Here is a 98,306-nt window from a genome sequence, read left to right as displayed (position 1 = left end):
TATTGCGCCATTAACGGTAATGAGATTTCACTTTGCGTATTTTTGAGTGGATAGCGACCACCAAATGCCCTATTCCAATCATTCACAATCGCATTTCGCCATTGAGTGTTGATACCTTGTGAAGTGGGCGCTAATAACTGTTGCCATGCTTGAGACATGGGCTGCACAAGCAATGTCTCACCAAAGCTATTCCATTCTTGCCCAAAGCTTGCCGCGATTAAGCTACCGTAATCTTGCGTTTCTGATAAGTCGACCGTTTTTCCTTCAAAAACACTTCGAGCCAATGCTTGAGACATGGCTTGTGGATCGGGGGCATTAACAACTTGTTGAAGTTTTAAGCGAACTCTAGTCACGCGTGTGAGGTAGGCTTGCAGGCTTAACACATCACTGTTTTGCGTTGAAGATTGAGGATCGGTAAATGCCAATATTGGCGCAAAAACAGGCTCTAGAGGGCCTGTAAATTCCGCTTTTTGACTAATAACCGGCTGTTGTTCTTTGTTTAATAAATCTTTGGCTGAGTTAACAAAAGAGTCTGCTAGTTTTTCTTGTTGACGACCTGTTTTACCTTGATAAGAAAGCGTATTCATTAAGGCAATAATGGGAGATTGTCTGACATCGCTCATTAAGGTGAGTTGATCAATGGTATCGGAGAGACTTTGTGTTTCTCGCCACTGTAAGCCATTGAGGAAGCTTAACCAACTGCCTGAAAAATCATTAAAATAGCGTTCTGTCAGGTTTTGCTGGAGTTTTTCAGGTGAGATATCAATATCGGTCTCTTTTTGTGTGTCACTTAATACCCAATCTATTTCTTCTCGTCTTTCATAAACGGCTTTTTTAATCGCGGGCTCAATCGACTCTTCCCACGCTTTACGGGTAAAAATACCGGGTACGGTTTCAGTGGTACTGAGTAAGAAGCTGACATCGGTATCCCCCGTCATATCATCTAAGCTCATATCTGCAAAGTTATGCTGTGCCTGTTGTAAGATTTTTTGGTAAAGCGCAGATTCGCCATTACGTTGACCAATTTGGCGAATAAGAATGGTTCGGCTTCCTGCCACTAAAGTTCGATTAGGCTTGATTGTCCATTCATGGTGATAAGGCAATTGAGAGGCATAGAAGGTTAATAATTCGGTGCCTAATGTTTGCCATTCCCCTTCTTTTAATCCGTTATATTCAGGCCAAATGCGTAATACACTTTCAGTGAAGAATGCCGGATCAATACGGGATGGATCGCTCATCATTAAATAGGCTTTTAAGGCTTGATAAGCGGATTGAGCACCTTCAATTCGTTCTGCACTTTCAGGCGGGAACTGCATAAACGCGTGAAGATAATTTTCAAGGTGTTGTTGTGTTGCATCGCGCAATAGCGGCAACATAGATTGGCTATAAACCGGCCATAGATGGCTAAGTAATGCGTTATTACTGCTTAAGCCAAAGCGTAGCCAAAATGGAACAGAAGTTTTTTCTCGATGGCTTAATAAACCTAAGGTTTGTTGTAAGCCATATTGTGCCTGCAAGCGGGCAAACTCAGATTGATGATTGTCTGTCGCCAACTGTGCTTGTTGTTGGCTTTGGGTAATTAATTGGCGATTCATAAAGTAAGAAACCACCATACCAATCCCCCACAGTGTCATGGCGGTTGCAACGGTATATTGCAAAATACGTTTGGAATTTAAACCTAAAGGCGAGGCTTTTAACTGATAGGGTAATTGTGAATTTGCTGCCATTAGTGCTTTCCAATGGGAATTGGATACCCATTGATTATTTTGTGATGAAGTTGCAGACACATTATTGTTAACAGCCGTACTAAAGAGCACACCAGCGAACGGCAAGGAGCGATAACCTGATAAAAGCGGTGCCAAAGTATTGGCGATTTTTTCACATCCTTCATGTTGAAGAAAACGCGCTAATGCTAATAGGTAAGTTTGTGTTGGGTTATGCAAGACAGCTAGTGTGCCTTGTTCCACTAGTGCCAGTAAAAGCGTTTTTAAGTCATTAGAAAGCGTTTCAGATGTCGCTTTTAAAGGGGCTGAATAAAGGATTGTGGGTACTTCATTTGTTGTTATTTCACCGTGATTACTGATATTCCAAAGCCAAATGGGGGCTTGCCAGCGTAATTGACGAAATAGCTGGTGGAAATAACGGCTAGCTGTGTCTGTATTGGTCGGATTTAAGTGATTAAATAAGGAATGACCCAGCGGTTGTTGCGATAAGTTATTTTCTGACACCCAAATAACCGCATCGAGCGGACGACGTCGGCGCAGTTGTTTTAAATCTTGAATTAAATTTTCATCAATACTTTGATGGATATCACCACCATAGATAAGTAACGTCCCATTGTTTTCTTGCCAGATGTCCGCTGTTAGATTAGGAGTGAGTTTTTCGATAGAAGTCGAGGTGCCGATGAGGAGTTGGATTGTTATTTTTCTGCGCCAGAAAGTGCTGTAGTAATTTTTACTATAGTCAATAATATTATTTATAAAGCTGGTATTAGCATAATCCATCTGGACCTGTGACTTGATGTTTTTATTTTCCCCTCTAGCATTACTATAGTTAAACTTCCCAATATATCGGGCAGTTATAAATAAAAATACAATACTAAAAAATACAATAACCATTGTAATTAAAGTTTTTTTTAAAAAAATATTTTCTTGAATAGAATATTTTATTGTGTCAATGGCATTTAGTGAGCATAGCAGGATAAATAAAAAACAAATTACAGCAATAAATAGTAGCAGTATAATTACCCATGTTTTTTTTAAAATATTTCTAAAATAGAAAAAGAAAACCCTCATATCCATACCTTTGCCCTGCTATAATATTAATAAGCTTTAATAAAACTTAGTTTAATGGATTAACAATTAAAATATTTTTTTTATCAATTAATAGTTGTGGAGATTTTTCTTTAATTAATTGAGTTGTAGTGATATAAACATTTACCCAAGGAGATGCATTATGTGTATATCCGATACTACGATTAATATCGTATAATACAGTGTGACGACTAATATCTGATGATAAAATTTTTATTTTTATTTCATTCTCATGATTATCTTGTAAATTTGTTAGCCATATATCTTTTAATTTATTTTTATCAAGATCGCTCCATATCGCTACAGTATTAATTTTTTCATTAAATAGATCGAAAATATTTTTATTTTCAACCAATTCTGGACGATGAATTTTTGCTATCCCCTTAATTGAATGGTAGTTAGAAAAAGAAAAAAATTGTGCAGTGGCTACTTCACTATGACAATTAATAGGAGTATCAAAAGAATAAATATTAATTATAAGTAAAAAATCAAATAATTTAGGGCTATCTAACCAATGATCAATTAAATCTATTTTTACCTCTTCTGTATAGCTAACATCATAGGCTCTTTCTATTCTTTGAGCTAATATCTCATCAATCTCTAGTTTTTCATCATCTGAAAAATTAGAATAGTTAGATGATATTATTATATTAAATTTAGCATCATCAGAAATTTGATATATTTTAGATATTAATGATGGTTCTATTAATAATTTATTTAACCTATTTATTATTCTAGTAACATTATTCTCCTTAATATCAGAAAATTGAGAGCAATAAATAACATTGCCATCTAATTGATATGAAGGTAATAACGATGATTTACCAACCACTATTTGAGTCGATAAATCTTTACAATTTTCGAGATAAGGCAATATCATTGTTTGACTTAATAAGGTTATATATCTCTGTCCAATGATAATCAGATTATCTCTATCTTCTTCTCTTTTTTTATCCCACCCATCAGCTATAACTTGATGCAATATATAAAATAAATATCTGAAAAAACAGAGGCCACCCCACACTAAAAAGGTTAAAAAAGATATTTGTAAAACTGATATCTTTTTTATATTAAGAAAAGGAAAGATAAAGTAATTAATAAAATTAATAAAACATAATAAAAAAACAAAAAACTTTCCCCATGTTTTTATGGAGGGCAGTGAATGGCGTTTTGCTTTTGGTGGTAAAGATGATAAATCAACAGGCATAAGTTTACTGACTCACTTTAGCTTTAGAAAGAGAAGAAATTAATGTACAACCACAGCTACATTTATATCCATCGAAAGCAACAGGAATACCATCATCTAAAAATGTGGGATGACCTTGAGCTATTACAACATTATCATGCCCTTTTTTAGGGCAGTAGACAGCATCACCTAAACGTGCAACACCAATACCATTAAATATCATAGAAGATGATCCTGATAATACATAGCCTCCGCTACTATTCTTATCACCGATGCGAATAATTCCTTTCATTATTTAATACCTTAAAATGGCTTTTAATAAAATGCTTTCCAGAGATCTTTAGGATTCGTTTTTTCATTTAAGATATAAGGATCATTAGGGTCTATTTTGCACTGCTCTTCTATTTCCTGTGGCCAAATAGGACGGCGACTGGTTAAGATTGCAATATAGCGAGGAATACTAATAATAAAAATAATTGGAGACATCAATGGCATTAAAATTTTCAACATACCTTTAAATAACGTGCTGACATAAAAGAACGTGAATCCATAACTTTCTTTTTTATTGGCTATAGGTAAACAAAATTCAACTTGTTGAATAATATTCTCAGGCCCTTCTTCCATATAACGTCGAATAAATTCCCAATGATATTTTAGTAATTCAAAATTACCGGTGGAGGCAGGAAGGCAAAAGGTATCAACAATAGTTTTATTATCATCAGCAAGAACATGCCCACTAATATAATAGTCGTTTTTCATACTTTTAGCGTAATCAAGTCCCGTGGTGAAAAATACCTTCTTCCAAGGTACTGAAATAATAGAGCCATCAGTGCGAAAGGCGTAAATCATCTGATTTTTACGATCAAAACGTAATGGGTAATGTGTCCATGCAAACCACTCTGTTTTCAGTAAAGAGAACATAAAAAGCCCCATAGCAAGAAATAGAGATCCCATAGTAATAATATATAATATGATTCCTTTAGATAGTGGGCTAAAAAAAATAAAGTGTATAATGATCCATATTACACCTCCCAAGAATGCAATAGTACCTAAAGAAGAAAAAAGACTCACAAACCCTTTTGAAGAATAATATTTATCCACCATTTCTAGATAATGAGAATTTATTGCGATCACTTTTATATCAGGAATTAATTCTTCATTGGTTATATCAATACGACTATTTTGATCAAGTCTACCGGCTATTTCTTCGTTATTTAATGGGCGATTAAGCTTAAATTTTTGTAGTAATCCGTAACTATCCATTTTAGTCTTGTCCTAGTGCTTGTTTAAATTCATACATCTCCATTTCCATGGTGGGATAAATAGGAGGTAATTTATATTTAGGATTATCATTAGGTACTTTTTGCCATAAACACTGTTCCAGCCATTTTTGGATATTATCCTGTCCTTCAATAGCGATATAAATAGCTGTTCCTAACATAAGAATAACGGCGACTAGAGTAATAACTAATCCAATAGGGGTTAAACTTGAGGCAAAAATAAGAAAGATAAACCATGCTCCAGCAGCTACTGAAGCGCCGTATGCCCATGAAAGTCCTATATTGCCTTTCCCTCCTTCTTCAACCATATGATAAAAATCAAAAGCAACAGTTACAACGCCCGCCGCTAATCCTAAAAATCGTCCCATAATTTTGGATGCAGTTTCTAAAGATTTTAATCCATTGAAAGTGCGAGTTGTTAACAGACTATGAACCCGAATATATTCTTTGATTCCGGTTTCAATCACACCGAATCCAGTGCCAAGAACAGCCGCCGCTCCGGCATAAAATCGACTATTCTCTTCTAATTGATCTTTATTTAATGTTTTTTTATTTCCAAAATCGGCGGAGGAAAGCACAGCTACTGTTTGTAATATTCCAGATAATACACCAGCCCCCATTAAAGTCAGTGCTTTCCCTGAGCCTGTTGTGAGCTGAGTTTTCCACTGAATATGAAGTTTTTCCTTTGATTCTGAGGTGGTAAATAACATTCCTGCCATTGCTTCTTCTTTTGCTTTTTTAGGAAGATTTTTAATATTCTCCCATTCAGTAATATCTATATCTATTAAATAATTTTGGTTTTTTATATTATAAACATCAAGACCTAAACACTGTTTACGTTTTATTTCTGCTCTGACATGAAATTCTAATAAATCTTTATTAGGCGTTACCCCGCCATTATTAATCGTCATCAATTCGGATACAACATACTTGATAAAATGTTTATACTCACCTGATTTACTAAGTGGAATAATTGCTTTTTTTTGAATAACACCAAGAGTGACTAAAAATGGAAATACTTTTTTTGACTCTAAAATAGTATTTGTACTTTTTATAATAGCAGATGAAAAATTCGCTAAATATAGCCCCATTACACTATCAGCATTAAAACCAGGATTATTTACTTTATCCACTGTTTGTTGCATAGCATCAATTAAACCATTCCATGGTACAGATGTCAGATTAGGGGATTGAAATACTGCCTTGTTAATTTTTTGTATTAATGTTTCATGATTAAAAGCAAGCGCTCTAGCGACAATGTTGCTTTTATCTGTCAGATCTTTTAATAAAGCTTTACTAAATAAATCTCTAACCTTTTCTTTATTTGCCATATTTGCGACAGCATAGCAAACGGTCGCAGTGTATTCCATACCACTTGTAATATCATTTTCATCAAAATTATATAAAAAATAATCTGTTAATTTCTGAGATTCAAACCAATCAATATAGAGTTCTATCCTAGGATTTAATATCCTTTGAGTGTATTCAGATAGTCTATTTTTAAACTCTTCCTCAAAAGTATCGAATTTTTTAGTATCATAATATTTTTCATATTTAGCCCAATGAGCTTGAGTTTTTTGTTCTATAACTGATTTTGCTAGAAGTTGCTTTATAATATCGCTATCAGGAGCATCTATCGGTACTTTATATGTAGTATCACCTTCGGGATATTTATGAACTATCCCATTAGTATCTACACGTACAACGTCAACACTTTCACTGAGATCATTATTTTGAATAGTTTTTGTTATATAATCAGACTGAAACTTGTTTTTTATTCCTTCTTTTAAACTAGAAATGGTAGTATAAAGCATAGTTTCACGCTCAATATCTTTTTTCTTATAAACATCTTTATCAAGTTCATATTGAATAAGTGCGGATAAATCTTTTAAAATTCCAACAGGATCTTGTAATACTAATATTGCACCATTTGAATGAAAGTTACTATTAACTATTTTTTCAATATCTTTCCCTGATGCTTTTGGTGATGCAAGATATTTTTTATTTAAAGCTATTGCACCATAAATAGCATTAGTTAAGATTGAAGCTGTAAATAGAAAAGATGGTGACCACTGTTTTAATTCGCTTTCTCTTGATTTAAGAAAGTATTCAGAGATATATTCATCGGGTTTATCAAGTCGTAATGATTGTTTTTCTTTATTAGTCTTAAGCCATCTATCCATATTAAATAATTGCATATTTTCTTGATAAAAACTGGGTTCTTCATGTTTTTTTCTTACGACATCAGTCCATTTCACTTCAGACCAAGAAAACCAAAAATTTCCATTTTTTAATGGTGCAGGGAAAATAGGGAGAGTAATAAATGAAGCTCTTGCTAATTCTTCTGGTTTATCAATACAAGGTTTTACTTCACCAGAAAGAACATCATCTGGAGCCTCTCCATTTTGTGGAAGTGGGTAATAGAAGCCATCTTTAGTGACATAATAATTTATCCAGGATTGAGCCAATTCATCCCAAATATTCAAATAGCCAGCACGTAATAAACGAAGAGTATATGCAGTTTCGCCCTGATTATTAATCGGCACTTCAATATTATTCGGTATAACAGGAAGTATATCATTTTGAGACATAATTGCGGGTCTAACGGGTAATATCGGAAACCCATATCGCGTACAAAATTTACAGCCTTCTTGTTTGCTAGAAGAGTCCATTTTATTCTCCATAAATTTCAATTAAAGTGGGTGTCTCAGATTTTATTTCATTCCATTTTAAAATATCTATTTTAAGTATCATTCTTGAAAAATATTTAGGATTTTTAGATGACAAATATAATAGTTCTTTAAAATTATTTTGGAGCCAAAATGCACATTGATATGTTACTCCATAAAACGAAAAGTTAATGATATCTTCTTGAGCCATCAAACCTAAATTATTTGCTTGAGTAATTAATTTATTAATTATCTTACTGGTTTTTATTCTTTCAGATAATACTGTTATTCTTGGTAATTTATTTATTATTTGATTAATCAAACCTATTTGGTGAATTTGTGTTAATGGTAAATCAGTCGGTGAGCCTTTTTGATAATTAATATGTTCTGGAAAACATAATGTATTCCATTGATTTTCTAATAGGTAAGTCCAGGATTGAATTAAATGCGTTTTTAATAATAATTGTAATTGCCAAGGTGTTAACATCCAAGATAAATGAAATAAAACTCTAGGATCATAATAGCGTAGTACATAATTTTGTTGTTCATCGCTAATTAGCAACATACTTGCCAGCTCATTTTTTATTTCATTTGCTGATAACTGACTTTCTAAGAGTAAACAAATTTTTGCAGAAGATGAAATTTCTGCCGACTGTTGCATTATTTCCGATATTATAGATTGCCATTCAGATGATGAAAGTTCATGTAGTGATATCAGTGCGGGATAAAGATGTGATTGCGGTTTAAGATGTGAAGAAACGATATCTAGCGTGGGATAACGTTCAACCAGCTCATTTGCAAATGCTTTATCTATAACAGCATATTGATGTTCACTAAAACTTTTAGCTTGTGATAAATAATATTCCATATTCATTCCTTAGCTTAAAGGGATAATTCCGTCGCCATTTTGAGCGGCTTCACTCGCCATTACTTCACAAGCAGTAAAATTAGGATAAGGTGTATTTAATGTTGCAACATCAAGATATTGAAGATTAGCGCTTTTTACATTAAAGTCCCCACCAGTTCCATGTTCAATCTGAGTTGCTTCTATTGTGATATAAGATCCCCCAGATTGGAGGGTTATTTTCTTATTAGCACTAATAATAATTTCATCATTTGTACTTGTGATATTAATTGCCTTTTGGGCAATTAAATCAAGGGCATCTGTTTGTGCTTGAATTTCAATTTTACCTGCTGCACTTACTAGTTTTATTCCTAACTCATGAGCAAAGAGTACAATTTTTTTCTTCGCTATTAAAAATAAACGCTTAAGAGATGATATTTCGGTATTTCCTACCGCTGAATATATTTGATTACCATTACTGCTATGCTGAATATGCTTAGGTGTAGAAACAACAATTCCCCCTGGAGCTCCAGCAATTATTACAGGCTCTTTTAATTCAGTAATACTATTATCTAAAAAGGTTGCTTGGGTTTCGTTATCTAAAGCGTCAACTTCTGCTTTTTCTAATAGTGTAGACAGCGATTCTGCTGTTGATAATGCATCAGAAAGTTGGCGTTTTATTTCAACAATATTAAGTTGTTGCTCATCAGCCTTAGTTTGTTCTTCTGCCGTAAGAAGTAATCCTTTACCTGCTCTTATTGCTCCCCAACTATCAGTACGTAATTCAAAACCTTCACCACGTTTATCACGATTGGCATCGACAATATGACCTAAATTTAACTGAGATTTACCACCATATTCGGTGCTGAGTTTAATATGCTCCTGTCCACGTTTATCCTCCATTCGCAATTTATTATTTGCAGGGGTACGAATCACATTACGAGTGTTGTTTCTATCCGTGACATGATCGGGATGACGCGAATCATGCAATGCATGGGCGATATAAGGTCGGTCTGGGTCGCCCTCATGAAAGGCGATAGCGACTTCAGTACCTTGAATTAACGGAAAATGCATCCCATAGGTATCACCTGCATAAGGTTTTGCCAAACGTACTGGCATACTTTCATAACCCATGGGTTTTTCATCACGGTCAGCATCAAATTTTACCCAATAAAAACCGTGTTCATTTTGGTGGGCGTAAATATCGTTATCTTTTGCACTAGTAATACGCGCAGTCAGTGTGCCTGTAATAATTGGACGAGGTTTAACAACTGGACGCCAGCACAGTGTTTCACTGTAAGGAATGGCATTAAACCGTACTTGTAGTGCTTTTTCTCGACCACCACTAAAGCGTAGGCGAGTGATTAAAATCGGTGATTGAAACACAGACGGTAATGATGAAGGTATTGCGTTATCAGTGATAGAAAGCACTTGGAGCGGTGATAAAAAGTCGGCATTACTTTCACCTTTTAAGCGGGTTTGTCGAGTGAGAAAACGTTCATGATCGAGTCTTGCCCAAAAGTTAGCAGTTTCTGCTTCAGGTGTGAGTTTATCGCCACGAGTAAGATGTCTTGCTTGGTAATGATAAACTTCACCATAGTGGATTTCATCACCTTCACCACGTGTCATATCAGCAACCGCAGATAATAATGTGTCTTGCGCTTGTCGATGGTTATAGTCTTTTGTTAATACATTTTGTTCGACCACTTGATGGTGTAATGATAATCCCCATACGCTTTCTTGGTGGTTATCGTTCATACCGGAAGGGCTATTGAGAGGTAATGTTTTATCAAAGATATAAGCACTTTGGCGATCGGCAAAATGGATAACTTCAGTTTGTGTTTGGTCTTGCAAATAGAATGAGTAAAAAATACCAACTTCACTTAATAGTCGTTCTATAAATTGGCGATCACTCTCATTGTATTGATTAATTTGCTCACGCTTGGGATATTCATTTTTAAGTGTAAATTCAAACTCCCAATCTTTAAAATTATGCTCACGTAAAATTTGGCTTACAACATCAGGCACAGATTGATTGAGGAAAAATCGATGAGAGCGGATTTGATGACGTAATAATGCAAAGACAGGCTCAATAACAAGTTGATAACGCGCTTCATCCACAGATCCAGATAAACGCCGAAATTGTGTGATAACACCATGAACTTGTTTGGTGATGGGCTCTTGTGTTGCCAAATCGGTAATACTGTTAATTGGCGGTGTAAAAGATAGGGTTGCACTACGACGCAAGAGTTGTTGTGGCTGTAAATCCTGGGCTTGGCAAGTAAAGGTAATTTGATAATGGTAGGTATCACTTATTGCTTCGCGTCCTGTGAAGTGTTCTACATCAAATAAAACATCACATCCTTGTACATTAAGATGATAGCGATTTTGTCCATTATACCTGACCATATTCTCCATTTTTCACATTCTCTTTTTCATGTATTTAATTGATTAATGGTGTAATTTCCTTAGTGCTTATTCACTGTCAAATTACTCCTACCAATCACCATAAAACACGCTACCGCCCCTTGCTGTAATCCCAAGCACATAAGGCGTGATTATCAACTCATTACCCACAACATCATTTTTAGCCAATAAAACAGCGTATTTAAACAATACTTACCAGCAAATTAAGCCAAACATATCATGATAGATAAATTAAATTAAACATATTTATTTTTAAATGTGATTTAACAGTAAAAAATAGAAAAGGAATAAGTAGTTATTCTTATTTATATTGGTAATGTATTTATAGTTTGTTTTTTACGAACAATTACCAAAAAACAATACGTTCTTTAGATACAGTCAGTTATATAAGAATAATCTAACTTTGATGCGATGTGGGATATTAACAAAATATTTAAAGTAAAATTTAATTATATAGAGAACTCATAACATAAATATATCTAATTACTCTGGATATGCGTAAAACACAAAAACATTATAATTACTTACCTTTCATGCCTGCTATAAGAAAATATTAAAGTGGTTTGCTAAATTTTATCCAATAAAAAACGGGCTTTGTTTTATCACAAAGCCCGCCAATAAAATTTAAAACAATAATTCTAGATTAATTCAGTACAATAAAAATTAACCCAATGTACTTGGTACAAGAATTTCAGTAGCAACAATAACAATAACAAGACCAACTAATACAGGGACAGAAACACGTTTCATCACTTCAAATGGTGAAATTTTTGCCATACCTGATACCGCAACTACAACACCAGAAACCGGTGATAATGTACGGCCTAAGTTTGAAGCTTGTAACATTGGAATAGTTAAATAAGCTGGGTTAACACCCATATTGCTTGCTAAACGAGGAATTAATTCAACGAAAGCATAGAATGGTGCGTTCCCTGAGCCTGTTGTCATCGCAGCTAACATGGTAATTAATACCAGCGCAATCATCATCACAATCGCACCTGAACCTAATGACTGAGCGCCTTCAATTAAGGCATTAATAAAGCCAACTGTTGTTAAGCCTTGAGCAAATACTCCTGCGGCGACTAATAACATAACAACTTGAGCAAATGCATCTGCCATACCGCGATAAGCAACTTCTAAACCTTCGAAAACTTGTTTTGCGCTAAAGCTACGAATAAATTCGATAACAGCCGCTAAAATCATGCAGATGATAATAATGGCAACAATATGAAGTTCTGGTAACCATTTACCATCAAAAACGAGAACACCAATGATTGGCGTAAAAGGTAAAATCGCATAGAAACTTGGTGCGTGAGTTTTGATTTCATTCACGTCTAACATTTCAGTTTCAATGTGCTCTTTGCGGTCAAGGTAACGTTGCCAGAAGAAGTGCGCAATGCACATACCAATAATTGCAGCAATAGAGATAGGCAATGTGGTTTTAAATGCGAAGTCAATCAGCGGCATTTGAGACGCTTCAGCGGCTAAAATAACATCACCTGATGTTGGCGCTAAAATAATTGAGGCTGGAGACGCACAAATTGCAGCAGCAGCACCGCGACTAATTCCCATATTCACCATAACAGGGAACAGCGTTGCCATTAATAACACACCTAAACCTGTTGCGGATGAAACAGCCAGTGACATCAAACATGCAACAATGTAAGCCGCAACCATCAGCAGATAAGGTGAGTTGATCATTTTCAGCGGGCGTGATGCTAATTTAACAACAACATCATTAGCACCGATGTGTGTCATATAAGAAGCAAAACCACAAAGTATCATGATCATCATACCTAAATCGCCACCACGGCTCATTAGTAGATTTTTCACATACTCAACAATATCGATTAAGCCATAGCCTGTCGCAGTTGCACTTGCAGGTAAAACAGCTCTTCCCATAATAACGCTGATGATCAGTAATAACAGACCACCTGTCATTAGAACACCGGTTGGTGAATAGCCTTTTACAATATAACGTCCAACGCCTACAGCAACTAAGGCGCCGATAAGAATTTCAATCATTTATTTATCCTGTCTAAAGTAGTCATTTATAAAATGAAGTTTTTTATTTTTTATCATCATTTTTGCGTTTAGTGCGATTGACACACTCTGCCCAAAGGCAACGTTGCAGTGTATGACATATATCAAAAAAAACGACTATTTTTTTGCATAGGTATAGCACGAATGCTTACTTTTCATTCAAAACATAAATTAAATGATAGATATAAAGCAAAAAGCACACAATTATCAAAATTGTGTGCTTTTATTAAGAGTGTGATGAAGTTAAAAGTCGTGAAATTAAATTTTCTTCAATAGCTGATTAAGTGCTTTTACTTCTGGGCTTTCAGCATCTTGCTTATTCAGCCAATTATCGATGGCTTGTTTCGCTTTTTGCTGTAATTGATCGCGCAATAATTTTTCAACATTGAGTTCATATTGCACCGCATTCCAATCTCCATAAAGCCTTAATGGAATATCAATTTTAGCCAGTTGGCGAATAAATTCATTTTCTTTACCCCACCCTTTTTTAATATTAACCAATAATGTTACATCAAGATCATGACGCTGAAGGTTAACTTTACCCTGCCCTTTAATTTGATAAGCATCCGCTTGGGCATCAAGGGAATTAACCGTCAATTGTCCTTTGGGTGTTAATTTAAATTGGGCAATGACATTATCTGCTTGGGTGTAACTTTCTATATCTTCAGGATAAATCACTTTATCTGTCGCTTGAGCAATAGATTGCTGGATCACCTGTGGGACATTTAGGCCCTGCATCTTAAATTGAGTTAATGAGGTATTGAGTGTGCCCTGCCAGTAATGATAAAAGGCTTTTCGGTTATATCCCGCACCTTCGATATTTCCTTTGGCTGAAATTAATCCACTGAAATTTTCAGGCTGATTAAACGCACGCAATAGAGGTTGTAACGGAATATTATTCATTGTGATATCCATACTAATATGTGCTGGCACAATACTTGTAGAAATCACAGTAGGTAGTGAAAAATCACCCTGATGAATCTTTCCTGTTAAAGTTTGAATATTCATCGAGTTAGGATTATTTAGCGCATCAAGTTTAAAATCATTAATCTCTAAATCTTTATAAAGGAGCTTATTCAGTGCTAATTTCAGCGTAAATTCAAGATCACCCCAATGCGTTAAATCATATTCTTTATTTTCAACAGTCACTGAAGTAATAACTGGCTTGGCCATAATCGTGGCATTAGGTGCTGGAGCCGCGTGTGCAGTATTAAATAATGAAAATGATGATAGTGTCTTATTATCTTTAAGGGACAATAATGCAGTTTCAGTTGTTTTAGCCGTTGCTAACTCTGGTAACAACGTATTTAAATTTAATTGTTCACCTTTTAAATCAACTTGATAACGTGTTTTATTTGCAAACTCTGCACTAACACTACCTTGTAATTGACTGTCATTAGCAGTTAGATTTAGATTATCAAATGAAATTTTTCTCACACCCTCATTTTGGATCATAAAATCTGAGGTTAAACTTCCTGTTATGCCATTTTCAGGGATTTCCACACCGGATAATGCATAATCTAGCTGTGTGATCGTACCGTTGATTTGGTAAGGATAGCTGTTCATATCAGCATTAGCGGCAACATTTAGCGTTATCTCACGACGATCACGATTTACTTTCGTGCTCATCTCTAGATTAATTTGTTTTTTATCATCTGTTTTCAGCGATAAATTAATATCACGCAAATTAAGTTGCTCACCATCTTTCATCTGCCAAATAATTAAGCTGTCTGAAATTTTGACTTTGGCAATATTTAACTGCCAATTATTCGCTCTTGTTTCAATCACAGGGTGAGAAACATCTTTAGGCGTAGAAGGAGAAACTATTTTAGGGATAGCCTTACTTTCAGGTGTTTGACGTACTACAGCACCTTTAAGCATGACTTCTTTTACTTCAAGTTGATGAGAAAGAAGCGGCAATAACTCAACATCCAGACGCATATTATCCGCAGTAATTAAAGGCATTTCAGCACCAGGTGCTGTCAATGACATTTTACCACTGATAATGCTCAGTTTTGGCCAAACATGCCAACGCATATCATCTTGTAATGTGAGTTTATAACCGCTTTGTTTTTCAACTCGCTCAACAAGATATCCACGGAAATCATTAGGGTTAATGAGTAAAACTAATGCTGTTAAGCCTGCCAAAATAACCACAAGCAAAATAGCCAGTGTTGTCAAAAACCTTTTCATATAATTACCCGTTTAGTAAAATCTGATAATGATGATTATAAAGATAGTTAATCTTCACTAATTCGACTACCTACCGCACCTTGTTGATTTTTATATTTAGCATCTTGACGACGATTATAAGGTCTATCGGCGGGGCCAGACATAGGTTCAAAACTTAATGCACCAATCACCATGCCCGGTCTTAATGCAAGAGGCAGTTTACCTGAATTAAAGAATTCTAATACGATTTGCCCATGCCAACCAGGATCAATACGATGTGCAGTAACGTGCACCATCAAGCCTAAACGTGCTAATGATGAGCGTCCATCTAGCCACCCCACCACATTATCAGGTAATGTGACTGATTCTAGTGTCACAGCCAATGCTAATTCACCAGGATGTAAGTAAAACGCCTCACCTTCAGGTAAAACAATCTCATCACTCATCACACGTTCTAATGCAGCATTCACTTCAGCTTTTGGACCACTCAGATCAATATAAGCGGCAGTATGTCCTTGGAAAACACGAAACTGGTTTCCTAAGCAAACATCTGCTGTTGCGCCGTTAATTCGCTCGACAGGCGGGCGAGGCTCAATGACTAATTTACCTTCATCCAGCCACTGAATAATATCACGGTCGCATAATCGCATTTTATTTCCTTCTTCAAGTTAATTAGGCAGTTTCATCATGCATGAAAGCTGCCCATAAATGAACCTATTATTCGCAGAACTGCCCAATTTTTGCTTTCAGAATATCAATCGCAACGCGGTTTTTACCCCCTCTTGGCACAATAATATCGGCATATTGTTTAGAAGGTTCAATAAACTGGAAGAACATCGGACGAACAGTTTTATTATATTGTTCAATGACTGAGTCTAAGCTACGTCCACGTTCATTTACATCACGTTTAATTCTACGCATTAAGCAAATATCTAATGGCGTATCAACAAAGATAGAGAAATCCATCTCTTCGCGCAGGCGCTTATCTGTTAATAACAAGATGCCTTCAATAATAATAACTTTTTTAGGCTTAAAAGGGATGGATTCTGTTTTGCGAGTGTGAGCAACGTAGTCATACTGAGGGAGTTCGATGGCATTTCCTGCTTTTAGTTCACACAAATGCTGGTATAAAAGTGCATGATCCATCGAATTTGGGTGGTCATAATTGACCTTATATCGTTCTTCCATCGTTAAATCACTTTGGTCACGATAATAACAATCTTCTGGTATCACACCGATATTATGATCACCTACTTGTGCTCTTAATTCACGGTAAAGCGTACTTGCAATAAGACTTTTACCCGAAGCAGAAGCTCCAGCGATACCTACAATTGTGCACTGATGTGCTGTGTCAGCCATAATCAAAAACCTGGTTTGAAATAAAAAGAGGGATAACGTAATAATATGTAAATATTACGCTAGCGCAGATTATAGTTTTGAAATCACTCTGGTTCCAGCGTAAAACCAGAAATCTATTTGTTTTTTATCAAAAACAGCCGGAAATCACATGTAAAAAATGGAAAGCCAAATGACTCTCCATTTTAATCAGCAAATAATATCAGGCATTATTTTACTGCGATTACACTGCGCGGAAAGAAATTTCCGTTGGAATTGCATCACCATCCCAATACATTTGAGCAGAAACGGTTGACGCTATTTCACGATAAATATCAGCAAATTCACCTTCTGGATCACGCATCACTGTTGGCTGTCCACGATCTAAATCTTCACGTAAAGAGATATGAAGAGGAACTTGACCTAATAATTGGCAATGATATTTCTCCGCCAATTTCGCCGCACCACCTGTACCAAAGATAGGTTCAAGGTGACCACAGTTGCTACAAATATGCGCACTCATGTTTTCAATAATACCTAATACAGGCACATTGACTTTCTTAAACATGACAATCCCTTTCATTGCATCCACCAGCGCAATATCCTGAGGTGTTGTTACCACAACGGCAGCAGTTACAGGGATATTTTGGGATAAAGTTAATTGAATATCACCTGTTCCTGGTGGCATATCGATAACGAGATAATCTAAGTCAGGCCACAACGTATCTTGGAGCATTTGCATTAACGCTTTGCTCGCCATAGGACCACGCCATACCATCGCATTATCATCAGTCACTAAATAACCAATAGAGTTAGATGCTAATCCATACGCCATAATTGGCGCCATATGTTGTCCATCAGGAGACGTTGGACGCTCCATTGTGGTACCTAACATATTAGGAATAGATGGACCATAAATATCCGCATCAAGAATACCTACTTTAGCGCCTTCTTGTGCAAGGGCTAATGCAAGGTTAACAGCAGTACTTGATTTACCTACGCCACCTTTACCAGAACTCACCGCAAGAATATTACGTACACCATTAACGCCAGGCAGATCATTTGCACGACGTAAGGTTGAAATATTATGCTTGAGTTTCCATTCAATTGCTTTTGCGCCTGTGATGTCACGAAGTTCAGCTGTCTTTTCTTCGATTAGCACTTGGAAAGGTTTTTTCCAAACAAATGGCATCACTAATTCGATATGAAGAACATCGTCAATCATCGCACATTGATGTAATGCTTTTAGAGAAAGCAGATTACGTTTCAATGTCGGGTGTTCAAAAGTAGACAAGACACCTGAAACTTTTTCGTTCAGAATCTCAGGGGTGGTCTGCTCGGGGGATTTATCACTCATCCCGGCTCCTCTCGTTTTCATTATTTATTAAATATATGAGTGTATCTATCATATCAGATAGTAGATGACTACGATAATGCCTTACCTCAATTTGCCAACTGAAATTTCTCTTGCAAAAACTCCATTATTGCCCTAGCGACATCATGACGGATCGGTTACCATCAAAGTCCCTTTTATTAATTTTATGGAAGTAAGATCCTTACTATGTCTCACGTCGCGAATAAATTATTGGTAACCTGCGCGTTACCTTATGCTAACGGTTCAATTCATCTCGGTCATATCCTTGAGCACATTCAGGCAGATATCTGGGTCCGTTATCAACGAATGCGCGGCAAAGAAGTTCATTTCATCTGCGCTGACGATGCCCACGGCACCCCAATTATGCTGAAAGCTCAACAATTGGGTATAACTCCAGAAGCCATGATTGAAGAAATGAGCAAAGAGCATCAGCAGGATTTTGCAGGCTTCAATATCAGTTATGATAATTATCACTCTACACACAGTGAAGAAAGTCGCGAATTATCGACAAAAATTTATCTAGCACTGAAGAAAAATGGTCACATCAAAAGCAAAACAATTTCTCAGCTTTATGATGAAGAAAAAGGCATGTTCCTACCTGACCGTTTTGTAAAAGGCACGTGCCCTAAATGTAAAGCACAAGACCAATACGGTGATAACTGTGAAGTATGCGGCTCAACATACAGCCCAACAGAATTAATTAATCCACGCTCTGTCGTATCAGGTTCAACGCCTGTTATGCGTGAAACTGAACACTATTTCTTCGACTTACCTGCTTTTAGCAACATGTTGCAAGAGTGGATACGCTCTGGTGCACTGCAAGAGCAAGTTGCGAATAAAATGCAAGAGTGGTTCGACAGCGGTTTACAACAGTGGGATATCACTCGTGACGCGCCTTATTTCGGTTTCGAAATTCCAGATGCACCGGGTAAATATTTCTATGTATGGTTAGATGCACCAATTGGCTACATGAGCTCTTTCTTAAACTTATGTGAAAAACGTGGTGATTTAAGTTTTGATGAGTTTTGGAATAAAGACAGCAAAGCTGACCTTTATCACTTTATTGGTAAAGATATCGTCTATTTCCACAGCTTATTCTGGCCAGCTATGTTAGAAGGCAGTGAATATCGCAAGCCGACAAACCTGTTTGTTCACGGTTATGTCACTGTAAATGGCGCCAAGATGTCTAAATCTCGAGGCACCTTTATTACAGCTCGTGCTTATCTTGATCATTTTGATGCTGATTGCCTGCGTTATTACTATGCAGCAAAACTTTCATCACGCATTGACGATATTGACCTAAACTTAGAAGACTTTGTTCAGCGCGTAAATAGCGATATCGTAAATAAAGTCGTTAACCTAGCATCACGTACCGCTGGTTTTATCAGCAAGCGTTTTGATGGCAAATTAGCAGATTCTTTAGATGATGCTAAGCTTTATCAACACTTTGTTGATATGCAAGAAACCATTGCACAATCATTCGAAAATCGTGAATTTGGTAAAGCCATCCGTGAAATTATGGCATTAGCTGATGAAGCTAACCGTTATATTGACGAAAAAGCACCTTGGGTCGTGGCAAAACAAGAAGGTCAAGACGCTCTGTTACAAGCAATCTGCACCATGGGAATTAACCTGTTCCGCGTGTTGATGACGTACCTGAAACCAGTTTTACCTTCACTAACAGAACGTTCAGAAGCATTTTTGCAAACTCAATTGACATGGGATGCACTTGAGCAACCGCTGTTAGGCCAAGAAATCACTAAATTCAAAGCGCTGTTTAACCGCATTGAAATGGATAAAGCCAATGCAATGGTTGAAGCATCAAAAAGCACCATTGCACCTGTAAAAGAAGTCACAGGCCCATTAGCTGATTCACCGATCCAAGAAACCATCAAGTTTGATGATTTTGCAAAAATTGATATGCGTATCGCTGAAATTAAACAAGCCGATTTTGTTGAAGGTTCAGACAAACTGCTGAAATTAATTTTGGACTTAGGTGGAGAAACTCGCCAAGTATTTTCTGGTATTCGTACAGCATACCCAGATCCTAAAGTGTTAGAAGGTCGCTTAACGGTAATGGTGGCAAACTTAGCACCTCGTAAAATGCGTTTTGGTATTTCAGAAGGCATGGTAATGGCAGCAGGCCCTGGCGATAAAGATATCTTCTTACTTAGCCCAGATTCTGGTGCAAAACCGGGTCAGCAAGTGAAATAACAACCAAAATTCATTTGCCAAACGAATAAATGGCGGGGTTCTATTAGAGCCCCGCTCTTTTTTTATTGTGATCCATAGCACACTTTCAAAATCGGTGTATGATAATTCTGTTAGTTGATTTGGGACACTTACTTATGAAATCTAAACGGGCACGATTGCAGATTACACTTTGGCATTATCTACGATCTTTTTTGGTTCTTTATCTTTGTCTTTTTGCAGGTAATCTTATTTCAGCCCTTCTACCCTTCGCGGTTCCAGGTAGTATTGTTGGCTTACTGATCCTTTTTGGTTTACTTGCTTTCCAGCTTATTCCGTTACGTTGGGTTAAACCTGGCGCCAATATCCTGCTAAAAAATATGTCATTGCTCTTTATCCCTATCGGGGTAGCCGTAATGAATTATTATGATTTACTTAGTCAGCAGCTCTTCCCTATCGTTTTAGCCTGTGTAGTCAGTACATTTGGGGTTATGGCACTGGTTGCTTACTGTTCACATTATGTCCATCGTGAGCGTATTATCGTAGGTTCAAAACCAGATCTAGTTGAAGATGTTATTGAAACAAAAGAAAAAGATGATGACAAAGCATTAAGTGAGAAGAAAAAATGTTAGTGTTAATGAATATATGGTGGTCACTTCCTTTAACCATAATTATCTTTTATTTATCACGTAAACTTGCTGCTCGTTATAAATTACCTATATTGAACCCTTTACTTATTGGTATTGCGGTTATTATTCCTATCTTATTAATTACACATACTCCTTACGAACACTATTTTGCCGGTAGTCGTATTTTAAATGATTTATTACAACCTGCCGTTGTTGCTTTAGCTATCCCGCTTTATCAGCAATTACACCAAATTCGCGCACAGTGGAAATCACTGATAAGCATTTGCTTTATTGGTAGTGTTGCAGCCATGGTCAGTGGTACTGCGATTGCCTTATGGGCAGGCGCAACCCCAGAAATTGCCGCATCAGTCTTACCTAAATCAGTCACAACACCTATCGCAATGGCAGTTGCAGACTCCATAGGTGGTATTCCTGCAATCAGTGCTGCATGTGTTATTGCAGTAGGTATTTTAGGTGCCATTTTTGGTCACACTCTATTCAAGATATTGCGAATTCCAACTCACGCCTCTCGGGGTTTAGCGATGGGAACCGTTTCACATGCAGTGGGAACAGCAAGAGCTGCTGAAGTGGATTATATCGAAGGTGCTTATAGTTCATTAGCATTAATGACTTGTGGGATTATTACCTCTTTACTTGCTCCGTTTATCTTCCCTATTATTTTGCATCTTTATAGTTGATATCTTTCTTACTCTCCATTCTTAAATCCCCGATTTAATTAAATTTATTTCGGGGATTTTTACTATAAATTTGAGATACATCTCTCAATTAATGAATTTGTTGCAATTGTTTCATTGAAAATATGATTTTCATCACATATAAGAATGGGTAAAGATGCCTAGAATCTTATAATACAGAAAGATTAATGGGAGACTCATGTATGCATACTCGTTTTCAGGCAATTTGGTCAGATTTATCTCCGCAGTTACAACACGCACTTGCTCCTTATCTTGAGCAGGATGCATTCCCTGCAATGTTCACGGCAGAACAGGTCAACGCCATAAAAACACAGTTACAATGTAATGATGATGCCTTAGCCCTTGCACTTTTACCGGTTGCTGCGGCTTGTGCTGTTGCACCTATCTCTAACTTCAAAGTAGGTGCAGTTGCTCGTGGTGAAAGTGGTAATCTCTACTTCGGTGCCAATATGGAATTTGCTGGCGCACCATTACAACAAACAGTCCATGCCGAACAAAGTGCGGTAACTCATGCATGGCTACGTGGTGAATCTCGCTTAATTTCAATCACCGTTAACTATACACCTTGTGGTCATTGTCGCCAGTTTATGAATGAACTCAACAGTGGCACCCATATTCAGATCCAATTACCTGGTAGAAAAGTAGCGACATTGGGGGATTATTTACCTGATAGCTTTGGTCCGAAGGATCTCAATATCACTTCTTTATTAATGGATAAAGTTAATCACAGTTACAAAATTGATAACCCTAGTGAATTAGCACAACAGGCGCTACAAGCCGCCAATCGTAGCCATGCACCTTATAGTGAGTCTCACAGCGGAATTGCTGTTCAAATGAAAAATGGCAAAATTTTCCAAGGTAGCTACGCAGAAAATGCCGCATTTAACCCAAGCTTACCACCATTACAAGCCGCATTAATTTTATTAAATATGGCGGGTGAGAGTGTGATGGAAATTGAATCTGCGGTCTTAATTGAAAAAGCAGAAACAATTTTAACGCAATGGGATGCAACTCAAGCCACATTAACAGCTTTAGGTTGTCGCCAGATGCAACGCATCACTTTGTAAAAAGTTTTAACTTATTCCTCTAAAAATCTCTCCTAAAAAAGCATCAGCATGTAAATTTTGCTGGTGCTTACCAGAAAAAGTTGTAACAACTGTATCTATCTCTCATTTCTAAGCATAAAAATCATAAAAAAATAACATAAGCTGTACATATTTTTATTATTTTGTAGGATCTACTATTGTCATGTGACTAACTGCCTTACAAGAGTATTTTTCATGGAACTGGAACACGAAAGTAAACGCCCTCTCTACATCCCGTATGCAGGCCCAATCCTGCTTGAATTTCCCCTGTTAAATAAAGGTAGTGCTTTCAGCGAAGAAGAACGCAGCACCTTTAACTTACATGGTTTACTGCCTGAAGCAGTTGAAACCATTGAAGAGCAGGTTGAACGCGCTTATCGCCAATATCTTGATTTCAAAAACGATAACGACAAACATATTTACCTAAGAAACATCCAAGACACCAATGAAACTCTGTTTTACCGTTTATTGGAATCTCACCTTACTGAAATGATGCCAATCATTTACACACCAACAGTGGGTGAAGCTTGTGAACATTTCTCTGATATTTATCGTCGTGCTCGTGGTTTATTTATCTCTTACCCTAACCGCGCCAATATCGACGATATGCTGCAAAACGCCACTAAACAAAACGTAAAAGTAATTGTTGTCACTGATGGCGAACGTATTCTTGGTCTAGGTGACCAAGGTATCGGCGGTATGGGTATTCCTATCGGTAAACTCTCTTTATATACTGCGTGTGGGGGTATCAGCCCGGCGTACACACTGCCTGTTGTACTTGATGTTGGTACTAACAATCCACAACGTTTAAACGATCCACTATATATGGGATGGCGCCATCCTCGTATTACTGGTGATGAATATAACGAATTCGTTGATGAATTTATTCAAGCTGTTAAACGTCGCTGGCCAAATGTTTTACTGCAATTTGAAGACTTCGCGCAAAAAAACGCGATGCCTTTACTAAACCGTTATCGTGATGAATTATGTTGCTTTAACGATGATATTCAAGGCACTGCGTCTGTTACCTTAGGTAGCCTTATCGCGGCTAGCCGTGCTGCGGGTCGCCAATTAAAAGACCAAACAGTCACTTTCTTAGGTGCAGGCTCTGCAGGTTGTGGTATTGCTGAGCAAATCATTGCCCAAATGAAATCTGAAGGCTTAAGTGATGAGCAAGCACGTGAGCGTATCTTCATGGTTGACCGTTTTGGTTTATTGACAGATAAACTGCCAAACTTACTTGATTTTCAAAGCAAGCTTATCCAAAAAAGTGAAACTATTGCTGATTGGGAAACAGAAAGCGATGCTATTTCGCTGTTAGAAGTGGTTAAAAATGCAAAACCAACGATCTTAATTGGTGTTTCAGGACAAGCAGGGTTATTCACTGAAGAAATTATTCGTGAAATGCACAAACACTGTGAACGCCCTATCGTGATGCCATTATCTAACCCAACTTCGCGTGTTGAAGCTCGCCCTGAAGATATTATCAATTGGACAGATGGCCAAGCTTTAGTGGCAACGGGTAGCCCATTTGCACCTGTAAAATACAAAGATAAAGAGTATCCAATTGCACAATGTAATAACTCTTATATCTTCCCAGGCATTGGGTTAGGTGTTATTGCCTGTGGTGCTAAACGTGTGACTGATGCCATGTTAATGGTTGCAAGTCGTGCATTAGCTGATTGTTCACCAATGGCAAAAGAGGGAGATGGCTCACTATTACCTTTACTGGCTGATATTCAACAAGTTTCGCGTTATATAGCAAAACAAGTTGCAAAAGAAGCACAAGTTCAAGGTGTTGCTACTGTTACCTCAGATTCAGCATTAGAAGAAGCAATTGAACGCAACTATTGGCAGCCTGAATACCGTATTTACAAAAGAACGTCATTCTAAGTCGTTTTAAATACTAAGTACCATTCTGAAAAGCGCATCATTACTTAATATGAGGCGCTTTTTTCTTGCTTCCCTATCTTTGCTCAAGTAGCCTTAACTATTATGAAAATCATTTTTTATTTGCGTCATTAAGGCAAGGACATGCTAAAACGCCTCATTTATCTTTTTCTCACACTTTTTATTCTACTTGCAGTCACCTTGATTGCCTGCGATCGCTGGATCGGATGGAAAACAAACCCTTATATTTTTGAAGATATTGATAAATTACCCGCAAAAAAAGTGGGCATGGTGTTAGGCACATCAAAATATTATACCAGCGGTTACATTAATCAATTTTATCAATATCGCATCCAAGGCGCAGTTAATGCCTATAACAGTGGTAAGATCCAATATTTATTATTAAGCGGAGATAATGCAAAGCATAGCTATAATGAGCCTAATACAATGCGTAAGGATCTCATTAAAGCGGGTATTCCGGCTTCTCGTATCGTAATGGATTTTGCAGGATTCAGAACGCTTGATTCTGTTGTGCGGACAAAAGAAGTCTTTGGTACTGATGGTTTTACTATTATTACGCAACGTTTTCACTGTGAACGAGCCGTTTTTATTGCTCTAGAAAAAGGAATTGATGCGCAATGCTTTGCGGTTGCATCCCCTAAAAGCATGTTTAAAGTACGTATACGTGAGGTGTTTGCCAGAGCAGGTGCAATGATTGATGTATATATTTTAAATCGAGAACCACGCTTTTTAGGGCCTCCAGAAACAATTCCCGCGATACAATCTATTCCTGATAGCATTAAAGGATATCCCGCAGTTTCACCAGAGGAAGTTGAATCACTTCCTCTAAGTGACAACAATAACGAGAAAATCTAAAAGAATTGCGCTAATTTTGCGGCTGATTTACGCCAAATCCACTCTATTGGGCCTTGTGGAAAATAGCGTAGCCAAATTACGGCAAAAGCAATGTTGATTACCCAAATAACGACTACAAAAGGCATCAGTTCAGGTAAGGTAAATTGGTTAAATAAGCCCATCCGCTGAAACAGGGTAATGCCGATAAGACTTTGCATTAAATAGGTCGTTAGCGCCATTTTGCCTACGCAACGTAAAGCATAGGCAAAATAAGAGTGGCAAATTATATTCCAACTCCAATAAAATAACGCAATATATCCCAAGCTTTGTATAACTTGGATCAACATAGTTAAAGGCTGTGCCCAAACCGCTGCCCAGCGATAATTCCAATCAGAAAAATAATCCACCAGCACAATCATTGTTTGTAAGCTTAAACTGATTGAGAGAAAACAAAGTGCCACATAACCATAATGTGTACGACTAAATTTCTGTTGTAACCAGCCCGATGCCATTAGCGCAGCACCCATCAGCATTGCACCAAATAAAAACCAACTATATTGACGCACCAAATTAAAAATGAAAATACTTAATTCATTCAAGCGATAATAAATACTATTTAAATAAGGCCCTGTTTTCCAATCAGATTCAACCAGTTGGGAATATGGTGTGCTGTACCAAACCGTATCAATAAAATCACGATAATAATAAAACAACATACCTAAAATAAATGCACCACAAAAATAGAGTATCGCCCCCAATATAAATTGGTTCTTTATTGTTATTGATTTGATAAAGACAAAAACAAATAAACCACACACACTATATGGAAATAAAATATCACCTTCCCAAATAAATAGCGTGTGAATAACACCGATCAACGCTAACACAACTAACCGCGATAAATTAAAGCGTGTTCCTTTACGTAGTAGCAGGTAAAGCGTACCACCAAATAGTAATGCAAAAATAAAGAGGAACTTACCTTGGGCAAAAAGGTTTAATGCCATCCATGTTATACGATCACCAAAAGAGGCTTCCCCCGAATGTAACGGATTAAATGAAGCCACTCTTAATAAAGCAAAACCTGAAATATTGAGCAATAAAATGCCAAGGATCGCCATTCCTCTCAACGCATCAAGTGATTCGATACGTTGATGAGACGATTCATTCATTTATTTGAAATCTCAAAGGTGACGAACAGCGCGTAAAAATTCCTGACGCGTATTTTGACTTGATTTAAATAACCCACCTAACGAGGTTGTTGTGGTTGCACTCGTAGCATCACGAATACCACGAGCTTTAACACAATAATGAACCGCATCAATAGAAACAGCCACATTTTTTGTGCCTAGTAACGTTTGTAATGCAATAAGAATTTGCTGGGTTAAACGTTCTTGAACTTGAGGACGTTGAGCAAAGAATTGCACTATACGATTAATTTTTGATAAACCAATCACTTTATCTTTTGGAATATAAGCCACAATCGCCTTGCCATCAATGGTAACAAAGTGATGTTCGCAAGTACTGGTTAATGTGATATCTCGTACTGTCACCATTTCATCAACTTGCATTTTATTTTCAATTAGTGTGATTTTTGGGAAGTTGTGATAATCCAGTCCTGAGAAAATTTCATCAACATACATTTTAGCAATACGACGAGGCGTTTCAGCTAAACTATCGTCGCTTAAATCTAGATTTAACAGCTTCATCACTTCTGTCATATGATGTTCAATTTGCTGTTTACTCTCACTTGGAGATAGCTTTGATTCACGAAGAGGCGTTTCCAAACCGCGTTCAACTAACGCTGCATGCACCCATTGCGCCTCTTTACTTAATGATGACATTGGACTCTCCGATAAACACATTAATGAAGTATCTGTTTCGCTGTCAGCGACAACAGCCTACACTTTAGATGACATGAATCACATTATCCAGCGATACCGCATTTTTCGTTATGAAATTATTGCATTTTTGTATGAACTATTTTTAGATTAAGCCTGTTTTTTCTCTTTTAAACACACCAGAAAACCACCGATTATCAACACAATAAAAGCGACATAAAGCGCAGGTTCTAATTTTCCAGTTAATGCCGTTGAAAGCGAAGAAACAACAGGACCAACCAATTGCCCAATAGCATAAAAGGTCGTGAGTAACCCCGCCATATAACGCCCATGATCAGGAGCTAACTCTCTACCTCGTAAAAAAGCAAGTTGTACCGCACACATCAAACCGCCACCAATTAAAAAAGCACCTATCGCAAGCCCTGTTATTGTCGGGAACCACTCTGCGATCAAAATACCTAATGCTTGTAACCAGAGTGTAATAGCTAAGCGTAACTGTGTGTTTAATACATTACGCGTTAAAATAGCAATTCCGATACATAATGCAGCAGATGCACCAAATACGGGCCAAACAAATTGTGCGATTAAGCTCCCAGGAAAGCGCTCTGCTGCCATTTGAGAAAGAAATGTAGCTGGTAAAATATAACCAAAACCCGCAAAGGTATAACCCCAAATTAACTTTTTCATTGCTGGTGTCAGTGTTAAAGGTGCCACTTTGACTTCTTCTCGACTCATCGCCCAAGGTTTAGGAAGGTGATAACTCACATATATTGCACAAATAAAAGCAAGCGAACCGTAAATAATCCAGCCAGTCATCGCATTCATTTGCCATTTCATAATTAATACAGCGAGCATACCGCTAATAAATATGCCTGCTCCTGTTCCAGCATAAACAGCAACGCTTAATGCAGGGCGATTAAGGCGAGCCAATAATTCATTGGCCCATGACGCCACCAGTACCAACGTCCAACCACTTGCCCAACCGATAAAAAAACGAGCAATACTGTGTGTAAATGCATCATTTAAAAAAGCAGACAACAGAGTGATTATCACTGCTCCCCAAAGCCCTGCCCACAAGCGATATCCCACACCTTTAACAGCTTTCATTGCATCGTAGGAACCAGCAAGATAACCAAGATAATTAAATGCAGCGACAATGCCCGCACTTGTTAGCGTTAATTGATATTCTGCAATCATCAATGGCACTTGTGGTGTAAAAGTAAAGCGCCCTATCCCCATTGCAACGACTAAAGCAAGAAAACCACTAAACGCGATATGAAAAGCTTGCGCTGAATGGCTTTGGTGATTTGAAGTATTCATTGATATCCATTATTTTGTTTTATCGTTTTATACATTTTAAATGTGTTGTTCATTAATAACAGAACACGCAACACATTAACCCCAAACAGTTAACATTTTTGCAATAAGATGTTTCATTTCTTTCTAGTCACAAGATGATCTCTGACATGATGATGTTCATCGTGATAGATTAGTATCATGAAATAAAACAGAACATTTCGATAGATCTTGGAGTATATGATGAGTCAATGTCACGTTAGCGGTTTATTATCTCTTGATGAAGCGCTAGAAAAACTACTTGAAAAACCGCTGGCAATTACCGATACCTTTAACATCCCATTAAATAATGCAGCCGATTATATTCTAAGTGCAGATATTACATCTCCACTCAATGTTCCTCCTTTTGATAATTCTGCAATGGATGGTTACGGACTTCGTTACGCTGACTTAGACACCCAAACTCCTCTTCCGGTGGCCGGAAAATCATTCGCTGGTATTCCTTTTGAGGGAGAGCTTCCTGCTGGTCAATGTGTACGCATTATGACAGGGGCAATGGTTCCTGCTGGTGTTGATACTGTCATTATGCAAGAAGAAGCAGAAGTCACTGAACATGGTGTTCGTTTTTCACAGCCCGCTAAGAAAGGCCAAAATATTCGCTGTATTGGTGAAGATATTAAAGAAAACGATATTGTATTACCTGCTGGCACTAAGCTTTCAACTGCACAATTGCCATTAATCGCTTCTTTAGGGATCGCCACAGTACCAGTTTATCGACGCTTAAAAGTTGCCGTTTTCTCAACAGGTGATGAATTACAAACTATTGGCCAGCCATTAAAAGCGGGTCAAATTTATGATACTAACCGTTTTGCTGTGCGCTTAATGCTTGAAAAATTAGGTTGTGAAGTTTTAGATTTAGGCGTTATTCCTGACTCACCTGAAAAACTCCGTGAAACCTTTAAAAAAGCAGATCAAGAAGCAGATTTAGTGATCAGCAGTGGCGGTGTTTCTGTAGGTGAAGCTGATTACACCAAACAAATTCTTGATGAAATTGGGGAGATTGGTTTTTGGAAATTAGCCATTAAACCGGGAAAACCATTTGCATTTGGTCGATTACACAATGCATGGTTCTGCGGTTTACCAGGTAACCCTGTCTCGGCAACCGTCACATTCTACCAATTAGTTCAGCCTTTGATCGCACGGTTATCAGGCTTTAGTCACTGGAAAGCGCCACAACGTTTCCAAGCCGTAGCAAAATCACCATTGAAAAAATCAGTGGGTCGTCTTGATTTTCAACGTGGTATCGCAAGTATTAATGCGGAAGGTGAGTGGCAAGTAGACACTTCTGGTCACCAAGGTTCACACGTTTACAGCTCCTTTAGTGTCGCGAACTGCTTTATCGTCTTAGAACGTGAACGCGGTAAAGTGGCTGCAGGCGAAACGGTCACAATCGAGCTATTTAATTCTCTGTTAAAAAGCGAATAGTTTTTATGAGTATCGAATTAACCGATGAAGAAACACTGCGCTACAATCGTCAGATTGTATTAAGGGGCTTTGATTTTGATGGTCAAGAGGCACTGAAAAGTGCCTCTGTATTGATTGTTGGCGCAGGTGGCTTAGGATGTAGTGCTTCGCAATATCTTACAGCTGCAGGTGTAGGAAAACTCACACTATTAGATTTTGATACTGTTTCTCTTTCTAATCTTCAGCGCCAAATTCTTCATCGTGACGCTACGATTGGCCAACCCAAAGTACTCTCTGCAAAAACAACATTAGAAGCAATTAATCCTCATGTCACAATAGAAACTGTTGATGCATTACTTGAAGATGAGGCTTTAGCTAAACTTATTAGCCAACATAATATCGTAATGGACTGTACGGATAATGTGGCAGTACGCGAGCAACTTAATCGCCTCTGCTTTCATCAGAAAAAACCACTAGTATCTGGTGCAGCTATTCGGATGGAAGGTCAAATCAGCGTATTCACTTACCAAGATGACGAGCCTTGCTATCGTTGCTTGAGCCATCTTTTTGGCAATAACGCTTTAAGTTGTGTTGAAGCGGGCATAATGGCACCTGTTGTGGGTACTATTGGCACATTACAAGCAGTTGAAGCCATTAAATTACTCACTGGCTATGGTGAAAATCTGCATGGCAAGGTATTAATGTTTGACGCAATGCGAATGCAGTTTCGTGAATTCAAGTTACCTAAAAATCCACATTGCGAAGTGTGTTCTGCCAATTTACCCGATAACTAACCACTTTCTATCCTAGATAAGGTAAGTCTAACTTCTTTAAACTTACCTTATCACCTTTCAAAGAGAGAGGTATTCACTCTAATGTAATTATCTTAAGCATAAACTCATCTAAATTACTCAAGAAAATATCTAATCTTGAAAAGATAAATTCAGAGTGTTCATCACTTAGTTTCACATTCCCAGAACAACGTACATTAAAGTTTATTTGTAGGCATTTAGCTTCATTGGCAAGATAATCAACGGCACTGACAAATTTATCAACATATAAAATATCTAGATTTGTCTCTTCTTTTATTTCGCGTTTAAGTGCTTGAAGCATGGATTCTCCCTCTTCAATACCACCAGAAGGTATTTCCCAAACATTAGGCATAAACTCATGCTGAGAACGTTTTAGAAAAAGTACTTTATCGTTTATGTCATCAACTTTAATGATGCCACCAACTACGATACGATCATATTTATCCAAAGAATTTAATATGTTATAAGGAACTAAAGGCTCAATCATTTTTTATATAACTCCGCAACAGTTCTAATAATGGATAAATAGTTATCAATAAAATTGTAGCGTTCTTCACCATACCAAACATCTAATTTGAACATGCTATTATGAAATTTAATGGCATTCTCGAAATGACATTTTTGAATGCGTACTTTTTTACAATAACTTTGAGATATCTTCTGTGGAGAGTGAAATAAAAAATAATTATTAAGTGGGCAAGTTGTTCCCAGAATATCAGCCTCTACACATGGAATCCCCCACCTTTTGTCTTACTAGTAATTAAAGCTTCTACAGCCTTAGGATCAACATTGCCATTATCTCCACAATCAGCAAATTTCAATTCTGCTCCCAGTTGATGAAGGGGCGCACAAGTTGCAAAAAAAAGTATATATAGTAAGAATAGATTGGAATTTCATGATTAAGGATTTCTTTAGCTTGATTAATATTATCTGAAGATATATCACACAAAGCATGAATTTTAACACCTAATAAAACCATTACAGGTAAGTGTTCTTTAATACAATGCTCCCACAACCAATTACTGCCATTTTCATTACAAGCTCCTTCCTTGTAAAAATTAAATACATTTAAATTATTTAATTTTAAAATAATTATATGGTAATAAAAATCTCATTCATACAATAAAAAACTCTATAAAACCCACTATACAAACAAATTAATTAAAAAATAAAAATATAAATAACAACCTCATAATTAATTATAAAATCATTGTATTTATTTCATTTCAATTAAAATATTTTTAACATTACTTTATAAGTCTAAATTATTTTAGCTTATTAAAATAATTTAAATAATAAAAAATAAAATTAGAAACATTAATAAAAGTAGGTTGTACTCTTATACATACCTGTTTTATATTGATTAATTATTTATGGCATATTTTCAAAATATTATCGCCCGCGTCAAAACGCAACAGGATGCCCTATAAGCAGAATAATCATTTAAGCACGCATTTTATGTGCTAAAAAAGCAATACAAGGTAGAAGAATGACATTTCAAATTGCAGACACTCTCTATTACAACGGCCTTATTTATACCGCTGATCGTAATAACAATATTGTTGATGCTATCGCGATCAGCCAAGGTGTAATTATTGCTTCAGGTAAAAAAGAGGGGTTACTTTCTTTCTGTAATGAAAACACTGAACAGATTGATTTACAGGGAAGAATGGTCATGCCAGGCATTATTGATGCGCATATGCACCCATTTTGGGGAGGTGCAACGTTGGCAGGTTGCCATCTTGATTATCAATCACTCTCTATCGATGACATTTTATCGCGGATTCAAAAATACCTTGATGAAAACTTTATTGATAATGATACCGAATGGTTAAAAGTCTCTGCATGGTATCGTGAAGGCATGCAACCAGAAGGTGTGCAAATGACACGTTATCACCTTGATACCTTAAATACGGCTCGTCCTATTCTGCTCTTTTCTAGCGATTGCCATAGTGTGCTTGCCAATTCTCGGGCTTTAGAACTATTAAATATCACAGCAGAAACCCCCGATCCACCAGATGGAAATATTGAACGTGATGGTGACAGAACACCTATTGGTATTCTTGAAGATGCACCTGCAATGCAAGCCATTGATAGCTTGCCACCACTCACTGAAGCACAAAACCTACAAATCGCCCGTCATGTTCAAAAACTATTAAATAAACAAGGTGTAACCACTATTATGGATGCGCGTGTGGGTGAGCCTCAATTACGCGCTTTTAATACATTAAGAAAAACCGGTGAACTGACCCTTCGTGTTGAAAATGCCGTTGAAATTACACCAGATGATGTGCCATCTATTGATGATATTCCAAACGCTGTACGCCATGCTGCAACTCGTTTTTCACAATGGCATCAAATCAGCGATGGTGCTCAACCTAGCGTTGCTATCCGTCACATTAAACTTTTCCTTGATGGTGTATTACAAGCACCAATTATGACAGCGCGCTTACATGCACCTTATCGTATTAATGTTGGCACCGATGACACACCGCATTGGCAAACATCTGACCATGTTGGTGATCTCTATTTTTCACCTGAAATCTTAACGCCATTAATAACAGAAATTGCTCGTGCGGGTTATCATCCTCATATTCATACCGTTGCTGAGGGTGCAATCAGTACAGCACTGGATGCTATTAGTGAAATGCGTAAAGTCTTACCTGAGAAAGGCATTAGACCAGGGCTTGCGCATAATGAATTGATGTGTGAAAAAGATTACGCTCGTTTTACACAATTAAAAACCTACCCTTTTCTCTCTTTTCAATGGGCGGCTGTCGAGCAGAACAATATCGAGAAAGATATTGAAATGCTGGGTAAATCTCGCTGTGACTATTTGGAGACAGCTGGGAAATTTATTGATGCGGGTGTCACCGTTGCTTTTGGTAGCGATTGGCCGATTGATCCACTTAATGAATGGTACGATTTTAAAGTTGCGATGACTCGCCAAAAAGATGCAACAAGCCCACGTCTTGATAACGATCGTAATCTGACATTAGTGGAAGTCTTACGTGCGGCCACCATTAATGCGGCAGAAGCTTTGGATATGGATACTCAAATTGGATCATTAGAAGTCGGAAAATTTGCCGATTTTATTGTATTAGATAGAAATCTGTTTGAAATATCGGCAGAAGATGTTGAAAATGTCAGGGTATTGTGTACGATCATTGCGGGGAAACCCACAATTTAGCTGAATAATATAAGTAATAAACCCGCGTAAAGCGGGTTTATTTTTATCTATGCACTTAATCCTATGAGAATTAACGTAAATTGGATCTGCTATAAAGCAATTCCCATCACTGTGCTCACTTCTTTTAATCCTTCACGTTCGTAAAAACGTTTTGCTGCACCATTTTCAGCTAATACCGATAACTCAAGATGCGTCATTTTTTCTGATTTTGCCCACTCTTTCATTGCAGTTAGTAACAAACGACCGACACCTTGGTTACGTATCGTAGGATCAGTAACAATATCGTAAATATAGGCATATTTACGTTGAACTAAGCAGTTAAACAGAGGCGTTTCTTGAATTTGTGCAATGCTAAATCCAATCACCTTGCCATCTAAATCTGCGACCAAAAGATGAAACTTATTATTTTTTATTCCATTAATAATAAAAGCTTCGTCTTGTTTACCTGGTTTTAATCGATCGGGTTGTAAATTCGCCATTTCATTAAATAAATGGGTGTAAAGATCATTAATTTCTTCTACATCAGACAAAATTGCTTTTCTTATTATTATCATTTTTTACCTTTATTTGTTGTAGGTTTTTACAGGGGGTGCAATATATGTTTCAAATTTATCTAATAATTGAATAGGACATTGTTCTACAATTGCCATATTGCGGTATTTTTCATGTAAGAATTGTTCGTCCGCCATTTTATCAATCATCATTAATAATGGTGAATAAAACTGATTGATATTAAGTATGCCCAATGGTTTTTGATGCAAACCAATTTGGCTCCATGTAAAGACTTCACTAAACTCCTCTAATGTACCAAAACCACCAGGTAAAGCGACAAAACCTTCTGCCAGTTCTATCATTTTACTTTTGCGCTGATGCATGGTCTCAACAATATGCAGTTCAGTCAGATTTTTATGAGATATTTCACGCCCTTCTAATAGCGTAGGAATAACGCCAATCACCTTTCCGCCTTCAGCTAATACTGTATCGGCGAGTGTGCCCATAATTCCTACACTTGCACCACCATAAATTAAGGTGATATTACGTTTAACCAGCTCTTTGGCAAAAATAATGGCCTGTTCTTTATAAATAGATGAAGCACCTAAACTAGAGCCACAATACACTGCGATAGATTTTATTTTATTCATTTTTTATTCTCATTTAGCTAGTTAAAACGAACTTTGAATTATACTTAAGCTTACTTTGATAAAAAAGGTTAAAAAAAGTGTTTTTGCACTTTTTATCGTACATATATTGTTAATTATTATTAAATCTAATATTTAAATCATCCTGATTTTTATTTTACTAATTATTAATAAATTTATATTTTAGCTAAGTTTATTCAACTAAATTTAACTAAAAATATTTATTAATAAATAACTATATTAAAGCACGTAATTTTATCCTATATTATGCGATCCTTTGTTATCTCGCTAACAGAGCACACATACGATTGATTATTGACGAGGTTTTATAGGATGTTGTCAGCCAGACACTCAGCTAAATTACAGGTGTTTTACCCTGTGCTTCTTTTGCTTCTTTCTATGCTTTCGATACAAAGCGGCGCATCCCTTGCTAAAAGCCTATTTCCAGTTATTGGTGCCCCTGCGGTAACGGCGTTACGTCTATTATTAGGGACTTTGATCCTATTTTTTATCTTTAAGCCATGGCGACTCAAATTTAATCGCGAGTCAATTATGCCACTGTTTTTATATGGCTTATCTTTAGGGGCAATGAATTACCTTTTCTACCTTGCACTTGAAACTATCCCGCTAGGTATTGCTGTAGCCCTTGAATTTACAGGCCCTTTAGCCGTTGCAATGTTTTCATCTCGCAGAGCTATCGACTTTTTATGGATAATTTTAGTCATTGCTGGCTTAGGATTATTGCTACCTATTGGTGATAACATCCATGGTCTTGATCCACTTGGTATTCTTTATGCATTAGGTGCGGGTGTAGGTTGGGCATTATATATCGTATTCGGACAACGTGCAGGAAAAGGCTATGGTGCGGCAACCGTATCAATTGGTTCATTAGTAGCAGCTTTTATTTTTGTGCCTATCGGTATGTTACAAAGTAGCCCTGATATTATGTTTAGCTGGTCTATTTTACCTATTGCCTTAGCTATTGCGATTTTATCAACCGCGTTCCCTTATACCTTGGAAATGATCGCACTTACGCGCCTACCAGCTAAAACATTTGGTACTTTAATGAGCTTAGAGCCGTGTATGGGTGCCTTTATTGGTATTATTTTCCTACATGAACATTTGACGTTAATACAATGGGTTGCCTTAGCCTTTATTGTTTTAGCTTCTATTGGTTCAACAACGACAATGAAAAGCAAAACTAAAATTGAAGAAGTAAAATAGATATTTAACTCATTTTACTCAGCAAGAAGTAAATATTAATTTAAAAAGGATCTTATGATCCTTTTTACTTATTAAATAATAACTTTACTGACCTATCATTGCTATTTTGCGCTCATTGTCTTACCCTAAATAGACTATTTCGATAGATTAGATTTTTTTAATAGATGACCTATCAATTTAATAGTATCAATCGATAAGACTAACCATTAATAATTCACTATCATGATTAACAGAAATTAAGATATTGAGTTATTAATTATTTAGGGAGAACGATTATGAGTACTGCTAAATTAGTCAAATCCACACCTTCAACTCTGCTTTATACCCGTAATAATCTCGATGACAGCGTAAAACTGCACGCTATCGAGCTACTGCAACAGATGGTGACGCAGTTTATCGACCTATCTCTCATCACAAAACAAGCGCACTGGAATATGCGTGGTAGAAACTTTATTTCTGTTCATGAAATGGTTGACGGCTTCCGTGACACCATAAATGAGCACACTGATGAATTTGCAGAGCGTATTGTTCAATTAGGTGGCACTGTATTAGGCACTGCACAAGTTGTCAGCAAGAAAACTCCATTGAAAGCTTATCCTCTGGATATTCATGATGTACAAGACCACTTAAAAGCACTGGCTGATCGTTACGCTATCGTTGCAAATGATATTCGTAAAGCCATTGATGAAGTTGAAGACGAAGATACCGCCGATATGTTTACTGCAGCATCGCGTGATCTTGATAAATTCTTATGGTTCATTGAAGCCAATATTGAGAATTAATCTACGCATAAAAATACGTTATTAATTACATTGTTAATAATGAAAAAGGCTGTCATTTTAGGCAGCCTTTGTCTATTTTACTCTTGGATTAAAATTTATAGACGATACCAGCGTTGACGCTAAAACCATTTCCAGGGAAAAGTAAGGCATCGTTTTTATTCACAGTTGGATTAGCTAACGTACTTGCTGCATAGCGCTTATTTGTAATATTGTCCAAATTTAGGTAAGTCGACCACTGATTATCATATTGATAATGTGCATTAAACCCTAATAATGCGTATGGCTTACTTTTTTGAATATTAAGGTGATTACCATGATCAACTGCAACATTGGTTGGTGACCAATACACTGTGGGACCAAATCTCAATCCTTTTACTTGGTAATAAACTTCACCTGAAATAAGATTTCTAGGAACACCTGCAATATATTTTCGGTTATATTCCCCACCCATAAAACGAAAATCATTATAAGTCCATGTTGCTCGATAAAGAATATCGCCCATTGGAAGTGGTTGAATTGCATTTAAACCTAGTTCTACACCTTGGTGGCGTGTTTTTGCTGGATAATTATATATATCAACAATATTCCCATCTACATCATGTGAAGTGATATATTCGTCTTTAATCAAGCTACGATAGAATACTGCACTTAAACTTATGTTGTCAGTTAATTCCATATCACTACCTACTTCAAAACTGGTTGCTTTTTGAGGTGATAGCTTTAAAAGGTTCACTTTATTTAATGGCACTTTAGGATTAATAATATCATTAAAAGAAGCAGGTTCATGGCTCATACTGACATTAGCAAATAAACGCGTTTGATAATTAGGATACCAAATAAGCCCAACTTTCGGTGTTAAAAAATTAAATGACTGCTCAAGCTGATTTTGGATAGAAAACAGATCTCTTCTTGCATGAGTACCTTTTAAATCAAGGTTAACTAATACGCTATTTGTAATATGTATTCCCGCACCAAAAGAAGCATAAATATTTTCAGCTCGACCATCGAATCGCCCTAACCAACCTTGAGGATTTTTTTCGATATCATCTTTCATTACCGAATGATCCCATGCCAATGCAGTACGATAGCTAATAATCTCTGTCTCTAATTTATAATTAAATTGAGCTCCTTTAGTGTAATAATTTACAAATTGATAATGGCTAGGTGTTTTAAAATTATCGTGTGTTTGTGAATACCACCAGCCAAATTGAATATCGTGAACACCACTATTCCATGTCGATTTATTAGCTATACGTAATTGCTCGATATTTCTATGAGGATCTTTTTTCTTGATTGCAGGTAATATCGCTTTAGGATCATCCTCAAGCATTTGTGAAGTTGCTGGGCCAGGAACATCAAAACGTAAATCTGTCCAATTGATCCATGTTCTGTTTTCAAAATTATCTAATGTATAACCCAATGTTGAACGTATAGCTTTACGCTGAGAAGCTGAATGCTCACGGTAACCATCATAATGGTCATAGCTTAGGCTTATTCTGGCATCAATCGGATAATTTTCACTTTCACCGCCTAACGCCATTTGCATACCTTGACGCCCAAAAGAGCCTTGCTCATAACGTAATTGATTATGGCTCTCTTTTCCTGTGTAAGTAATAAAATCAAGCTCACCACCTAAATTATTACTTTGTAATTGAGTGCTGTTAGCTCCCCGGCGAATACTAACAAATTGAACGTCACGCACGTCAATCATACTTGAATGAAAACTGCCATCCGCTTCATTAAGTGGTAAACCATCTTGCAGTAATAATACCCCTCTGGAAAGAGGCGCACTTTGAACACCCGACCCTCTAATGCTTAAACGAGGTTGATCTAATCCACCAAATAAACTTTGTATAACAATGCCAGGTTGGTTTTTTAATGCATCATTAAGTGTTAATAAGCGATTTTCCTTATCTACTGCAATTAAATTTGTTCCTCCAGCAATATTACTTATTTTTTCAGCTTCAATATTATAAGTATGATTAGAGGTATTCTCTGCTTTTGATCCACTCACAATAATACGTTCAGGTTTATCTTCATTCGATTGAGCATAATTAAATATTGTTGTTATCGAAAGCAAAGAGGATGAAATAAACCATAAGGTTTTTTTTAAAATAGGCATATTTATAGTTCTACTTATCGTTAAATAAAAATGCCCAACGTTGAATTGGGCATTTAATCTGTTAATGATTGGTTTCATCATGTTCAATAATACGGAAATTCTCACAGATAAATAAATAAGCAAGAACCCCCATCGCAACAAGACCAATAGTGATGGTTAATTCTGGTAATGATGGCCAATAGGATACGCCTGTTGATGTAACCATGCCTGTCACCACAACGTTATAACGATTTAAAATAACGCCAGAAGCCACTAAAGCACCAAATGTGGCAACCCAACCACGACGTTTTATTAATGGAGAAAAACAGATAATTAGTGGGACAATAACGCCAAAACCAACTTCAATCCAAAAGAATAAAGATTCAAAACTTCCTTCAAAAAGGTAACTCACTTTACCTTCAGCAATAATACTGCCGAATTTTAGAGCCAAATAAACAAGCATTGCATAACCTGAAATTCGAATTAATCCACTTAATACAGACATGGGTACTTTATGATTAAATGCTCTACCTGCTAATGCAGTTTCAACAGCTATCATTGCAGGACCAACAAAGAATGACGATATTAAAAATTGAAAGAAGATAATTGGCGACCACCACAATGGATGTAATTTATCTACCATTAATAAATAAAGCGCACCGAGTGATGATTGGTGCATTGATGGAATAGCAATACCGATTACTAATAACACAGGTAATATTTTTCGGAAAAACTTATGATATTTACGCCCAATCCGTTCAGTGGCAACTTCGCCAAATTCAATTAATTGCACACTGGTATAAACGGAAACGCAAATAAAAACTTCAAAAAGTACTGAACTATGTCCTTGAGAAACTAATGGCCGCCAAAAATTCCACCATTGCCCAATATCAAGGAAAAGGCCTACCATCACCAATAAATAGCCAATTAATGAGGTTAATGCAGCACTACGCGCAATACTTGAAAATTGTTCTTGTTTAAAAACATAAACAATTAATGCAGTACCATACCCCCCACCCGCTAGCGCTACACCACACATCACGTCAAACGAGATCCAAAGGCCCCAAGGCCACTCATCATTAAGATTGGTTACTAATCCCAATCCAGTGACTAAACGAAATAAAATAAGTCCAACTGCAATCAAGCTAATGACAACAAGTACCCAGCGTACAGGTGTCATAGGAAAACGCCACTTACCAAAGCTGGTCGTATTATCGATAACACTCATTCTGATCTCCTTGTTTCATCATCCTTACTATTTTTCTTCGATTCTTGATGCAATTGCTCATCGTGACTGACCCTATCTTTTCGGTGATTAAACATTGCAATACCACCAAGGATCACCGCCCAAGTTGCCCCCGCAATTGGCGTATATTTCATAAAATCAGAAGTATAAGAAGAGAGTGGTTTTTCAGTTAAGCCTGTTTTAAATCCAAGTTCATTAAAAGGCACATCAGAAATGTAGAGCCATTCCGTTCCTCCGACTTCTTTTTCACCATAAATATGTTGAACATAGTTAGAGTTATTCGTAATGGTTTCTTTCGCTTTTTCTAATAAGGTTTGTCTATCACCAAAAACTAAAGCCTGTGTTGGACATACTGCGACACAAGCCGGAGATTGCCCTTCTTCTACACGCGAAGAACACATCATGCATTTAGTGACATAAGGAAGTGATTTTTCCCATTCATATTTAGGAATATCAAATGGACATGCCACCATACAATAACGGCATCCTACACAGAGATCGGGATAATAAACTACGGGCCCCGCTGGTGTTTTTTGGAATGCTTTTGCAAAACATGCTGAAGCACAAGCAGGATCAATACAGTGAAAACATTGCTCTTTAACGTAACGCCAAACCGCTTTATCTTCTTTTTCAACAGTAACCGTTTTTATAACCGTCCAGTTTTCATCTGCTAATTTTGCATTTTCGCCACTGGTAGGTTGTCTTTCTTCTATCCATTTATTTTCGTTGTACATTTTACATGCAACTGTACAACTACCACAGCCGATACACTTAGTAAGATCGACTAATACACCTTTAGACATAATGTGCTTCCTCAATCTTTAAGCTTTCTTTTTGTTAAAATGAATACTGCGATCTTGATAATGCGTATGAAGCAATTGATGAGCACGTTCACCACAAGGCTCGCCTAAAAATTGTTTATAAATGCTTTGAATTTCACTATTTTCATAACTTAAGCGAATTGTGGCGCGTTCATCTTTGCTATACAGCGCTTTCATGCGTAATGCTCGAATTTCATCAGAAGGTGGTAATGCAGAACGAGGTTGACCGCCACCAGCAATACATCCTCCTGGGCATCCCATAAACTCGACGAAATGCCACGCTTTTTCTCCTTTTTGAATGGCTTCTAAAACAGGACGAGCATTTCCCATACCAGAACAGACTGCGACACGAATTTCACCGACACTTGGTATATTTACAGCAGCTTCTTTAATACCTTCTAATCCGCGTACAGGTTGTAAATTAAATAAAGGTTCTGGTGGTCTTTCGCCTGTAATAAAGTAATAACTGGTTCTCACTGCGGCTTCCATAACACCGCCAGTGACACCAAAAATAGCGCCAGCACCGCTATATTCAGACATCAAACGATCATAATTTGCGGGCTGAAGTGAGGTTAAATCGATATTGTGACTTTTGATTAATCTTGCAAGCTCTCTTGTTGTTAGAACGATATCAACATCTCGAAGATCGGGCTTTTCCCATAACACACTTGCACCATTCATTTCGGGACGAGCCGCTTCTGATTTTTTAGCTGTACACGGCATAATGGCAACAGAAACAATTTTACTAGGATCGATATCTTGCTCTTTGGCGTAATATGTTTTTATCATCGAACCAAGCATTGTCATTGGTGACTTTGCAGAAGAGAGATTAGGAATTAATTCTGGATAAAACATTTCACAAAATTTCACCCAACCTGGAGAACAAGAAGTGAATTGAGGCAATACACCATTATTTTGAATTCTTTGCAGTAATTCTGTGGCTTCTTCCATAATGGTTAAATCAGCAGAAAAGTTAGTATCAAAAACTTTATCAAAACCTAACTTTCTAAGTGCCGCTACTTGAAGTAACTCAATGTCCTCACCAGGTTGCATTCCAAACTCTTCACCTAATGCAACTCTTGTAGCTGGCGCGGTTTGTACAACAACATGCAAAGTCGGATCTAACAACGCTCTAATAACTTTATCTGTGTCGTCAACTTCTGTTATTGCCCCTGTTGGGCACCAAAGAGTACATTGACCACAATCGATACAAGGAACACTATCAATTAACGGTAAATCATAGTTTCCCATTACGGTTTGTACTTTTTCACACACTTCAACGCATTGACCACATAAAATACATTTTTTGTCATCACGGCAAATGGCGACATTGTTAGGATCAATAGGAATACGGCCCCTTACTTGGACGGGAAAAGTACCTTTAGCATTATATTGCTCAGGAACCCAACCTGTACCACCAGAAATATTGCCATCACATCCCGCTGTGACAGCGGTTACCCCAGCGGCAAGACTTACCTTTCCAGCAAATGAAAAGAAAGAACGTCGAGATAATAATTTCTCGTCACTTTCTTCTTTTGTAGGAAGAATAGATTTCATTTTTTACAATGCTCCTGCTTTAATATATGAATAAAACTACCTATTAAAGGCAACAATATATAAAGAGTTGAATTTTATTTTTGTTAAAAATATTTGTATTATTTAATTAATAAAAACCAATACTTAAAATAAGTATTGAGTTAATATAAAATGAATTATTTATGTAAAAAACACCCTATCAGCAATCATCGTTTCATTTAAGAAAATCAGGAGAGATTTTTTTAATTCAATAAGTGATAGGGTGTTTATGAGAGATATTGTACTGAAAGAGGATTTAAAAAAAACAGCTTTCAACCTTATTAATTAAATATAATTAATTTTATTGATACATATCAAAATAAAAATAAAAGCACAAAAAAAAACCTATAAAAACAGATGAAAAAAACCAATAAATAAAAATAAAAAACAATTAAAAATCAATGAATTAAATGCATTGTTATTTTTTATAAATTTATTGAGCGTTTATCTAAACTAAATAAAAAAGGTTCATTTCATAAAATTTAATAAAAAAATATATAATTAAAAAAATATCACATGAATAATATCTAAATAAATTATACACTTTTTCTAAATAAATAAAAATAAGCACTTTATTATATGAATATTTATTTTGTTATAATTATATTAATTTATGTGAATTAATTATTATATTTTAAACATAGTGTATTTTTATTTTTTAAATATTAATAAGATTCATAAAAAATACAAGTTAATAATATTAGATACATTAGCACCTAAAAAAACAAGGAAATGATTAAGTATTTTTAACTATAAAGTGAGATGTGTTTTTTAATAAAAAAATACAACTTCACTTTTATTAAAAATAAAAAGTTATAGTAAATAGCCTCTATTTATTAATAACGCGTTAATAACCAGATAAAAACAAGTTATGGAAGCATAAATCACTAATAAAAATGAGAGTTCTATAAAGTAATAAAAAATTATTTCTCTTTAGGCATCTCAGGTTGATAAATAGGGAAAACTGGTAATGCTGTTAATAAGCGTGAGCCATAGTTTTTGGTTAATAAACGTCTGTCATAAATGATAATTTCACCATGGCAATGATGGCTACGGATAAGACGCCCAACTTGCTGAATTAAATTAAACGATGCACTTGGCAAGCTCTGCACTTCAAAAGGATAGCGTTTCAGCGATTTAAGCCATTCCCCCTCTGTCACAATCACCGGATCAGTCACGGGTGGAAAAGCAATTTTATGAATATGCACCTGCGTTAAATAATCGCCTTTTAAGTCGAGTCCTTCGGCAAATGATTGCAAACCTATCAACACACTATTATCACCTGCATCAATGCGCTTGCAATGTGTTTCTACCAATCTATAACGAGGCTGATCCCCTTGTACCAATAAGCATAAACGTAAGTCTTTCACTTCTTCTAAAAAGCCTTCCATTGCCCGTTGACTACTAAATAGAACCAATTGTCCTCGATGGTTATTCTCTTCCATGCTTTGACGAAAATAACGCGCCATCTCTTTTAAATGTTCGCGCTCATGGCTCATGGTCGGTTCATAGCGCATTTTAGGAATAACTAATCTACCTTGATCTTTATGTTCAAAAGGTGAAGATAACGTAATAAAGCGATCATCGAAATGCTCACTTAATCCTGTTAGCTCTTGAATGCGAGAATAGCTATTTAATGAGCGTAACGTTGCAGATGTGATAACCACATGTGGGATATTTTTCCATAACAATTGTGTCAGCTGTTCGCTGACTCGAATACCCGCGCAATGAAAATAAAGATGAGACTGCTTTTTATCGTAACGGCGAGTGAGCCATTTCGATACAGGCGCTTTTGAGGTTTGCTCTAATGTGGCTAAGCGCCACAATTTTGCCATATTCTCTAAATAACCGACCATTCTACTGGTCGTTAAAATGGCACTATGTAAACGCACAACATCTTCTTTTGCTGTACGCTCTGTTAGATCATTTAAAATGGCTTCACCCAGCATTTTTAAACCATCCGTTAGCTTAAATAATGTCTGGCAACTTAACAGAAGTTGTTCAGGTAATTCGCCTAATGGAAAGAGATATTCATCTTGTTCACTACGTTTTGGTAATAACGCACGCGTAAATGTATCAACCTCTTGATAAGCCTCACGTAACTTAGCAATATGAGCATCAAAACGAATAGGGTCAGCCAATTTAGGTGGTTTTACAGGAATAAATTGCGCTAAATATTGACTAACATGACGAGTAATATTATCCAGTTGATTATTAAGGGTAGCTAAGGTAATTTCCCCTTCAATTTCAAGCGCATCTCGCGCAACATCAGGAATATGATGACCTTCATCCAATACTAATAGCAGATTTTTTGCATCAGGTAATACTGATTCACTTTCCATTGCTGCCATCACTAAAGCGTGATTGGTAATAACCACATCTACTTCATCAATTTCACGGCGTGCAATAAAAAAAGGGCAGCGATGATAATATTGGCAATTACGTCCTAAACAGTTCATTTTATCGGTGCTAATTTTGCGCCATAAGCTATCTGTTAATGCCCGTTTATGGTGATCACGCAAACCATCCCAACCGAAACTGGTAAAATCATTTTTTAGCTCTTGGCAAATTTCTCTTTCTGCACTCGTCGCCACATCCACTTTATCTTCAAGCAAAAACATTAAGTCGATTTGTTCACCTTCTGTTGCACAAATCGCGTCTAAATTACGTGGACATAAATAGCGCCCACGGCCAAAAGCCCCCGTGAACGTGAGATCTGGGATGATTTTTTTAAGTAATGGGAGATCTTTGCTAAAGATCTGATCTTGCAGTGCCACATTGGCCGTACTGATAATCAGCGGCTTTTTTTCATCGCGGCTAATAGCAATACCCGGAATAAGATAAGAAAGTGTTTTACCTACCCCAGTTGGAGCTTCAATCACTAGATGTCGTCCCATTTCATCAGAAAAAGTCTTAGCCACTTCAGCTATCATTTCACGCTGTGGCGCACGCGGAATAAACCCTTCAATATGCTCTGGTAGGGCTTTATACCACTGACTTATTTGATTTTTGACTGATTGAGAAAGAGACATAACTACTCTGTTACTGATTTTAAGAAGGGCACTATTATCTCATAACACTGTATAAAAATCAGTAGTTACCTTCATTTGCTCTCTTCTTTCATCAAAGAATGGATAACGCCTCGAAATTATTGAGCTTTGTTATAGATTATTAATCCAACTCTTCATAGTATGAGTATTGATTACGTAACTTCTAAAAATAGCCTTATAAAAAATAGTATTTTTTGTTTGATTAAATACAACAACACCAGTTAAGAGACACCATTATGACCTCTACAAAGCGCCCTATTTTTAACTTAGAACTTGATTTACTCCGAACCTTTGTTGCTGTTGTCGATGGGAATACCTTTGCCGCAGCAGCTGAATCTGTTTGCCGCACTCAATCTGCAGTAAGTCAGCAAATGCAACGCCTTGAATCGTTGATAGGCAAAGAGCTGTTTGCTCGCCAAGGTCGAAATAAAACGCTGACAGAAGCGGGTACACAACTACTTAATTATGCTCGCCGTATTTTGCGCCTAAATGACGAAGCTTGTCTTTCATTGATGCATGAAGAAATTGATGGGATCTTAAAAATTGGCTCCCCTGATGATACGGCAAACACAATTTTACCTGAACTACTTGCACGTTTTTCAGGGGCGTATCCCCGTCTTATTATGGAAATCATTGTTAAACGCAGTCCGTTTTTAATGTTGATGTTAGAAAACAACGAGCTTGATTTAGCCATTTCTACCGAAGAACATGTGGGTTATCCCAAAATTGTACTGCGTGTTTCCCCTTCCTTATGGTATTGCGGAAAACACTTCCGATTTGATCTTGATGAACCCTTGCCATTAGTCGTATTAGATGAACCCAGTACATACCGCGATATGATGATAAATCACCTTGATCAACAAGGTATTCGTTGGCGAATCGCTTATATCGCTACAACGCTTTCAGGAGCAAGAGCCGCCGTACGTGCGGGATTAGGTATTATGGCACGTTCAATTGAGCTTTCAGGTGACGACTTGCGTATTTTAGGCGAAAAAGAAGGCTTACCTCCTTTACCAGCAATTAGTTATAACCTGTATCTCAATGCCAATAGCCCAGGAAAAGCAGCTCAAATACTGTTTGATTCATTAAAAAATGAACAAAATGAAGTGATTAATCATGCTGATATTACACTTCAACAAGAATAGAGATTTTAAAGCCCTTAAACAGTGTTGATAACCAAAGTAATAAAATATTAAAACCATAAACCAGGACACCGATTATGACTCAATTCCATGGTATTTTTCCTTATCTTGTTTCCCCTGTTGATCAAACTAAAGGCACCATTCTTGAATCTTCATTACGTCGTTTGATCGAACACTTGATCTCGTGTGGCGTTCATGGTTTAAGCCCATTAGGTAGCACAGGTGAATACGCTTATCTCTCTCAAGCGCAACGTAATGAAATTGTGCGTATCACGGTTGATCAAACTGCGGGGCGAGTTCCTGTTATTGCAGGTGTTGCTGGGTTTTCAACCGCAGATGCTTGTCATCAAGCTGAACAATACGCCCAATTAGGTGTAGATGGCATGGTGCTGATTTCACAAAAAATGTACCCGTTAAGTGAAACCGCACAAGCAGGTTATTTCCAAACTATCGCTGAAGCATTTCCTGAAAAATCCATGACAATTTATACCAATCCTGGACTTCTGGGTGATGTTCTTCCTATCTCTTTATTCAATGAACTTAGCTATATCTCGAATATTGAATATATTAAAGATGCATCAAGCAATACAGGTCGCTTACTCACCATGATCAATACATTTGGTGAACGCGTTAAAATCTTCAGTGCTTCTGCACATATTCCATTGTTAGTATTAAAACTTGGTGGTGTAGGTTGGATGGCTGGCCCTGCTTGCGTATTACCAAAACAGTGTGTCGAACTTTATGAATTAGCCACCAAAGGCGATTTTGATACAGCATTAGCAAAACAAAAAGAGATGTGGCAAATCAACGAAGCCTTTACTAAATATTCGTTAGCATCATGTATTAAAGCTTCTCTAAATATTCAAGGTTTTGATGTGGGCTCACCTATTTTACCGCAAGAGCCTCTAAATGAAGCTGCAATGAACGATCTACGCCAAATTATTGCTCACCTTGATTAATAAGATATTCTTATTTAGAAATAACAAAGACTAGATTTTTCTCTATTCTGGTCTTTGTTATCTGTTTAATTCAAGTTTCTCATCCTTAAATGCAGGCTAACACTGTACGACATTGAATAAGAATGAAATAATAGCCACCATTGTTGCAAAATCGTATTTACTCTATCACCATAACGAGGAGAAAATGTATGCCCATTTCCGTCAGTGAAATAATGGAAATCTTACCTCATCGTTATCCATTCTTATTAATTGATGGTGTTATTTCTGAACCAGCTGAACTTACTAGTGGTAAATTAATCGCAATTAAAAATATCACCACCAATGACACCGTTGTTTTTGGCGAATTTTACCCTCCCTTACTGCTCCTTGAAAGCATGGCTCAAGCTGCTGGAGTTCTTGCTCATTACTATCTTTCTCCCATGGAAGAAGGTCAGCAATGTTATTTTGCCAGTATAAAAAATGCACGTTTTTATGATGCAGTAAAAGCAGGCGATCAACTACTTATTGAAATCGAATTTCGTCGTCAGCGCCGTACTATTGTTAGTTTTTCTGGTGTTGTTCGTATTGGTGAGAAGATTGTTTGTACATCTGAATTTATGTGTGCAAGGCAATAAAAAAGGATTGGTAGCTCAAACCAATCCTTCATATCATCATCTTATTGACATTATGTTTAACTTAATGGGCCGCTTCTTCAATACGCAATAATTGTGTTATCTCAGAAAGAGTGTGCTTTTCAAAATTCAATACTTTTTCAACGAGTTGAGCCGATTGTTTATCCTCTATTACTAGTGAGGCATTATCGTAAAATTTGCTGATAACATCTTTGTCAGTCATTGGATTTTGTGGGTTACCATATTGAATATCTAACCTCTCAGTGATCATCTCACCATTCTTTAATGCCACGAAAATTAATCCTGGAAAATACGTAGGGAATGGAATCTCGCCTTTTTCGGGATAGCGATAACTCACTTTTTTCGCTAACCTTTGAATATCTTCACGTTGTAAATTTTCTAAAGATAACGATGATAATGTTAACGCATTGTCTAAAAATCCGACTGCAAATAGCCACGGCAAACTAAATTTTGCCCCATAAGCTGTTTTAGGCGCCCATTTTGTTTCAAGTGGCTCGCAAATTAAAGCGGCTGCGACAGGATCAACCACACACTCCACACTTTCAATATCATCAGCCGTGATCCCTTTTTTCAGCAAATTTCGGCCACAATCAATAGTGGCATGAGCAAAATGACACACAGGATAAGGCTTAATAGAAACATTTAAAAATTCCCATTTTTCACCTAATCTCAATGCTACTTGTTCGGGTTGTGCTTGCTCTCGAATACCATGGGTTTGATAAAGGCTATAGCGACCTTCAAATATCGTTTCAGGGCCAGTCATTCCACCTTTTGCCAATGATGCAGCAATAATACCTGATTGCGCAGCCCATCCCGCATGAAAGCATTTAGAAGAGGAACTGTTAGCAAGGTATTCCGCCACACCTCCTGCTTGGCTTCCTGTTAATCCTAATGCATTCACAGTTTGTTCAGGTGTTAATTTTAATAGTGAGGCTGCACAAGCTGTTGCCCCAAAAATACCAGCAATCGCGGTGGCATGAAAACCACGCTGATGAAATCCACTATGGCTAGCCAGTCCTACTCTTGCTGCAACTTCCCAACCAATCACCCACGCCGTTAAAATATCTTGTGATGATGCGCCGATAGACTCACCTAATGCAAAAGCAATCGGCGTTAATACCGCGCTGCCATGTGCAATAGAATCAGTATGTGTATCATCAAAATCTAATGCATGTGATGCAATACCATTTGTCAATGCAGCAACTGTTGTACTTGTTGTGAGTGAACTGCCCCAAATTGGAATAGTGCCTTGGCTATCAGGTAAAAAAGTAATTCCCTGACGACTTTGGATCGCACTTTGTTGCGCACTACCCGCAAGTGCAACGCCTAATGTATCTAATAAATGAATTTTAGCGCGCTCTACAACTTGAGCAGGTAAATCAGAAAATGTTGTTGTGGTAATAAATTGGGCTAATTGCTGACTCAATGTCATAAACACCTCGAAATAGATAAGAAAAAGCCAGCATTTCACCGGCTTTTAGATAATAAGAAGGTTAGATGTAATTAAGTCACTTAGTCATTTAGCCAGCCAGAGGCTTTAGTTTGAGCAACAACACGATCAACTTGGGCTGGTGCATTTCCTACATAAGTTGTTGGATCTAAAAGTGCATCAAGCTCTTCTTGAGTAATGTGATCACGAATACGGGTATCACGATTAATTGCTTCAACAAAAGTTATGCCTTCTTCTTGCCCTGACATTGATGCTTCATACACAATTTCATGTGCAGTTTGTTTACCTGCTTTATCAGATAGTGCAAACATCACACGCTCTGCCAACATAAAGCCACCCAAAATATCCATATTTTCGCGCATTTTTTCTACATGCACATTTAATCCACCTAATACTGTTTTCATATTATCGAAGATAACAGACAGCATCAGGCACATTTCTGGCATGATTTTCCATTCCATTTTCCAAATTGCGCCATCACGCTCATGCTGATGTTTCATCATATCCGTTAATACAGACAAATTGGCTTTTAGGGTATTACTTACACAAGCCGCATTTTCCACAATGGCAGGATTACGTTTATGTGGCATAGTCGAAGAGCCTACCTGTCCTTTACTAAACGGCTCAGATAATTCATCAATTTCGTTATGCGCTAATAGTAGGATTTCATTGGCAATTTTACCTAGCGTACCGCTAATTAAGCCGATTAACATGCCATATTCACTGAATCTATCACGCGCAGGTTGCCATGAAATTTCAGGTACACCTAAACCTAAACGTTTTAATACACGAGCTTCTAATTCATCAGCTTTATCGCTTAAAGAGGCTTTTGTACCCACCGCACCGACAACACTGCCAACAAATAAGCGAGGTTCTATTTCTTTAAGACGTTGATAATGACGCGCTAATTCTGTTAACCAAATCGCTGTTTTATGTCCAAACGTAATTGGCAGAGCTTGTAATGCTAATGTACGCCCAACCATTGGCGTGTTGCGATGTTGTTCACTTAATGAAAGCAATGCTCGACCTAATACTTTGATATCACGTAAAAAAGTATGATGAGCATCTTTTAGTTGTAATACAAGGCCAGTATCAATTACATCTTGTGTAGTTGGACCAAAATGAACATATTCCCCATAATGTTCTGGACAAGCATGTTCTAAGCCACGGATTGTTGGCACTAATGGATGGCGAGTAAGACGCACTTGTTCTAATACATAATCCATATCGAGCTTTTCAAGTTTCGCGGTGTCTGCAATAACTTTTGCTGCCTCTTTCGGGATCAAACCTAATTCAGCTTGCTCAATCGCTAATGCGGCTTCGTAATCAAGCCAATTTTGCATTCTGGTTTTATCAGAAAAAATAGTTCTCATCTCTTCTGTTGACCATAAATTCTTTAATAAAACCGAATCAAAAACGCTGGTTCCCATAATTATTTCCCCTGTTAAAAAAATAATAAAAAAATCGTTTTTTTAATAAAACGACTTGTTAGATTGTTATTTTATTTATGCAATATAATCTCAAAAAAAACACTTTGATAATTTTAATCTAATTTCAAACATTTCTTATCAATTGAAAAATAACATTAATTCAATACGTTATAAATAACTCTTTATTTATTAGTTATAACTTTTGAATCTTAAATAACATTTAAGATTTAATTAGAATAATTAATGCTAAAAAGTTAGAGGAAGATCATCATTTTTAGAAAATAGCTATTTTAAAAATAAATAAGTTTGTTATAAATAATAGAAACAAAATAAGCGAGAACAGTAATTAATCATTTTATTTAATTACCGGGGAACTCTATTTCTATATTTGGAGATATTAATAATGAAACAAAATAAACAAACAAAATTGATACACAGCGGACGTCAAGAAATTAAAACTTCTGGTCCCATTAATCCACCAGTTATGAGAGCCAGCACTATTGTTTTTGACTCAATAAAAAGCTGGCGCGATGTGCGTGATCGTCGTGCAACAGAACGTGTATTGAGTTATGGCGCTCGTGGCACCGAAACCGCTTTTGCATTAGAAGCATTAGTGACTGAGTTAGAAGGCGGTCATCGTGCACAGCTATTCCCTACTGGATTGGCAGCTATCGCAGTAACCATCATGGGATATGCGCGTAGTGGTGGACATGTTTTATTTGCAGATTCTGTTTATGAACCTGTGCGTAAAATCGCATCGGCTTTCCTTGAACCCAATAACATTGCTTATAGCTTCTTTAAAACAGATGGTTCAGATTTTGAGCAAAAAATTCAACAAAATACACAGCTTATTTTTGTCGAATCACCAGGATCACTTCTTTATGAAATGCTCGATTTACCTGAGATCTGCCGTATTGCTCATGAAAGGGATATTCCTGTCGGTGTTGATAATACATGGGGCTCTGCGTGGCTTTATAACCCGCTAGAATTAGGCGCTGATGTCTCTGTTATTGCGGCAACTAAATATTTGTGCGGTCACTCTGATGTGATGATGGGCATTATGGTTGCGAATGAAAAAGCATGGGAAAAAATTGGTGCATTACCTGAAGCATTAGGCCAAGCCAGTAGCCCTGATGATGCAGCACTCGTACTTCGCGGAATGAGAACATTAGGTCAACGTATTGCTGCTCATGGTAAATCAGCTTTGGCTATCGCACAGTGGCTAGAAACTCGTCCTGAAGTTGAAAAAGTATGGTTCCCTGAATTACCTAATCACCCTCGCCATGATTTATGGAAACGTGACTGCAAAGGCAGCAATGGTCTATTAACCATTGAATTTAAACAAGAGTTTACCGCAAAACAATCAGAGCAATTTATTGATGCACTTGAACTATTTGGTATTGGTGCATCTTGGGGCGGATTTGAAAGCCTTGCATTACCCGCCAATGTCGTTGGCGCAAGAACAGCGTCTAATTGGCGTGAAGGTCATGGTCCTTTTGTACGTTTACACATCGGCCTTGAGGCAACAGATGATCTCATTGCAGATATTACACAAGCTTTTTCAGCATTAAACCAATAACAAAAAATATTGCATCATTACCGGGGAATTCTCTATGACAGGTTTAATCATTGCCGCGCTGGTAACTGCGTTGGTGGTTTATTTACTGGCGCGAGGTTATAAACCTCAACCAGTATTATTACTCGGGGGCTTGTTGTTATTGCTCCTAACTGCTTCTCTCGACCTTAATCCGTTATTACCTGAAAATAAGACAACTCAATTTAAGTATTTTGATGTCTTTCAAATTTTCACGGATATTATGAGTTCTCGTCTTGCTGGCCTTGGTTTAACGTTAATGGCTATTGCGGGTTTCTCTCGTTATATGGAACACGTAGGCGCAAGCCGTGCTTTATTCGCGATTTTTGAAAAACCATTAAAAGCCATAAAATCACCTTACTTATTATTAGTGATTTCATTTCTAGTCACCCAAATCTTGGTTATTTTTATTCCTAGTCATGCTGGTTTAGGTATGCTGTTAATGGTCACTATGTATCCGATATTAATTCGTTCTGGTATTAGTCCACTTTCTGCTTTAGCCGTTATTGGGTGTTGCCAGTTTATCGACCATGGCCCTGGCTCTGGTAATGTGATTATGGCTGCAAAAACAGCGGATATTGAACCTGCCGTCTATTTTGTTCAGCACCAGTTACCCGTTACTATTCCTATTATTATTGCGGTTGCTATTACTCATTTCTTTATTCAACGCTGGTGGGATAAACGTGAAGGTTTTGTTTTTGACCCAACAACCATTGATGTTGTAAAAGAAGAAGGTAATAAAATTCCACTGTCTTATGCTCTATTACCAGTAATCCCTTTAATTCTGATTATCGGTTTCAGCCCTTTGCTACACCCTTATATTAAATTAGAAGTTACCACGGCAATGATTATTAGTACCGTAATTGCACTTCTTTTCGAATATGTTCGCTTACGTGATGCAAAAGCAGTGATGAATAGCTTTATGCTGTTCTTTGAAGGGATGGGTAAGCAATTTGTCTTAGTGGTCTCGTTAATTGTGTCTGGTGAGTTCTTTGCTAATGGTTTACTTAAAAGTGGTGCCGTCGATACGCTAATTAGTTCTGCTCAAGATGCAGGTTTCGGCATTGCCGCAATGATCATTGTAATGAGTGCCATTCTTGCATTAGCGGCCTTTTTAATGGGATCTGGTAATGCAGCATTCTTTTCATTTGCAGCTTTAACACCAAAAATTGCCGCTTTCTTAAAAGTAGATGTCATTACCTTAATTTTACCAATGCAAATAATGACTAGCTTTGGTCGTACTGTTTCTCCCATTACAGCTGCCATTGTCGCCATTGCAGGTATTGCAAATGTCTCACCTTTCCAAATAGTTAAACGTACTGCCATTCCTATGGCTGTCGCTGCTATTGTGAACTTAGCAATGACATTCTGGTTTTTATATTCCTAATTAAGTTGTGTTACCCCTTGCCCTTAAACTCATTTACTCCTGAGTTTAAGGGGTTTTTTCTTATCATTGACTGTAACCTTTGATTGAAATAATTAACGCCAACACCAACTTTACTCAGGCTATTTATAAAAAATAAATAGCCTGTTTATTTATCTATTCATCTCTTTTTTAACCACTATCATTTGTCGATTAAACTGACTTAGCACTTGTTTCAACTTCATATCTAGATATACTTTTGCGCAACATTCATCTGCAAATGAACATTATGAAAAAAATAATTATTGTTATAATCGCACTACTTGCCTTCGGTTCTATCGGTGGTGTTTTCCTTGCGGGCTTAAATATCTATACACGCTCCACAACCCCCATAGAAACAGAACAAACTCAACCTGAAACATCACCTGCACAGCAATTTCCAGCTATCCCAGACAGCTCACCTTCTGCTAAATAAATGAGGTCGCACCGTGGAATACGATTACTTTGTTACACCCAAATGGCTATTTGAACATCAACATAACACTGATGTTGTGATCCTTGATGTCAGCGCACCTATGCCAACTCAACAGATTGACTATCAAGCACTTTACCTTGAACGTCATATTCCACATGCTCATTTTTTTAATCTCGATGAAATCGCAGATAAAACGACAACATTGCCACATATGTTGCCATCTGATGCGCTCTTTTCAGAAACGCTAACGCAATTAGGTATCTCTAATACCACAACTGTTATTCTTTACGATCAAGGCAACTTATTTTCCGCACCTAGAGGTTGGTGGACATTAACAACTCTAGGTTGTCGTAATGTGCGCATTCTTGCTGGTGGTCTGCAAGCATGGGTTGATGCTGGATTTGCTATAGAACAAGGTGAAGCTATCAAGACACCAGCACAATCTCCATTTGTAGTTGAACGTCACGCTCAACGTTATGCCAATAAACAACAACTTCTTGATAATCTAGCGACAAAGCAAAAACAGATGGTTGATGCACGTTCTGCAGATCGCTTTTATGGTAGAGCACCAGAACCCCGCCCAGGTTTGCGCAGTGGACATATCCCCGGTAGTAAAAATGTGCCTTGGAATGAATTAGTTATAGATGGGCAATTAAAAGATAAAACTGAATTAAAGCAAATATTTGAACAGGCCGGTGTTGATTTATCACAACCCATTATTGTTACCTGTGGCTCAGGTATGACTGCAGCAATTTTATTTTTAGCATTAACCGTATTAGGTTGCCAATCCATCGCACTTTATGACGGCTCTTGGGCGCAATGGGGTGCTGAAAGTGCCCTTCCCTGTGAATGCTGATTTAATCAATCCTCGCTTTAAAAAGTAAACCCGCATTACGCGGGTTTATTATCAATATCTATTTGGTGTGAAGGCATTAACTTGCAAATATTTTTGCAAGATAGAGCACTACAATGGCACCAATCACAGCGACAACAAAGCTACCGAAATTAAATCCATCCACTTTACCTTTGCCAAAGAAGCTACTAATTGCACCACCGACAACCGCACCTACAATACCAAGAATACAAGTCCATATCAGACCAATATCATAAGAGCCTGGCATTAAGAATTTCGCCAAAATACCTGCGATTAAACCAAAGATAATCCAAGCAAGAATTCCCATATTTCCCCCTAAAATAGTCATGATATAAACAACATACCTAAAAAATGTCACTTATTGAGTGTAAGTCGAAAAAGTGATTTTTTCCAATTATTAGAAATAAATTACACAATATTTAGGATAAATAGATGGATTGTTTCTTAATGAATAAAAAAATAGCGCTGATTAATTAGCACTATTTTTTATTGGATAAGATTATTTTTAAACTACAGAGCCTCTATTGCCACTGCAATTTCTGGCGACGTTTTTAATGTTCTAATTTGTCTAAATAACTCATCAGCTTCTGGATACTCTTTGCGTAAATAACTAAACCACTGTTTAATGCGTGATGCATGATAAATTGTCGTATCACCACGCTTTTCTAAACGAACATAGCGCTTTAATAATTCAATCACCTCAGACCAAGGCATCCTTGTCTCTATGCCTTTAACAACACGGCTTAAGTTAGGTGTATTCATTGCACCACGGCCAATCATTATCGCATCACAACCTGTTGTGGCTAAACAGGCCAATGCATCTTCACGGTTCCAAATTTCACCATTGGCAATCACAGGTATTGAGAGCCTTTGGCGAATATCACCAATGGCCTGCCAATTGATTTTTTCAGCATTATAGCCATCTTCTTTTGTTCTGCCATGTACTGTGATTTCTGTTGCACCACCTTGTGCTACGGCATCAGCAATTTCATAACTATATGCAGAAGAATCCCAACCAAGTCTGACTTTTACTGATACGGGCAATTCTAAAGGTACTGCATTACGCATTGCTTTAGTTGCTTGATAAATAGTTTCTGGCTGTTTTAAAAGTGAAGCACCACCACCACTACCATTAACCGTTTTTGAAGGGCAACCACAGTTTAAATCAACACCCCAAGAGCCTAACGATACGGCTCTAAACGCATTTTCAGCCAACCATTGGGGATGTTGTCCTAATAATTGTACTCGCACTAATGTTCCGCTTTTTGTGCGACTTTCTGTATGTAATTCAGGACATAAGCGATAAAAAGCTTTTGTTGGCAGTAATGAATCAACAACACGCACAAACTCTGTAATACAGAGATCGTAATCGTTAATCGAAGTGAGTAATTCTCTCACAAGGGGGTCTAAAACCCCCTCCATTGGCGCTAATAGAACTCGCACTTTTTAACCTCAAAACTCTTTTCTAGCTTTTGACCAAGGGCTTTGATTATCACTACTTTCATCACTTTTACGTGAACGACGAGGCCCTAATTTACCAGTACGTGAGCCATCTTTATTACGGTAGTTTTCTTTGCTTTTATGACGACCGCCTTCTTTACTGCCTTCGTTGTCATTCTCTTTACGAGCATTATTACGATTATCTTTGCCACGAATATCTGCACGTCCATGACCACCGCCACTTCTGCGTGGGGCATTATTTTTTGGCTTCTTATGCAATGGAGCAGCTTTAATCGAAGGATCAGGATCGTAACCATCTAACGCTAAACGTGGAATTTCACGTTTTAATAGACGCTCAATATCAGCTAATAATCCATGCTCATCAACACAAACCAATGAAATAGCTTTACCGGTTGCGGCTGCTCGACCTGTTCGACCAATACGGTGAACATAATCTTCTGCAACTTGTGGTAATTCAAAATTGACAACATAAGGCAGTTGGTCAATATCAAGGCCACGAGCCGCAATATCGGTTGCCACCAGCGCTTTTAATTTACCATCTTTAAAGTCAGCTAAAGCACGAGTTCTCGCACCTTGACTTTTATTGCCATGAATAGCTGCTGATTTGATACCATCAGCATTTAAATGTTCAGCAAGCTTATTAGCACCGTGCTTTGTACGTGTAAAAATAAGCACTTGTGACCAGTTTTCTAAGCCAATTAAATGTGACAACAACTCTGTTTTACGTTTTTTATCCACTAAATGGACATATTGATCAACAGATTCAGCCGCTGAATTTTTTGGTGCAACAGAAATACTCACAGGATTATTTAACAGCGAGTTGGCAAGTCCTGTGATCTCTTTAGAGAATGTTGCAGAGAACAATAAATTTTGACGTTTTTTAGGTAATTTATTGATCACACGGCGAATATCATGAATAAAGCCCATATCTAACATACGATCAGCTTCATCAAGCACTAAGACTTCAACACGAGAAAGATCAACCGCATTTTGATGTTCAAGGTCGAGTAAACGTCCTGGCGTTGCTATCAATACATCAACACCACCGCGCAATTTCATCATTTGTGGGTTAATACTCACACCACCAAAAACCACAAGTGAACGGATTGGCAAGTAACGGCTATAAGCTTTCACATTCTCAGCAATCTGCGCCGCGAGTTCACGGGTTGGCGTTAAAATTAGCGCTTTAACTGGTTGACGACCTTTAGTTTTTTCTGCAGATTGAGCTAACTTTTCCAAGATCGGCAATGTAAACGCCGCCGTTTTTCCTGTCCCTGTTTGCGCACTGGCTAATACGTCTTTACCCGCCAAAATCGGCTCAATCGCCTGTTGTTGAATAGGGGTTGGGGTTTTATACCCTTGTTCATCAATAGCGCGGAGAAGCGCCTCACTTAAACCAAGCGATGTAAAATCGGTCAAAACAGTAGTCTCCTACAACCAGAACGTATAACACGGTGATTGAAATTAAAAATGACGGGCTTTCATGCTGTCAATCTATAGGTATTATTACTCTATAGGTACTATCATTTAGTCGGTAAGACAGTGATGAAAGAGAATGAACCTTGTTAGGTTAACCTAATAACCCCTATTTTAACAGTTTTTGCTATATTCAGAATACAAAAATAATTTTCAATAATAGATAGCGTTTTTTTTATTACAAAACATATTACAAAACACCTTTATTTGATTATTTATTACAAAATTTCCCTATTGTTCAATATCATCTAATATAATACTCCTTGTTATCGCTGTTTTTAATATCATTGGTTTTGTTACATTTTACTTAAGTAAGGTATCTTCTATTATGTCAGAAACCCATCAGAAGACGACTCGTGGTGAACTAGCAAAACGACAATTATTGGAAGCGGCATGTGAGATCTTTGGTAAAAATGGCCCTGATGCCGCCACCACACGCCAAATTGCACAAGCTGCTCAACAAAATATTGCCGCTATCGCTTATTATTTTGGTTCTAAAGAAGGGTTGTATCTCGCCGTTGCACAACATATTGCTGATCTTATCCGTCTTGATTTTGAACCAACCGTTGCCATTATTGACGAATTTCTTGAACAACCCAATCCCACAGAGCATTTACCATTGCTACAAACGCTGATCACAGATAGCTTTTTACAATATGCTCAACTGGTACTTGATAAAGCCAATATTCATATTAGTCGTATCATGGCAAGAGAACAGCTTGTTCCTACCGAAGCGTATTCCCTTATCCACCAGCAAGCATTATCACCACTTTTAACTCGTGTGAATAAATTATTAGCTATCTATATTGGTTTAGATCACACACTTCCGACGACAATGCTACACACTCACGCTATTTTAGGAGAAGTGCTATCATTTCGTTTAGTGAGAGAAACCATTCTAAGACAAACTGGATGGGATAGAATTGGTAAGAATGAATATCAAATTATCTCTAATACTTTAAAAACACATATTACGTTATTACTCAATGGATTAAGAGAGATTTACACTCACCCACATCATGCATAAATAGAGTTATTATGAAAACTAAAAAAATCAGTTTCTTTATCATCTTAATGATTATTATCGGTGTTATTGCAGGTATCTATTATTACGAAGAAAACAAAGAGTCTGAATTAGTACTCTATGGTAATGTCGATATACGTACTGTTAACCTGAGTTTTCGTGTTGCAGGCAAATTAGATTCATTACTCGTTGATGAAGGTGCCCCAGTCAAACAAGGGCAATTGTTAGGAAAGCTTGATGATGCCCCCTATCGTAATGCACTAAATAAAGCTTATGGTGAGCGTGATAGTGCTATTGCTGCATTAGCGTTAATGGAAGCTGGTTATCGCAGTGAAGAAATTGCACAAGCCCAATCTGACGTGTCATTAAAACAGGCAGCTTGGCAATATGCCGACAACTTTTATAAACGCCAGCAAGATTTGGCTAACCGAAAGGTAATTTCAGCCAATGATTTAGATAGCGCGAGAAATAATCGCAATCAAGCAGCTGCGGCCTTAAAAGCAGCCCAAGATAAATTAAATCAATATCAAAATGGTTATCGAAAAGAAGATATTGATGCTGCTAAAGGGCAAGTTATGCAGGCAAAAGCCGCCGTTGCTCAAGCGGAGTTAAACCTTCAAGACACACAGTTAGTCTCACCTTCACAAGGTACAGTATTAACAAGGGCCGTTGAACCAGGCACTATCTTATCTGCTGGTAATCCCGTATTTACAGTGTCTTTGACTAACCCAGTTTGGGTTAGGGCGTATATTAGTGAAACCCACTTAAGTGAAGCAATCCCTAATAGAGAAGTCTATCTCTACACTGATGGGCGCAAAGATAAGCCTTATCATGGCACTATCGGTTTTATTTCACCGACAGCAGAATTTACGCCAAAGAGTGTCGAAACACCGGAATTAAGAACTGACTTAGTTTATCGACTCCGCGTTGTTGTGACGGATGCTGACGATGCATTACGCCAAGGAATGCCCGTGACTTTAAAATTTGCACCCACTCATTAAGTGGGAGGCGAAATGGAACACACTGATTACACTATCGAACTACAAGGCGTTGAAAAACGCTTTACCGGACTAGAAAGCCCGGCGGTTTCTGCATTAACAGCCACCATAACGGGTGGCTCTGTCACAGGTTTAGTCGGCCCAGATGGTGCAGGTAAAACCACATTAATTCGTATGCTTGCTGGGCTATTAAAACCAGATGCAGGTGATATTCGTATTTTAGGAATGGAACCGCAAAAACAAAGCGTGGATGTCCGAGCCATTCTTGGCTATATGCCTCAAAAATTTGGTCTCTATGAAGATTTAACGGTGTTAGAAAACCTTAATCTTTATGCTGATTTAAAAAATGTTATCGGTGAAGAGCGCAAAAAAGTTTATCAACAGTTGCTCTCTTTTACCGATCTCACACGCTTTACCTCTCGCCTTGCAGGTAATCTTTCAGGAGGTATGAAACAGAAACTGGGACTAGCTTGTACTTTGTTAGGTAGCCCTAAAGTCTTGCTACTTGATGAGCCAGGCGTCGGCGTTGATCCCATTGCACGCCGTGAGCTTTGGCAAATGGTACATGCCTTAGCCAGTGATGGTATGTTGATACTGTGGAGTACCTCTTATCTTGATGAAGCAGAACAATGTAAAAACATTCTCTTACTTAATAAAGGAGAGTTACTTTATAGTGGTATTCCACAAGACTTAACAGCGAAAATGGCAGGTCGTTCTTTTCTGCTTGATGTTGAAGGCCATCAGCGAAGAAAAGTATTACAACAAGCTATTATTCAACCCCAAGTGACAGATGGTGTTATTCAAGGACAATCGGTTCGTTTGATATTGAAAAAACAAAGTAATCAATCCGAATTACTCAACGCCCTGGGTAAACCTGATGCTAAACTTATTCCAGCAACACCGCGCTTTGAAGATGCTTTTATTGATTTATTAGGAGGTGGTCCTTCTCATAAATCTGAATTAGCTGAAATTATGCCTCAAATCCCTCCCGCCCCCAATGAGACCGTTATTGAAGCACAGCAACTAACCAAAATGTTTGGTCAATTTGCGGCAACCGATCACGTTGATTTTCAAGTTAAACGAGGTGAAATTTTTGGGTTATTGGGGCCTAATGGTGCAGGAAAATCGACAACCTTTAAAATGATGTGTGGTTTATTAGTTCCCACCAGCGGTAAAGCGCTGGTATTAGGTATGGACTTAAAAGAGAGCTCAGGTAAAGCTCGCCAACATTTAGGTTATATGGCACAAAAATTCTCACTTTATGGCAACCTTAAAGTGGGACAAAACTTGAAATTCTTCTCTGGTGTTTATGGCTTACACGGCAAACAACAGCGAGATAAAATCAACGATATGATAACTGCCTTTGGTTTACAACCAATGGTAAATCAAATCACTGAAACCTTACCTTTAGGTTATAAGCAGCGCCTTGCTCTTGCATGCTCATTGATGCATGAACCCGATATTCTCTTTTTAGATGAACCCACATCAGGTGTTGATCCCTTAACACGACGAGAATTTTGGCTACATATTAATGGCATGGTTGATAAAGGAGTAACCGTAATGGTGACCACTCACTTTATGGACGAAGCAGAATATTGTGATCGTATTGGTTTAGTTTATCGCGGAAAAATTATTGCTGCAGGAGAACCAGATTCGCTCAAAAAAATGGTTGCCAGCGACGATAATCCAACACCTTCAATGGAAGATGCGTTTATAGGTTTAGTGTTGGATTACGATAAAAAACTTGAACGTGAAAATGATAAAGGGAGCGAAAAACATGCGTAATTCAGCTCAATCCTCTCATGCCCGTTTTTCTTGGCGACGTTTGTTCGCGTTATGTTTAAAAGAAACAAAACAGATCACCCGTGATCCCAGTAGCGCCCTCATCGCTTTTGTGATCCCCCTCACTTTGTTGTTTATTTTTGGCTACGGTATTAACTTGGATTCGAGTAAGTTAAATATTGGCATTTTGACTAATCAACAAAGCCAACCTGCACAAGAGCTCGTTTACACTTTTACCAATTCACCGTATATCAACGCAACTATTAGCGATAATCGACAATTATTGATCGATAAAATGCAAGCAGGACAAATTCGGGGCATTGTGGTTATTCCTGTGAACTTTGCTGAATTACTGACCCGACAAGACACCCAAGCACCCATTCAGGTGATCACCGATGGCAGTGAGCCTAACACTGCAAACTTTGTACAAGCCTATACCAAAGGGGTTTGGCAAATCTGGCTACAACAACAAGCTATCAGCAAGGGGATTGATACTACACCACTAATTGAAGTAGAACCGCGCTATTGGTTTAACCCTGCAGCAATTAGTCAGCACTATATTATTCCGGGGGCCGTTACTATTATTATTACCGTTGTCGGCGCAATTCTCACTTCGTTAGTAATAGCTCGTGAATGGGAACGTGGCACAATGGAAGCCTTACTTTCAACCCAAATCACACGTACCGAGCTCTTACTTTCAAAACTTATTCCTTACCAAGTTTTAGGCAGTTTTGTCATGGTACTGTGCATGGTGGTAACCGTCTTTGTGTTAGGAGTACCTTATCGAGGATCACTTTGGATTTTAGGGGGGATCACCTCGCTCTTTTTAGCCACTGCCTTAGGTATGGGATTACTCATTTCAACACTGACTCGCAATCAATTTAATGCCGCCATGATCGCCCTAAATGCTGCCTTTTTACCTGCGATTATGTTGTCGGGTTTTGTGTTTGAAATTGATAGCATGCCATTTTTTATTCAGGTGGTGACTTATTTCATTCCTGCACGTTATTTTGTCAGTAGCTTACAAACGCTATTTTTAGCAGGCGATATTCCATTGATATTAATATTAGATATGTGGTTGCTGATCGTTTCTGCCCTATTTTTTATTGGCTTAACTGCATTAACAACACGACGTCGATTAGATTAAAGGGAGAGTATTTATGTTTTATCGTCTTCTCACCCTAATAATGAAAGAGCTACAGTCATTATTACAAGAGCCTCAGACTCGTATTATTTTGATATTACCTGTTATCTTTCAAATGATCTTATTTCCTTTTGCCGCAACATTAGATGTTACCAATGCCTCTATCGCAATTTTTGATGAGGATAATGGTAAACAATCTATTGAGTTAACCCAACGTATTGCCAAAGCGAGTGCATTTTCTCAAACATTATTACTAAAAAATGAACATGAAATAAAAGAGACCATTGATAATCGTAAAGCTCTTTTGTTGGTTCGGTTTCCACAAAACTTTAGTGCTAATTTAGAAAGCCAAATCCCTGTTAAATTGCAATTAATCTTAGATGGACGAAATTCTAACAGTGCGCAAATTGCAGCTAATTATGTACAACAAATCGTACAAAATTATCAAGCTGAATTAGCAGGGCATACACCGTCTTTACTGAATAAAACAGAACTTATTGTTCGTAATTGGTATAACCCAAATTTAAATTATAAATGGTTTATTGTGCCCTCATTAGTAGCATTGATTATCACCATTGGCGTGATGATAGTCACTTCACTTTCTGTTGCTAGAGAGCGAGAGCAAGGTACCTTGGATCAACTACTAGTTTCCCCTCTATCAACATGGCAAATTTTTGTGGGTAAAGCGGTTCCGGCAATGGTTGTTGCCGCCATTCAAGGCTCTATTGTATTGATTATAGGTATATTTTGTTATCAAATACCCTTTTCAGGTTCATTATTATTGTTTTACTTTACCATGCTAATTTATGGTTTATCGCTGGTGGGTTTTGGATTATTAATATCAGCATTAAGTTCGACACAACAACAGGCTTTTATTGGTGTTTTTGTGTTTATGATGCCAGCCGTTTTATTATCAGGTTATATTTCTCCCGTAGAAAACATGCCAGTTTGGCTACAACATGCCACATGGATAAACCCAATTCGTCATTTCACCGATATTACAAAACAGATTTACCTTAAAAATGCAGATATCACAGTAATATGGCACAGTTTATGGCCTTTATTAGTGATTACAGCAGGCACAGGCTCCTTTGCGTATTATCTTTTTCAAAGGAAGATTGCTTAAAATCTGTACTTTGATAACTAACTCTAATAGACTGATCCCAAAGAAAAAAACCAATAGGCATGCAATATGCAAATCAGTAAACTACGACTTGAAAATTATGGTGTTTTTACTGATGCTGAATTCACGCTAGCAACAAAAGAGGGTAGCGAGGACGGTTCTAATATTACAGTGTTTATTGGTAATAATGGTTCAGGTAAAACCAGTATTTTAGATGCGATCGCAACAGGTTTGAGTTGGTTTGTAGCAAAGTTGGAAAATAAAGAAGCTAAAGGTAATTTTGCAAACAAATCTAAAATAAATTTATCAGCAAATTACTGTTCTATTTCTTTTGAAAAAAGAAACCAATCATTTGTTAGCCCCAATAAAGTTATTCCATCCATGCATCCAGATGATTTATCTTTAAAACTAAAAACCGTACGTAATGCTATTGAAGATGATAATAATCATAATAAATGCGAAGACTCAGATATAATCTCTTTTACCACACATTTTCGTGGTGCTCTGGTGCCAATATTAAAATCTAAAAGAAATTTTCCTATTGCTGCCTACTATGGTGCAACTCGCCATACTTATGACTCAACAATCAATAGTGCAATTCAGCCTAATAATAGCCATCAATTTGACATTTTATCCGCCTATAAAGGGCTTTAGAGGCTAAAACAGATTATGCTGATTTCTTTGCTTGGCTTCGTTATCGGGAAGATGTAGAGAATGAAACGGCTCCTCACACTAGCATTATGAAGTTGCTAGAAAAACATACCGATGTAAACAGTGAAATCTATCAAAGTATGTTGGCTGAGCAGAAAAAACTGCAAGATAAAGCACTAACTGCTGTACGTGAAGCCATTAAAATTTTCTTATCTGATGATAGTTCTGCGATTGAAAATATCTATATTGAGCGTACGCCCGATCTTTCCATGAAAGTGGTAAAAGACGGTATACATTTCTCTATTGATCAACTCTCTTCCACTCACTCCACTTATGGATGAATGTGAGACTGAATTAAAGTTTTCAATTAGTGGTAGAGTTAATGGTGTAACTTCCCGTGCTGAAAAGGCAATTGAAATATTAAATTTAGGCTCTAGCACTCATCCCAATAACTTATTAATCAATAAAAGAAAAAACGCTATTGAGCAAATCCTCTTTATTAATAGAATTAATCCTAGTGAAGGATTAGAAGATGACGATTTACTTAATGATTTAATTGTAGAGCTAGCAAAGCCTAATGATGATGGAAAACTAGAAAGTTTTTCACCCATTATTATCAATATATTGAAACAGCGATTAGATTAACGATAAGGGTATTTTTATGACTCCTTTTATTTCTGGTATTAACATTCTCTTTGTTGCGGGTTTTGGCCCAATTACTCGCGATAATGCACAAAGCCAAACATTTTATAAAGATGTGCTTAATCTGCCATTAAAACCAATGGAAGGTAACAGTGATTATTTATCGATATCAGAAAGTGAATTAAAAGGCGTTCAACATTTTGCACTGTGGCCTTTAGAGCAGGCAGCTATGTCTTGCTTTGGCAAAAATAAATGGGCTGACTCTCTGCCAGTGCCACAATACTGGGTTGAATTTGAGGTGGAGGATATTGATAGTGCAACTCAAACTTTAAAACAAAAAGGCTATCAATTGTTAGTTGATAATCATGTTGAACCTTGGGGACAAACAGTTACTCGCTTATTGAGTCCTGAAGGCGCTTTAATCGGTTTAACTATTACACCTTGGTTGCGAGATAATTAAACTTTATTCTATTTAAATTGTGTGCAACAGAAAAATTCTCTTAACAAAAACACAAAAAAAATCCCACAACTTATAAAGTTATGGGATTTATTTTTTATGCTGTTTTTAAACTACGTTTATCCGCAGATACCGTTAAAATTAACGACGATCGCCTAAAATACGCAGTAACATTAAGAACAGATTGATGAAATCTAAATAAAGCGTTAATGCACCCATAATTGAGTAACGGCGCATATTTTCTTTATCTTCTTGATTAATCTCATTACCCATGTCTTTTAATTTTTGTGTGTCGTAAGCAGTTAAACCTGCGAAAATTAACACACCTGCGTAAGAGATAACCATGCTCATCATTGAGCTTTGCATAAAGATATTAACGATAGATGCAATAATGATACCGATAAGCCCCATAAACAGGAAGCTACCCATCCCCGTTAAGCTACGCTTAGTGGTGTAACCGTAAATGCTTAATGCACCAAACATTGCCGCACAAATAAAGAATGTGCTCGCAATTGAAGATGCAGTATAAAGCAGTAATACACTTGAGATAGTCACACCCGTTAGCACGGAATAGAGCATAAATAATGAGGTTGCCATTGCGCCACTCATTTTATGGACCATACCTGATAACACGAAAACTAACCCTAATTGAGCAATGATCAGACCAAAGAAGACGATCTTGCTTGAGAAAATCATTGATAATAATGCTTCGCTTGATGCAACGTAAAATGCAACAAACGCAGTTAATAGCAGACCTACAGTCATCCAACCATAAACCTGAGCCATAAAGGTTTGTAGGCCAGAACCTGTGCGCTGTACGATTGAATCATTTGAACGTGAAAATCGATCCATGATGATTACCCTTTAATCATAGTGATAACGTTAGGTTTAACGATAACGTTTATTTCAGTAAAGAGCCCATTATGGACTCATTAGAATTTAATTTTATCACACTGATTTTACATTTCCATGAAATAAACCGTATGAAATGTCATCACAAAATAAATTTAGGTAAAGTAATGTAGCGATTAATTGAGCGTAATGATTTATTCCCAACGCTCGGCTGAATCATAATCACTTTGACGCGCATCGACCCATCTATTTTTATTTTCAGAGAGCCCTTCTTTTTTCCAAAATGGCGCGCGTGTTTTTAAGAAATCCATAATAAATTCAGCAGATTCAAACGCGCTATTACGATGGGAACTAGTGACCCCCACAAACACTATTTCTTCACCAATATTCAATGTGCCCACTCGGTGAATAACACTGACTCGTTGTAAAGGCCAACGACCTCGTGCTTCATTAACAATATCATTAAGCGCCTTTTCAGTCATACCTGGATAATGTTCAAGTGTGAGCGTACTTACTTCATCCCCTAAATTGTGATTACGCACTTTCCCTGTAAAGGTCACAACTGCGCCATCACTGTCACACTCAGAAAGCCATTGGTATTCATCACCAACACTAAAATTTTCGGTTTGTACTGAAATACGAGTTGATGCGCTCATTTTATCCTCCTGTAACAGGTGGGAAAAAGGCGATTTCATCACCATCATTAATAATGTGAGAACCTTGAACAAAGGATTGGTTTACTGCCGAGAGTAACTTGCCATCTTCTAACGCCAGTAACCAACGTTCACCTTTGGTAATTAATGCCTTACGCAAATCGTCTACTGTGTGGTATTCACAATCTAATTCAAGAGAATCAACACCGACTAACTCACGGACTTGAGCAAAAAAGAGAACTTTAATCATGCTTCCACCTTAAAGTGACCAGATTTGCCACCTGTTTTTTCTAATAAACGTACAGGCCCTATCACCATATCTTTTTGAACCGCTTTACACATATCATAAATCGTTAACGCAGCTACCGATGCCGCAGTTAATGCTTCCATCTCAACCCCTGTTTTACCGGTTAAACGACAAACAGATTCAATGCGTACACGATTAGATTCAGTGAGTGCTTCTAAACGCACTTCAACTTTAGTTAATAACAGCGGATGACATAACGGGATTAATTCCCACGTTCTTTTTGCTGCTTGAATACCTGCAATTCTTGCTGTCGCAAATACATCACCTTTATGGTGTTTACCTTCGGTGATCATACTTAATGTTTCTGCTGACATTTCAACAAAGGCTTCAGCACGCGCTTCTCGCACTGTTTCAGCTTTAGCGCTAACATCTACCATGTGAGCTTCACCGGCAGCATTAATATGAGTTAGTTGAGACATGCACAACTCCTGAAATTAACGAAATAACAGAGCGAAAAACTACCCACCAATAACAGATAAGTTCGGTGTAATACCGCTATCACCTTGATGAAGAAAATGGGTTTCTCGTTTATGAAGAAGGCCACCCTGAATACGCTGTTGTAATGCCTCTTGTTGACTATCATCAGCAAGTAGGTCACGTAACGGAATACCATTTTCACCAAATAGGCAAAGATGGAGATTACCAATAGCTGAAACACGTAAACGGTTACAGGTTAGGCAAAAGTCTTTCTCATAAGGCATGATCAGACCAATTTCACCTTGATAATCAGGATGGGTAAATACTTGAGCAGGCCCGTCACTACGGGCGCGAGGAATTTGTAACCAACCTTCATTGAGTAAGCGCTGGCGAATAACTTCACCAGACAAATGAAAGCGGTTGAAAATATCACTACCGTCACCAGTTTCCATTAATTCAATAAAGCGCAGCTGAATAGGCCTATCTTTGATCCAATTAAGAAAATCAGGAAGATTTTTATCATTCACATTGCGCATCAACACAACGTTAACTTTGACTTTTTCGAACCCTGCGGTAAATGCAGCATCAATACCTTCCATCACTTGGCTAAATTTATCTTGTCCAGTAATAGCGTGGAATTGACGAGGATCGAGACTATCAACACTCACATTAATCGCACTCAAACCCGCGTCACGCCATTGTGCAACATCTCGTGATAAACGATAACCATTGGTTGTCACTGCGATTTTTTTAATTGCGGCATTATCTTTGATTGTCGCGATAATATCAGTAAAATCGCGGCGCATTGTCGGTTCACCACCCGTTAAGCGGATTTTTTCTGTCCCTAATGCGGCAAAAGATTGTGTCAGTCTGCTGATTTCATCTAATGAAAGAAATGATTTATGACCGTTAGGCTTATAACCATTAGGCAGGCAATAAGTACAACGGAAATTGCACACGTCTGTAATTGAAAGACGTAAATAGAAAAACTTGCGGGAAAACGCATCAACGAGTTGTTGCATAATAACACCTTTCCAAATCGGGAGATGCAGACATTTCTACCTTGCACCCTGGTGACTTGCTTCGTCACGGCCAGAACATCATATCTTGTCAATACACGACTTAGACGTTAAGGCTAGGAGTTTATCTTTACCTGTTTTTCACAGGTTTCTAATACCTATATATTTATTGTGGATTCTACCTGCTAATTATGTAAAAAGCGAATAATGTTTTCGCTATATAATTTATAATACAACGACTTACAACACTTTAGTCACGCTAATAACATAAACAAAAACACTTTCATTGGTTAAATATTAGGCTACCAAAAGTGAAATTAAACTAGGAATGTGATGAAATCACGTCGTGATCATAGGCTTAAAATTTAATTGTGATAAATTAGCGGCAAATTTTTAAAGATGAGTAGAACAAATATGCGAAATCGCACGCTAAGTGATTTAGATCGTGTTGTTGCCCTTGGTGGTGGTCATGGCCTTGGACGTGTGCTTTCAGCACTCTCCTACTTAGGCTCTCGCCTTACTGGTATTGTCACAACAACAGACAATGGCGGTTCTACTGGCCGTATTCGTCAAGAAGAAGGCGGCATTGCATGGGGTGATATGCGCAATTGTATTAATCAATTAATTACTGAGCCTTCTGTTGCTTCTGCAATGTTTGAATACCGTTTTTCTGGTACAGGTGAACTGGCTGGACATAATTTAGGAAATTTAATGCTAAAAGCGTTAGATAACTTAAGTGTTCGACCTTTAGAAGCGATTAATCTTATTCGTGGATTATTAAGAGTCAATGCGCATCTTATTCCTATGTCTGAACAAGCCGTTGACCTAATGGCAATAGACGACCAAGGTAATGAGATTTATGGTGAAGTTAACGTTGATATTTTGCCTAAGATCCCACAAAAACTTGATCTTTATCCTAAAGTACCAACGACAAGAGAAGCCATTGAGGCCATTGAGCAAGCGGATCTTATCTTAATTGGCCCTGGTAGTTTTTTTACCAGTTTAATGCCTTTGTTATTATTGCCAGAGCTTGCACAAGCATTACGCCGCAGCAGTGCAACAACAATTTACATTGGTAATTTAGGCAAAGAATTAAGCCCTGCGGCTGCCAGTATGACGATGTCTGATAAAATTGCCATGATGGAGAATTATATTGGTTTACAAACAATAGATGCGGTGATTATTAGCCCTGAAACACAATATGAATCGATGAAAGGTCGATTAATTGTACAAGCTCAATTGGAAGCCAAAGATATTCCTTATCGTCACGATCGCCACTTATTAGGTAAAGCTATTGAGTTAACACTGCAGCAATTAGGGCAACGTAACACATCAGCTCAAGCCGTTAAATAAAATTCAACACCTAACTTAACAGCCTAATTTCACTAAACAAACCGCATCTGTAATAAACAGAAAATGCGGTTTGTTTGTTGATAAAAACGTAATATTACTATTGGTTTTCAGCGCATTATTAACTATTAAGGTGTTTTAACGTAATACGTTGGCTGATGGTTTCTTCAATTTCAGAAAGTGTCATTGGTATGTCGTTTTTCATTAAACCGAGGCCAGCCACAGTTCGAGAGAAAGATGTTAAATCCAATGGCGGTAAATCCATTATCCAGTTTTCTTCTGTTGCCAACGTGTCTTCTGCATTAAGAATATTTTGTATAACATCCGTAAAAGCTTGATGAGAAGAAACCCAATCTTGATCACCACTCGCCCAAAACCAACGCGCCGCAATAAAGTTTTTCCACATATCTTCCCAGCCATCGTAAATTCGACGTAACATTGAGGCACTCATTAGTGACCATGTTTGTGCTTCTTGCTGGGTAATATAACCTTGCTGACACCCTTCTAAACAGAGCTTGTTAAAACGGCAGAGATCCCAAATAAGATATTTCACATGTTGAATATTCATGCGATTAGTGCTCATCATATCGATTTGCCATAAACGCTCGTTTTTATCATGTTCTGTTAACTCTGAAAGCAAAATATCATTTTTTAATGATTGAATATCTTCCTCTTTACCTTCTAAAATCTGATCGCGCAATTGGTAAAAATCATTGGTATGGCCTTGGGTGAGTAACCAAAACAGTTGATAGACTAAATCCCAACGATCGTTAATTCCCCAGCCTGCAGATAATCCACCATCATCTTTGCCTTGGTCATACTCGTTATATGCCCATTCATTCATCACAGCGTAAGGTGCTGCTACATATAATCCCCATTCATGAGGTAATAATTGATCTGTTGTATTTTCTGCCTCAGATAAAATGGGCTCCTGCCCTGCTGTTGATGGTTTTGATAATTCACTATCTTGTACAGCAAATTTGCGTAACCATTTAAAAAGCAAAATAAGAAGAATAACACCAATAATGACCCCTGCAGAGCCGGGAAACCCTGCATAAACATAACCACTCATTCACTGTCCTTAATATCTTTTTTATCTTTGTAAATAATTGACGCTTGTTTGTGGTGATATTTAAACAGTTGAACGCCATTAAGGGAATATAAAACTAGGGAAAAAGTGAAAGATAAAAGGGAAAAAGGGATAATCCGGAGTAAATATACAGATATCCCTTTATTGTGTTGGTTTAAATTCTATTATTAAGAGTTCGCAATAAATTGAGCACGCAACGCTTGTAGTTTATCTCGCGTACTTGCGGCTTTTTCAAACTCAAGATCTTTGGCATGTTGGTACATTTCAGCTTCTAAACGCTGGATCTCTTTTTCCAATTCAGCAGTCGATAATAGTGGGTAATTTTCATGAATATCTTTTGCTTTATGCCCTTTCTTGTTACGACCTTGAGAAGGCTGACCAATCTTAAGAATATCCCCCACTTTCTTGTTTAACCCTTTAGGTACAATGCCATGTTCAAGGTTAAATTGTTGCTGTTTCTCACGACGACGTTCAGTTTCACCAATTGCTTTCGCCATTGAGTCCGTAATTCTATCGCCATATAAAATTGCTTTACCTTCAAGGTTACGAGCCGCACGACCGATAGTCTGAATTAATGAACGCTCTGAACGCAAGAAACCTTCTTTATCTGCATCCAAAATGGCCACCAAAGAGACCTCTGGCATATCCAACCCCTCTCGGAGTAAGTTGATACCGACTAATACATCAAACTCACCAAGGCGCAAATCACGAATAATTTCAACACGTTCAACAGTATCGATATCAGAGTGTAAATAGCGAACTCGCTCACCATGCTCTTCTAAATATTCTGTTAAATCTTCTGCCATCCGTTTTGTTAATGTGGTAACCAATACACGTTCATTTTTCTCAGCACGAATGCGAATTTCAGAAAGCAAATCATCAACTTGTGTAGCAACTGGTCGCACTTCAACAATCGGATCAAGTAAGCCTGTTGGTCTTACAACTTGTTCGACAATTTCATCACCTGATTTTTCAAGCTCATATTTACCCGGTGTTGCTGAAACATAAATTGTTTGTGGGGCCAACGCCTCAAACTCTTCAAAGCGCAATGGTCGATTATCAAGGGCCGAAGGTAAACGGAAGCCATATTCAACTAGGGTTTCTTTACGAGAACGGTCGCCTTTATACATTCCGCCAATTTGTGGAATGGTAACGTGTGATTCATCAATCACTAATAGACCGTTAGCAGGAAGATAATCAAACAGGGTTGGAGGTGGCTCACCGGGGCCTCTACCTGACAGATAGCGGGAATAGTTTTCGATACCAGAGCAATACCCCAGTTCATTCATCATTTCTAGGTCAAATTGGGTACGCTGTGTCACGCGTTGCTCTTCTACAAGTTTATCGTTAGCTAAAAGCACTTTACGTCTTTCTGCGAGTTCTTTTTTGATTTCTTCCATCGCTTCAAGAATACGCTCGCGGGGAGTGACATAGTGCGTTTTAGGGTAAACGGTAAAACGAGGCACATTGTAGTGAATTTGCCCAGTTAAAGGGTCAAACAGTGAAAGACGTTCGACTTCTTCATCAAATAATTCAACACGTAAAGCGTAATCATCTGATTCAGCAGGGAAGATATCAATAACCTCACCACGGACACGAAATGTCCCGCGCTGAAAAGCTTGATCATTGCGAGTATATTGTAAATCAGCGAGACGACGCAAAATTGCACGTTGGTCGATTATCATACCGTTTGTCAGGTGAAGCATCATTTTTAAATAACTATCAGGATCACCTAAACCATAAATCGCAGAAACGGATGACACTACAATCACGTCTTTACGCTCTAATAGGGCTTTAGTGGCAGACAGACGCATTTGTTCAATATGTTCGTTAACTGAGGCATCTTTTTCAATAAAGGTGTCAGAACTTGGTACATAGGCTTCTGGCTGATAATAATCGTAATAAGAAACAAAGTATTCCACTGCATTTTCAGGAAAGAATTCTTTCATTTCACTGTAAAGCTGCGCTGCTAAGGTTTTATTTGGCGCAAGCACCATCGTAGGCCGATTTAAGTTGGCTATCACATTAGCAATAGTAAAAGTTTTACCTGAACCAGTTACCCCTAAAAGGGTTTGATGTGCAAGCCCATCGTCTAATCCTTCACAAAGTGAAGCTATAGCCGTAGGTTGATCACCACCAGGCTTAAATTCAGAATGCAGTTTAAAAGCTTTGCTCATATTTTCTTCTCCTCGCTGACACTCCTTATGATACTGGATAAAAATCCAGCTTCAATCTCTATCTACTAAAATTTATCTGAATAATTAGCATAAGTTATCCCCAGTTTTAGAACTGGAATTTTTTCAAAAAGCAAGCCCCTATTTTGTGAATTATTCAAAGAGACACGTCAACAACATTCGCTCTATTGATTTTATTTAATTAATTGATATATAAGAATTAAAAATAAAAGTTGAGAATAACGCCAATCTTTAGCAATGCCTTGTATTCTCTCTATTCAGAGTATTTTTATAATGGTAATACACAAGGTTATCCACAGGAATAGTGGATAACTACACAAAGTTGTTATCTCTCGGTAGGTTACGTCTTTTTTTCCAGCTTAAAATATCCCTCAAAATTGGCAAAATTTATTTTTTTTATTTTTTTATTGGCATAAAAAATAGACTTTTATCATTTACCCAATAATGGCTTATCAATCTAGTTTTAAACAAGAAAGATCGAGGTAAGGTGTAAAATTATGCTCTTTTACTTCATTTAAATAGGGTATTTTGCCTAAAAACGGTGCTTCAATATGCTGCTTTAATGTTGCCAGATATTCCTTCTGATATCGCCCTGCGGGTTCAACCTCATTGGCAACCCAACCCGCCAATGTTAAACCAGATTGAATAATTGCTTGTTGCGTTAATAACGCATGATTAATACAACCCAATTTAACACCTACCGTTAAAATAACAGGAAGCTGTTCATTAATAACCCAATCAGAAAAAAATTGTTTTTCTGATAGTGGCGTAAACCAACCACCAGCCCCTTCAACTAAAATCCAATCAGCCTGCTGTTTTAAGTACGATAAACCTTCTGACATTACATTAAAATCAATAGGCTGATTCATTTCATCACTGACAATATGAGGCGATGTAGGTGTTTCAAAACAGTAAGGATTAACACGGTGATAATCTAACTTTACCGTACTGAATTTTTGCAATGTAAGTGCATCTGAATTACGTAAACCTTCATTTAGCCACTCACTTCCTGAAGCAACTGGTTTATAGCCCGTGGTTTGATATCCTTGATGCGCAGCACATTGTAACAGTGCACTACTTACCACGGTTTTACCTACTTCTGTATCTGTACCTGTTAAAAACCATGTCTTAGTCATGTGATATTTTTCCTATAACAATTTGATAAGTAAGTAAATACTTACCTAATTCTGTTTTCCACACCTTTTCTAGTGCACGAAATTTCTGTCGTGTCATTAACCCTTTTTGTCGATCACCCTGCACAAAATTGGCACCAACTCCCTTCAAAGAAGTAAAGAGCGCATGTAATGAGTCATATTGTTCTGTGACAGTTTCAATAGAAAATTGACAATGAAAACCACGACACGCTTTCTCAATATCGTGAAGCGATAAAAAAGGATTAACATGGGGATGTTTATCAAGAGATTGCCAAGCATCTCTGACTTCTTGCAGTGTCAATGTAGTGAGTGTTGAGAAATAAAGTGCACCTTTTTTATTTACTGCTTTCATGAGTGAGTTAATCGCAACGGATAAATCATCACACCATTGCATCGCTAAATTACTAAACACGATATCCACACTTTGTGACGTAATTGCACAATGTTCTATATCACTTTGTAGATAACCATCTGCCCGTTGTTGTTGTTTTGCCACTTGTAGCATCCGATGTGATAAATCAAGTGCAATAACAAACTTGCCTTGCTGTTTCCATTTTTGGCTGAAATACCCTGTTCCACATCCTGCATCTAACACAATATTGCCACTATCATGACGTGCTAAATCCATTAATTTATTACCACTGTAGCGCTGAATATTAGCGTGATTATCGTAATGAACAGCGGCTTTACCAAAGGTTTGAGCTATACGTTGTTTATCTGTTTTGACTAAAGAATGCATGAAGCGTCTCGATTAACAGCTTAATATCTGAAAGGTGATGGCGAGTGGTTAACGTTATTCGTAAACGTGCACTATGAGGTGGAACTGTAGGTGGAAAGATAGCTTTTACCCAAAGCCCTTTAGATTGCAGATAATCTGAAAGTGTTTGGCATAATTGCTCATCACCAATAATTATTGGCTGAATAGCGGTTTGTGAAGACAATAATTTAATAGGAAGTGAAATAACGCCTTGCCGAAAGGTATCAATTAATTGTTGAAGATATTCCCGTTCATTATTCGCTTGCTTAATAACATTCAAAGCAGAGTTTAAGGCTATAGCTTGTGCCGGTGGCATTGATGTACTGTAAATAAGATGACGAGCATATTGTTCAAAAAACTCAGCTGTTGGCTTATTACAAAGCACAGCCGCCCCACTGACACCAAAAGCCTTACCAAAAGTCACCACTAATAGCTCAGGTTTGATACCCGCTTCATCACAACTACCTCGACCTTTTTTACCTAAAACACCAATACCGTGTGCGTCATCGACCATTAACCATGCATCATGTTGTTGGCTTATTGTTGCTATTTCTGTTAATGGTGCTTGATCTCCATCCATGCTAAATACCCCTTCTGTAACCACCAAGGTTTTACTAGCCGACGTTTTGTTAAGTCGTTGAGATAAAGAGTCAGAAGAGTTGTGTAAAAAACGCCATAATGTGGCGGGTGATAATACGGCGGCTTCCATTAACGAGGCATGGCATAGTTTATCCGCAATGATAGCATCGTCTTTTTCAAGTAATGCTGAAATAACACCTTGGTTAGCGCTATAGCCAGATGAAAATAACAATGCATTATCGTAACCCAGCCAATCTGCGAGATGCTGTTCTAATTGCGCATGAGCTTGTGTAAATCCAGTGATATGCCCTGATCCACCGCTACCTACACCGTACTCATCAGCACCTTGTTGCCATGCTTTAATAACGTCTGCATGCTGGCTGATGCCTAAATAATCATTGCCGGAAAAATTAAGGTATTTTTCACCGGATGTGGTGATCAAAAAGCGTCCCTCCGCCTGTTTGATCACTTTGCGTTTTCGCCATAATGGCGTATTTCTACGCCCATTAAGTTGTTTATCTAAATAGGTTTGCCAGCTCATTACAGTGCCGCGTTATAAAATTGTTCAGTGTCTTTATTGGCAACAGCTTGTATCAAAGCTTCTTCTTGCTGATTGTCGCCCATAGATACTGCTAATCGTTCAGGATTTAAGCCTAATTTACGGAATAACTGGTGATCTTTATCTTCGGTTGGATTGGTTGTTGTTAATAATTTGCAACCATAGAAAATAGAGTTCGCCCCAGCCATAAAGCAGAATGCTTGTGTTTGTTCACTCATTTGCTCACGCCCTGCCGAAAGACGCACGTAAGAGCGAGGCATCATGATACGGGCAACGGCGATAGTACGAATAAAATCAAAAGGATCGACATCTTCATTATCAGCTAATGGCGTACCTTTGATTTTGGCTAACATATTAATCGGCACACTTTCTGGAGGTTGTGGCAAATTGGCTAGTTGCACCAACATTGCAGCTCTGTCTTTAACTTCCTCGCCTAGCCCTAAAATTCCGCCAGAACACACTTTAATACCGGCATTACGTACTTTATCAAGCGTATCTAAGCGATCTTGATAGGTACGTGTTGTCACGATACTGCCGTAAAATTCAGGTGAAGTATCAAGGTTATGGTTATAAAAATCCAACCCAGCATCTGCTAAGCGGTTAGCTTGTGAATCATCTAACTTGCCCAAAGTCATACAAGTTTCCATACCTAATGCTTTGACTTCTTTCACCATCTGTTCAAGATAAGGCATATCGCGTTCATGAGGATTTTTCCAAGCGGCTCCCATACAAAAACGCGTTGAACCCGCTGCTTTCGCTTTTTTCGCAGATTCAATCACTTGCTGCACTTCCATTAAACGCTCTTTTTCTAATCCCGTTTTATAGCGCGCACTTTGAGCACAATATTTACAATCTTCAGGACAAGCCCCTGTTTTAATAGAAAGCAAAGTACTCACTTGGATCTGTGAAGGGTCAAAATGTTGACGATGCACTTGTTGTGCTTGAAAAACCAAATCTAAAAATGGCATATCAAACAATGCTCTGGCTTCTTTTAATGTCCAGCGTTTTAGTGTGCTCACAATACAATCTCCTGTTTAAAAGTGATTGCCAGTTTAAATAATAGGGTTATCATGTCAACTAAAATTGATCACCATTGGTTTACATGATTAAGTGAAAAATAGAATGACACCTGAAGATATCGCTTTCGATTTACGCCACATTTGGCATCCATACACCTCAATGAGTAATCCGTTACCTGCTTACCCTATCGTCAGTGCAAAAGGCGTTGAATTAGTCTTAGCTGATGGTAGAAAACTGATTGATGGAATGTCTTCATGGTGGGCGGCAATTCATGGATATAATCATCCTGAACTTAATAATGCGGTTACCACACAACTAAACAATATGTCTCATGTTATGTTTGGTGGCATTACTCATCCCCCTGCAGTATCACTTTGTCGAAAATTATTAGCGATAACACCAGAGCCTCTTGAATGCATATTTCTAGCAGATTCAGGTTCGGTTGCCGTTGAAGTTGCTCTGAAAATGGCCTTGCAATATTGGCAGGCTAAAGGTGAAAAACGTCAACGTATTGTGGCGTTAAAACAGGGTTATCATGGCGATACCTTTGGCGCGATGTCAGTGTGTGATCCAGATAACTCCATGCACAGTCTGTACAAAGGTTACTTACCTAATCATCTCTTTGTAGATGCACCTAAAACAGGCTTTTATGAAGAGTGGGAGCCAGCTGATATCAACTCATTACGCTCAACACTAGAGCAACATCATCAAGAAATTGCCGCCGTTATGCTTGAACCAATTGTCCAAGGTGCGGGCGGAATGCGAATTTATCATCCTGAATATTTAAAACACGCAAGAGCCCTGTGTAATGAATTTGATGTGTTATTAATTGCAGATGAAATTGCCACTGGTTTTGGTCGAACAGGTAAGCTATTTGCCTGTGAACATGCTGAAATATCGCCAGATATTATGTGTATAGGTAAAGCATTAACAGGTGGATATATGACTTTATCAGCCACTTTAACTACACGTCATATCGCAGAAACTATCAGCCAAGGTGATGCAGGATGCTTTATGCATGGCCCTACTTATATGGGAAATCCTTTGGCTTGTGCTGTTGCTGATGCCAGTTTATCTCTATTAGCAAAAGGCGATTGGATAAACCAAGTTGCAGAAATTGAAAAACAACTAAAACGCGAGCTATTACCGTTAAAACAGACTAAAAGTGTCAAAGATGTGCGGGTTTTAGGGGCGATTGGCGTGGTCGAAATGAACGAGCCCGTTAATATGGCAAAATTACAAAAAATCTTTGTAGAGGAAGGGGTTTGGATCAGGCCTTTTGGCAAACTTATTTATATTATGCCACCATTCATTATGCCACCAGCAAGCCTAACTAAACTCACTCAAGCAATTGAAAAAGTGGTTAATCTTTCATAAATCTTTCATCAAAATAAACCTCTAGCAAGGTAATGTTTTGCTAGAGGTTCACAGTGTTTTTTATACTGTGACAGTTATTTTGTCACAACGGTAACCCACATTGCGCCTTTACCTACTGGGTAACAAGCTAATTTAGTTAATGCGCCGGTGTGTTTATCAATACGAGAAACAGAAGCAAAATCTGATTTTTGACCACAAGAAATCAGATAATTGCCTGTATTATCAAGATTAAAACCACGAGGCTGTGTCTGTGTTGAGTAATGCCCCACAGATTGTAAATAGTCGCCCGCTTCTGAAATTGCCATCGCACAGATAAAGCTTTCAGAGCGTTCGCTGGCATAAAGAAAACGGCCATCAGGTGTGATATGAATATCTGATGCCCAACGGGTACTGTTAAATGTTTCAGGGACAATATCGACCGTTTGCATTAAACGATATAAATCCCCCATACGACGATATACATTGATTGTCGCATCTAATTCATTAAGGCAATAAAACACATCCCCATTAGGATGAAATGCCATATGACGAGGGCCTGCATTTTGTGCTGTTGTCAGCTCTTCAGTTCCCGCCTCTGTTAAACGACCGTCTTCTGATAGATTAAATAAACGAATATGATCTTCACCTAAACAAGGCACAATCAGTTGTTTATTATTCCAATCAATATTAGATGAATGAGGTTTATCTAATCCTTCAATAATTTGGATAGGTGATTGAGGGACCCCCTTATCATTAATAGGTAAAACAGCCAAATTGCCTTGATGATAAGAAGGTACAAATAAGAAATGCCCAGTTTTATCTAAGCATAAATGAACAGGAGTACTTGGAATGGAAGTGATAGCCTTTTGTTCTAACTGGCCATTGGCTGCTATCGCAAATGTCACTACACTAAAATGAGGACGAATACCTACATAAAGGTATTTTCCATCCGCACTTGCAATCATCGGTTGTACTTGCCCTGCAACCTCAACAACCTGCAATAAATCCATTTCACCTTCAGTATTTAATGAATAAACATGGATTTGCTGACTCTCTGGACTTGCTACGTAGACTACCTGTTTCATCCCTTCTCCTTAAAACAGATTACCCTTTGATTTATAAAGAATAATAGAAAAACTAACGTTTAGTTGTCACGATTAAGCTAGTTTATCTTTTATTAGTTAACGTGTACCATCAGCAACATTGCATCTTAATACTATCAAGGGGCTTATTTATGTCATATCGCGTTATTGCTTTGGATCTTGATGGCACACTGCTTGATGACCAAAAACGTATCCTGCCAGAATCTTTAGAAGCACTCAATCTTGCAAGAAAAGCAGGTGTTAAAGTCTTAATTGTAACAGGTCGTCATCATGTTGCTATTCATCCATTCTATCAAGCACTCGATCTTGATACCCCTGCGATTTGCTGTAATGGGACTTACCTTTATGACTATATTGGTAAAAAGGTACTGGAATCCGATCCATTAACTACCCAAGAAACCAGCGCAGTATTAGATCTCGTTAAACAAACAGATGTACATCACTTAGTTTATGCTGATGATGCAATGATGTATGACCAACTATCAGCCCCAGTACAACGTACTTTAAAATGGTCAGAAACATTGCCTACCGCACAGCGTCCAAATTTAATCAAAGTCGATGATTTTTATAAAGCTATGCATGATGTTAATGCCATTTGGAAAATTGCGACAACAACGCCTGATCACGATGAATTACGCGCTTTAGTTGAAAAAATTGAGCAACAAGTCGGTTTAGAATGCGAATGGTCTTGGGTTGATCAAGTTGATATCGCCAAAAAAGGCAACAGTAAAGGTCGCCGTTTACAACGCTGGGTTGAAGCAAATGGCATGAATATGAGTGATGTTATTGCTTTTGGTGATAACTTTAATGACCTTAGCATGTTAGAACATGTGGGCTTAGGTGTTGCAATGGGTAATGCTTCAGATGAAGTGAAAGCTCGCGCTAAAATGGTCACAAAGGTGAATTCACAGCCGGGTATTGCTGAGACTATTCATAAATATATTCTGTCTTAGTCCTATTTTTATATCGCCCAAAAGAAAAAGACCTCACTTAAAATGAGGTCTTTTTTATCGACAAATGTAACTGATAACTCAAAGATGACGACTTAGCGAAATACTCTTTATTTGCGCATAAAGCCACTGCCCTTCTTGAATATTCAATTCATCTTTTGCCCAGGGCGTGATCCTCGCCCATAAATAATTACCATCATTGACAAGTTTCACATCAACTTGACCATCATTTTTAATGGTTTCAACCACTTTCATATGCAAAATATTACGAATACTGCTATTTGATGGACGAGTCGTTGTTAATGACACATCAGAAGCATCAATACGGACACGCACATCACGACCAATTTTAGTCTCGATTTGAGGCAACCACAGTACTTGGTTACCAAAAGCTGTTGCGGTCATATCGTAATGGCTATGGTGTTCTACAACCATTACATTGGCGATACTGCTTAATGTCTCTTTTTGTAACCAAGGACGTAATGCACTGCTTGCCCAGACATCTTCAAGTTTACCTGTCGCCTTAATTTTTCCTGCATCCATCACAATGACGTTATCTGCAAGTCGAATAATTTCATCAAGGCTGTGGCTCACATACAAAATCGGAATTTGTACATCTTGTGAGAGCTTTTCTAAATACGGCAGTAACTCACGTTTACGCGGTAAATCAAGCGAAGCCAAAGGCTCATCCATCAACATAATATCAGGTGCTGTTAACAACGCTCGCCCTATGGCAACACGCTGTTTTTCACCACCTGATAAGGTGATCGGAAAACGAGAGAGTAAATGACCAATCCCTAACAAATGAATAATGCGATCAAACTGTACTTTCATTGTCGGCGACATACCGTAAAGCAGATTTCCTTTTACGGTGTAATGAGGGAACAGTCGCGCATCTTGGAAAACATAACCCACTTTACGTTTTTCAGGTGGCAAATAAATTTTCTTTTCAGTATCAACCAGTGTGTGATTATTTAATACAATCCGTCCTGAATCTGGTTTTGTTAACCCCCCAATCACATTAATCAGTGAGGTTTTACCCGCTCCAGATAAACCAAAGACAGCGGTAATACTTTCTGTTGGTAGTTCAGTATTAACTTCCAGACGCAGTGATCCTAGCGTCTGTTTAAAATTCATCTCTAGCATACGCCCCCCAATCTTTTACGACCCCAACGAGTTAGCCACTCTGAAGCCATTAAAGAGACGAGCGCCAAAATAATTGCAATAATACATAAACGGGCGGCATCCATTTCCGCTCCTGGTGTTTCAATCAAGGTATACATTGCCAGAGGAATAGTTCTTGTTTCCCCCGGAATATTGGAGACGAAAGTGATTGTTGCGCCAAATTCTCCCAATGAGCGCGCAAATGCCAACACAATTCCTGCGATGATCCCTGGCATAGACAAAGGTAATGTTATGGTAAAAAAGACGCGTATCGGTGAAGCCCCTAAGGTTCTCGCCGCTTGTTCCATACGTTGATCGACAGCCTCTAATGCTAATCTGATCGCTCTTACCATCAGTGGAAATGCAACGACTGCGGATGCAAGTGCTGCGCCTCGCCAACTAAAGGTAAAGCTAAAACCAAACCAGTCATACAGCCATTCACCAATAAATCCACGTCTCCCCATACTGATCAGTAAAAGATAACCGACCACAACAGGAGGTAGAACTAAAGGTAAATGGATAATGCTATCAAGCAATGATTTACCGGGAAAACGTACCCTAACTAAAAGCCAAGCCATAAAAATACCAAAAGGTAGACTAATAATAACTGCTACAGTCGATACCTTAAGGCTTAGTATAATGGCTTGCCATTCGTATTCACTTAACATCTCCAAAAGTATAATTCCTACAGTGGGTTAAAGCCGTATTTCTTAAAGATTTCTGCGGCTTGAGGTGTTTTCAGATAGTCATAAAAATCACGAACTGCTTTATTGTCCTGACCTTTTACAACTGCCATTGGATACTCAACAGGTTTGTGGCTATCAGCTGGGAATACGCCGACCACTTTCACTTTATCACTCGCAACCGCATCAGAACCGTATACGATACCTAATGGTGCTTCATCACGTTCAACCAGCGCCATACCGCTACGTACGTTATTAGTACGCGCCATATCTGGGCTTACTGTATCCCATGCACCTAAATATTCTAATGATTCTTTTGCATAGATACCAACAGGCACATGGTCAGGATCGCCAACAGCTAGTTTTCCGCCATTAAGTAAGGATTTCCATTTGGTTTCCTTATTAATAACAACGTCATTTAATTTACTATCTTTAGGGGCAATGAGTACTAAATCATTACCTAATAGTGTATGACGTGAATCTGCAACCATTAAATTTTTATCGATTGCGTAGTCCATCCACTGCTGGTCTGCTGAAATAAACAGATTTGCAGGTGCGCCCTGTTCAATTTGGCGAGCCAGCGTTGAAGAAGATGCATAAGACGCAACAACTTCAGTTTGTTTCTCTTGCTTATATTGTGCCGAAATTTCATTAAGAGCATTGGTAAGAGAAGCGGCAGCAAATACCGTTACTTTTTCCGATGCAAAACTTTGGCTTACTAAAGCAAAAGAGATAACTGCGCCAGCAAGTAACTTGCCTGATAATTTTTTCATGTTCTAATTCCACTTAAATTAAAGGATGACACGCTGTATATACCAAGATACAGCGTAAAATGAAAGGATTAGATGTTAGAAACTGGTTATATATCAATAAATATAACCATAAAAATAGGGGCAAAAAAATAGAGATAGAAGCGCAGTCAACAACACGACAATTTGAAATGAGTGAATAGATACTCTAAATAATTCAAGTCACAGCTAGGCGACAAGTGAATGAGTCACTAGGAGCATACACAAGTATGTGACTAGTGCGAATGAACGCAGTCAACAACGCTGTGGCTTGAAGTATGACGAGTATCATGAGTATGTGGCTAGTGCGAATGAGAACACAGTCAACAACGCTGTGGCTTGAAGTATGACGAGTATCATGAGTATAAAAAACAGCCCTTTAAATAAAGGGCTGTTCTAAATCAGGAAGGGAGAAATTATGATTTTTTGTCTGCTTTTGGCTGACTTGGTGAAATCAAGTTAAATATTTCACCTAAACCATAAATGATGCCCATAATCAGTACCATAACAACAGGTACCATCAAGAGAGCAAACCCTAAACTTTTCAATAATTCAAGCATGATAACCTCTTTATCATGGTATATTCGGAAAGCCAGAGTTGGCATTTCTTCACGAATGACGAATAATAACGCTATAGATGTATATATTCTAGAGAATTATCGCTTTGTGTCGGCACAAAAAATGCGATAAACACACAAAAAAAGAAGAAGCCTATCATTATGCAAGCAGAAATATTATTAACTCTTAAACTTCAAGATAAGCTCTTTGCCGATCCTCGCCGCGTTGCGCTGTTAAAACAAATCAAAGCGACGGGTTCAATTAGTCAAGGGGCAAAAATGGCGGGCATTAGTTATAAAAGTGCTTGGGATGCCATTAATGAAATGAATCAACTCGCAGACGAACTTCTTGTTGATAGAGCAACAGGTGGTAAAGGTGGCGGTGGAGCAACTCTCACACATTATTGTGAGCGCTTACTTCAACTTTACGATCTGCTCGGTCAAATTCAGCAAAAAGCCTTTGATGTATTGAAAGATGATTCACTCCCTCTTGATAGTCTTTTAGCGGCTATTTCTCGTTTTTCATTACAGACCAGTGCTAGAAACCAATTTTTTGGTACGATTATTGAGCGTGACAACCTGCAAGTTCAACAACATGTTAATGTGCAACTTGCAGATAGAAAAACGATCATTCGTGCTGCTTTAACAGAGAAAAGCGCTGATCGCCTAGGGCTTAAAAAAGGTAAAGAAGTACTGATTTTAATTAAGGCACCTTGGGTCAATATTGAAAAAGGAACTTCTTTAACACAGCAATATGACAATGCGCTTTCAGGCACACTCACTCAAATTGAGACGGGTAGTGAAAACAGCGAATTAGTGGTGACATTAGAAGGTGGACAAGAAGTTTGTGCCACATGTTCTAATCAGCATGTTAAAGAGCAAAAACTGCATATTAATGACAGCGTAACGGCTTTATTTAATGCTGATCAGGTGATTGTCGCAACACTGTGTTAATCATTAATATGATTACTTTTAAATAAAAAATAAAACCATCACTTAGTTATTATTTTAACAATAATATTAAGTGATGGTTTTTAATTGATAAAATTATAAAAAGTTACCTTACACTTGGTTGATATAAGATGATTTTAATATCCATTTAAACTTTTCGACTAATACAACGCGTAAATGCCTCTTTTATTGAGGCACCTAAAACCTCATCACTACAATTGCTTTTTAACGTAATAATTGCGCTATCAGGTATTCCCTCGCCGACCCAATGATCCATACGTAAATGGTTTAGAGGACTAATAGTAATTTCATCATCTGTAAGCTCTAAGCTACATCGATTCATATTATTAAAAAGTGCTGTTTTATTTTTATAATTATACTCTTTAATTATTTTTCTCACCCACTCTGAATAAGATTTTTTATCATTATACATCTCATTAAATTCTTGTGAGTTACTTTCTATTTTTCTACTATTACTTAAAGAAACTTTTGAATAATGACCTAACTTACCATCAGTGATATTCTTAGATAAAACGTTATATCCATTTTTTAAATCCATAAAGTGGATATAGCACCCCGAGATAGTTACTATAATATAGTAATCATAATTAAAGTAAATATCTGCATATAAATTATAGCCTTTCGATATAATCATTAACTACTCTTCAATTACAGTAATATTAAACCTAATATTCTTTGATGATGCATTTTGTAATTGTTACATAGGTAAATTTACCGCAACAAGTAGTTTTAATCTTAAATATTTATCCTTTAGTTTTTTTGAATATAAACTCAATGATGATATATTGATATCTTTAAATTCACCATTAACTCTAGAAAGTTCAAACTCAACAATGAACTCTTTATTAACTAATAAAGTATATAGATCATAATCTTCTTCCAAAATATGTTCTAAACAATAGACACTTATTATATCAGAGAATCTATCCTTTAAGAAAAAATTAATCTCCTTATTTTTTAGAACAGAACCTTCATTTTTAATTAGCGTCTCCTTAATAACCATTTCTTTCCTAGAACCAATTAATTTCACTTTAGTCTCCCTGGCATTGCTGTTACTAAATTGCCTATATTATCTGTTAAGATTGTTATAACATTCGTTGAATTTTTAGTAAACTTATCAATACCTATATATTTATCTAATATGATAACTCTCTCATACAGTTTTTCATCTTTACTATTAACGACTCTACTAATTTGTATTTTTGAAATATCATTACTTTAAAGTATCAGTTTTAAATCCACTTGACTAATAGTAAATTGACTAGCATTTTTATCTGAGAAATGCCGATGAACCACATGTACCCAACCTCGCTTTAAGTTACCATTTTGAATATTAATTCTAGATTGAACAATAGGATGGTCTAATTCATTTTTTAAAACTACTGTTTTGGCTCCATTAGATACTTTATATCCATTCGTAGTTACTCCCGAATATATTATAAGCTCCCCATTGTTGATTATCTCAATAACTTTTTTATTGGTAGTTATTAATAATTTCTCTTGCTCAACTATTGGTTTGATACTAGTAACATTTAGCTTTCCTGACGCCATTAAAGACTTTGAGCTATTTACTAACGAATTAGAAAAGGCTTTCGCGCTATCTTTTGAATTTGCTAATACTTTATAACCACCGCCTAAATTAGCACCAGCCAATGCGGCTTCTGGTGCTGTAACTTCAGCTATATGAATGCCAACAGCATTTGCACAATAAATCCAATTAGTTTTACATGTATTAAATGCAGCTTGAGCAATAGCAATAAGTTCTGGTGTTGCTGCAATAACAGTATGACCAGCAATAAAACTTGCACTTCCTCCTAAGCCAAGAGCGATTGCAATCATTCCTGCATTTTGTCGATTGACAACTCTTTCCGCTGCTGCAACATCTCCTTTCGAAGCAGCGATCATATCCTTATTATTTTCTAAAGCTAAGTTAGAAAGCATATGCTCACTGTAATTATGCCGATAAACTAATTCCGCAGAATTAGCTGCAGAAAATACGCCTTCAGGCTTACGAGTTACAATAGCACCTGTCAGTGCGCCAATTAATTTAGTGAGCTGTGTTTTTCCTTCATTGCTATGGATTGCCTCTTGAATTAATGCAACTTGTCTGTCTGCTTCATTTAAATAAGTAGGCTCAAATAATTTACTTTGTAGCGATATCGCTGCTATCTCTGCCGCCAATGCACCAGCAACTGCACCTGTAACACTACCTCCTGCAATTTCTGCACTAACACCTGCTACTACCGAATGACTTAAAACCTTTCCTGCATGACCTAATACCGCGCCATTATCACCAATTAAATTGGCGCCTTCGGCATGAAGCTGACTACCGATATTGCTTAATAGCGCGGTTTTAAAATTATCAATAAAACTGCCACCTTGAATGGCAGTGCCCAATGTTGAACTGACAACTGAATGAGAGGCAACGCGTTGTGCAACTTGATTCCATGTTGCGCTATCGGTCGCAAGTAACTTGCCTGTTGAAGGTAATGTTCCACCTTGGATTGCCTGATCCCAACCCATAAATTGGTCAAGACCCTGAAGTGCCCCTGCAACCACCATACTCGTCACCACAGACTTGACCGTGTCGCTACGCCCCAGTGATTCAAGTGTTTTAGAGATGTTGCCTTGGTTTTCAGCTAAAGAGACCGCCGCTTGCGAAACTAAAGAGGCAAAACCTGCTTGTGCTGCAACCGATGCCGTTGAAGCCACGCTTGCTGAAGCACCCGCCACAATGGTTGCTTTACTTGCCATTCCACCAATAGTTGCCGCGGTTGCTGTACCGTAAGTGGCAACTCCCACTGCAATAGCGATAACCGCACCAACAACAGGATTTAATTGTTTTGTTTTATCATCCCAATCAGAATAGGTATCCTTAACTAAATTCCAATTGACGTTTTGATGATGTTGAAGATCTTTAAGCCATGCATATTCTGGAGTGTTACTTAAAACTGTTAATGCTTGTTCTAGTGATTGTCCTTTTTGAACTTTAATATCAGCAGATATTCCTTTAGGCGCATCAATAGTCAGTTTTCCACCAATATAAAGTGTTGGTAATGCCCAACTCTCTTTGATATAACCCTGATTGCGCTGAGTAATATAAATATCTTTTGAATTAGTAATAACTTGCTTAAATGCTGTATTTTTAACTGCTTTAAAATTAACTTTTCCTGTTTTACTGGTTAATTTTGCATTCTTCGCTGTTTCTAGTTTGCTCGCTTCTAAGGTAATATCATCTTTAGCAAATAAATTAATATCGCCATTAGCGATAAACTCGGTAACTTTATTATTTGTATTATGACGTTTTTTCGTGTATTTCTTTTTGGTAGTACATAAAGTCCACGGATTACATTTTTTCTTCTCCTCTTCGTAATAACTCGATTCCTCCATCGCTTGTGCGTAAAGAAATCCACCTTTAGCAGCAATATCTATCTTTTTATTGGCAATCAATTTTGATGCCTGAAATAAAATACTGCCTTCAGATAATAGAGTTAAATTATTACCACTATTAATTTCAGTACTGACTTGTTTGCGAAGTTCTTCTAACTTAGAACCCGACTCTTTACGAAAATATGTTCTTACCGATCCTAATTGAATATTACCACTACTGGATATCGTAATGTTACCGTCTGATTTGAGTGAGCTACCTTCTGTTATTAACGCACCTGATGACGCAATAGAAATGCCTTTATTTCCTGTAATAGCCGATGTGCTATACTGAATATCTTGAGAATCTTCGTGGGGATCTTTGATGGCGGAATAAGCATTTGCACCCAGCTTTATATTCCTACCAGCTAATACAATGACTTTATCTTTTGAATTTAATACTGTTGAACTTAAATCAACATCACGCGCTGCATTTAAGATAAGGTTATCATCTGAAAATAACTTAGATTGTAATTGAGGATAATAAATATCACTAAAGAAAGGATCGGCTTCTTTTATTGATTTTGAGGCAAGGAAAATATCCTGCCCTGCATTAAAGGTTATAGCTTTATCGCTGTGATATTTTATTCCTTGACTAATAATATCTTTACCAGCCGTAAATGTAATATCACCTCGCGTTTTCCAGCTTTCCGTTTTTGATAATGCAGACTCTTTATTATACAAATGAAAATATGGTAATATCTTAAAAAGTTCCGATTCATTTCTCTGAATTTTTATATCACCTTGTGAAATTAAGCTTAAGAAGTTAGCATTATTAATTTCAATATTATTAAAAGTTATATCTTTTCCAGATTGAAATAAAATAGAATCAGAGACATTAATAGCCGGTGGAGTTAGAACATTATTTTCATTAAATGCAGAAATGGGATTTAATGTATAATCAATGTTTCCATTCTTAGCAAGAACAACACCGTCTTTTGCTGTTAGATCTACTTGGTTAAGCTCTATATTTTTATTTGAAATTAAGCTTAATGATTTTTTAGATGAGAGGTGTGAATCTTTTACAATAATATCTCCACTAGAGATAACAGATAGTTCATTATTTGAATTTATATTTGACGATATATTAATAGAATTAGAATTAATCAATATGTTATTAGCTAAAAAATTATAACCTGAGTGTAACTTGTTTATTGATTTTTTTATTGGTAAATACTTAGATGGGGGATTTGCTTCTATATTGATACTATTTTTAAAATCTAAAACCAAATTACCTTTCGATAATATCGTAGAAAAACTTTTTCTATCAGGTGACCAAGAATAAAACTTATTAAGTAGTTCAAATTTCAACGGCTCCCTTACATAAAGAATATCATAATTACCATCGTCATCCTCTTCATCTACATATACACCGAGATCTTTATATGAAGTCTTATACCTATACCATAAATTTAACTCTCCAGGCATTAAATTTGAAATAACAGCATTACTTCCTGTCAAAATAGTATTTTCATTACTATGTATCACACCTAGGTTATTAATCAATTCATTAGCATTAATGTAAATGTTTTTTCCTGAATCAATATGTCCTATAAAATCACTATAATTATATTTATATCTTTCTGTATTAATAATATCTGTACTTGTTAAATCTAGGTAACCAAACCATTTTTCATATGGAAAATTTTCCAACACAGGATAATATGTATTTATAGAAACAACGCCTTGGCTATTTCCCCAATATGATGCAACAAAACTTTTTCTAGCCGTAGAGTTTGCTTCGACATTTAAAAAAGTTGGTAATTCATTTAAAGATGTATTAACTAATTTCTTAGTTCGAATAATCAAGTCACCCTTTTCTGTTTTTATCGTGGCTGATTGATTTTCAATTAAAGTGCTTGGATCACCCTGCGCATTTCTCTGTATCCATAAATTATCTTTCGCTTGAATAAGTGCCTTTTCACCTTTGTTAGTGAGTTTATCTGCAAATAAACGCATATCTTTCTCTGAGATAACTTCACTATGATTAATCAGCGTATTAGTTGCTAAAGTAATATCTCTTTTTGCTTTTAACTTTGTATTACTATTAATTTGTAGTTCTTTACTACTAACATTAATATCTTGTTCAGATTGAATATTGCCATTAAAGGTAATTTTTCCATCAACAGTTATATTCACACTGTTTTGATTTGTCTGAATATTACTTAAATTAACACCAATACCTTTTTCTGTACTGACTAGACGGATTTGATTGGCATACATTCCACCTAGCGCTTTAGTATCAATAGAAAGTATGGGTTTAACACCTTCACCATTAATGCTATTTACTGTACCTTTATCAAAATCGATACGGTTATTTCCTTGCATTAAAGAAAGGTTTTTAGCGTTAATTTTTCCATTTAACTCAATACTACGGCTGATAATGTCAGCATAATCCTGAGCTTGGAGATCTATACCTTGCGTGCCAATAACAACACCGCCTTTTTTCACTTCTATTGCCGAATAGGCGCCTTGAGGATTAAAAAGAGGTTTTCCTGTTGTGAGTGTAATTGCTGGGGTATTTATAAACGAACAACCATCACACGTAATACCATTTGGATTAGCAATAACAACTTTCGCTTGTTCTCCTGCAACTTCCAATTTTCCTTGTAATTGTGAGCGCCCATTTCCCACCACTTCATTAATAATTAAATGAGCAGCACTTCCTTTTAAATTAGTATTGGCATTCACTTGTTTGGCTAATTGTGTATTAACAGAAGTTGTCGCATTATTAATTACAACACCTTGCTTGCTAACATTGAACGAATGAAACTTATTATGAGAAATACCAAGATTATTAGGTGTTGAAATATTAATAATAGGAACAGTATTTTGCTGATTGACTTTAATCGTTTTATCGGAGGGTGTAATTGCTGAGCTCCAAGCTGGATGTAATGGATAAATAGCAATTACATAAGCGATGCTATAACTTATTAAACGTTGTTTCCAAGAAATATCCTTTTCACACATAAAAACTCCTAACATTTAAATAGCAAGAGAAATGGACCAATATAAAGACCAGCAATCTGGCTTTAATGATTTGGGATAAAACACAGGTTTATTAATTAAAATTTGAGAAGAAAAAGTGGAATGATAAAAAGAAGCACCTATTGCACTTCCAATTATTTTATTCTTTTCTGTTTCATATTGATCTGAATGGGCGACACCATAATCAAGTGCAAAAATAAAATTCCATTTACTTAAAAACGAAGTTATTGGTGATATATTTATTTCATTGCGCCAATAAAACCCACTATTAGCATTAAAATTTATTTCTTTATATCCACGAACAGCTTTTATTCCATCTATTGCTATTTTTTCCGAACCATAAAGATTATCAGGCGTATATTGACTATGAAATGAAGTAAGATAGGAAAACTGATCAGTGAATAAATATTGATAGCTTAAATTTAAACTTAGTTTTCGATAATGACTACGAGGTGAATTGTCAGCAATATAATCAGGTGTCGCGCCAAAAAGAGAGATCCCAAACTCAGCAGTTGGATTAATGATTAAATATCCATTATGTAAACTTAAAGTATATTCAGGGCTAAATGATAAAGAAGTCAATGTGGGACTATTTATTAATAATTTTTGTTGTGCTAACTGCGTTTTTGCTTTCTTATGCTTTAACGTTCCCTTTAGTGTTACTCGTTGTTTATTATCTCGATAGACTAAACGACTAATATCAAATTGCTGATCTTTATTTTTGTTTTTATAAATATATTTGTGATTATTTTGGAAGGAATAAGATGAACTACTATCAGATAACTGGTATTGATAAAACCAATAACCATAAGGGATATTAACACTTGCAGTATAAGCACGAGAATAGTGAGCATGAGGGAAATCTGTATTTGTTTTTAGTGAAAAAATCCACTGCTCACCCAAGCCAAACAAAGAATCTATTGTTGTTGTATTAGTAAGTAAGATCTTTCCTGTTGTTTCTGTTCCCGAATTATCAATTGTTAATCGATTCTTTAAAGGAAGTTTTTTAGCTTTTCGATTAATGGTTACAGATGAATATCCCACACTATCGCTTGGTTGAATATCCAATGTATATTGCGTTGTTATTAATCGATTAAGCTGTTCTAATCCATGTTCTAAATCTCGTAGGTTTAAAATTTTCTCTTTAAAGGAAGGAAAAATAATATCAATTAATCTAGATGAAACACCATTGATAGAAATATCTTTTATTCTACCTTCAATAATCTTTATTACTAACTTATGATTAGAAAGATCTTGCTCTGGAATAATAGCTTGTGAGGTAACATAACCTTTTTCAATATAATTATTAGTAATTGATTTAGCGACCTTATGCATATCATTTAATGTTAGACATTGTTGTAGATACGGTGAAATTACTTTAGATTTCTGTCTATCATCTAATAAAGTATTTTCTGTAAGATCAACTTTATTAATAAGAAAGCATTTATTATTTACATTTTCATCATTCAAAGAAAAACTATTTTTGCTAACGAGTAAAAATATAAAGAAGAATAAGTTTATTTTTTTAAATTTATGCATATATAAGTCATCCTTAAAGAGATGTTTATATATTTACATAGGAAACGCATTTTAAAGGTTATCATTAAATAGTAGGTGTATAAGACTTTTGGAAAAAGTTCTTTCAGCAAATATTGACAAGTTTCTATTAACCCTATATTGCTAGATACTTAACTTGCACTTAGCTTACATTAAAAAAATAAGGCTAATAATAATGAAACACTTACAACTCAACAAAACACAATTCCGCTTAAGCGATAAACTTTGTTTACAAATTGACAATTTAGCCATAAATGAAGGTGAGAGTTGGGCATTTGTAGGCAGTAATGGAAGCGGCAAAACCGCCTTAGCAAATGCATTATGCCAAGAAGGTATTTTGCTCTCTGGTGAATTTATCAGCACATTTTCTCGTCCAATTAGTCTCTCTTTTGAAAAACTGCAAAAAATGATTGAAGAAGAGTGGCGTCGGAATAACACAGATTTATTAAGTGAAGGTGAAGAAGATACTGGCTTAACTGTTGCTCAAGTTATTCAAATGCAGGTAAAAGATGATGACAGATGCTTTTTATTAGCAAAGCAATTTGGTGTTGAATACCTTTTATCAAGGCGTTTTAAATATCTATCTACCGGTGAATCTCGAAAAATATTGCTTATTCAACTTTTAATGAATAAACCTGATTTAATTATTTTAGATGAGCCTTTTGATGGATTAGATGTTGATTCTCGCCGTGCTTTAAATGAATTGTTAACACTATTACATCAACAAAATCTGACTATCGTACTCATTCTAAATCGTTTTAATGATATTCCTGATTTTATTCAGTATGCAGGTCTACTCATTAATTGCGAATTAGTCGCCAACGGTGAGAAAGAACAGGTTTTATCTGACTCTGTTATTGGGCAATTATCTCACAGTGAAACTCTTGAAAATCTCACATTACCTGAACAAGATTCGCCTGATGCCATTCCTCAATTATCACCGACACTTTCCCCTATCGTGCTAAAAGATGGAGTAGTGAGCTATAACGATAAACCTGTTCTTCACCATTTAAGCTGGGAGGTAAAACCTCAGCAACATTGGCAGATTTTAGGCCCTAATGGTGCAGGAAAATCGACATTATTAAGTTTAATTACGGGCGATCACCCTCAAGGCTACAGCAATGACTTAACGCTATTTGGTCGTAAAAGAGGAAGTGGTGAAACAGTATGGGAAATTAAACGCCATATTGGTTATGTCAGTAATGCCTTACATCAGAGTTACCGTGTTTCTTCAACGGTAAAAAATGTCATTATTTCAGGTTTCCATGACTCTATTGGCATTTATCAAGCGATTACAGATAAACAGCTAAAACTTGCTGATGAATGGTTAGCGTTAATTGGTTTAACTGCACATGCTAATCATCCATTTCATGCCTTATCTTGGGGTCAGCAACGCTTAGTGTTAATTGTTAGAGCATTAGTTAAACACCCTACCTTACTTATTCTTGATGAGCCATTGCAAGGATTAGACACAACGAACCGGCTCTTAGTACAGCGTTTTATTGATATCATGATAAGCCACAGTAATACGCAACTTTTGTTTGTGAGCCACCATCAAGAAGATGCGCCATCGTGTATTACTCATCGATTGACTTTTATTAAAGAAGGCGAAATTTATCGTTACCAGCAAGAAATTTGTTAAATGTTCATTTTTACTGTCATAATCAGGGCAATGATTTTAGAAATTAACGCTAAACTTAGGTCTGAATTTTTATTTAAATCGACATTTTCTTGCTTATTATTTGAACAATAATAAATAAAGAATGTGTCGTTTTTACAGGCGCTATTTTCGTCTATTTTTTATACAAAACGGATATTTTGTTTTTTTACGCCGATCCCGCTAGATTAATAGCTTGAACGATTAAGCAAAAGGTGTGACAACTGTGCAATAATTCATCGAACAAACGACATTTTTGACTTAATCCCCCTTGTTTTGTCACTTATGTTTGGCGTTCTTGTCGATGATCCATATAATGATTGAAGTGCTAATTTTAAACTTATATTAAGAAAGTAATTATAGGAGTCTAAACTATGGCAGTAACTAAGCTTGTGCTAGTTCGACACGGTGAAAGTGTATGGAACAAAGAAAACCGTTTTACAGGCTGGACTGACGTTGAGCTGTCCGAAAAAGGCCGTAATGAAGCGCAAGAAGCAGGTAAACTGCTGAAAGCTGAAGGTTTCGTTTTTGACTATGCATATACTTCTGTTCTGAAACGCGCAATTCACACCCTGTGGAACATTCTTGATCAAGTTGATCAACAATGGCTGCCAGTTGAAAAATGCTGGAAATTAAACGAACGTCATTACGGTGCTCTGCAAGGCTTAAACAAAGCTGAAACTGCTGAAAAATACGGTGACGAGCAAGTTAAACAATGGCGTCGTGGTTTTGCTATCACTCCACCAGAATTAACTAAAGACGATGAACGTTTCCCAGGTAAAGATCCTCGTTATGCATCTTTAACTGCGGCAGAACTGCCATTAACAGAAAGCCTAGCATTAACTATCGACCGTGTAACACCATACTGGGAAGAAGTTATCAAACCACGTGTTGCTTCTGGTGAGAAAGTTATTATTGCAGCTCACGGTAACTCACTGCGTGCTCTGGTTAAATACCTAGACAACATGAGCGAAGACGAAATTCTTGAGCTGAATATCCCAACAGCTGTACCTTTAGTTTACGAATTTGATGAAAACATGAAACCAATCAAACGTTACTACTTAGGTAATGCTGACGAAATCGCAGCAAAAGCAGCCGCTGTTGCTAACCAAGGTAAAGCGAAGTAATTTTGCTTTAAATCTATTAATTTAGGTTTATATGATAAATACCGCTAGAAATAGCGGTATTTTTTATTTTCTATTATTTAAAATTAACTATTTAATATTAGATTCCTATTTGTATTAATAATTAGTAAATCTTACTTAATAAAATTATAATTAATTATTAAATAAATATAAAAATAAGGATATTAATATGAAATTAAAAATAGCTACCATTCTATTTATTATTATATTTATAATAATGTTTGTTTTATTCCCGTTTAAGGAGGATAAAATAAATGATCCTTCTCCCTCTCTATTTAAACAAAGCCTTTCACATTATCAGCTTTACTTAGGCGATATTTATTTTGATAAGAATGATAAAAACAAAGCCCGCAAGTTTTATTTATTATCTGCTTATAACGAGAATGCGGAGGCTCAAGCAAAAATAGGTTTTTTCTACATGAAAGGAGATCTTTTTTTTCCAAAAGATTATGAAATAGCAATAGAATGGTTATTAAAATCAGCAGATAAAAATAACCCTCGAGCACAAACATATATTGCTTATCTGTATAGTAAAGGTCTTGGTGTAGAAAAAAATATTAAAATATCTATGAACTGGTATTTAAAATCTGCAGCTCAAGGATTTGGGATGGCTCAAAATAATCTTGGTGTTCTATATTTTGAAGGAAATGGTGTTATTCAAGATTATCAACAAGCAATGGAATGGTATTTAAAAGCAACTAGTAATGGATACATTAAAGCAAACAATAATATTGCTTATTCATATCAACATGGCTTAGGAGTTGAGCAGAATTATCAGAAAGCAATGACCTTCTATTTAAAGGCGGCTGAAGATAATGATCCCTCAGCTATTTATAATATCGGTTATTTATATGAAAAAGGACTGGGTGTCATTGCTGACAAAGAAAAAGCATGTGAATGGTATCAAAAGTCATATGAGCTTGGATTTAAACCCGCTAAATTCAGACTTGATCTATTAAAAATACATAACTAACTTATTTTCTTTTTCATAAAAAATACCGTTGATTAATTATCAACGGTATTACAGTTTGTGTACTAATATAATATCAGTTAACCGCGACGAGCAACAACCGCATCTGCTAGTTGACGTAACAGTATTTCAGTATCATCCCAACCAATACAAGCATCGGTGATACTTTTACCGTAAACCAATGGTTCACTGCTTTCTAATGACTGGCTACCTTCCACTAAATGACTCTCAATCATAACGCCGATTAATGCTTTTTCACCTGAGCTAATTTGTTGGCAAATATCAGCACCAACTTCCATTTGTTTCTCAAATTT

At 37.1% G+C, this 98,306-nt stretch carries 83 protein-coding genes, 1 pseudogene and 1 riboswitch; of the genes and pseudogenes, 34 read left to right on the top strand and 50 right to left on the bottom strand.

Annotation, left to right across the window (positions count from 1 at the left end; genetic code table 11):
• The 12 genes from DK866_RS16235 to apbC form a co-directional block, all read right to left on the bottom strand.
• The coding region (locus DK866_RS16235) for an ImcF-related family protein (RefSeq protein WP_244179718.1) at window positions 1-2,504 on the bottom strand (2,504 nt) is incomplete at its 3' end.
• A 337-nt stretch (window positions 2,505-2,841) separates the two neighbouring features.
• Complete coding sequence (locus DK866_RS16230; RefSeq protein ID WP_109409734.1) at window positions 2,842-4,020, bottom strand: hypothetical protein; 1,179 nt, start codon at window positions 4,018-4,020, stop codon at window positions 2,842-2,844.
• 4 nt (window positions 4,021-4,024) lie between these two features.
• Complete coding sequence (locus tag DK866_RS16225) at window positions 4,025-4,291, bottom strand: PAAR domain-containing protein (protein WP_109409733.1); 267 nt, start codon at window positions 4,289-4,291, stop codon at window positions 4,025-4,027.
• A gap of 23 nt (window positions 4,292-4,314) precedes the next feature.
• Entirely contained in the window at window positions 4,315-5,262 is a 948-nt protein-coding gene (locus tag DK866_RS16220) for a DUF6708 domain-containing protein (RefSeq protein WP_109409732.1), read from the bottom strand.
• Window position 5,263: 1 nt separating this feature from the next.
• Window positions 5,264-7,951: a T6SS effector BTH_I2691 family protein gene (locus DK866_RS16215; protein WP_109409731.1), complete on the bottom strand. Its 2,688-nt coding sequence runs from the start codon at window positions 7,949-7,951 to the stop codon at window positions 5,264-5,266.
• A gap of 1 nt (window position 7,952) precedes the next feature.
• A complete protein-coding gene (locus DK866_RS16210) occupies window positions 7,953-8,816 on the bottom strand; it encodes a DUF4123 domain-containing protein (protein ID WP_162557022.1) in 864 nt (287 codons plus the stop codon).
• 9 nt (window positions 8,817-8,825) lie between these two features.
• A complete protein-coding gene (locus DK866_RS16205) occupies window positions 8,826-11,201 on the bottom strand; it encodes a type VI secretion system Vgr family protein (protein ID WP_432206651.1) in 2,376 nt (791 codons plus the stop codon).
• 681 nt (window positions 11,202-11,882) lie between these two features.
• The gene (dcuC, locus tag DK866_RS16200; protein ID WP_109409728.1) at window positions 11,883-13,244 is read right to left on the bottom strand and encodes an anaerobic C4-dicarboxylate transporter DcuC; all 1,362 of its coding nucleotides are present in this window, start codon (window positions 13,242-13,244) and stop codon (window positions 11,883-11,885) included.
• Window positions 13,245-13,520: 276 nt separating this feature from the next.
• Entirely contained in the window at window positions 13,521-15,455 is a 1,935-nt protein-coding gene (gene asmA, locus DK866_RS16190; RefSeq protein WP_109409726.1) for an outer membrane assembly protein AsmA, read from the bottom strand.
• 47 nt (window positions 15,456-15,502) lie between these two features.
• Window positions 15,503-16,084, bottom strand: coding sequence for a dCTP deaminase (gene dcd, locus DK866_RS16185; protein WP_109409725.1), 582 nt, complete (start codon window positions 16,082-16,084; stop codon window positions 15,503-15,505).
• Between the two features lie 67 nt (window positions 16,085-16,151).
• Window positions 16,152-16,793: a uridine kinase gene (gene udk, locus DK866_RS16180; protein ID WP_036938247.1), complete on the bottom strand. Its 642-nt coding sequence runs from the start codon at window positions 16,791-16,793 to the stop codon at window positions 16,152-16,154.
• Window positions 16,794-17,013: 220 nt separating this feature from the next.
• On the bottom strand, window positions 17,014-18,126 hold the full coding sequence (gene apbC, locus DK866_RS16175) for an iron-sulfur cluster carrier protein ApbC (RefSeq protein ID WP_109409724.1): 1,113 nt from the start codon (window positions 18,124-18,126) through the stop codon (window positions 17,014-17,016).
• Window positions 18,127-18,330: 204 nt separating this feature from the next.
• Here apbC and metG point away from each other — a divergent pair, with 204 nt between their 5' ends.
• The 6 genes from metG to sanA all read left to right on the top strand — a co-directional run bounded on the left by metG (window position 18,331) and on the right by sanA (window position 25,530).
• Window positions 18,331-20,358, top strand: coding sequence for a methionine--tRNA ligase (metG, locus tag DK866_RS16170; protein ID WP_109409723.1), 2,028 nt, complete (start codon window positions 18,331-18,333; stop codon window positions 20,356-20,358).
• Window positions 20,359-20,492: 134 nt separating this feature from the next.
• Window positions 20,493-20,966 carry a CidA/LrgA family protein gene (locus tag DK866_RS16165; RefSeq protein WP_109409722.1) on the top strand — a complete coding sequence of 158 codons (474 nt, stop codon included), beginning with the start codon at window positions 20,493-20,495 and terminating at the stop codon, window positions 20,964-20,966.
• Window positions 20,960-21,661, top strand: coding sequence for a CidB/LrgB family autolysis modulator (locus tag DK866_RS16160; RefSeq protein ID WP_192876265.1), 702 nt, complete (start codon window positions 20,960-20,962; stop codon window positions 21,659-21,661). Before DK866_RS16165 ends, DK866_RS16160 begins: the two co-directional genes overlap by 7 nt.
• A 200-nt stretch (window positions 21,662-21,861) precedes the next feature.
• A complete protein-coding gene (gene cdd / locus DK866_RS16155) occupies window positions 21,862-22,746 on the top strand; it encodes a cytidine deaminase (protein ID WP_109409721.1) in 885 nt (294 codons plus the stop codon).
• Between the two features lie 213 nt (window positions 22,747-22,959).
• A complete protein-coding gene (locus DK866_RS16150) occupies window positions 22,960-24,657 on the top strand; it encodes an NAD-dependent malic enzyme (protein ID WP_109409720.1) in 1,698 nt (565 codons plus the stop codon).
• A gap of 141 nt (window positions 24,658-24,798) precedes the next feature.
• Window positions 24,799-25,530 (top strand): outer membrane permeability protein SanA, encoded by a 732-nt coding sequence (gene sanA / locus DK866_RS16145; protein WP_109409719.1) that lies wholly within the window; start codon window positions 24,799-24,801, stop codon window positions 25,528-25,530.
• Here sanA and yeiB read toward each other — a convergent pair.
• The 3 genes from yeiB to DK866_RS16130 form a co-directional block, all read right to left on the bottom strand.
• Entirely contained in the window at window positions 25,527-26,678 is a 1,152-nt protein-coding gene (gene yeiB, locus DK866_RS16140) for a DUF418 domain-containing protein YeiB (RefSeq protein WP_109409718.1), read from the bottom strand. The two genes, sanA and yeiB, sit on opposite strands and share 4 nt — an antisense overlap.
• 12 nt (window positions 26,679-26,690) lie before the next feature.
• Window positions 26,691-27,350 carry a GTP cyclohydrolase I FolE gene (gene folE / locus DK866_RS16135; protein ID WP_036938265.1) on the bottom strand — a complete coding sequence of 220 codons (660 nt, stop codon included), beginning with the start codon at window positions 27,348-27,350 and terminating at the stop codon, window positions 26,691-26,693.
• 147 nt (window positions 27,351-27,497) lie between these two features.
• Window positions 27,498-28,667: a YbfB/YjiJ family MFS transporter gene (locus DK866_RS16130; protein ID WP_109409717.1), complete on the bottom strand. Its 1,170-nt coding sequence runs from the start codon at window positions 28,665-28,667 to the stop codon at window positions 27,498-27,500.
• A 219-nt stretch (window positions 28,668-28,886) separates the two neighbouring features.
• Here DK866_RS16130 and moeA point away from each other — a divergent pair, with 219 nt between their 5' ends.
• Window positions 28,887-30,128 (top strand): molybdopterin molybdotransferase MoeA, encoded by a 1,242-nt coding sequence (moeA, locus tag DK866_RS16125; protein ID WP_109409716.1) that lies wholly within the window; start codon window positions 28,887-28,889, stop codon window positions 30,126-30,128.
• Between the two features lie 5 nt (window positions 30,129-30,133).
• The gene (gene moeB, locus DK866_RS16120; protein ID WP_109409715.1) at window positions 30,134-30,901 is read left to right on the top strand and encodes a molybdopterin-synthase adenylyltransferase MoeB; all 768 of its coding nucleotides are present in this window, start codon (window positions 30,134-30,136) and stop codon (window positions 30,899-30,901) included.
• 73 nt (window positions 30,902-30,974) lie between these two features.
• Here the strand turns inward: moeB and DK866_RS16115 are convergent, their stop codons facing one another.
• Window positions 30,975-31,406: an NUDIX hydrolase gene (locus tag DK866_RS16115; protein WP_109409714.1), complete on the bottom strand. Its 432-nt coding sequence runs from the start codon at window positions 31,404-31,406 to the stop codon at window positions 30,975-30,977.
• Window positions 31,407-31,641: 235 nt separating this feature from the next.
• Window positions 31,642-31,788, bottom strand: coding sequence for a DegT/DnrJ/EryC1/StrS family aminotransferase (locus DK866_RS20370; RefSeq protein WP_109409713.1), 147 nt, complete (start codon window positions 31,786-31,788; stop codon window positions 31,642-31,644).
• Between the two features lie 620 nt (window positions 31,789-32,408).
• Between DK866_RS20370 and DK866_RS16100 the strand changes: the two genes are divergently transcribed.
• Complete coding sequence (locus DK866_RS16100; protein ID WP_109409711.1) at window positions 32,409-34,109, top strand: amidohydrolase; 1,701 nt, start codon at window positions 32,409-32,411, stop codon at window positions 34,107-34,109.
• Window positions 34,110-34,198: 89 nt separating this feature from the next.
• Here the strand turns inward: DK866_RS16100 and DK866_RS16095 are convergent, their stop codons facing one another.
• Together DK866_RS16095 and DK866_RS16090 are read right to left on the bottom strand one after the other, a co-directional pair.
• On the bottom strand, window positions 34,199-34,663 hold the full coding sequence (locus tag DK866_RS16095; RefSeq protein WP_109409710.1) for a GNAT family N-acetyltransferase: 465 nt from the start codon (window positions 34,661-34,663) through the stop codon (window positions 34,199-34,201).
• 9 nt (window positions 34,664-34,672) lie between these two features.
• Window positions 34,673-35,251, bottom strand: coding sequence for a TIGR00730 family Rossman fold protein (locus DK866_RS16090; RefSeq protein WP_109409709.1), 579 nt, complete (start codon window positions 35,249-35,251; stop codon window positions 34,673-34,675).
• A gap of 330 nt (window positions 35,252-35,581) precedes the next feature.
• On the opposite strand from DK866_RS16090, the gene rhtA reads away from it, so the two are divergent.
• Both rhtA and dps read left to right on the top strand, forming a co-directional pair.
• Window positions 35,582-36,472: a threonine/homoserine exporter RhtA gene (gene rhtA, locus DK866_RS16085; RefSeq protein WP_109409708.1), complete on the top strand. Its 891-nt coding sequence runs from the start codon at window positions 35,582-35,584 to the stop codon at window positions 36,470-36,472.
• Between the two features lie 275 nt (window positions 36,473-36,747).
• Window positions 36,748-37,254, top strand: a complete 507-nt coding sequence (dps, locus tag DK866_RS16080) for a DNA starvation/stationary phase protection protein Dps (protein ID WP_072070537.1) — start codon at window positions 36,748-36,750, stop codon at window positions 37,252-37,254.
• 88 nt (window positions 37,255-37,342) lie between these two features.
• Here dps and DK866_RS16075 read toward each other — a convergent pair whose 3' ends face one another.
• From DK866_RS16075 to dinG, 5 genes are all read right to left on the bottom strand, one after another.
• Complete coding sequence (locus DK866_RS16075) at window positions 37,343-39,376, bottom strand: TonB-dependent receptor domain-containing protein (RefSeq protein WP_109409735.1); 2,034 nt, start codon at window positions 39,374-39,376, stop codon at window positions 37,343-37,345.
• A gap of 61 nt (window positions 39,377-39,437) precedes the next feature.
• On the bottom strand, window positions 39,438-40,583 hold the full coding sequence (gene nrfD, locus DK866_RS16070) for an NrfD/PsrC family molybdoenzyme membrane anchor subunit (RefSeq protein ID WP_109409707.1): 1,146 nt from the start codon (window positions 40,581-40,583) through the stop codon (window positions 39,438-39,440).
• A complete protein-coding gene (locus DK866_RS16065) occupies window positions 40,580-41,404 on the bottom strand; it encodes a 4Fe-4S dicluster domain-containing protein (protein WP_109409706.1) in 825 nt (274 codons plus the stop codon). Before DK866_RS16065 ends, nrfD begins: the two co-directional genes overlap by 4 nt.
• An 18-nt stretch (window positions 41,405-41,422) precedes the next feature.
• Window positions 41,423-42,979: a [FeFe] hydrogenase, group A gene (locus DK866_RS16060; protein ID WP_109409705.1), complete on the bottom strand. Its 1,557-nt coding sequence runs from the start codon at window positions 42,977-42,979 to the stop codon at window positions 41,423-41,425.
• 941 nt (window positions 42,980-43,920) lie between these two features.
• Window positions 43,921-46,029 (bottom strand): ATP-dependent DNA helicase DinG, encoded by a 2,109-nt coding sequence (dinG, locus tag DK866_RS16055; protein WP_109409704.1) that lies wholly within the window; start codon window positions 46,027-46,029, stop codon window positions 43,921-43,923.
• 254 nt (window positions 46,030-46,283) lie between these two features.
• Here dinG and DK866_RS16050 point away from each other — a divergent pair, with 254 nt between their 5' ends.
• The 3 genes from DK866_RS16050 (at window position 46,284) to fabZ (ending at window position 48,762) form a co-directional block, all read left to right on the top strand.
• Window positions 46,284-47,192, top strand: coding sequence for a LysR family transcriptional regulator (locus tag DK866_RS16050; protein WP_109409703.1), 909 nt, complete (start codon window positions 46,284-46,286; stop codon window positions 47,190-47,192).
• Window positions 47,193-47,266: 74 nt separating this feature from the next.
• Window positions 47,267-48,148 (top strand): dihydrodipicolinate synthase family protein, encoded by an 882-nt coding sequence (locus DK866_RS16045; RefSeq protein WP_109409702.1) that lies wholly within the window; start codon window positions 47,267-47,269, stop codon window positions 48,146-48,148.
• A gap of 188 nt (window positions 48,149-48,336) precedes the next feature.
• Complete coding sequence (fabZ, locus tag DK866_RS16040) at window positions 48,337-48,762, top strand: 3-hydroxyacyl-ACP dehydratase FabZ (protein WP_109409701.1); 426 nt, start codon at window positions 48,337-48,339, stop codon at window positions 48,760-48,762.
• Between the two features lie 61 nt (window positions 48,763-48,823).
• Here fabZ and DK866_RS16035 read toward each other — a convergent pair whose 3' ends face one another.
• Together DK866_RS16035 and purB are read right to left on the bottom strand one after the other, a co-directional pair.
• The gene (locus DK866_RS16035; protein ID WP_109409700.1) at window positions 48,824-50,212 is read right to left on the bottom strand and encodes an MmgE/PrpD family protein; all 1,389 of its coding nucleotides are present in this window, start codon (window positions 50,210-50,212) and stop codon (window positions 48,824-48,826) included.
• Window positions 50,213-50,292: 80 nt separating this feature from the next.
• On the bottom strand, window positions 50,293-51,660 hold the full coding sequence (purB, locus tag DK866_RS16030) for an adenylosuccinate lyase (RefSeq protein WP_109409699.1): 1,368 nt from the start codon (window positions 51,658-51,660) through the stop codon (window positions 50,293-50,295).
• 403 nt (window positions 51,661-52,063) lie between these two features.
• On the opposite strand from purB, the gene metC reads away from it, so the two are divergent.
• The 4 genes from metC to sseA all read left to right on the top strand — a co-directional run bounded on the left by metC (window position 52,064) and on the right by sseA (window position 55,948).
• Window positions 52,064-53,239, top strand: a complete 1,176-nt coding sequence (metC, locus tag DK866_RS16025) for a cystathionine beta-lyase (RefSeq protein WP_109409698.1) — start codon at window positions 52,064-52,066, stop codon at window positions 53,237-53,239.
• A gap of 34 nt (window positions 53,240-53,273) precedes the next feature.
• The gene (gene dcuC / locus DK866_RS16020) at window positions 53,274-54,641 is read left to right on the top strand and encodes a C4-dicarboxylate transporter DcuC (protein WP_072070545.1); all 1,368 of its coding nucleotides are present in this window, start codon (window positions 53,274-53,276) and stop codon (window positions 54,639-54,641) included.
• A gap of 265 nt (window positions 54,642-54,906) precedes the next feature.
• Window positions 54,907-55,092, top strand: a complete 186-nt coding sequence (locus DK866_RS16015) for a hypothetical protein (protein WP_109409697.1) — start codon at window positions 54,907-54,909, stop codon at window positions 55,090-55,092.
• Between the two features lie 13 nt (window positions 55,093-55,105).
• Window positions 55,106-55,948 (top strand): 3-mercaptopyruvate sulfurtransferase, encoded by an 843-nt coding sequence (sseA, locus tag DK866_RS16010; protein WP_109409696.1) that lies wholly within the window; start codon window positions 55,106-55,108, stop codon window positions 55,946-55,948.
• Between the two features lie 76 nt (window positions 55,949-56,024).
• Here the strand turns inward: sseA and DK866_RS16005 are convergent, their stop codons facing one another.
• The 3 genes from DK866_RS16005 to rhlE all read right to left on the bottom strand — a co-directional run bounded on the left by DK866_RS16005 (window position 56,025) and on the right by rhlE (window position 58,846).
• Window positions 56,025-56,273: a GlsB/YeaQ/YmgE family stress response membrane protein gene (locus DK866_RS16005; RefSeq protein ID WP_036938310.1), complete on the bottom strand. Its 249-nt coding sequence runs from the start codon at window positions 56,271-56,273 to the stop codon at window positions 56,025-56,027.
• A gap of 203 nt (window positions 56,274-56,476) precedes the next feature.
• Window positions 56,477-57,409: a tRNA dihydrouridine(16) synthase DusC gene (gene dusC / locus DK866_RS16000; protein ID WP_109409695.1), complete on the bottom strand. Its 933-nt coding sequence runs from the start codon at window positions 57,407-57,409 to the stop codon at window positions 56,477-56,479.
• 9 nt (window positions 57,410-57,418) lie between these two features.
• Entirely contained in the window at window positions 57,419-58,846 is a 1,428-nt protein-coding gene (rhlE, locus tag DK866_RS15995) for an ATP-dependent RNA helicase RhlE (protein ID WP_109409694.1), read from the bottom strand.
• Window positions 58,847-59,231: 385 nt separating this feature from the next.
• Between rhlE and cecR the strand changes: the two genes are divergently transcribed.
• The 9 genes from cecR to DK866_RS15950 all read left to right on the top strand — a co-directional run bounded on the left by cecR (window position 59,232) and on the right by DK866_RS15950 (window position 66,727).
• On the top strand, window positions 59,232-59,930 hold the full coding sequence (cecR, locus tag DK866_RS15990; protein WP_109409693.1) for a transcriptional regulator CecR: 699 nt from the start codon (window positions 59,232-59,234) through the stop codon (window positions 59,928-59,930).
• 11 nt (window positions 59,931-59,941) lie between these two features.
• Window positions 59,942-60,928 carry a secretion protein HlyD gene (hlyD, locus tag DK866_RS15985; protein ID WP_109409692.1) on the top strand — a complete coding sequence of 329 codons (987 nt, stop codon included), beginning with the start codon at window positions 59,942-59,944 and terminating at the stop codon, window positions 60,926-60,928.
• Between the two features lie 12 nt (window positions 60,929-60,940).
• Complete coding sequence (locus DK866_RS15980) at window positions 60,941-62,710, top strand: ATP-binding cassette domain-containing protein (RefSeq protein ID WP_109409691.1); 1,770 nt, start codon at window positions 60,941-60,943, stop codon at window positions 62,708-62,710.
• Window positions 62,703-63,854, top strand: a complete 1,152-nt coding sequence (locus tag DK866_RS15975; RefSeq protein WP_109409690.1) for an ABC transporter permease — start codon at window positions 62,703-62,705, stop codon at window positions 63,852-63,854. Before DK866_RS15980 ends, DK866_RS15975 begins: the two co-directional genes overlap by 8 nt.
• A 13-nt stretch (window positions 63,855-63,867) precedes the next feature.
• Window positions 63,868-64,977, top strand: a complete 1,110-nt coding sequence (locus DK866_RS15970) for an ABC transporter permease (protein ID WP_109409689.1) — start codon at window positions 63,868-63,870, stop codon at window positions 64,975-64,977.
• A gap of 66 nt (window positions 64,978-65,043) precedes the next feature.
• The gene (locus tag DK866_RS15965; RefSeq protein ID WP_109409688.1) at window positions 65,044-65,628 is read left to right on the top strand and encodes an AAA family ATPase; all 585 of its coding nucleotides are present in this window, start codon (window positions 65,044-65,046) and stop codon (window positions 65,626-65,628) included.
• 86 nt (window positions 65,629-65,714) lie between these two features.
• Complete coding sequence (locus DK866_RS15960; protein WP_109409687.1) at window positions 65,715-65,966, top strand: hypothetical protein; 252 nt, start codon at window positions 65,715-65,717, stop codon at window positions 65,964-65,966.
• On the top strand, window positions 65,959-66,270 hold the full coding sequence (locus tag DK866_RS15955) for a hypothetical protein (protein WP_109409686.1): 312 nt from the start codon (window positions 65,959-65,961) through the stop codon (window positions 66,268-66,270). The genes DK866_RS15960 and DK866_RS15955 overlap by 8 nt, the downstream gene beginning before the upstream one ends.
• Before the next feature lie 16 nt (window positions 66,271-66,286).
• Window positions 66,287-66,727, top strand: a complete 441-nt coding sequence (locus DK866_RS15950; protein ID WP_109409685.1) for a VOC family protein — start codon at window positions 66,287-66,289, stop codon at window positions 66,725-66,727.
• Window positions 66,728-66,865: 138 nt separating this feature from the next.
• Here the strand turns inward: DK866_RS15950 and DK866_RS15945 are convergent, their stop codons facing one another.
• The 5 genes from DK866_RS15945 to moaA form a co-directional block, all read right to left on the bottom strand.
• Window positions 66,866-67,576 (bottom strand): Bax inhibitor-1/YccA family protein, encoded by a 711-nt coding sequence (locus DK866_RS15945; protein ID WP_072070555.1) that lies wholly within the window; start codon window positions 67,574-67,576, stop codon window positions 66,866-66,868.
• Window positions 67,577-67,770: 194 nt separating this feature from the next.
• Window positions 67,771-68,232, bottom strand: coding sequence for a molybdopterin synthase catalytic subunit MoaE (gene moaE / locus DK866_RS15940; protein WP_109409684.1), 462 nt, complete (start codon window positions 68,230-68,232; stop codon window positions 67,771-67,773).
• Window position 68,233: 1 nt separating this feature from the next.
• Entirely contained in the window at window positions 68,234-68,479 is a 246-nt protein-coding gene (gene moaD / locus DK866_RS15935; protein ID WP_109409683.1) for a molybdopterin synthase sulfur carrier subunit, read from the bottom strand.
• Window positions 68,476-68,955, bottom strand: a complete 480-nt coding sequence (gene moaC / locus DK866_RS15930) for a cyclic pyranopterin monophosphate synthase MoaC (protein WP_072062889.1) — start codon at window positions 68,953-68,955, stop codon at window positions 68,476-68,478. Before moaC ends, moaD begins: the two co-directional genes overlap by 4 nt.
• A 39-nt stretch (window positions 68,956-68,994) precedes the next feature.
• Entirely contained in the window at window positions 68,995-69,975 is a 981-nt protein-coding gene (gene moaA, locus DK866_RS15925; protein WP_088493379.1) for a GTP 3',8-cyclase MoaA, read from the bottom strand.
• Window positions 69,965-70,107, bottom strand: a riboswitch (molybdenum cofactor riboswitch). Its footprint overlaps the gene before it by 11 nt.
• 279 nt (window positions 70,108-70,386) lie before the next feature.
• Between moaA and yvcK the strand changes: the two genes are divergently transcribed.
• The gene (gene yvcK, locus DK866_RS15920; protein WP_109409682.1) at window positions 70,387-71,325 is read left to right on the top strand and encodes a uridine diphosphate-N-acetylglucosamine-binding protein YvcK; all 939 of its coding nucleotides are present in this window, start codon (window positions 70,387-70,389) and stop codon (window positions 71,323-71,325) included.
• Between the two features lie 118 nt (window positions 71,326-71,443).
• On the opposite strand, the gene DK866_RS15915 is transcribed toward yvcK, so the two are convergent.
• The 6 genes from DK866_RS15915 to bioB form a co-directional block, all read right to left on the bottom strand.
• Window positions 71,444-72,394: a DUF1266 domain-containing protein gene (locus DK866_RS15915; RefSeq protein WP_109409681.1), complete on the bottom strand. Its 951-nt coding sequence runs from the start codon at window positions 72,392-72,394 to the stop codon at window positions 71,444-71,446.
• Window positions 72,395-72,579: 185 nt separating this feature from the next.
• A complete protein-coding gene (gene uvrB, locus DK866_RS15910; RefSeq protein ID WP_109409680.1) occupies window positions 72,580-74,589 on the bottom strand; it encodes an excinuclease ABC subunit UvrB in 2,010 nt (669 codons plus the stop codon).
• Between the two features lie 470 nt (window positions 74,590-75,059).
• The gene (gene bioD, locus DK866_RS15905) at window positions 75,060-75,743 is read right to left on the bottom strand and encodes a dethiobiotin synthase (RefSeq protein WP_109409679.1); all 684 of its coding nucleotides are present in this window, start codon (window positions 75,741-75,743) and stop codon (window positions 75,060-75,062) included.
• Window positions 75,736-76,500, bottom strand: coding sequence for a malonyl-ACP O-methyltransferase BioC (bioC, locus tag DK866_RS15900; RefSeq protein WP_109409678.1), 765 nt, complete (start codon window positions 76,498-76,500; stop codon window positions 75,736-75,738). Before bioC ends, bioD begins: the two co-directional genes overlap by 8 nt.
• Window positions 76,475-77,638 (bottom strand): 8-amino-7-oxononanoate synthase, encoded by a 1,164-nt coding sequence (gene bioF / locus DK866_RS15895; protein ID WP_109409677.1) that lies wholly within the window; start codon window positions 77,636-77,638, stop codon window positions 76,475-76,477. The genes bioC and bioF overlap by 26 nt, the downstream gene beginning before the upstream one ends.
• Entirely contained in the window at window positions 77,638-78,675 is a 1,038-nt protein-coding gene (gene bioB, locus DK866_RS15890) for a biotin synthase BioB (protein ID WP_072070563.1), read from the bottom strand. Before bioB ends, bioF begins: the two co-directional genes overlap by 1 nt.
• 103 nt (window positions 78,676-78,778) lie before the next feature.
• Between bioB and bioA the strand changes: the two genes are divergently transcribed.
• Entirely contained in the window at window positions 78,779-80,053 is a 1,275-nt protein-coding gene (bioA, locus tag DK866_RS15885; RefSeq protein WP_109409676.1) for an adenosylmethionine--8-amino-7-oxononanoate transaminase, read from the top strand.
• A gap of 74 nt (window positions 80,054-80,127) precedes the next feature.
• Here bioA and pgl read toward each other — a convergent pair whose 3' ends face one another.
• Window positions 80,128-81,117 carry a 6-phosphogluconolactonase gene (gene pgl / locus DK866_RS15880; RefSeq protein ID WP_109409675.1) on the bottom strand — a complete coding sequence of 330 codons (990 nt, stop codon included), beginning with the start codon at window positions 81,115-81,117 and terminating at the stop codon, window positions 80,128-80,130.
• 149 nt (window positions 81,118-81,266) lie between these two features.
• On the opposite strand from pgl, the gene DK866_RS15875 reads away from it, so the two are divergent.
• Entirely contained in the window at window positions 81,267-82,088 is an 822-nt protein-coding gene (locus DK866_RS15875) for a pyridoxal phosphatase (RefSeq protein ID WP_088493388.1), read from the top strand.
• Between the two features lie 78 nt (window positions 82,089-82,166).
• Here the strand turns inward: DK866_RS15875 and modC are convergent, their stop codons facing one another.
• From modC to DK866_RS15855, 4 genes are all read right to left on the bottom strand, one after another.
• Window positions 82,167-83,231, bottom strand: a complete 1,065-nt coding sequence (gene modC / locus DK866_RS15870; protein WP_088493389.1) for a molybdenum ABC transporter ATP-binding protein ModC — start codon at window positions 83,229-83,231, stop codon at window positions 82,167-82,169.
• Window positions 83,225-83,917, bottom strand: coding sequence for a molybdate ABC transporter permease subunit (gene modB / locus DK866_RS15865; RefSeq protein WP_109409674.1), 693 nt, complete (start codon window positions 83,915-83,917; stop codon window positions 83,225-83,227). The genes modC and modB overlap by 7 nt, the downstream gene beginning before the upstream one ends.
• Before the next feature lie 17 nt (window positions 83,918-83,934).
• Window positions 83,935-84,705, bottom strand: a complete 771-nt coding sequence (gene modA / locus DK866_RS15860) for a molybdate ABC transporter substrate-binding protein (RefSeq protein ID WP_109409673.1) — start codon at window positions 84,703-84,705, stop codon at window positions 83,935-83,937.
• A 431-nt stretch (window positions 84,706-85,136) separates the two neighbouring features.
• Window positions 85,137-85,280 (bottom strand): AcrZ family multidrug efflux pump-associated protein, encoded by a 144-nt coding sequence (locus DK866_RS15855; protein ID WP_088493390.1) that lies wholly within the window; start codon window positions 85,278-85,280, stop codon window positions 85,137-85,139.
• 159 nt (window positions 85,281-85,439) lie between these two features.
• Between DK866_RS15855 and modE the strand changes: the two genes are divergently transcribed.
• On the top strand, window positions 85,440-86,231 hold the full coding sequence (gene modE, locus DK866_RS15850; protein WP_087803643.1) for a molybdenum-dependent transcriptional regulator: 792 nt from the start codon (window positions 85,440-85,442) through the stop codon (window positions 86,229-86,231).
• A 145-nt stretch (window positions 86,232-86,376) separates the two neighbouring features.
• Here the strand turns inward: modE and DK866_RS15845 are convergent, their stop codons facing one another.
• From DK866_RS15845 to DK866_RS15830, 4 genes are all read right to left on the bottom strand, one after another.
• Entirely contained in the window at window positions 86,377-86,883 is a 507-nt protein-coding gene (locus DK866_RS15845) for a contact-dependent growth inhibition system immunity protein (RefSeq protein WP_109409672.1), read from the bottom strand.
• 63 nt (window positions 86,884-86,946) lie between these two features.
• Window positions 86,947-87,279 (bottom strand): hypothetical protein, encoded by a 333-nt coding sequence (locus tag DK866_RS15840; RefSeq protein ID WP_109409671.1) that lies wholly within the window; start codon window positions 87,277-87,279, stop codon window positions 86,947-86,949.
• Window positions 87,280-87,467: 188 nt separating this feature from the next.
• Window positions 87,468-92,645: a DUF637 domain-containing protein gene (locus DK866_RS15835; RefSeq protein ID WP_208624188.1), complete on the bottom strand. Its 5,178-nt coding sequence runs from the start codon at window positions 92,643-92,645 to the stop codon at window positions 87,468-87,470.
• A gap of 15 nt (window positions 92,646-92,660) precedes the next feature.
• The gene (locus DK866_RS15830; protein ID WP_109409670.1) at window positions 92,661-94,202 is read right to left on the bottom strand and encodes a ShlB/FhaC/HecB family hemolysin secretion/activation protein; all 1,542 of its coding nucleotides are present in this window, start codon (window positions 94,200-94,202) and stop codon (window positions 92,661-92,663) included.
• Between the two features lie 193 nt (window positions 94,203-94,395).
• Here DK866_RS15830 and modF point away from each other — a divergent pair, with 193 nt between their 5' ends.
• From modF to DK866_RS15815, 3 genes are all read left to right on the top strand, one after another.
• The gene (gene modF / locus DK866_RS15825; RefSeq protein WP_088493398.1) at window positions 94,396-95,862 is read left to right on the top strand and encodes a molybdate ABC transporter ATP-binding protein ModF; all 1,467 of its coding nucleotides are present in this window, start codon (window positions 94,396-94,398) and stop codon (window positions 95,860-95,862) included.
• 389 nt (window positions 95,863-96,251) lie between these two features.
• A complete protein-coding gene (gene gpmA, locus DK866_RS15820; protein WP_036938379.1) occupies window positions 96,252-97,004 on the top strand; it encodes a 2,3-diphosphoglycerate-dependent phosphoglycerate mutase in 753 nt (250 codons plus the stop codon).
• 187 nt (window positions 97,005-97,191) lie between these two features.
• The gene (locus tag DK866_RS15815; protein WP_109409669.1) at window positions 97,192-97,995 is read left to right on the top strand and encodes a tetratricopeptide repeat protein; all 804 of its coding nucleotides are present in this window, start codon (window positions 97,192-97,194) and stop codon (window positions 97,993-97,995) included.
• Between the two features lie 77 nt (window positions 97,996-98,072).
• Here DK866_RS15815 and DK866_RS15810 read toward each other — a convergent pair.
• Window positions 98,073-98,306, bottom strand: a pseudogene (locus tag DK866_RS15810) (3-deoxy-7-phosphoheptulonate synthase); the annotation flags it as partial.

Origin of the sequence: Proteus genomosp. 4 str. ATCC 51469, from assembly GCF_003144375.1 — a bacterium.
Lineage (GTDB): Bacteria > Pseudomonadota > Gammaproteobacteria > Enterobacterales > Enterobacteriaceae > Proteus.
This window is presented reverse-complemented; position numbering and strand designations above follow the sequence as displayed.

Coding starts and splice junctions, on each gene's coding strand:
- DK866_RS16130 (WP_109409717.1), bottom strand. CDS start 28,667: ATGAATACTTCAAATCACCAAAGCCATTCAGCGCAAGCTTTTCATATC.
- DK866_RS16165 (WP_109409722.1), top strand. CDS start 20,493: ATGAAATCTAAACGGGCACGATTGCAGATTACACTTTGGCATTATCTA.
- pgl (WP_109409675.1), bottom strand. CDS start 81,117: ATGAAACAGGTAGTCTACGTAGCAAGTCCAGAGAGTCAGCAAATCCAT.
- DK866_RS16095 (WP_109409710.1), bottom strand. CDS start 34,663: ATGATAATAATAAGAAAAGCAATTTTGTCTGATGTAGAAGAAATTAAT.
- DK866_RS16065 (WP_109409706.1), bottom strand. CDS start 41,404: ATGTCTAAAGGTGTATTAGTCGATCTTACTAAGTGTATCGGCTGTGGT.
- DK866_RS15980 (WP_109409691.1), top strand. CDS start 60,941: ATGGAACACACTGATTACACTATCGAACTACAAGGCGTTGAAAAACGC.
- DK866_RS16045 (WP_109409702.1), top strand. CDS start 47,267: ATGACTCAATTCCATGGTATTTTTCCTTATCTTGTTTCCCCTGTTGAT.
- dps (WP_072070537.1), top strand. CDS start 36,748: ATGAGTACTGCTAAATTAGTCAAATCCACACCTTCAACTCTGCTTTAT.
- DK866_RS15970 (WP_109409689.1), top strand. CDS start 63,868: ATGTTTTATCGTCTTCTCACCCTAATAATGAAAGAGCTACAGTCATTA.
- modC (WP_088493389.1), bottom strand. CDS start 83,231: ATGCTAGAGATGAATTTTAAACAGACGCTAGGATCACTGCGTCTGGAA.
- DK866_RS16160 (WP_192876265.1), top strand. CDS start 20,960: ATGTTAGTGTTAATGAATATATGGTGGTCACTTCCTTTAACCATAATT.
- moaE (WP_109409684.1), bottom strand. CDS start 68,232: ATGAGCGCATCAACTCGTATTTCAGTACAAACCGAAAATTTTAGTGTT.
- DK866_RS16225 (WP_109409733.1), bottom strand. CDS start 4,291: ATGAAAGGAATTATTCGCATCGGTGATAAGAATAGTAGCGGAGGCTAT.
- gpmA (WP_036938379.1), top strand. CDS start 96,252: ATGGCAGTAACTAAGCTTGTGCTAGTTCGACACGGTGAAAGTGTATGG.
- DK866_RS15875 (WP_088493388.1), top strand. CDS start 81,267: ATGTCATATCGCGTTATTGCTTTGGATCTTGATGGCACACTGCTTGAT.
- metC (WP_109409698.1), top strand. CDS start 52,064: ATGAAACAAAATAAACAAACAAAATTGATACACAGCGGACGTCAAGAA.
- DK866_RS15835 (WP_208624188.1), bottom strand. CDS start 92,645: ATGTGTGAAAAGGATATTTCTTGGAAACAACGTTTAATAAGTTATAGC.
- cdd (WP_109409721.1), top strand. CDS start 21,862: ATGCATACTCGTTTTCAGGCAATTTGGTCAGATTTATCTCCGCAGTTA.
- bioC (WP_109409678.1), bottom strand. CDS start 76,500: ATGCATTCTTTAGTCAAAACAGATAAACAACGTATAGCTCAAACCTTT.
- dcuC (WP_072070545.1), top strand. CDS start 53,274: ATGACAGGTTTAATCATTGCCGCGCTGGTAACTGCGTTGGTGGTTTAT.
- moaA (WP_088493379.1), bottom strand. CDS start 69,975: ATGCAACAACTCGTTGATGCGTTTTCCCGCAAGTTTTTCTATTTACGT.
- DK866_RS16115 (WP_109409714.1), bottom strand. CDS start 31,406: ATGATTGAGCCTTTAGTTCCTTATAACATATTAAATTCTTTGGATAAA.
- moaC (WP_072062889.1), bottom strand. CDS start 68,955: ATGTCTCAACTAACTCATATTAATGCTGCCGGTGAAGCTCACATGGTA.
- DK866_RS15955 (WP_109409686.1), top strand. CDS start 65,959: ATGGATGAATGTGAGACTGAATTAAAGTTTTCAATTAGTGGTAGAGTT.
- DK866_RS16015 (WP_109409697.1), top strand. CDS start 54,907: ATGAAAAAAATAATTATTGTTATAATCGCACTACTTGCCTTCGGTTCT.
- DK866_RS16090 (WP_109409709.1), bottom strand. CDS start 35,251: ATGAATAAAATAAAATCTATCGCAGTGTATTGTGGCTCTAGTTTAGGT.
- DK866_RS15965 (WP_109409688.1), top strand. CDS start 65,044: ATGCAAATCAGTAAACTACGACTTGAAAATTATGGTGTTTTTACTGAT.
- modE (WP_087803643.1), top strand. CDS start 85,440: ATGCAAGCAGAAATATTATTAACTCTTAAACTTCAAGATAAGCTCTTT.
- DK866_RS16150 (WP_109409720.1), top strand. CDS start 22,960: ATGGAACTGGAACACGAAAGTAAACGCCCTCTCTACATCCCGTATGCA.
- DK866_RS15845 (WP_109409672.1), bottom strand. CDS start 86,883: ATGATTATATCGAAAGGCTATAATTTATATGCAGATATTTACTTTAAT.
- sanA (WP_109409719.1), top strand. CDS start 24,799: ATGCTAAAACGCCTCATTTATCTTTTTCTCACACTTTTTATTCTACTT.
- bioD (WP_109409679.1), bottom strand. CDS start 75,743: ATGACTAAGACATGGTTTTTAACAGGTACAGATACAGAAGTAGGTAAA.
- DK866_RS15855 (WP_088493390.1), bottom strand. CDS start 85,280: ATGCTTGAATTATTGAAAAGTTTAGGGTTTGCTCTCTTGATGGTACCT.
- modF (WP_088493398.1), top strand. CDS start 94,396: ATGAAACACTTACAACTCAACAAAACACAATTCCGCTTAAGCGATAAA.
- DK866_RS16210 (WP_162557022.1), bottom strand. CDS start 8,816: ATGGAATATTATTTATCACAAGCTAAAAGTTTTAGTGAACATCAATAT.
- DK866_RS15945 (WP_072070555.1), bottom strand. CDS start 67,576: ATGGATCGATTTTCACGTTCAAATGATTCAATCGTACAGCGCACAGGT.
- DK866_RS16005 (WP_036938310.1), bottom strand. CDS start 56,273: ATGGGAATTCTTGCTTGGATTATCTTTGGTTTAATCGCAGGTATTTTG.
- cecR (WP_109409693.1), top strand. CDS start 59,232: ATGTCAGAAACCCATCAGAAGACGACTCGTGGTGAACTAGCAAAACGA.
- nrfD (WP_109409707.1), bottom strand. CDS start 40,583: ATGAGTGTTATCGATAATACGACCAGCTTTGGTAAGTGGCGTTTTCCT.
- DK866_RS15975 (WP_109409690.1), top strand. CDS start 62,703: ATGCGTAATTCAGCTCAATCCTCTCATGCCCGTTTTTCTTGGCGACGT.
- modB (WP_109409674.1), bottom strand. CDS start 83,917: ATGTTAAGTGAATACGAATGGCAAGCCATTATACTAAGCCTTAAGGTA.
- DK866_RS16060 (WP_109409705.1), bottom strand. CDS start 42,979: ATGAAATCTATTCTTCCTACAAAAGAAGAAAGTGACGAGAAATTATTA.
- DK866_RS15960 (WP_109409687.1), top strand. CDS start 65,715: ATGAAGTTGCTAGAAAAACATACCGATGTAAACAGTGAAATCTATCAA.
- DK866_RS16050 (WP_109409703.1), top strand. CDS start 46,284: ATGACCTCTACAAAGCGCCCTATTTTTAACTTAGAACTTGATTTACTC.
- DK866_RS15950 (WP_109409685.1), top strand. CDS start 66,287: ATGACTCCTTTTATTTCTGGTATTAACATTCTCTTTGTTGCGGGTTTT.
- dcd (WP_109409725.1), bottom strand. CDS start 16,084: ATGCGATTATGCGACCGTGATATTATTCAGTGGCTGGATGAAGGTAAA.
- DK866_RS16075 (WP_109409735.1), bottom strand. CDS start 39,376: ATGCCTATTTTAAAAAAAACCTTATGGTTTATTTCATCCTCTTTGCTT.
- fabZ (WP_109409701.1), top strand. CDS start 48,337: ATGCCCATTTCCGTCAGTGAAATAATGGAAATCTTACCTCATCGTTAT.
- moaD (WP_109409683.1), bottom strand. CDS start 68,479: ATGATTAAAGTTCTCTTTTTTGCTCAAGTCCGTGAGTTAGTCGGTGTT.
- asmA (WP_109409726.1), bottom strand. CDS start 15,455: ATGAAAAGGTTTTTGACAACACTGGCTATTTTGCTTGTGGTTATTTTG.
- hlyD (WP_109409692.1), top strand. CDS start 59,942: ATGAAAACTAAAAAAATCAGTTTCTTTATCATCTTAATGATTATTATC.
- apbC (WP_109409724.1), bottom strand. CDS start 18,126: ATGAGTGATAAATCCCCCGAGCAGACCACCCCTGAGATTCTGAACGAA.
- bioA (WP_109409676.1), top strand. CDS start 78,779: ATGACACCTGAAGATATCGCTTTCGATTTACGCCACATTTGGCATCCA.
- folE (WP_036938265.1), bottom strand. CDS start 27,350: ATGTCATCATTAAGTAAAGAGGCGCAATGGGTGCATGCAGCGTTAGTT.
- purB (WP_109409699.1), bottom strand. CDS start 51,660: ATGGGAACCAGCGTTTTTGATTCGGTTTTATTAAAGAATTTATGGTCA.
- dcuC (WP_109409728.1), bottom strand. CDS start 13,244: ATGATTGAAATTCTTATCGGCGCCTTAGTTGCTGTAGGCGTTGGACGT.
- uvrB (WP_109409680.1), bottom strand. CDS start 74,589: ATGAGCAAAGCTTTTAAACTGCATTCTGAATTTAAGCCTGGTGGTGAT.
- DK866_RS15815 (WP_109409669.1), top strand. CDS start 97,192: ATGAAATTAAAAATAGCTACCATTCTATTTATTATTATATTTATAATA.
- moeB (WP_109409715.1), top strand. CDS start 30,134: ATGAGTATCGAATTAACCGATGAAGAAACACTGCGCTACAATCGTCAG.
- dinG (WP_109409704.1), bottom strand. CDS start 46,029: ATGTCTCTTTCTCAATCAGTCAAAAATCAAATAAGTCAGTGGTATAAA.
- yvcK (WP_109409682.1), top strand. CDS start 70,387: ATGCGAAATCGCACGCTAAGTGATTTAGATCGTGTTGTTGCCCTTGGT.
- rhtA (WP_109409708.1), top strand. CDS start 35,582: ATGTTGTCAGCCAGACACTCAGCTAAATTACAGGTGTTTTACCCTGTG.
- yeiB (WP_109409718.1), bottom strand. CDS start 26,678: ATGAATGAATCGTCTCATCAACGTATCGAATCACTTGATGCGTTGAGA.
- DK866_RS16215 (WP_109409731.1), bottom strand. CDS start 7,951: ATGGACTCTTCTAGCAAACAAGAAGGCTGTAAATTTTGTACGCGATAT.
- DK866_RS16205 (WP_432206651.1), bottom strand. CDS start 11,201: ATGGTCAGGTATAATGGACAAAATCGCTATCATCTTAATGTACAAGGA.
- udk (WP_036938247.1), bottom strand. CDS start 16,793: ATGGCTGACACAGCACATCAGTGCACAATTGTAGGTATCGCTGGAGCT.
- DK866_RS15830 (WP_109409670.1), bottom strand. CDS start 94,202: ATGCATAAATTTAAAAAAATAAACTTATTCTTCTTTATATTTTTACTC.
- bioF (WP_109409677.1), bottom strand. CDS start 77,638: ATGAGCTGGCAAACCTATTTAGATAAACAACTTAATGGGCGTAGAAAT.
- DK866_RS16100 (WP_109409711.1), top strand. CDS start 32,409: ATGACATTTCAAATTGCAGACACTCTCTATTACAACGGCCTTATTTAT.
- moeA (WP_109409716.1), top strand. CDS start 28,887: ATGAGTCAATGTCACGTTAGCGGTTTATTATCTCTTGATGAAGCGCTA.
- DK866_RS16220 (WP_109409732.1), bottom strand. CDS start 5,262: ATGGATAGTTACGGATTACTACAAAAATTTAAGCTTAATCGCCCATTA.
- DK866_RS16230 (WP_109409734.1), bottom strand. CDS start 4,020: ATGCCTGTTGATTTATCATCTTTACCACCAAAAGCAAAACGCCATTCA.
- DK866_RS15915 (WP_109409681.1), bottom strand. CDS start 72,394: ATGAGTGGTTATGTTTATGCAGGGTTTCCCGGCTCTGCAGGGGTCATT.
- metG (WP_109409723.1), top strand. CDS start 18,331: ATGTCTCACGTCGCGAATAAATTATTGGTAACCTGCGCGTTACCTTAT.
- modA (WP_109409673.1), bottom strand. CDS start 84,705: ATGAAAAAATTATCAGGCAAGTTACTTGCTGGCGCAGTTATCTCTTTT.
- DK866_RS16035 (WP_109409700.1), bottom strand. CDS start 50,212: ATGACATTGAGTCAGCAATTAGCCCAATTTATTACCACAACAACATTT.